This window comes from Parvularcula bermudensis HTCC2503 (assembly GCF_000152825.2).
GTDB classification, from domain to species: domain Bacteria; phylum Pseudomonadota; class Alphaproteobacteria; order Caulobacterales; family Parvularculaceae; genus Parvularcula; species Parvularcula bermudensis.
Window position 1 is genome coordinate 341676 of the sequence record NC_014414.1, and the last position, 115343, is coordinate 457018.

Here is a 115343-nt window from a genome sequence, read left to right on the forward strand (position 1 = left end):
CAGCCGCGCTTAGGGCGGCGACCGCCGCTTTGCGAAAGAGGGTGGGAAATGCGCCATGCTCGGCGATCGGTGTCCAGAAGAAAGGCGCCGGCGCCCCCTCCGTCGGGGCCCATTTGACATCGAGCTCGAGATGAAAATGGGTCAGCGTATGGCTGATCCGCCCCGCGCATTGCCAGTCCGCTTCAAAGGGCGCGCCCTCCTCATCGCCGCCCTCTTCGGTCCATGCCGACCCCGGCAGACCCCGCATGCCGCCGAAGAGCCCCTTTGCCGGACGCGTCTCGCTGAGGACACAGCCCCTTGGCCCAATCCCCACATAGATAATACCGCGCCGCGTTGGCCGCTTTTTCTTTGGGGGCTTCACCGGCAGCTGGGCTTCGAGCCCCAGGGCATGGGCGCGACAGGACGAGCGGACCGGACATAACAGACAGTCGGGGCGTCGCGGCCGACAAATCGTCGCCCCAAGATCCATCAAGGCTTGGGCATAATCGCCGCCGCGCCGATCGGGAACGACCTCGGCGGCCAGCGCATAAATCGCCGCCTTCGCCTCTTTGATCGGTCGCTCAATCGCGGCCTGTCGCACCATGATCCTTTCAACATTGCCATCCACCACCACCGCGCGCCGGTCGAAGGCAATCGCCGCAATGGCGGCAGCGGTGTACGGACCAATTCCGGGGAGGTCCTTGAGGGCGGATTCGCTGGCTGGCAATTGACCATCGTGCAGACGTGTCACGACCTTTGCGCAGGCATGGAGATTCCGGGCCCGGCTGTAATAGCCAAGGCCCGCCCATTCGCCCAGCACCTCTTCCAGTGGTGCCTCAGCCAATGCCGGAAAGCCGTCCCACCGCTGAACAAAGGCGGCGAAGCGCGGTGTGACGGTGGCGACGGTGGTTTGTTGCAGCATGATTTCCGACAGCCACACCCGATAGGGGTCCGGACGCACCCCCGCTCGCGAGGCCGCGGGGCTGATCCGCCAGGGCAGCTGCCGCGCGTGACGATCATACCACTCCAAAAGGGATGTTGAGAATGCCGTCTTGTCCGAGCGCGTCATTGTCGTCACGATTGAAAGACCAATCTGAAGAAGGAGTGTCGCGTGCCCTTCCCCCCGCCGCCGGTCAAGACGAAGGGCGTGCGCCCCAGCGCCCCGACGCTCCGCCGTCAAACCGGTGATTTGCTCGCGGATCTGGCCAAGAAGGCGGGGATCATCGACCCGGCGATCGTGACCTATTGGGCGGATATTGTCGGCCCCGACTTGGAGGCGCTGTGCCGACCGGTGCGCTTGAAAAAGAACCGCGGCGCCTTCGTGCTCCATGTGGACGTTCCCCATGGCGGCGCGGCGACACAGGTCCACTACGCCCAGGGCAATATTTTGGCGAAAGCGAGCCGGCATGTCGGACGCCCCATCACCCGTTTGGTGATCGAGCAGACCGGTCGCCGGGCTGAGCCGACGCGCTGGCGCTCGCGCCGCATGACCGACCCTCAGGTGGACAGGCCCCCCTTCTCCGTGGGCTCTGCCGCCACGACCGAGGAGGCCCTCGCCGCCCTCAGAAAAGCCCTCAGCGAAACCGACAGCCCTTGACCGCACCGGCCTCGCAAAGGGTTCACTTGTCAGCGGGCATAAGTTCGGCAAGTTTCCCCCAGCTAGGCGACATGAGGTGGCAGAATGTACAGGCTGGTTGGTGTTTGGGTGGTATTACTGGCGGGGGTGCTTTCCGGCTGCGGCGGTGGCGCACAGGAAAACGCGACGGCTGAGGGGGAGACATCGGCCTCTCAATCGCAGACCCTCGCCGCCCCCGAAGGCAGCCTGGCGGGGGCGACCATGGCCCTTGGGTCCGAAGAGGCACCCCTGACGATCATCGAATATGCCAGCGTCACCTGCCCCGCCTGCGCCGCTTTCCACGCTCAGTATTTTCCGGAAATCAAAGAGAAATATATCGACACGGGTAAAGTGCGCTTTATTTATCGTGAGTTTCCGACCGCGCCGCAAAACTTGGCCTATGCAGGCTTTTACACCGCCCGTTGCGCCGCAACGGATCGCGGTCCCGTCGCCTATTTTGCGATGCTCGACACGCTCTACGCGCGGCAGCGTGAATGGGCCTATGGCGACAATCCCGGCGATGTCCTCGAAAACATTGCCGCTCAAGCGGGGATCGACCGTCAGGAACTTGAGACCTGTTTCCGACGCGAGGATATTCGCAGCGCCGTGAAGGCCAATGTCCTCGAAGGCGTGGAGGCGCACGGGGTCAATTCGACACCGACTTTTATCGTCGATGATGAGGAACTTGACTGGAATCGCGGCAGTGAAACCATGAGCGAGGCCATCGAGCGGGCCCTGGCCGCCCGCCAGGGCTGATCGCCGGCCCTTTGGCGCCCCCTCGCGGGAGGGTGGCCCCCGATCGGAATCAGGCGATAGTCGCGACGTTAAGGATTCGTTTAGCCGTCTTACGAGAAGCTTATCTTCGCGAAGATCGCTCGGACCGAAAAAGGGCGGTGAATGGAATTTCAGCGACTGCGACTGACCGGCTTCAAATCCTTTGTCGAGCCGACCGATTTTGAAATTCGGCCGGGACTGACCGGGATCGTCGGCCCGAATGGATGTGGCAAATCCAATCTGCTCGAAGCCTTGCGATGGGTCATGGGAGCGACCTCGGCCAAGGCGCTACGCGCGGGCGGCATGGAGGATGTCATCTTCGCAGGCTCCGGGACGGCGGAACGCACCGGTCGTCCGCCGCGGCAATGGGCGGAGGTTGCCCTCCAAATCGGCAATGAGACTCGAACCGCCCCCGATGCCTATAACGACCAACCACTGATCGAAGTCTCCCGCCGGATCACGAAGAAGGCGGAGGGGACCCAATCAACCTATCGGATCAACGGCAAGGAAGTCCGGGCCAAGGACGTACAATTGCTGTTCGCTGACGGGGCCACCGGCGCGAACTCCCCCGCTCTGGTCCGGCAGGGGCAGGTCTCGGACCTGATCAATGCGAAGCCGGAGAACCGGCGCAAATTTCTTGAAGAGGCCGCGGGGGTCGCGGGGCTCTATACCCGGCGTCATGAAGCGGAATTGCGTCTCAAAGGCGCATCGCAAAATCTCGAACGACTGGACGATGTTTTGGGGGAGCTTGAGCAACAGCGTGGGCAATTGGCCCGGCAGGCGCGCCAGGCCGTCCGCTATCGCACCCTCTCAGAGAACCTCAAAAAGACAGAAGCCCTGCTGGCCTATTCGCGATGGGCTGACGCGCGCGACGCCCTTGAGGGCGCCAATGCCCAACTCGAAGGGACGCGCCGGCAGCTTGAAGAGGCCGCCCGGGCGGCCGCCAGTGCAACGGCGGAGAGAGAACGAGCCCATGAGGCCCTTCCTGCTTTGCGTAAAACCGACGCGGAAGCGGCGGCAGCCCTCCATCGCCTCACGGTGGAGCAGGAGACCTATGAGCGGGAGCTGATCCGCGCCGAAGAGGAAATCGAGCGATTGCGGGCCGAGAAAGACCGTCTCGATCAGGCGCTGGTGCGGGAGCGGGATCTTGGGGCCGACGCCGCGGAGGCGCTCGACCGCATTGCCGCGGATGTCGCCGCCCTTGAGGCGGGCGCGGCGGCGGAGACCGAGGCGCTGGCCGCCCTCGGCACCAAAGTCACCGAAGCGGAGACCGCCTTCTCGGCGGCGGAGAAGGCAGCAGCGGCGGCGCAGGCCCAGTACACCGACGCGAAAGCCGAACGCAGCGCGAATGTCAGCCGGGTGGAGGCCGCAACGCGGGCCCAACAGTCGGCAGAGGCAGAGCTGGCGCGCCTTCGCGACGACCTCGCGCAGTTTGAAAGCGACGCGGCGGGCGAGGACGACGCCCCCCTGAAGAGTGCCCTCGCGACCGCGGAAACCGCCTTGACGGCCGCCACCACCGAGCGGGAGCGGTTGCGCGCCGACCTTGCCGAGGCGGAAGCGGCCGCCGATGCCCTCAGTGATCCGCGCGACCAGGCCCGGGCCGCCACCAATGCCCTGCAAGCCGAAGTCGATACGCTGACCCGCATCTTGAAGCAGAGTGAGCCCGAAGGGGTGAGTCTCGCCGACCGGATCAGTGTCGCCCCTGGCGTCGAGACGGCCTTCGCTGCCGCCCTTCCCGAAGCGCTGGCCCTGGGGGATGATCCGGAGGCGGATCGCTATTGGTCGGCCCTCGGCGCAATGCCAGCGGATCTGCCTTCTCTTCCTGCCGGGGCGACCCCCCTTGCAGACGAGGTTAGCGCGCCTGATCTGTTGCATCGGCGTCTGGCGATGATTGGCGTGGTCTCCCCCGAAGCGGGCCCCGACCTCGCCCAGCATCTTGTGCCCGGCCAATGCCTGGTGAGCACTGTCGGCGACATCTGGCGGTGGGATGGCTATGTGGCCAAGGCCGGGGCGAAGACCGCCGAAGCCCTGTGGCTGGAACGCAAGAGGGAACTGGCCGAAAAGGAAACCGCCCTGGCCGCGGCCTTCACCGCGCGCGATGACGCCGAGAGTGCCTTTGCCGACGCGCGCCATATCGTGACCGACCTCAAGGCGTCCCTGGCGACGGCGAGGAGCCGGGCCGAAGCCGCTGATCGGGAACGGCTCACCGCGGAACGTGCCCTCGCCAAACAAGCGGCGGAGGCCGAGCGGCGGGCAGCGAAGGGAGAGGCGCTTCTCGCCCGACGGAATGAAGCGGCGGCCCGCCTTCAAAGCGCCACCCAAGCCCTGCAAACCGCTCAAACGGCTCTTGACAGCCTGCCAGATCTTGACGCGGCGGGGGCTCAACTCGGTCGGCTCAATAGCGAGCGCGATCAGGCGCGCCAGGCCCTCGGCCGTCTCCGGGGGCAACGCGCCGATCTCCAGCGGGATCGGGATTCCCGTCAGGCCCGGTTAACGCAACTCATCGCCGACAAAGAGGGCTGGGAGCGGCGAGCGGCCACCGCCGTCGATCGCACCGGATCGGTCAGTGATACTCTTAATGCCCTGGTCGACCAGTTAGCGGCAGCCGAGCGGCGGCCCGAAGATCTGGCAACGCGGCGCACCTCTCTCTTCGAAGCCGTCGACCGCGCCGAGGCGGACCGACGCCGGGCCGCCGATGCCCTGGCCGAAGCGCTCGCCCTACAAGAACAGGCCGATGCCGCCGCCCGCCTCACCGCCGAGGCGGTCAGTGTCGCGCGGGAGGTGAAGGCCCGCGAGGAAGCCCTCCGCGATGCGGCCCGTGACCGACTGAGCGAAATGGCCAGTCGCGCCCATGAGCTTCACGAAGGGGACCCCGACGGCTTATTGACGGTCGCGGGGCACGACCCCGATACCCCCCTCCCCGATCAGACGACCCTCGAAGAGAAAGTCGACAAGCTGAAGAGAGATCGGGATAGCATGGGCGGGGTCAATCTCTGCGCCGAGCAGGAAATGACCGAAATCGACGATCGGTTGTCCGACATCACGCGGGAGCGCGCCGATTGCGAGGAGGCGATCGCCAAATTGCGTGGCGCCATCGGGAGCCTCAACCGCGATGGCCGCCAGCGTCTCCTGGACGCCTTTAAAACGGTGAATACAAATTTTCAGGCGCTGTTTAGCGATCTGTTCGGCGGTGGATCAGCGGAATTGCGGCTCGTTGACTCCGACGACCCGCTCGAAGCCGGTCTCGACATCTTCGCCTCTCCGCCGGGCAAGAAGTTGACCTCAATGTCCTTGATGTCCGGTGGCGAGCAGGCGTTGACCGCGACGGCGCTGATCTTCGCGGTCTTCAAGGCGAACCCTGCGCCGGTCTGTGTCCTTGACGAGGTCGATGCCCCCCTCGACGATGCCAATACGGATCGTTTTTGCGCCATGTTGGCGAAAATGGCGGCGGAGACGGAAACCCGCTTCATCGCGATCACGCACCACCCCCTCACCATGTCGCGCATGGACCGCCTCTACGGGGTGACGATGATAGAACGGGGGGTCAGCCAGCTCGTCTCCGTGGATCTCGAACAGGCCGAAAAGCTCGCCGCCTAAGCGGGCCTGGCCCGGCGGAGCCCCCCCAATAAGGTGGCGCCTTGCCGGCCCGCCCGACATCCCTTTTCCACCGACGATGCGCGGCCTAGGAGGCAAGAATCAACCGTTGGGAGGCAGATATGAGAACCTGGACAATTTATCTTTCCGGGGAAATTCACACCGATTGGCGCGATGACATTGCCGCAGGGGCCAAGGCGCGCGCCCTGCCCGTCGTCTTTTCCGCTCCCGTGACCGACCACCCCGCCTCGGACGATTGCGGCGTTGCGATCCTCGGCTCGGAGGACAGCAAGGTCTGGCATGATCGTAAGGGGGCCCAGCTCAACGCAATCAGAACCCAGACCCTGATCAAAGCCGCCGATATTGTGATTGTGCGGTTCGGCGATAAATACCGCCAATGGAACGCCGCCTTCGATGCCGGCGTCGCCGCGGCTCTCGGAAAGCCCCTGATCGTCAATCATGGGCCCGATCTCATCCATCCCCTCAAGGAAGTCGATGCCGCCGCCCTCGCCGTCGCTGAAACGTCGGACCAAATCGTCGAGATTCTCGACTATGTCATCAATGGTCGCCTTGCCGGATATACGGACTGACCAGCCGGCTGTCTTTGCAGTGCAATATCCTCGCTCGGCGGCCAGTTGACGGTGAGAAACAGGATGGTTAGAGCCTCGCGACATTCGATGTTGCGTGGGGGTTCTCCTCACCGGATTCGCCATGGACGAGACCGACAAAACCGATCCTCTCTCCCCTTCGGAGTTGGATGAGCGGATTAGGGGTGCCCGAGAACGGGCCGGGCTCGACCGCAAACCGGTGGAGCCGTCCTCGACCCATACAGGGGCGGCGGGGCGGGGCCTTAACGCAGCGATCGAATTCGTGGTGGCTACACTGGTGGGGACGGGGCTTGGCTACGGGCTGGGGCTTCTTCTCGGCGGCAAGGTCATCGGCTTGATTATTGGCATGGCCGTCGGCTTCGCCGCCGGCATTCGCGGGATGATGCGAATGCTGACGCCGACCGATGGCGAGAACGAGGATAGGGGTCGCTGATGAGCGGAATGCTGGTCGAGCTATTGTCGCCGCTGATGGGACATCCGCTGATGGCCCCCTTGCGGGCCGCCGGGCCCCTCGAGCAATTCGAGATCATCCGCCTCATCCGGCTGCCGATCAGCGGCGAGCCCTTCGACATCTCGATCACCAACTCGACGGTGTGGATGTTCATCGCCGTGGGCATGGCCACGCTCCTGCTGACCTTGGCGACCCGCCGTCTGCAGCTTGTGCCGGGTGGGATGCAGTCCCTGGGCGAAATGACCTATGAATTCGTGGCCAAAATGCTGCGCGATGCGGTCGGGGATGAGGGTCGGGCCCTCTTTCCCTATATTTTTACGCTCTTCGTCTTCATTTTCCTCGCCAATATCCTTGGGCTGTTGCCCACAATTCCCGGCACCCCTGAGGGGCTGCACGTCTTCACGCCGACCAGCCACATCATCGTGACCTTCGCCCTCGCATCGCTATCGGTGGGAATTGTGGTCGTCATCGGCTTTATGAAAAATGGTCTTGGCTTCCTGAAGCTCTTCGCGCCGAGCGGCATTCCCCTTCTGCTGATGCCGTTGATCGTGCCGATTGAGGTGGTGTCGTTTCTATCCCGCCCGATCAGCCTTGGGGTCCGACTGTTTGCGAATATGCTGGCCGGACACATTGTGTTGAAAGTGTTCGCCGGTTTCGTCGTGACGCTGTTTGGGGCCGGCGGCGCCCTCGCGGTGATTTCCATCATTCCGTTTTTCGGGATTGTGATCGTCTTTTTCCTGGAGTTGCTGGTTGCCTTCCTCCAGGCCTTCGTCTTTGCAGTCTTGAGCTGCATTTACCTGTCGGACGCCCTGCATCCGAGCCACCACTGACCTCGTAGCCCGCGGCGTCCGAGGGATCGGCGTCGCACATTTAAATGGAGACTTCCCATGGACGCTGAAGCAGCAAAATTCATCGGTGCGGGCCTTGCGGTTCTGCCCCTTCTCGGTGTCGGCCTCGGCCTTGGCATTCTGTTCGGCAACTTCATGCAAGGCGCCTTCCGGAACCCTTCCGCGACGGCCGGCCTCAACACCCAGTTCTACATTGCCTTCGCGCTGACCGAAGCGACGGGCCTGTTCGCCCTCGTCATCGCCTTCCTGATCCTGTTCAGCTAATTCCCGCGAAATTGCGCCGGTCCGTGTCCATGGGTATCGGACCGGTGCGCCACGGTGTGTGAGAGCATTCTCGATATGCGAAACCTTCTGTCTCTTTCGGCGAGCATTGTCGCCGTCCTCCCCGTCTCCGCTCTGGCGGCCGCGCCCGCGGCTGGTCCCGAGGCGGCGGCCGAGACCGGGGGACTGCCGCAGCTTGAGACCAGCACCTATGTCAGTCAGGTTTTCTGGCTGCTCATCGCCTTTCTTATTCTCTATCTCCTCTGCGCCCGGATCTTTCTGCCTCGCCTTGGCGGGATCATTGAGGAACGGCGCAACCGTATCGCCAATGATTTCGACAAAGCCGCGGAATATAAACGCGAAGCCGAAGAGGCCCAACAAGCGTTCAACCAGGCGCTTGCCGACGCCCGCGCCCGCGCCGCGCAAATCGCGAGCGAAACCCGCGCCCGCATCGATGAGGAAATCGCCGAGATGACCGCCGATGCCGATCGCGAAATCGAGGCCGACATCGCCGCCGCCGAAGAGCGGATCCGCGCCACCGGTGAGGAAGCAGCCGCAGCGGTCAGACGCGCGGCACATGACACCACCAAGGCCGTGGTCAATGCGCTGATCGACGAAACCCCTTCGGACGACGCCGTCGAAAACGCGCTGTCCACCGTGGCCGCCTGACAAGGCGCTGGGAGAGACCATGATGATCGCCTTCGCCCAAGACGACCCGCAGCACAGCGAAACCGCCCTCGAGGCGGTCACCGAGGTCGAGAAGCATATCGACGACGGCCATTCCGGCCCGGTGACCGCCGACACCAATTTTTGGGTCCTGCTGGCCTTTTTGATCGTTGTCGGGATCTTCCTCTGGCAAGGGGTGCCGAAAATGATCGGCTCGTTCCTCTCCGCCCGCGCGGAGGGGGTCCAGCGCCAGCTCGATGAAGCGCGGACCCTGCGGGAAGAAGCCCAACGCACCCTCGCCGACTTCCAAAAGCGTCAGCGGGAAGCCGAAACCGAAGCCGAAGCGATCATCGAGCAGGCGAAAGCCGACGCCAAATCGGTCGCCACCGAGGCGCGGGCAAAGCTCGACGAGCAAATCGCCCGGCGACGCAAAGCCGCCGAAGACCGCATCGCCCGGGCCGAAGCGCAGGCCATTGCCGAGATCCGTGGGCGTACCGCTGATATGGCGATCGCCGCTGCGCGGGAAATTATCGCCAACCGGATGGACGATCGGTCGCAGGGGCAACTGATCGATCGGGCGATCAACGAGGTCGGCACGCGCTTGAACTGATCCCTCTTCCGGCTAGGGTCGGTTGGTTGGAGGGGGCGCCTTGTAGCGCCGCAAGGGCCGCCGGGGGGGTGTTCTCCCCACGCCATTCACCTTCCTACAGGCGTCTTATTTCCTCCCTTTTTCTCAGTGGCCGGGGGCGTGCCAAAGCGGTTCCACGCGGCAACCAACATCTGGGCCAGCAGCAGGAAAGAGAGCGGCACCGCGCCCGCCACGGCAAAGGCCCGCGTAACGGACTGGCCCGCCTCCGACAGCACTGCCCCCGCGGTCAGCACGGCGATCATCAGCCCCCAAAACAAGCGCTCTTTGAGGGGAGGGTTCGGATCCCGTTTGGCGAACATGGCCAGCACCAAGGACGCCGAATCCGCACTGGTCAGGATAAAGATAAAGACGAGCACGAAGGTCAGAACGGTCGTGATCGACGCCAGGGGCAGGTTCTCCAATACCCGATAGGTGGCGAAGGGGGCTGACCTGAAATCCGTCGTTCTCAGATCGATCCCAGCGTGATCGAGGGCTAAGGCGGTGCCGCCAAAGATCGAAAACCACAGCAACGTCACGATGGCGGGTACCAAAACAACGGCGAGGGCGAACGCCCGCAAGCTTCGACCATAGCTCACCCGCGCGATAAAGACGCCAACGAAAGGCGTCCAGGCGATCCACCATAGGAAATAGGTGATCGACCAATCGCGGGTCCATTGCCGGGCCTGGCCCTCCGGCCGGAGGTCGAGGCTAAGACGCGGAAGCGCTTCAAGATAGGCTGTGAGCCCGTCAATGAGGGTATTCAGAATGTCACGGCTGGGGCCGACAATCAGCACAAAGAGCGCCAATGCCACAGCGACAGCGAGATTGATGTTGGAGAGGAGCGCGATCCCGCCCCTCAATCCTCGCGCGACGGAAAGTAAATAGGCCGCGCTCACCGCCATGAGAACGGCGAGCCGTGTCATGGTCCCGTCCCCAACGACACCGCCGGACAGACGCTCAACCCCAGCCCCCATTTGTATCACCCCCTGTCCGACGGAGGCAACGAGACCAAACAGGACGGCAATCACCGCCAGCCAGTCGACGAAGATCCGAAGACCGGGGCGACGAAAGGGTGCGCTTGGGACGGGGGGCTCACCGGGACGCAGACTGACGGAGACGGCAATAGCCGCCGCCGCATAGACCCCCCAGGCATGAAGAGACCAGTGGAACTGGGTCAGGGCCAAGGCCTCGACGGTCGCCCGCTCAGTATTGGCGACGGCCCCGCCGGGGGGCGGCGCCTTGGTGAAGATCAATGGTTCCGCAGCGCCCCAAAAGACGAGCCCCGCCCCCATCCCCGCGGCAAACAGCATCGCAAACCACGTCACGAGGCGGAATTCCGGGACGGCGGCCGGGCCGCCAAGCCGACGATGGGCGAGTTTCGGATGGAGCGCCGCCAAGGCGCAAAACACCAATGCCGTCGCCGTAAGGGTGAGCGTGAACCAGTCAAAGTTTCGCAAGAACCCATCGGAGACTTGCCGCAGTACACGGCTCAACACGGCCGGCCACACCAACGCCGCCCCAGCAATCACAATGACAACGCCATAAGGAAGAGCGGAGAGGAAAGGGCGCCGCCTCACGCCCGAGGAGACCGGCGCAGCAGGAGACCGTAAATCACCCCCAAGCCGGCGGCGAGCCCGAACCAGGTCAACGCGTAGCCCAAGTGATTATTGGAGAAGGCTGGCCTTGTGCGGTGGGCCACCAAGGGAGAGACCAGCTGATCATCCAGCCGACTGAGATAAAAGGGATCGGGCGGCACCGCCCCCCCGAACAGATAGGCGATAAGCCCTTCGGGCTCCCGGCCGTAAAAGGTGCCGGTCTCGGCATTGTCCGGGGGCGCCAGCATTTGGGCAAGGCCCTGACGGGGCGCTGCTGTGCGATAGAGCCCCACCAAACGGCGCGGTGGGCTGAAATCATAGTCGCCCTGACGATCCGCGAACGCCACAAAGCCATGATTGACGGGCAGGCTGCCGCCATTGGGCAATTCGACGAGGGAAAAGACGAAAAATCCCGACTGTCCCTCATGGGTCCCTATGACATGAGCGATGGGCGGGAGAGCCCTTTCGACCTCAATCGTCACTGAGCGCCATTCCCGTTCCGCCACGGGGAGCGACAGAATATCGCTCAGCGGGAGCGGCTCAGCAGACTGATGGGTAGCGGTTGTGGCGATCAATTCCCTCTTCCAGTCGAGACGAAAGAGTTGCCACGTCCCAAGACCAAGTAGAACAAAAGTAGCGACTGCCACGACCGCGGTCAGCCCTGGCCGCGCCCATGGGGTCACTCGATCCGCCCCTCCCGCGCCTTGTTACGAAATTGGAGCGCCACAAGAACGCCCTTCATCGGCCGAAGAAGGGCGAGGGAAAGTCCCAGGATGATGAAGATGGCCAGCAGCAGCACAAGCCATTCAGGCGCACCGAAGCCAAACCGCAATACCATCGCAAAGCAGACCCCTATCGTCCCGGTGATGAACATAATGAACACCGCAGGGCCGTCACCGGCATCGGCCTTTGTATAGTCGAGCCCGCAGCGAGGGCATTCGCTCTTCAATGAGAGGAACCCATCGTAAAGGTCGCCCCGCCCACATCGGGGACATTTCGAAGACAAGCCCGTCTGAAAGGGCGACAGCGGAGGATAATAGGGTTCGGGATCGACCATTACAAAGATCAGCCGAGCAGCCCCTGGTTCCCAAGAATATAAATCATCGCGAACAGGAACAACCAAACCACATCCACAAAGTGCCAGTACCACGCTGCCGCTTCGAACCCGAAATGCCGCTCGGGGGTCAATTGGCCCGCCAGTCCCCGGGCAAGACAGATCGCAAGGAAGATCGTCCCGATCACCACATGGGCCCCATGGAACCCTGTCGCCATGAAGAAACTCGACCCGTAGATCGACCCTCCGTTAAAGCTGAACATATCCTGCGACAGAACTTCGTAATACTCGACCCCCTGAAAGAAGCTGAAAATTACCCCCAGGGCGACGGTCACGATCAAGCCCCATTTGAAGCCCTCCTTATCGCCGACCTGGATCGCATGGTGAGCCCAGGTCACCGTGGTGCCGGACAACAGCAAGATCACCGTATTGACGAAAGGCAGGCCCCACGGGCTCAACGGCTCGACCCCAGGCCCCGGCCATTGCCCATCAAGGAAGTGGTATTTCGCATCGTTCTGTAAAAAGGCCGGCAACCCTTCGACATTCAGCATTTGCGTGCCGTCCGCGAGGATGATGGCCTCTCCGGCACCGGGGAACAGGGCCCCGGCGAAAAAGGCCCAGAACCAGGCGATGAAGAACATCACCTCCGACAGGATGAAAAGGACCATGCCATAGCGGAAGCCGATACGAATGACCTCGGCTGTGTTCTCACCGCGAACCGATTCCCGCGCCACGTCGGTCCACCATCCGGCCATGGTGAAAAGGACGCCGACCAAACCGATAATGAAAATCCAAGGGCCGGAAAAGCCAAACAATTGTTGTTCCGAATAGGCCCAGACGATGGCCCCGAACATCAGCACCATTGCGGCCACTGACCCGACCAATGGCCAGGGGCTGGGCTCTACAAGGTGAAAGTCGTGTTTTACGTCCCCTGCCATATCCAAAATCCCGTCTGACCGCGCGACCGTCATGCCGCGTTTATCTGAGTGTCTAGGCGGGATAGCCCCGCTTTCTTGAGAGATCAATCACTCGCTCAATCAGACAAGGTAAGGCCGTCGGTCTTTAGTCCTCGACCATAGGAGGCGTCATGTCGGGATTGGTCTTCTCGATCGTGATCTGGATCACCCGCGGACATTTTTGCTTGAATTTGACCATGGCGTCATTGACCACCGGGGACTTACGGCGAATGGTTCGCACCAGGGCCTGCACCGCCGAGAAATAGGGGGCGAGCATCGCCAGACCGAGCGCGATCATAATGAGCCCGAGGGGAATAGGCATCGGCAAGACAACAAAGCCCGCCATCACCAGCAACCCGCCGGTGATCTTGTGGATCAATGCCAACAAACTTGCGGTGACCGTTTCCACATACCCTCCCGAACTGGCCTGAACTTAATCACAGGACCGTCGAAACGCAAACCTAACCATGAGAAATGGAATGGGTCTTAACAATATGAACAGAATTTGACGCCTCAACCGGATTGTCCCTTCAAGACCCGTTCCGCCGCGGCAAAAGAGGGTCTTTGAGCGCAGCGCGGCAAGGCCCATAGAAGGCCATGGCGTATCGATCCTTACGAGAATTTCTGACTCACCTTGAGGCTGAGGGCGAGCTGATCCGCATCGCCGAGCCGATCTCCACCGTTCTAGAAATGACGGAAATCCAGCGGCGCCTGCTCGGGGTCGGCGGCCCCGCCGTGCTGTTTGAAAATCCGGTGAAGGACGATGGGTCCCCCTCGGACATCCCTGTGCTGGTCAATCTCTTTGGCACAGTAAAGCGCGTGGCGATGGCTGTGTCCTTTGGGGGCAAGGCGCGACGCTCCGCCGCGGACCTCCGCGATGTCGGGGAGACCTTGGCCTTTCTGCGCCAACCAGAACCGCCCCAGGGCCTTAAGGACGCCTTCGATTTGTTGCCGATCGCAAAGCAGGTGCTGGCCATGCGCCCCGGCTCTGTGCGGAAAGCCCCCTGTCAGGAAATCGTCGAGGAAGGCGAAGCGGTCGACCTCACCCGGCTTCCCATTCAAAGCTGCTGGCCGGGGGAACCTGCGCCGCTGATCACCTGGCCCTTGATCGTCACGAAGGGCCCTTCGGCGGCGCGAGAAGACAATTTCAATCTCGGCATTTATCGTATGCAGCGATTGTCCCGAAACAAAACCATCATGCGCTGGCTCAAGCATCGCGGCGGGGCCCAGCATCACCGCCGCTGGGGGCAAGAGAAGAAAGCCCCCCTCCCCGCCGCAGCGGTCCTCGGGGCGGATCCAGGCACCATCCTGGCCGCCGTCACCCCGGTACCCGATACATTATCGGAATATCAGTTTGCCGGCCTCCTCCGGGGTAAGAAAGTCGATCTGGTCGACTGCAAGACCATTCCCTTAAAAGTGCCGGCCGAAGCGGAAATCGTCCTTGAAGGCTATGTCTCCCTGGACGAATATGCCGAAGAAGGTCCCTATGGCGACCATACAGGCTATTACAACAGTGTCGAAAAGTTTCCCGTTTTCACGGTAACGGCGATCACCCGACGAAAATCGCCCATTTATTTGTCGACCTTCACGGGGCACCCACCCGATGAACCCTCGGTTCTCGGTGAAGCGCTGAACGAGGTTTTTCTTCCCCTTCTTCAACAGCAATTCCCTGAGATCGTCGATTTCTGGCTCCCCCCCGAGGGATGTTCCTATCGGATTGCGGTCATCAGTATGAAGAAAGCCTATGCTGGCCACGCCAAGCGCGTCATGCTGGGGGCCTGGAGTTATTTGCGACAATTCATGTACACAAAATGGGTGATCGTCGTCGACGCTGACATCGACGCCCGCGATTGGAAAGATGTCTGGTGGGCGATCAGCACCAAGAGTGACCCAGCCCGTGATATGACGGTGCTCGAGAACACCCCTATCGACTATCTCGACTTTGCCTCACCGGTCTCGGGCCTCGGCTCCAAGGTCGGCATCGATGCCACCGATAAATGGGAGGGGGAAACCAATCGGGAATGGGGCACAACCCTCAGCATGGATCCCGAAGTCGTTGCCCGAATCGATGAGTTGATGGATCGCCTCGGCCTCGAGGGAGCGAAGTTGAAATAGCGCTCTCCGCGCGCTCGCGGGGCACAGATCGTTGGCTCGACTTGATGGCTCAACGAAACGCCGCGGCGGCGGCCGTCACCGCGTCGATCGCGAGGGTCATGTCTAGCGGGGTGGTATAGGCCGTGGGGGTCAGCCGAACGCAAGCCCCCCTTGCCACGCCGGTGCGATGGACGGAAAAAACACCGTATTCGTCGAGAAGAAACGCCGCGATCCGTTGATTGTCCTCCGTACTCGTCCGTCCCTCTATCCGAAAGGCCGTAATGCCGCCGTGCAGGCGCGGCTCGTTAGGGGTCAGGATGGTCACCCCCGGGATAGGGCGGCAGGCTTCGGCCCAGAGATCCCTTAAATATCGAAACCGTGCCTCCTTGGCGGCGGGCCCTACCTTGCGGTGAAAGGCGAAAGCATCGGGGACGGTCATAAAGGCGGCGTAATTTGCCGTGCCCGTATGGACCCGCCCCTCGATCCGATCGAACTCTTCTTCATGGGCCCCGATATCGGGGGCAATATCGTCAAGGCGATCCTTCGCGATGTAAAGCGCCCCCACCCCGATCGGCGCCCCAATCCATTTGTGAAGGTTGACGCCAATAAAATCCGCCTTGAGGTCGGGCAATTGAAAATCGACCTGCCCCCAGGAATGCGCCGCGTCGACGATGACATCGATGCCCCGCGCCTGTGCCCGCTCGGTGATCTCCGCCACCGGTAGCATCAATCCCGTCCGATGACTGATATGGGTAAGGAGCAAAAGCTTCGTCCGCGGATGCGCCTCGAACGCGGCCTCATAGGTCGCGATCAGCCCCTCATACGTCGCGGGTTCGGGCAGAGCGAGTTCGACCACCTCCGCCCCCTGACGCCGCGCAAGAGCACGCATGGCCGCCTGCATCGAGCCATAGTCAAGGTCGGCATACATAACCGAGTGTCCCTTGGTGAGGGGACGATAGCCGCCGATCAAGGCCAACAGGGCCTCGCTGGCGCCACGGGTCAGGGCCAGTTCCGTCGGCTCCACCCTCAATTGTGCGGCGGTCTGAGTGACAATGTCACGATAGATCGGGCCGAATTGGCGACGGGCGAAATAGGAATTTTCCCGGTTCACCCGTTCTGTGTGCGCCTTATAGGCGTCCAGCACTGGACGCGCCATCACACCCCAATTCCCGTTTTCGAGATTGGTGACCCTATCGGTCATATCGTACTGGGTGGCGATGGCGGACCAAAAGGTTTCGTCGTCGGGACCGGTCGGTGACCCCAAGGGGCCTGTATGCAGCAAGGAGGCCGATGTCGCGGCGAATGATGCGCCCGATGAGGCGGTCGCGGTGGCCGCCACTCCTGCGGATACCAGCCGCCGCCGTGTCATGCTGACCATCGCCCCGGGCCCTCCCTCGCCCCGATACCATAGGCGTAAGGGTGGGGAGCGGGATAGCCCGAAAGCGATGATTTGCCTTTAGCGCGCTTGGGCAACCCTCACCTGGCGGATCGCGGTCCGAAGCTCGGCCTCGACCCCGGCGATGATTTCACGTTTGCACGGCCCAACACGCACATCGTCCCGCTGCGCCGTCAGGGCACGACAATAGTGGGTGGCCTCATAGGCGAGACGCTGACGGACCGCCCGCTCCCCTGCCCGCGTGACTAATTCCTGGCGGTCATAGGAGAAATAGAAATCATAGCTGATCGACGATTGAGCCTGCGCAGACCCCATCGCGCCCATCGTTGAAAAGGCCAATAAAGAGACAGCGGCAAGCGCTGCTTTTCTCGTCATAGACTTGTTATAATATTTCACTATTTTTTGTCTCCCTTATTTTTCTGATGGCATGAGAGAGTTTTATTTCATCTCAAGTGCGTCTCATTGACACGAGCCGACTATCTCGCCCGTATGTCATGAAACCGTCATAAATATGACATGGTTCCGCAAAAAGCGCAAATCGTGCGCCTTTTGCCGTGTGGCCTAGGCCGCGCAGGCATATATCTAATTGAAAAACAATGATTATTTACGGATCCGCAAAACCGCTGATCCCTCAGCTTCGGGACGCGTCAATCGCGCCCGCTCGCCCGTCTTCGCCCGCTGGCGTCGCACAGGGATCAGGACCGCCGCAGCGCCAATGGGTCAGTGGATAGGGTGAAGGGCTTTGCTGCCTTGCGCCTTCATCACCCTCCAAAAGGGTCATGGGGGGCCAGCCAAGGGCGGTCGCCCCTATGCGCAGCGGCGCTCCCGCCAGAGTTTGGCGACGGGGAGGTCCACCCAGCCGAACGCAAAGGCCGTCGCGCCATGGGCAATCAGGTGATCGAGGCGTTCCTTCGCCTCCGCGACGGTGGGGATATGTCCGATCTCGACCCACCACAGCGCGACACTGGGGTCTTCCGGCATCTCGAAGAATTCATGCTTGCGCGCGTAAAAATTCTGGTGGACCGTTTTGAACACAAAGGTCGCCAGGGCTTCGTCGTTTTCCCATACCGACATATTCACATTCATCGTCGGATCGCCAGGCCAGCTCAGGGACATGGCGCTATCGCCGGTCTCGTCCTGAAGGCGCCAGACAAAGCCTGGCATCCGCTCAGCAAGCTGATTGATCCGCGCCAAATTTCTGTAGAAATCCTGCATCGCAGGCGCATCGGGACCGCCCAACACCCGCCCGATATTGACCTGCGCGAGGTGCCTTTTCGTCGTCATCGCTATCCCCGTAGGCTCTACTCTTCGTCTCCCGAGCCTAACAGAGATCACGCTGCTGGCATATCACTTGACCCCGCGGGCGACAGCGATCGCCGAGAGAGGGGCAAAAGGCTCAGACTCCCGAAAAACCGCAGCGGACCGCCCATTAAGGGCCAAATTCATCCCTTAAGAGAGGGTCTCGTCCCCCCGGGACAACCGCCGTGCATTGGCTTGCAGGGTTTCCCGGCCCGGCGCGACGAAGGCTTCGAAGCTGTCCTCAAGCGGGCTCGCGTCGAACGGCATCTTCCATGGCGTCATCAGGAGGGTCATCCAATAGTCATTGACGGCCTGGGCCCCGGCCAGGGCCGCCTCGGCCTTTTCGGTGACCATGCGCTGGGTCTCCTCCCGGGAGGCCGGCGTCGGATTTTGCATATCAGACGCAAGTATGGGCAGCCTTGCTGCAACAACGACCCCAGCGGTCCAGATATCGAGCCAAAGATTTTGCATTGCAGCAATGTGGGGCCTGCCGCCCCTTAAGTGCAAGAGAAACTTGGCTAGCTCTGGATAATCCTTCAGGCCCCCCCCAAAGGAAGGTGACAATGACCCTCACGATTTATCATGCGAAATTTGCGCGTTCGGTCCGCCTGATCTGGGCCTGTGAAGAGATGGATGTTCCCTACACCATTGAAACCGTTGAACTTCGTGGGGACAAGAAGATATCGCCAGACGTTCACCCATTGCAAAAAGTCCCTGCGATGATTGATGGGGATGTGCATATGTTCGAAAGTCTTGCAATTCTCGATTATATACTCGCCCGCTATAACGATGCGCTGCGACCGAAACCGGATCATCCGGACTATCCGGCCTATCTCCAGTGGTACCATTTTGGCGAATCGACCCTCGCCTTCCCTATTATGTTCGCCATGGCCCATCGCGTCCTCCTCCCCGAACGGGCGCGCGATGAGAAACTGGCCCTTTGGGCGCAAGGGGAAGCCGAGAAAGCCTTTGAAGCCATGGCTGCGCCGCTTGAGAAGAACGAGTATTTGCTCCCGTCCGGCTTTAGCGCGGCGGATATTTCCTGCGCCTATATGCTGCTCCTGAGCAAATTCAGCCGGATCATGGGCAATGCGCCCGAGGCCGTGAAGGCGTATTTCGCGCGGATCGCGGAACGACCGGCATGGAAGACCGCAACGGCCGCCTAAGCGATGGACCTCCATGGCGGGCTCAGTCGGCCATCATTTCGGCCAGCAGGTCGTCTTCCAGCGCCGCCAAGATGGCTTCGTTCCCGCTGCCCGCGACGGTCTCTCGCCCGACCTCCATCATGACGGGAACGGCCATCGGCGACACGCGCGGAAGGGCCCGATGCACCAATCGGCCCTTGATTCGCGCCAGGAGAGCCGCAAGCCGCTTGATATCGAGGAACCCAGAGGCCGCATCCGTCCACGCCGCTTTCAGGAGGATGTGATCGGGTTCATGTTCTCTTAGGACGTCGTAAATGAGGGAGGCGGAGAATGACACCTGCCTTCCATTTTTCTCTGCCCCAGGATGATGTCGTTCGATCATTCCCGCGATCACGGCGCAATGCCGGAAGGTGCGCTTCATCAATTGGGCATCAGCTAGCCAGATTTCGAGATCGTCACCCAGCATGTCCTCGTCGAACAGCGCCTCCATGGACAGGTCGCTCGGATCCTGCCGCATCCAAATGGAAAGGGCATATTCAGTTGGACAGAACCCAAGCGGCTCAAGCCCGGAGCGCTCCAGCCGACGGGTCAACAAGGTTCCGAGGGATTGGTGGGCCAATCGTCCATCGAAGGGATAGCAGACGAGAAAATGCTTTCCGCCCCGGGCAAAGGTTTCAATGAGCAATTCATCCGCTGCCGGAATGAAGGATTTTCTTTGCTGAAGAGTCAGCCATTGGCTGACCTCTGTCGGGAGACGATGCCAGGTGCTTTGATCGGAGACCATTTCCCGTACGCGCCCCGCCAGGAATGACGAGATGGGGAATTTCGCCCCCTGCCAACTGGGTATTTTGGCCTCATCATCCGGTGCACGACTGACATAGACGTCCATGTCATGAACCCCTTCGAGGCGGACGACCTCGCCGGCGAAGAGGAACGTATCGCCCGGCGCCAACTGGGTGACGAACCATTCCTCGACCGTTCCCATTGTCCGCCCGCCTCGAGGCTTTCCGGCGCGTCCATTCCGAACCGGCATTCGACCGAGACGAACTTGATAGGTCGGGTTATCGATAATTGTCCCGGCATTCATCCGATAGAGTTGGGCGGTGCGAGGATCCTTGATCCGCATACGTCCATCGGGCTGCCTGACGATCCGACGATAGCGATCATAGGCGCGCATTGCGTATCCCCCGGTGGCGACAAAGTCGAGGGCCTGGTCAAAGAGTGCCCGGGGCAACTGCGCATAGGGGGCGGCGGCCCTCACTTCCTCGAACAGGGTGTCGGGCAAGAACGGCTCTGCGCAGGCCATGCCCCAAATATGCTGACACAAAACATCAAGGGCCCCGTCCGTTGGTGGCGATTCATCAAGGCGCCCCTCATCCACCGCTTCCTTTGCCGCGACACATTCCAGAACCTCGAATCGGTTCGTCGGCACAAGGATTGCCTGACTAGGATCGTCCATCCGGTGATTGGCTCTTCCGATCCGCTGGACGAGCCGGGCGGATCCTTTTGGCGCCCCAAGGCAGATCACCAGATCCACGCCCCCCCAATCGATCCCCAGATCGAGGGTCGCGGTACAGACCACCGCCCGCAGCCCGCCCGCCGCCATCGCCGCTTCCACCCGCTCCCGCTGCCCCCGCTCAAGCGATCCATGGTGGAGCGCAATCTCAAGGCCGTCATCATTCATCCGCCACAATTCCGCAAAGCAGACCTCTGCCTGGCTTCGGGTATTGGTGAAGATCAAGGTCGTCGTCGCCGTCTTGATCGCCTCGTAAATTTGCGAAAAGGCATGGCGGCCTGAATGGCCAGACCACGGAATTTTGGGGCCCGGCGTCATTACTCTGACTGCTGGCGCCGCGCCCCCCTGCCCGAGGACCAGATCGGCCACGCCCTCCCCCACCCCCTGATCGACCAGATATCGTTGCAGGGGAACCGGGTCATGGACGGTAGCGGACAAGCCAACGCTCCGCACGCCGGGGGCCAAGCGGCGAAGTCTGGCAAGACCAAGGGCGAGCAGGTCCCCGCGCTTTTTTCCCGCCAAGGCATGTAATTCGTCGAGAATAATTGTCTGTAGACCACCAAAAAAGTCGTCCGCCGAGGGATGCGCCAGAAGGAGAGATAATTGCTCAGGCGTTGTCAGAAGAATGTCGGGAGGACGGGTTCGTTGACGGGACCGCGCATGGGAGGAGGTGTCGCCGGTTCGGGACTCAACGGTAATCGGCAGCCCCATCTCTTCGATCGGCGCCGAAAGATTACGGGCGATATCAACGGCCAATGCCTTCAGCGGTGATATATAGAGCGTATGCAATCGGCGCTGGTTTCGCGGCGCCTTCGCAAGATCGATCAGACTGGGGAGAAATCCAGCAAGGGTCTTTCCCCCACCCGTTGGGGCGATCAGCAGGCACGACCGCTCCGCCTCCGCTTTTTTGATCATCTGCGCCTGATGGTCACGCAAACGCCATCCACGGGCCGCAAACCAATCTCCGAATGGCCGCGGCAACACCGTCTCATCGGTGTGGCGACGTCCCCGCGACGGCTTGGATCGATCAATCGGCTGGCTCACCCACGGAATGTTGGTTGGTCGAAAGCCTCGGTCAAGCCGCCCTGCCACACCGTCGGGTAAAGTTAGGTGATCGCGAAAGAGCCGACCACGAAAAAGGGCGGCCCGTGGGCCGCCCTTCAGTCGAAGACAATCTACGAAGATTAGAATTCGTAGCGCAGGCCAACACGGACCGACCAGAGCGAAGGCTCCGGCAGGACAAAGCCGTCATTCGGGTCTTCACGGAAGTTCGTGTAGACATATTCGTTGGTGTTCCCATCGCTGTCCACATCGCCGCTGTCGAGCGCGACATCGACGATCCGGTTGCCCGGGAAGTTCTGGTCGCGAAGGACGCCCCAGTCGCTGTTGATGAAGTTCCCGACATTTTCCATGACCAAGAAGAACTCAGAATTGTGACCGGGCATGAAGCCAGGCAATTCTTGGGCGAACTTCACGTCGAACTGCGTCCACCAATCATTGGTGCACGAATTGCGATCGAGGATTTCCCCACGGTTATCGTCGAGGCAGTCATCCTGGGAGATGAAATCCAGGAAGGACTGCGGCGCCGACGCGACCAGCGGATCGTCCGCCCCATCGGGGACATAGATCAACTGACGGGTCAGGAAGGCATCGCCGAGGGGCGAGCCGTCAAAGGCGCTGTTCCCGTAGACATAGCTGTAGGGAAGGTTCCGCGAAACAGACCCGAAGACACCAAAGCTGGTATCGAGGTCGCTGAAGAAGTTCTTCGTGTAGTTCGCGTTGAAGGTGAACCGGTGCGAGATCTCGTAATCAGAGGTCGCCGTGCCCGGATCGTTCGCATCCGCTGTGGCGAAGTTCGTATAGTTCGAGAACGCCACCGACGACGTCATCGGGTTCACGTCTTCTGCATCGGTGAAGGCATAGCCCAAGGTCCAGTCGAGCCCGAAATCATGGGATTTGTTGATCCAGGTCGAGAAGGAGAAGGCTTCGGCTTTGTCATCGGCATTGGTGAGGACAAAGTCGTTCAGGCTACTCGCCCCGTAGACCGTCCGTCCGTCCGGCGCCGTACTGGTGGACCCAAAGAGCGCATCGAGGCTCTGCACGAGAGCGGCTTCGTGGGTTTTCGAGTACAGAAGGTCGACATTCAGCGTGTAATTCCCACCGGCCCAGGCATAGGGCGTATCGAAATCATAGGTGAAGCCGAGATTGGCCTTCCACTGGGCAGGGATTTCGAAATCCGGGTCCAGCGCGTTGACCGGTCCGCCGCCATCGGCATCCTCGACCGCCTGGATGAACTCATCCGGCACCGAATAGAAGACGCCGCGCGGATCGGTCGTATAGGTGAAGTCGTTGATGTTATTCAACGTACCGTCCCCAACGCAATCACCGCTGCGGCCGCGGTTACGGCAATCGAACAAGGTCACGCCATTGTTGGAGTAGTTGTTCGAGATCCAGACATTGGGGTTGCCACCGGAGAACAGGCCAATACCGCCGCGGAAGAGCAGGTCGGGATTGTACTCGTAGGTGAAGCCGACACGCGGTTGCAGGATCGACTTACCGTCCAGGGTTTCGTCATTCCGGAACCCATAGGCCGCTTCGAAGTCCGGATTGTATTCCGGCTCGTCATCAGACGAATAATAGTCGAAGCGGAGGCCGGCAACGATGTTCAACTTGTCGTTCACCTGCCACTCGTCCTGAGCGTAGATGGTGTTGATCGCATAACCGAACTCGGCGGCGGCGTCGGCCGCATTGTTCGTGCCCGCCGCATTTTCGTAGCGGAAGCTGTCGAAGAGGCCGGATTCGAAATCATCGATGCTTTCGAAGATCCACTCCCCTTTCACTTCCTGGACGAAGAGGTTGAAGACGTCGAAATCTTCGCGCTCGGCCCCGAAGGTCAGGATATGATCGCCGAGAACCCAGTCAGCCTTGGCCTTGTAGGTCCAGAGCTCATAGCTGAGTTGGTTGGCATGGCGTGAATCGTCAGCCCCAAGATAGACAGTGCTGTCGCCGACCTCGATCTGGACTTCACCCCATTGATCGAGCCCGCCGAGCGAGTTCTGACGGTTTTGGAGATCGACATAGGACACCCGGAACTCGGTGGAGAAGGTGTCGGTCCAGTCCGAATAGAGCGAACCGGCGTAGGAATTGAGTTCCGCACCGCGCTCGTAGAAGTGGTTGAACTCCGGCAATTCATTGCCGTCGCCATCGGACGGGTCGTTGTTGAAGCCGTCATTGTAGTTATAGGTGAAGGCCGCCCGGTGACGATCGGTGATGTTCCAATCGATCTTGGCCAGGAATTTCTCGTCCTCATTCGCGAGGGCGGTGGGCAGCCTGCTGACCTCATAGCCGTATAGGTCGCTGGCGATTTGCGTGATCCGCGCAAAATCCGCTTCGCTGACGCCTTTGGCCTCGGGGGTGTTACCGCCGAACAGGTTCGACGATTCCTGCTTCTCGTAAGCGAGGAAGAAGAACACTTTGTCCTTGAGGAGCGGGCCGGACAGGGTGCCGCCATAGCGTTTGTTGGTGAACCCGTCGGTCGGGAAGGCTTCGTCGTCCGCCCGGTTACCGATCAGCGTGTCGTCATTGTAGTCGATAAAGACGCTGCCGTGGAATTCGTTGTTCCCCGATTTCGTCACCGCGTTGACGTTACAGGCGGTGAAGGAGCCGTATTCGACGTCGAAGGGCGCCAGCTCGACCGCCACCTGATCGATCGCGTCATAGGTGAAGGGGATACGCTCGGTCGGATAGCCGTTGGAGTTGAGGCCAAAGGCGTCGTTCAGCCGAATGCCGTCAACGGTGAGGGAGTTGAAGCGCGGGTTCGCACCGGCACAGAGAATGCCGTCATTCCCCTGGGTGCCGCCGGCATTGGCGTCGAGATAAACGCGGGGGTCGATCCGAACGATGTCTTTGACGTCGCGGTTGATCGAGGGCGCGGTTTCCAAGGTTTCGAGGCTGAAGGCCGTGGACGGACCGGTGGCCAGATTGGCACCGAGGCCCGGCGCGGACCCGGAAACGACGATCACGTCCTGGCCGGTATCGTCGGCAAGGTCGAAGGTTCAGGGCGGTGGTGTCACCGATCGACAAAGCGAGATCTTCGATCCGTTCGCCGGCATAGCCAGAAGCGCTGACACCGATGTCATAGCTGCCGGAGACGCTGAGGCCGCGGAGGGTGAACTGGCCAGCGCCGTTCGTGGTCAGCGTACGGCTAAAACCCGTCAGTTCGTCGGTCACGACGACTGTTGCGCCAGCCAGCGGTGTTCCCGTTTCGGATGTCACGGTGCCACGGATGGCCCCCGTCGTTTCCTGCGCAACGGCAACGCCGCCCAGGATGGCCAGCGTCGCGGCGCCGGCACAAAGCGTGCTCTTAAAGCTCATGAAAAACCCCTGAATATCGTGCCTCAAAATGAGAGCCCTAGAGAGGCCCGCTAAGCGGGATTTTTAACGTCACGGTAACGATTACGTTTCAGTTATATGACAAACTGTTCAGAGGGCGTGGGCGTTGTGAATAAGCAACATCCCCACAAGGCCCGTCGTCACATCTTTTCGGGAACATCGATCCCCAACAGCGTCAGAGCCGCTTCCAATTGCCGGGCGGTCAACAGGGCGAGGGCAAGGCGTGAGGCCCGCACTGCGGGATCCGCCTCATCGCCAATACGGCAATGGGTGTAAAAGCGCGAAAACGCCTGGGCCAAACGATACGCATGGTCGCAAATCAAATGCGGCAGGCGCCGGCGATAGGCAGCCTCGACGGCATCACCATAAAGGCTCATTTCCAGAACCAATTGACGCTCCGCCTCATCGGTCAGCAAGATCGGCGCCGCCGGATCGGGACGCTCGCCCGCCTTGGCGATGACGGAACGCACTCTGACCACGCCATAAAGCAGATACGGCCCGGTCTTTCCCTCAAAGGTCACGAAGCGATCGACATCGAACACATAGTCCGACGTTCGCGGGTTTGAGAGATCGCCGAATTTAAGCGCGGCAATGCCCACCTTTCGGGCCGTGTCCTCCCGCACCGCCGAATCCTCATCGGCGCTGAACCCGCCCTCCGCCAACCGTCGGCGCGCAGCCTCAACGACCTGGTCGATCAAATCCCGGAGGCGGAGGACCCCCCCCTCACGGGTTTTGAAGGGCCGTCCGTCCGGCCCGTTCATCGTGCCAAAGCCCGCATGTTCAAGCCGATCGGCCTCGATCAACCCGGCGCGCTCGACCGCCCTAAAGACCTCTTCGAAATGCTGCGCCTGTCGCTGGTCAACGACATAGACGATACGCTCCGCCCCGAACTCCTCAACCCGCTCCTCGATCGTCGCCACATCGGTGGAGTGATATCCCACCGACCCATTCGATTTGATCATCATGACCGGGTTCAAGGTCTTCTTGTCCGCCTCCCGGGCGACGTCGATCACCAGGGCCCCCTCGCTCTCGGTAACAACGCCCTTAGCTTTGAGCCGCTCGGTCAGGGGCCCGATCCGATCCTGCACGGAAGCCTCCCCCCGCCACAGATCAAAAGTCACTCCCAACTCGGCGTAATCCGCCTCAAGGGCCGCTTTAGAGACGTCCACGAAATGGGCCCAGAGTGCCCGATAGCCGGGACGCCCTTGCTGGAGATCCATCGTCGCCGCCTGGGCCGCCGCCCGGCGATCGGGGTCCGCCTTCGAGGCCGCGCTGGCCCGTGGGTAGAGGGCGGCAAGATCGTCCACCGTCACCGGGCTCTGTGTCGGATAGGGGCCCGTGAAATCGGCATCGAAATAGGGCAGGTCCGGCTGCTCTTCGGCGAGCTGGGTGATCAGCTGCCCCATCTGGAGCCCCCAATCCCCCAGATGGATATCGCCGAGCACATCATCGCCCACGGCGCGGAACAGGCGTTTCAAACTTTCCCCGATAATCGCCGCGCGCAAATGGCCGACATGCAGCGGCTTGGCGACATTAGGTCCGCCATAATCGAGAATGATCGTCTGCCGTTCGTCCACCGGCCTCTGCCAGGCCCCGAGATGAGGATCGGTGCTCAGGCTCGCGGCCGCCTCTGCGAGGGCCCCATCGGCGGGGGTCAGATTGAGAAAGCCCGGCCCCGCCAGCTCCACCTTCTCAAAAATCGGATTATCGTCGAGGCGCCGTTTCACGGCCTCACCGATCGCCCTTGGGTTGGCCTTTGCCTGTTTCGCCGCCGCCAGCGCCCCATTGCACTGAAACGGCGCCAGATCCGGACGATCCGACCGCTGAACGGCGCCGAACTGGGGATCGACCCCCTCTGCGGCAAAGGCCTCCGCAACCAGGGCCCCAAGGCGCTGGCGCAATTGATGAGCGGCGACCATAATCAGAGTTCCGGGAAACGCAGGCTCTGGCCGGAGCGATTATAAAGAAGCTGCTCACGAGTCAGGACCAGGCCGACGGCGATTTCGAAATTGGTTCCCGATGTGTCGGCATCGGCCCGGGGGATCAGGATATTCGCCACTTCTTCGGACAGGCGGACGGTCGCAAGCTCTCCCCGGACCTGAACCGGCAGCGTGAAGACCTCTTTTGCGATCACATCGGTATTGCGGCGTGTGACTGCCACGAAATAGCGCAGATCATGCTGGGCGCCGGTGGCGGCAGGACCGCGGCCCACGGCAAAATCGATCGCCACCTCGGCGCGGATAGGTTTGTCGTCAACATAGCGGCACGACGTCCGGACGTCGGTGATCTCCGCCGACCACGCCACATTCTCAAGGGCGGCGGGGCCGATGAATTCCACCTTGCTGGCGGCATCGCCCAGCGCGAAAACGTTGGGGCAGGGCCCGGGATTGCGCTCGGACGATGCGCTGAGATCGTCGAGAGTGTCCCCCACTGATCCGCAAGCGGAGAGGAGAGCGGCCAGGCCCACAAGAACGGAAGCGCGTTTCAGCATCAAAGTTTCCTCAACGGCCAATGGGTCCCAATGGCCTTTTGACATCCACCATGGGCGAGTGTGTAAGCGTCAGCAAGCAAAGGACAAGCCCATGCCGGAGCGAATGCCGATTACCCTACGACTTGCAGCGCCGCGCGGCTTCTGCGCCGGGGTGGATCGCGCGATCCTGATGGTCGAACGGGCGATCGACCGCTATGGCGCGCCGGTCTATGTGCGCCATGAAATCGTCCATAACGAAACCGTCGTGCGGCGCCTACGCGCCCTTGGCGCCGTGTTTGTGGACGAGTTGAGCGAGGTACCGGATGACGCCCCTGTGCTGTTTTCGGCCCATGGCGTCCCCAAGACCGTCCCCGCGGAGGCCGAGCGGCGTCAGCTCCTCTATCTCGATGCGACCTGTCCCCTTGTGTCCAAAGTGCATATCGAAAGTGATCGGCATCACCGAAATGGCTGCCATGTCCTGCTGATCGGGCATGAGGGCCACCCCGAAGTCATCGGCACGATGGGGCAATTGCCGGACGGCGCCATGACGTTGATCGAAACGGAGGAAGACGCCCACCGGTTCGCGGCGGAGGGCCGCCCCGTCGCCTATGTCACGCAAACGACCCTCTCGGTCGATGATACCGCCCGGATCGTTGAGATCCTGAAGGCGCGGTTTCCCGACATCCAAACGCCGATCAAGGACGACATCTGTTACGCCACCACCAACCGCCAGGAGGCGGTGAAGATCCTCGCGGCGGACGCCGACGCCCTCTTCGTGGTGGGCTCCGAGACCTCCTCCAATTCCAAACGTCTGGTCGAGGTCGGCAAGGCGGCCGGCTGCCCCTATGGCGTCCTGATCGAGGACGAAACCCGGATCGACTGGCCGGCGGTCGAGGCCCTCTCCCCACGGATCATCGCGCTGACCGCCGGGGCCTCGGCGCCTGAGACGGTCGTGCAAAATGTCGTCGACGCCTTCCGAGAACGCATGAGCGTTGAGGTGGAAGAGATCGAGACCACCCGCGAAAACGTAACGTTCAAGCTTCCCAAAGCCCTCCTTTAGGCCGGACCCGATGGCGGTTTTCACCCATTTGACGGCGGAGGCCGTCCGCGATTTTCTCTACGCGTACGACCTTAGCCCTTTCGCGCGACATGAGGGCATCGCGGCGGGGGTTGAAAACACCAATTACCACGTCTTCACCGAGGATGACCGCTATATTCTCACCCTCTTTGAACGACGAACCCCGACCGCCGACCTTCCCTATTTTCTCGCCGTGATGGATCACCTCTCCGCCCACGGCATATCCGTTCCTCGGCCCCTCCATGCGCGTGACGGCCGCTCCCTGCGCGAAGTTGGCGGCCGCCCCGCCGCCCTGTTCACCTTTCTTGAAGGTCGTGACCTGAAGGCCCCTGATGCGGAGAACGCGCGGGCGGCGGGCACGGCCCTGGCGGCGCTGCATCGGGCGGCGGCGGGGTTCGAGCAGACCCGTCCGAACGGCATGGGACCGCGCGCTTGGCAAGCGCTATACGACAAAATTCGTCCTGGCCTGGATCGATACGGTGAAAGCGTCCCCAACGAGATTGGCGAGGCCACACGCCGTCTGAGCGAGGCCTGGTCTGCGCCCTCATCCCTGCCGACGGGCACGATCCATGCGGATTATTTCCCCGACAATGTCTTTTTCTCTCGCGGAAAAGTGTCTGGTATCATCGATTTTTATTTTGCGTGCACTGATTACCTTGCCTATGACCTGGCCATCGCCGCCCTCTCCTGGATGCCTGAAGACGACGATGCCCCAGCCCATGCAAGGGCGATGATCGATGGGTATTCAACCGTGCGGCCTCTCACCGAGGAAGAGCACGCCGCGTTGCCTTTATTTTTCGAGGCCGCGGCCTTGCGATTCTTCCTGACCCGGGCCCATGACGATATTTTTCGGACCGAAGGGTCGGTGGTGACCATTAAGGATCCGCATGTCTATTTGCGGCGCCTAAGAGCCGCCCGCAACGCAACGATTGGCTGGGAAGACGAAAGTCTATGATCGAGATTTATACGGATGGAGCGTGCTCAGGCAATCCAGGACCTGGCGGCTGGGGGGTCCTGATTGAGTGGGGAGAGGATACATCTCGCCTCAATGGGGGTGAGCCCAATACGACGAACAATCGGATGGAATTGACCGCAGCGATCAAGGCGCTCGAAAGCGTCGATCCCAAGACGCCTTTCACCCTCTATACGGACAGTCAGTACGTCAAGAACGGCGTCGAAACCTGGATCCATGGCTGGAAACGCAACGGGTGGCGGACGGCAAACAAAAAGCCGGTGAAAAATCAGGATCTCTGGCAAACATTGGATCGCCTCGCGCAGGAGCGCGCCGTCACCTGGAAATGGGTCAAGGGGCATGCGGGGCATCCTGGAAACGAAGAAGCCGACCGCCTCGCCCGGGAAGGGATGCCGCGTTAAGCTTCTCTATTGCGCATCCCTGCTCGACGCGTCAGCATCGGGCAGAGGAATTGTGTAGGGAAATGCGATGATGCGTATTGTGACCTTGGCCGCATGCCTGATGATCGCCGTCAGCGCCTGTGCGACCAGTCCGTCTGTTCCCTCCGGTCCCTACGGACAGGCGGCCCAATCACGGTTTGACGATTTCACCGAGACGGCCGGTGCCACGGACTTTACCCAGTATAACGCGGTCTTTCTGGCGCCGATCACCGTCAGTGACGAGATTGCTGAACGGTATGACATCCGACGCCCGGCCTTAAGCGGCAGCCCCCGCCCCCTGTCGCCGGCGCTAGTGGAGGCCAAGATCGCCGAATTGCGCGAAGACCTCGAAGCCGCCCTCGTGCAGGTCACCTCCCTCGCCGACGCGCCGGGGGCGGATATCCTCACCCTTGAGGTCGAATTGATCGCTCTTGACGCGAACCGACCGACCCAAGCCGATTTTGCCGTCTCCCCCGGTCTCAGCCTGCAGAGCCTGTATTCCGGTGAAGCCGGTGCGATTGTGACCTTCAGCACAGATGACACCGTCCTGGCCGTGGCCCGCGATATCGACCGACCGGGCCTTGACCTCACTGAGCCGGGGGCCGGCATATGGTCCACCGCTGACCGGTTCTTCCGGCGTCTCGCCGACAAAACGGCGGCACTGCTCTACAGCCCCGCCCCTGCTGGCGCCTAACGAGCGCGGCTGAGCGGGCATCGGCCGCTTTGGGGTCTTCTCGTCGACGGACCAACACGGCATGGCGCGACCTCCCCCTTTCATGACGCATAGCCACGGGCAGGAAAGTCTGGAAAGCTCTTCGACCGAGCGGAGGACGGAGAGCCATTTTCGATGGAGGATATGCAGACATGGAGCGCCGAGATCTGGCAGCGTCTCCTTGAGGGCCTGACCCAAGAGCACGTCTATATTCAAATCGGTCTTGTCCTCGCGGCCTGGCTTATCGGCTGGGTCATCGCCGCCCTGGTCATGCGTCGGGTCAAAGTACCGCAAACGGTCCAGGCCCCCCTCAACCTTGGAAATATCGCCGGTTCCCTCGAAAAGCTGCGGGAGCTGATCCCGCCCTTTCTGATCACTTTCAGCCTCGCCATTGCCGAGCGGATAAGTGAGGAATTGGGAACGGGGCTGGGGCTCCTTCATATCGCCCTTGGGATCAGCGTTGTCATCCTGATCCGGAGTTTCGTTCACCGGTTCATCGCCAATGCGTTCATCCTTGCCCTGGTAAACTATGTCGCGGTGCCGGCAGCCATCCTTCAGGTCTTAGGCGTCCTCGACGATGTCGTGGCGTTCTTGGAAAGCGTCGCCATCCAGTTGGGCAATATCAAACTGACGGCCTATGCCATCGTCCGTACAGTCATCTTCGGATCGATCCTATTCTATATCGGCAGGATCTCGAATTCGACCGGCAAGCGCGTCATTCGCTCGCGGCAGGAGCTTGACGCGCGGACACGGGAACTCGCCACGAAACTGTTCGAGATCCTGCTCTTCGTGGTCATCTCCCTTCTCCTTCTCCAAATTATCGGCATCAATCTCACGACACTGGCGGTATTCGGCGGGGCGATCGGCGTGGGACTGGGCTTTGGTCTGCAATCGATCGCCTCGAACTTCATTTCAGGGATCATCATCCTTCTCGACAAGTCCATAACGATCGGTGACTTCATCGAGCTGGAGGACGGGCGATCCGGCACGCTGAAAGATCTCAGTATGCGGTCGGCTATGCTGGAGACCTATGATGGGAAAGTCATCATGGTGCCGAATGAGACTTTCATCTCCTCAAGCTTTGTCAATTGGACCCATCACGACACCAAGCAGCGATACGATATCCGCTTCTCCGTCGCCTACGACACCGATATTGAGGCGATGATCGATATTGTTCGAGAAGTGGTGCAGAGCCATCCTCAGGTCATCTCCGGCGAAAACGCATCGAAGGCGGAGCAACCGGATGCGGAGATCGAGTCGTTCGGCGATAATGGGATCGATATCCTCGTGGAATTCTGGATGGAGGGCGTCGATGACGGCCCGAACCGTGTCGGCGCCGATTTGAACCTGATGATCTGGACAGCCCTTAAGCAAAACGGGATCGTCATTCCCTTCCCGCAGCGGGAGGTCAGGATGTTGGGCGACGCCCAGAAAAACTGACCCGCCGGATATCCGTCTACGGAATCCCGATCAACTTATGGGTCTGAAGCGACAGGCGCCAGAGGGGATTGGCGCGGCAATAATCGACCGTCGTGGCGATCGCGATCGACTGATAGGGCCCATCCATCGGCTGCAGGAAAAAATGGTCGAAGGCGAGACCGCTAAACTGGTCGGGAGGGGCATCGGATTGCGGAAAGACAAGTTTCAGCTCGTCCCCTTCCGTCTGAACCAGTTCCGCCGTGCTCTTGGGACTGACGCAAATCCAGTCGAGCCCGGCGGGAGCGGCGATCGTCCCATTGGTCTCGACCCCAATCTCAAAGCCCTCATCGTGCAGCGCGTCAATCAGGGGAGAATCAAGCTGCAAGAGAGGCTCGCCCCCGGTGGCCACGACATAAGGGCTGCCGCCACCGGGCCAGAAGGAAGCGACATGGGCCGCAAGCTCTTCGGCAACGAAACGGCCGCCCCCCGGCCCATCAGTGCCGACAAAATCGGTGTCGCAAAAACGGCAGATGGCCTCCTCGCGGTCAATTTCCCGCCCCGACCATAAATTGCAGCCGGCAAACCGGAGAAAAACCGCGGCGCGCCCCGCCTGCGCCCCCTCCCCCTGAAGGGTGTAATAGCACTCTTTGATCGCGTAGCTCATCGGCTCTCCTGCCATGTCGCCCATCCTCGCGCCCGCTCATGGCAGGCCGGACAATCCCCGCAGCCATAGCCCCAAGGGTGGCGATGCTCTCGATCGCCGCGATAACATGTGTGGGTGTCTTCCACGATCATTGAGACCAAATCGTCCCCCCCCAGCTCCTGGGCAAGGGCCCAGGTCTCGGCCTTTGACCGGAACATGAGAGGGGTCGCCACCGAAAGCGACGGATCGATCCCTAAGCTCAGCGCATCGGCCTGGGCCTTGATGGTCTCCCATCGACAATCTGGATATCCTGCCGCATCGGTTTGACACATCCCGCCGACGACAACACTGAGCCCGCGCCGAAGGGCCAAGGCCCCAGCGAAGACCAAAAACGCCAGATTTCGCCCAGGGACAAAGGTCGTGGGCAAACCATTCGCGGCCATCTCGATCTCGACCTCAGCCGTCATCGCCGTGTCGCCAATCTCCCCAAAGGCGGGCACGGGCAGACGATGATCGGCCCCAAGAGCCCCCCCCTCCGGCCGATCGGCCCACCAGGCGCGCACCCGCTCCCGCGCATCGAGTTCGACGCGGTGCCGTTGGCCGTAGTCAAACCCTAAGGTCTCGACAACGCGATAGCGTCCGAGGGCCCAGGCAAGGCATGTCGCACTATCCTGTCCCCCCGACAAAAGGACGAGGGCCCCAGCGTCGACGGGCTTAATGGCGGGGCGATCGGCGTTTTTTGTCTTCATAAGCGCGTAGGAATTTCTATCTATGATTGCATTGCCGAGCGTCGCTCTCCCGCCCAGGACCCTAGAGTTTCCAATGGTCCACTGCGTTCGGCAAGCGATGTGTCAGCGTCGCCGTGCCCCGCCACTGCCCCTGGCGGGGCACATGACGCGGCGGGAGGCAGACTATCCCTCAAATCCCATCTCTTTCGGTAGCGTCCCCCCTGCCCCGCCAATCTTCCGACAGAGAGGTCGACTCCTTAGGGCGCCATTGGGTGGTGATGGTCTTCGTCGACCCCTTCCCCCTGATGATCATGGTCTGGATCGGAGAGGTGGCTGTGATCGGGGTGAACAAAGATCGCCAGAACGACGGCAAGGCCGATCCCCAAGAGATAACTGAGCAACAGGCGCCACCTTACCCCCTCCACCAGATGCCCTGGAAGATGGGTGGCCCCGACATAGAGAAGCGCGCCCGCGGCAATGGCGAGCAATTGGGCAAAGGCATTGGGGCTGATGGCATTGAGCAGGGGTTGGGACAACAGGGCCCCCATTGGCGTCGTGAGCGCCGCCCCGATAAAGGTGGCGATGAACGCTGTACGCGTCGAGATGCCTGCGACCTTGAGCAGGGAGAATAAGATCACCGCTTCGGCAAATTCATGGGTGATCAAGCCAAGGGACGCGATCGTGCCGAGGATGACATCATGGTCGAACAGAACGCCGTACTCGAACCCATCGATAAAGGAATGAAAACTGACGGCGATCAGGGGCGCCGCCACCGCCCCCTGACTCTGGCGCAATAAGGCATTGAGGCTGAACAGGAACAAATAGCCGAGGAGCGCGAAATAAGGGGCGCTGGGCGTACGCTCGATGGCTTCGGGCAGTAGCAATAGCGCGCTGGTGACCAGGACGCCCGCGGCGAAACCGGCAAAATAATTGCGGTTGCGGTCGGCCCATCCCCCCGAAACGCTGACCACGGCGAGGCCCAGGGTCGCCACGAGCGCGGCGGCCAGACTGGCCCACACGGCAGGGGCGATCGTTGGCAGAACTATTCCCATGATCCCCATCGCGCCATCGACCCCGATCCCATGCGATCAGATCGGTGATCCCTATCTTTGTCGTCAAAATGCTTGGCGGCGCCATCCTTGGCGCCGAAGGCGTATTGGGTGCAGTGATATTGTTACAGCCCCCGCTTGTCCAGAAACAAGAACCGCGGCGTGCCCGGCGGCTGTCTCATCGCCCCACCTATGGTAGACCGATGGCGTTTCACCGAACGGAGAGGTCCATGACCGCCGCCTTGATCCTGCCCTTTGAGGGAAAGTCACCCCAAATCCATGAGACAGCCTTCATCGCCCCCGGCGCGGTTGTCATCGGGGATGTCACGATTGGGCCGGGGGCCTCGGTCTGGTATGGCTGCGTCCTGCGCGCCGACACCAATCGGATCGAGATCGGGGCGCGCGCCAATGTCCAGGATGGCTCAATCCTCCATGTCGATGCGCCCAGTCAGGGCGGGACCCCTGTTCTGATCGGGGAGGAGGCCTTGGTCGGTCATCGCTGCCTGTTACATGGCTGCACCATTGAAGAAGGCGGATTTGTCGGCATGGGATCGACCGTGCTGGACAAGGCCGTCATCGAAGAAGGGGCGTTTTTGGCGGCCGGCGCCTTCCTCGCCCCGGGCAAACGGGTCCCGACGGGCGAGATGTGGGGGGGCCTGCCTGCGCGCAAACTCCGCGACCTCAAAGGTCTGGAGGGCAAAGCCGCGCGCATGGGCGCCGCCCATTATGTGGAGGAGGCCAAGGCCCATAGAGCGGCCCTCTCCGATGCCCGCGAAGACGCTTGACCGGCGCCATCACCCTGCCTAGATCCCGCCCCTTCAGGGGCCGTAGCTCAGTTGGTAGAGCGCGTCGTTCGCAATGACGAGGCCAGCGGTTCGATTCCGCTCGGCTCCACCATTTGATACTTTTTGTTGCTCATATCTCCTAAGACCCTGAAGGGGACTGCGATTCCGGTGGGTCGATATCCGCTGTTCCGGTCCCACAGGACGGGACCGGTAAACAGTGACCTCCCTATCGAAACGCGATGCGCAAGATGTGCGGCGTACTACGTCGCCGCATCTTGGCAAGGAGAGCCCGCTGCGCGCTGCCCGTTGCATCCCCTCCGGCCCGGGGAAATGTGGACCGAAGTTTCCAGACGATGAAGTGGAGAACACTGTCTTCGTCAGGAGGTATCCAATAGCGGACGTTCGATCAATGAATTCATCATCGATCTTAAAGATCGAACTTCAGTTCATCTCAAAATTGCATCCGGCCTTCGGCATGCGCCCACCTGTACCCGAGACTCTGCATCAAAATGGCTTAAACTAATGGCCCAAGTCAGCTTCTGCGCCTTTGCGGTCCTTGGTCGCGCTTGGGGCTACTCCTATACGGAAGACGAGATCTGCTCCGCTAGACTTCGAACCACATCCAGCATCGTCAGGCACCGCTAAAGACAGAGGTTCTTACGTTGCCTTCTGGCTCTTCAACAAACGACCTGATTTCAGAACTCACAATCAGGTCCTGCACGACCCAGAAGACGCCATTCACCGTCGTCGTTCCAACAAGATCTCCAGGTTCTTCCGGACCACCCGCGTCGTTGGGTGGTCCTCCCCCAGAACTCGCCGGCAGATCTCCAGCCCCTGCCGATAGAGGGGCGCCGCCTCAACATATCGACCCTGATCATCCAGGTTTGAGGCGACGTTGTTGTAGCTGATTGCGGTGGACGGGTGGTCCTCCCCCAGAACCCGCCGGCGGATCTCCAGCGCCCGGCGCAAGAGCGGCTCTGCCTCCCCGTAACGCCCCTGAGCGTTCAGGTTATAGGCGACGTTGTTGTAGCTGGTTGCGGTGTCCGGGTGGTCCTCCCCCAGAACCCGCCGGCGGATCTCCAGCCCCTGCCGATAGAGCGGCGCCGCCTCACCATATCGACCCTGAGCGTTCAGGTTTGCGGCGATGTTGTTGTAGCTTGCCGCCGTGTCCGGGTGGTCCTCCCCCAGAACCCGCCGGCGGATCTCCAGCCCCTGCCGATAGAGGGGCTCCGCCTCACCATATCGACCCTGAGCGTCTAGGTTATAGGCGACGTTGTTGTAGCTGCTTGCGGTGTCCGGGTGGTCCTCCCCCAGAACCCGCCGGCGGATCTCCAGCCCCTGCCGATAGAGCGGCGCCGCCTCAACATATCGACCCTGAGCGTTCAGGTTTGAGGCGACGTTGTTGTAGCTGCTTGCGGTGGACGGGTGGTCCTCCCCCAGAACCCGCCGGCGGATCTCCAGCCCCTGCCGATAGAGCGGCGCCGCCTCACCATATCGACCCTGATCATCCAGGTTTGAGGCGACATTGTTATAGCTTGCCGCCGTGTCCGGGTGGTCCTCCCCCAGAACCCGCCGGCGGATCTCCAGCCCCTGCTGAAAGAGCGGCGCCGCCTCAACATATCGACCCTGAGCGTTCAGGTTATAGGCGACGTTGTTGTAGCTACTTGCGGTGTCCGGGTGGTCCTCCCCCAGAACCCGCTGGAAGATCTCCAGCCCCTGCCGATAGAGCGGCGCCGCCTCAACATATCGACCCTGAGCGTTCAGGTTATAGGCGACGTTGTTGTAGCTACTTGCGGTGTCCGGGTGGTCCTCCCCCAGAACCCGCTGGAAGATCTCCAGCCCCTGCCGTAAGAGCGGCGCCGCCTCACCATATCGACCCTGAGCGTTCAGGTTATAGGCGATGTTGTTGTAGCTGGTTGCGGTGTCCGGGTGGTCCTCCCCGAACTCGGCTAAAGTAATTTCTAATGCGCGGCGCCACAATCCTTCAAGCTCGGACGATTTCGCTGCCGCTTGGAGCACCTGCACAGCATTGGTAAGCCAGTCTACGTACCCCGATGCGCCATGTCGCTCGCGAATCTCAGCTGCGATTGCAATACTTGAGATGACATCGGCGTCGACCTCTTCAGGATGATCGACGTTCGCTCGCGCCAAAAAATGCTCTATGAGCCGCGTGCCACCTTCATTTCTCCGCACTTCATCCATTCGCAGGCGGAATACTTCAGCGATCTTTCGATGCAGAACGAACTTTTCGGGACCCGTCGCTTTGTCATCCGGCTTCACGATCGAAAGACTGGTAATAAGGTCTAGTCCCCCGCCGGGGAGTTGGAGCTGAAACTCGCTGCTGATAAAGTCCAACGTTTCGCCGTCAAATCGCCCGGCGAGCGCGAGGTAATCCACTGCATCCCGCAGATGCAGATTTTCTTCGAAACGCCGCGAGATCTTGTTGACGAGATCGTCCAGCTTCCCCTCAAGCCCGGTGGGAGCCAAGAAGAAATCTTGTGGAGTTGGTGTGATACCTTTTTCGCCGAAGGCATTGTAAAGGTCTAAGCAAAGATCAAGCACCAGCGGGTAGCAGCGGTGACCATCCTCTTCCTCCGACATGCTACTGTCGAGCATTGAGCGGCGGACGGCTTCGTCATCAATAGCAGCTTGTATGAGCCATTCTTCCCCATAGCGACGCTCCAACCCATCAAGCTCGAAATGATCCTCATCGCCAATATGCAGGAAACGGTTAGACTTCCAGGGCAGTTTGCTGCGGGCAAAGAATGTCGCTGCCAGTCGATCTGCGCTCTCACAGAAGCGTCGGAGCGCGCGGTCGACAGGGTGCTGGCCTCGCATGCCGACGGCGGGGAATGCCCACTCATATTCGTCGAGTAACAAGACAAGTTTCTTTCGATCATCATCTTGCAGAGCAACCGAGAGTTCCTTTGCCAGGACGGAGATCAGAGCATCGATCAATTCGGCGTCATTGCGCGCCTTGCCCCGATCGATGAAATCGGAAACATAAGGCTTCGCACGTACCAACCACGCGCGTTTGGTCGTATCGATCGACCATTTTGCGATTTGAGCGAGGAAGCTGCCCATGAAGGGAATCTTCTGAATTTCCGATCCAACAATGGCGGCACCAATCTCGATGGAGTCACTCGCTCCTTCCCCAAAAGCACAATGCGCTTTGCTAAGCCAAGCATTCTTAAGCGTTTTGGGCGGTTCCTCCGGGCGAACCCGCTCCCACACGTAGGCCAACGCCAAATCAAACCCCGGCACAGTGATACCTTGTTCGGCGTACGCGTTCCGGATTTTGATCAGTAGCAAGATTGGATCAAGGATAAGGTTTGAGCTGCGGTCAAAATTCACTCTTGCACAGTACAGTTGGGCGTCATGGAGAGTCCAATCGCCGCCGCGGGTCATGCTCTCGATTTTATCGCAGAGGGCCGTTTTCCCTTGTCCTCCCTCTCCGTGAAAAACGGAGATCGTCGCACCCTGATTTGGGATATTTCTAAGCCGCTCGCGAAACCACGCTTTCGCCTCTCCCCGATTAACAAAGATCTCCGACATCTTGCCCCCGACGTTGTGTCCGAGGATGCATACCAGTCGTGGGCTGGATCGTCATAGAGACGCACTGCTGTCCTGAAGAGCCCCTCTCCCGCCGGGGAATTCCTTGTAGAGGGTGGCGACGGACACGCCCGCTTGCTTGGCGATCTGCTTCACCGGGAGCTGGGTATCGCGCAAAAGGGTGAGCACCGTTTCGCGGGATTGATCATCCATGACCTTGGGGCGGCCGGTGAGCCGCCCTTGAGCCTTTGCAGCCGCCAAACCTGCTAGCGTCCGCTCACGGGTGAAGGCGTTGAGGTCGCAGCGTCGTTGCTTCGAGAAATCGGGGAGCAGACCATGACCCGGAAAACTCTACCGCCAGGTGGGGGCAATACGGGGAGCAGACCACCCAACTGCCGACTCTATTCCCAAGCGGATGAATGTCGGGGGTCACAGCAGGATCGCAAAAACGCTTCTCGATTTTTGGCGGCCTCTCTTCACGCGAACCGGCCCCCGCTTCGCTTGAGAAGGCTCTAGATACGCGCCTGACAAACGAAAACAGCGCGCCGCCTCCTTTTTGGGGGGAGGATCGGACGCGCCGTTCAGGAGTGAACAAGGAGAGTGTCAGGTCACCGTCGCCGCGGAGGCGGACGGCGGGACATTAAAAATCGTCCCACCCGTCATCACCGCCGCCGCTGGCGACCGCTGCGGCAGCGCCGCCGCCGCCCGCAGCGAAGCTCTTGGCCAATCGTTGCTGGGCGACAACGTCCGCCTTGGGCATGGAGGACACAGTCGTCGTCTGGCTCGCCGTCGCTCCTCTTGTCTTGAACCGAAGCATCATGCTCCGCAGGCGTTCGATCTGTGTTTGGAGAGAGTGGCAGGCGGCATTCGATTCTTCGACCATTGCCGCGTTTTGCTGCGTGACCTGATCCATGTCATTCACCGCCGCATTCACTTCGCTGAGACCGGTGGATTGCTCCTGTGCCGCCCCATTGATGCTGGCGACCATTTCGCTGACCTCCGCCACGCGGGTGACAATATCGCCGAGCGCCGAGCCCGCCTTACCGACGAGTTCCACCCCTGACGTGACGTGACGACCGGAAGTCGAGATCAAATCCTTGATCTCCTTGGCGGCGTCGGAGGACCGTTGGGCAAGGGCCCGCACCTCCGAGGCGACGACGGCAAAGCCACGTCCCGCATCGCCGGCCCGCGCGGCCTCGACCCCCGCATTGAGCGCAAGCAAGTTCGTTTGGAACGCGATTTCGTCGATCACCCCGATGATTTGAGAAATCTCTTTGGACGAATTCTCGATTTCGCCCATTTTTCCGATTGCCTCACGGACGATATTCCCGCTTTCCGTCGCCTCCGCCCGGGTTTCCGACACGATCTTATTGGCTTGTTTGGCGGTCTTCGCGGTATCGGCCACAGACTGGGTCGCCTGGTTGAGGGCGGCGGCCGTCTGTTCCAGAGAGGCGGCTTGATTTTCCGTCCGGCCCGAAAGATCGGTGCTGGCCTGGGACAGTTCAGAAACACCGCTGGTGATGCTCTGGGTATTCTCAAGGATATCGCAAAAGGCCTGATGGAGACGATCGACCGCTTGATTGTAGTCCGATTTCAGGCCTTCGTATTGGCCTGGGAAATCGGCCGTGATTTGCGCCGTCAGATCCCCACCGGACAACCGTGACAAGGCGCTGGTGAGTTCGCTCACGACGAGTTGCTGTTCGTTTGACGCCCGTTCGAGCTTCGCCGCCTGTTCCTTATTCCGCGTCAACGTCTCAGTGATGTCACGCGCATATTTTACGACGCGCTCGACCTTTCCGCTACTATTGAGGACCGGTGAATAGGACCCTTCAATCCAAACCGTTTCGCCCCGTTTATTCTTGCGCTCGAAGACACCGGTGAGCGTTTCGCCCATCGCCAACCGGGTCCAATGAGATTTGTGCTCTTCCGTCGAGCGGACGTGATCGGGAACGAAAATCGAGTGCATCTTCCCAACAATCTCCGCCTCGGCATAGCCCATTGTATTGAGGAAATTGGCATTGGCACTGATCACCGTACCGTCAGGACGGAACTGGATCACGGCGCTGTTGGCGTCGACCGCCTGAGAAATGGCCCCTGAGAAACGCTGCTGCGTCACGTTCTCCCATTCGAGGATGGCGCCAATATAATCGCCTGCCTCGTTATAGGCCGCGCTCACCGATAGATTAAAAATACAGTCCCCAATCGTGATTTCGCTACGGTAGGGAAGGTTTTCCGGCCGCGACAAAATCTGTCGTTGGTGACTAGGGTTCTTGTGGAAATCATCGATCGTCATACCGATGATGTTATCGGGCCTAAAGTTCGGGAAGTGCGTCTTGAACAGCTCGCGGTTGCTCTCGAAGAGATCCCTTGTCGACCGGTTTACCGCGGTGACGACAAGGTCCCGGTTGACGATCATGATGGCAGCGTCCGCCGTCTCATAGGCGCACATTTTCATCATCATGTCTTCCCGCTCTTCAGGGGAAGTCACGCGCAGTGCCAGAAGGCTAAGCTTGTCGGCGAACACGCCGATTTCGCCGGCGCGTCCCTTGAACGGCACATCTCCCTCGGCCTTACCCGCCACGATCCCATCAAGATGGGCACTGATCGCCTTGAGAGGTGACATTACGCTGGAGGTCAGTGCAAATACCCCGGCGCCAACGACCGCCGCCAAAGTGACGAAGAGGCCGATCTGTAGAGGGAGAGAAAGTCCGCCGGCAACAATCACAGCGGCACTTGCTGCGATAAATGTCAGTCCCCCGCTCATCATGGCTAGCTTTGCAGCGACAGGGAGAGTTGCCGACTTGGTCATGTCATCATATCCTTGTAGCCGCGCTCGACAGCAACGACCGGTCTTTGAGTTCTATATCTCGGGACAGAAGACTATTGCCGACAGGGCGCGATTCTCTGTCCTCGATTATTCGGATTAGTCTTATTCTGTAAATATAAGGTGTGTGACTACGCGTTTTCGCGTTATCCCGTGCCGATAGAATAGCGAGAAATCTAACGACCGCCGGGGGATATCCGCACGCCGACAGGCTCACCTAAAGCCATTACAAGCGAGGCAAGAACTCGTGCGCGCAACAAAATGCGACGATAGAACGGAAAAAGCCAGGCGCTTGATCTCCCCACCCGCCAGCAGCAGGGTTGGTCAGGCGCGAAATGCGCAACGCCTCGTGCATTTCGGGTGCGCTCAATGCACGCTAGTTGCTACTTGCTTCCAAATCATTTGAGCGGAAGAAATAGGTCGGTGATGGCTTCGTGCTCGGGCACGTCTGGAAAAAAGCTGACGCGCTGGGCGTAGAGCGGAAACTCTCTGAGTTCTTCACCGCTGGCTGGTAGCCATTGCCGATACAGAAACTCTGCAGCGTGCCGAAGATTGTCGCTCTGGCCGATAATTCGCAGCACTGCGCACCGGCCCGCCGGAATCAATCCGGATTCGATATCCTCGTCAGCACAGGTTGTAGCGCGGTCGGTCGCCGCCGCAAGATCAATCCTATAATCCTCGGACGCAACGCTATCGGGATCGGTGTGGAAGATCGTATACGTCGCGTGGGTGCCGGCGCGCACGCCGTTAGCTTTGCGCCAGGCGATGAACTTGCGGATTGTTTGGCCAAGCCGTTCTGGTTCGCCCCGATGACTCATGAAAGCCACGGAGGTTTCGCCTACCTGCCGAATTTCAATGTCGTTGATGGAAAAATTTTGCATCATGATCTGGTTCCTTGCTTCGGCCAGTGGCACCATCGCCGCCGCCCATGCCGACCAATTCGGTTCCTCGCGAAAGGCCTTTGGCGCCTGCCCCATGAGCTGGCGAAAAGCTCGGGCGAAACTGTCCGGAGCTTCATAACCGGCGTCCAGAGCAATCTCGGTGACCGAGACATCGGCCCGATAGGCAAGCCGCCACGAAGCACGTTTCATCCTTACCAGTTGCACGTAGCGATGCAGCGACACTCCGAAGATCGCCCTGAATTGCCGGTGAAAATGGCACGGTGAGAAAGCCGCAACGGAACTGAGCGCTTCGAGGCCGAGATCACCGTCGATATTGTCGTCGATATGCGCGAAAACACGCTGCATACGCGTATGATATCGGGCAAGATCGGCGGACTGCTTTGTCGACACGAGAAAGTCCTTGTTGGTGGTAAGCGCTTGAATAGGGGGGCTGAGCAGCGGTCGCTCGACTGATCTTGCGATTTTGAGGCTCGTCGCGACACCGATAGGGCGCCGGTCGGCAGCGCTCACTCCCATTATCGCACCGGAGCAGACCAAGTGCGGATTTTGCCTCAATTGATGCGATTGCCTAGAGACGCTTCACGACTAAGGGGGAACTGAAATGGCTCTAGGGGAATGCCGTTTAGGCGGAGGAGGAGGCCAGCTTTGACTGCGGGGAGGAAGCCGCCCATTTGAGAACCATACCGTCCACGGATTCTTTTCGTACTGGCTTGGTCAGGACATCGACCATACCAGCCTTAAGACACCGCTGACGATCCTCATCCATTGCATGGGCCGTTGCCCCGACGATTGGCGTGGTCGGGAGATTTTGGTCGGCCTCCATCCCTCGAATCCGCCGCGTCGCTTCGAGGCCGTCCATGACAGGCATGGAAACATCCATGAAAATAATGTCCGGTGAATAGGCCGAAAATTTCTCGATCGCGTCCTCACCATTCGAGGCCGTCAGGATTTCCGTTGCCCACCCTTTCAACATATTTGTGATGACAAGCTGATTGACGAGATTGTCGTCGACCACGAGGATCGTCTCGCAGATGGCATCGGGGTCGGAGGAGGCCGAGATGGAGCGATCCGCCTTGGCTTCGGCCAACGCCTCGACATCACCGAAACGGCCGGTCTTCATCTTCGCTTCGAAGACGTATTCTGCAAGCTGAAGGCTTCTGATCGGCTTGACGAGCCACGCCGAAAGCGGAAGCGATTTGCTGCCCTCTTCCTTGGGGGCGCAGACAGACGACAGCATGATGATCGGGATCGGCGGAAACCCGGTTCGGGCCCTGATCCCAAGGCCTAATTCAATCCCGTTCATCTCCGGCATTTGGTAGTCGGTAATGATAACGTCGGGCAAAGCTTCACCCTCACCGCGACTATCCAACCATTGAAAGATCTCCTTGCCAGAGGAGAAGGCAAAGATTTCCGTGTTCCAGGCCGCCAATTGCTCGCTCAAAATGCGAAGATTGGTGGCGTTATCGTCAACGATCGCGATACGGGCACCGGCCAGCTCGGCGGTATCAATGGTCGGACGAAGAGATGCGCGATCGTCGATCTTGTAATTGATATCGATGAAGAAGGTCGCCCCACGGCCCAATTCACTGGTGACGCCGATCTTTCCGCCCATCAATTCGATGATGGTTTTACAGATCGCGAGCCCAAGCCCCGTCCCCTCATACATGCGAGAGCTTGTATTGTCCGCCTGCTCGAATTTTTCGAAGATCGCCTCAAGCTTTTCTGGGGGAATGCCGATACCCGTGTCGGTCACACTGATCCGCAAATCCACCGTTTCCCCTGATTGGGCACCGGTGACATCGATCAGCACTTGGCCCTCATCTGTAAACTTGATGGCATTGCCGACAAGATTGGTAATGACCTGGCGAAGCCGGCCGCCGTCTGTGAATACCCCCTCCGGCAAGCTGGGGTCGTACCGAACGAAGAGTTCGAGATCCTTTTCCGCCGCCCGCCCCGCCATCAGGGTTGCCACATTCTCAATCCCTTCGCGCAGGTTAAAGGGCTCTTCGTTGAGGCTGAACTTACCGGCTTCGATCTTCGAGAAGTCCAGAATATCGTTGATGATGGTCACCAGCGAGGTCCCCGACGACATGATCGTCCCGATGAGCTCACGCTGGTAGGTATCGAGCTCCGTCGACATCAGAAGTTCGGCCATGCCGAGCACGCCGTTCATCGGGGTCCGGATTTCGTGACTCATATTGGCCAGGAAGGCTGACTTGGCGAGGCTGGCTGCCTCGGCTTTCGTCACCGCCTCTTCAAGGTCGGCCGTCCGCTCTTCCACCGTTTTCTCAAGATTTTCGTCCCGACGCTGAATCTCGTCCAGCATATCGTTAAAGGCCGCTGCCAATTGGCCGGACTCATCGTTCGACAGTCCCTCCACCCGAAGGCGATAGTTCCGATCTCTTTGTACCTGCTGCATGGTCATAATCAGCGAGTGGATCGGTTGGATCAGTCCCTGGGCCGTAAGTCTGGCGAGGATGAAGGCCCCCGCCATGCCGACGAGGGATACAGCACCGACAATCTGGAGATACCGCTTCACGGTGAACCCCAACCGGTCGAGGGACGATACAAGCTGGACATATCCAATGATCTCTTGATCAACAGAGATCGGCACTTGGACCGTGACCTGTTCCCAACTGACGATGGAGACAGGGGTTGTGCCCCGCGTGAGGGGTTTGATGGCCGTGTCTGTCTGTTCGATATAGCCGCCGAGGGGCTCACCCCGCACCGACCACACCTTTGCCGCCATCAAATCCGGCAATTGCGATAGCGCTGAGAGATTCTCATTGATCGTCGCTCGATCATCGAAGAGCACAGCCGCCGAGACGTTCGCCGCCGTCACGCGCGCCAAGTCCATCCGCTCCCTTAAAAGATCGCGACGGAATGAGGTGCCCTCATAGACCAAAAGACCCACAACAACGAGGCATAGAACGACCGCGACGATTGACATCGTCAATAGGGCAATACGCGCCCCGATACCCCGTTGGCCGGGTTTGTTTTGTCGAGACCCCATAATGGCGCCATCCTCCCAAAGCTGAGTGCTCCCAACTCAACGCGACGCGGACTATGCCTGAAGAGGCCTACTCTTCTCTTAATCGAATATGTGAATATTGATAATTTATTAGGTTAGACCCTATGCGGAACTTTGTTCCCTCAAGCGTCCATCCCAAAGGAATTAGAGCCCGACCAGCCGGTGGTCCGGCGCGGGTCCTCGGCCCGGCCCCCCCTGTCTAGTCGTCGATTTGCTTATCATGACCGCTACGATTTGAATGAAAGGTGAGCCCCATCAAGGCCACGGCCAGGCCAATCGTCGCCCCCACCCCAAGGATGACGGCGGCCACAGCGTGAAAGCCTTCTCCGAAGAAAGCAAATTTCACGAATAGCGCTAAAAGCAAGGTAGGTACGATAAGAGCGGCCGCCGCCCACAGGGCAAACCGCCGGTTTGGGCGGGACCCGGCCGGACCATCCGTTTCCCTTGGCGCTAAAGAGGGAGCATCATCGCGTTCTGTCATGACGGTTATATAGCCCCCTCGAGCCGAGGGAAAATGTCTATGGCGTGTAGGATAAGATAGGTGCCAGCCAGCGTTCGGCTGTTTCGAGGGACCATCCTTTTCGGCGAGCGTAATCCTCCACCTGGTCTCGTCCAATCTTGCCGGTGCCGAAATAGACCGCGCGGGGATGCGCGAAATAGAGGCCGGACACACTTGCCCCCGGCTGCATGGCAAAACTCTCCGTCAGCGTCATCCCACAGCGATCGGTCGCCCCAAGAAGCTGAAACAGCACCTCTTTTTCGGTATGGTCGGGTTGAGCCGGATAGCCCGCCGCAGGCCGGATGCCGCGATAGCGTTCGGCGATCAAGGCCTCGGTCTCAAGCGTTTCATCGGGCGCATACCCCCAGATTTCCCGCCGGACCTTTTCGTGTAAGTATTCCGCAAAGGCTTCAGCCAGCCGGTCGGCGAGGGCCGAGGCCATGATCGCGTTATAATTGTCGTTTCCGCGATTGAACCGCTCGACGATTTCGTCCTCTCCGTGGCCGGCGGTCACCGCAAAGCCGCCGATCCAGTCCGGCGTCCCCTCCGCCGCGATGAAATCCGCAAGGGCAAAATTCGGCTTGTCCGCTGACTTCGCAATTTGTTGGCGGAGCGTGAACAGTCGCGCCGCCTCTGTCGAACGGGACTCATCGGCCCAAATGACGATGTCATCCCCCTGACGATTGGCGGGCCACAGTCCGACGACGCCATGGGCGGTGAACCATTTCTCCTCGACGATCTGCGCGAGCATTCGTTCGGCATCGCTGTAAAGGCTTCGCGCCGCTTCTCCGACAACGCTGTCCGAAAGGATCGCCGGATAGCGGCCATGGAGATCCCAGGAGGCGAAGAAGGGTGACCAGTCGATATACGGCACGAGCGTCTCAAGGGAGAGATCCTTGATCTCCGTTATTCCGGGCTGACGCGGGGCCGCGGCGGGGGCGACATCCGAAAAAGCGTTGGCGCGGGCTTTTTCGAGACCGATCCGGTCATCTTTTTTCTGCCGTGCCAGGAAGGTTTCTCGCACATCGTCATATTCCGTCCGGATCTTTTCGAGATAAGCCTCGCGCCGCTCTTCCGAAATGAGGTCGGAGACAACGCCGACCGCCCGGCTGGCGTCGGTCACATAGATCACGCCATCATCATAGGCGGGGGCGATCTTCACGGCGGTATGGGCCTTGGAGGTAGTGGCCCCCCCTATCAGCAAGGGTTGGGTCATGCCGAGCCGCTTCATCTCGCTCGCGACATTCACCATTTCATCCAAACTGGGCGTGATCAGCCCGGAGAGGCCGATGACGTCCACCTGATGCTCTTGCGCTTTGGCGACGATATCTGCCGTCGGTACCATTACACCGAGGTCCACGACTTCAAAATTGTTACACTGAAGAACAACCCCCACAATATTCTTCCCGATATCGTGGACATCCCCCTTCACGGTCGCCATCAGAACTTTTCCGTTAGCCCGCGGCGCCCCTTCTCCGCCCGCAAGACGCTCTTCTTCCATAAAGGGCGTAAGATAAGCGACGGCCTGCTTCATCACCCGGGCGGATTTGACAACTTGGGGCAGGAACATTTTCCCTTCGCCGAACAAATCGCCGACGATGTTCATGCCATCCATCAATGGCCCTTCGATCACATGGAGGGGCCGCCCGAGCTTCTGTCGCGCCTCCTCGACATCGGCATCGATATAGGCGTTGATCCCCTTGACCAAGGCGTGGGACAGCCGCTCTTCCACCGGTGCCTCGCGCCAGGAAAGATCCTCCGTCCGCGCCTTGCCCGCCTTGCCTTTATAGTCTTCGGCCTTTTCCAGAAGGCGCTCTGTGGCATCGGATCGGCGATTGAGAATGACATCCTCAACCCGTTCTCGAAGATCCGTGGGGATATCGTCATAGATCGCCAGCTGACCGGCATTGACGATCCCCATATCCATTCCCGCGCGAATGGCGTGGTAGAGAAAGACCGAGTGCATCGCCTCTCGGACGATGTCATTGCCCCTGAACGAAAAGGAAATATTCGACACACCGCCCGATATCTTTGCGTGGGGCAGGGTTTCCTTTATCCGCCGTGTCGCCTCGATGAACTCGATGGCGTAATTATCGTGCTCTTCGATGCCGGTCGCGACCGCAAAAATATTCGGGTCAAAGATGATATCTTCGGGCGGAAAACCGATACCCGTGAGAAGGTTATAGCTGCGTGTGCAGATCTCTACCTTCCGCGCACAGGTATCCGCCTGCCCTTCCTCGTCAAAGGCCATGACCACGACGGCGGCGCCGTAGCGGCGGCAAAGACGGGCCTGGTGCAGGAAGGGGGCCTCCCCCTCCTTGAGGCTGAGGGAATTGACGATCGGCTTCCCCTGGACCTGTTTAAGGCCCGCCTCGATCACTTCCCATTTCGAACTGTCGATCATCACCGGGACCCGGGCGATATCGGGCTCGGACGCGATAAGGCGCAGGAAGGTGGTCATGGCCTCCACCCCATCCAACATGCCCTCGTCCATATTGACATCGATGATCTGGGCCCCGTTCTCGACCTGTTGAAGGGCGACATCGACGGCGGCGGCGTAATCGCCGTTCTTAATCAGCTTACGAAATTTTGCCGAGCCGGTAACATTAGTCCGCTCACCAATATTGACAAAGGTTTGAGATGCCGTGCCGGTCATGAGGTCCTCCCGTCAGCGTGAGTGGGACGGATCCCAAGGAGATGACAGACCGCATAGGCGATATCGGCCCGGTTGAGCGTATAGAAGTGCAAGTCTTCAACCCCGCGGCGGACCAAATCACGGCACTGATCGGCCACGGTCGTCACAGCGGCAAGTCGACGAGTCTCGGGGTCGTTGTCGAGATCCTCAAAGCAGTCCTTGATGGTGGGGGGGATCGTCGCGCCACATAGGCCGGCCATGCGGCTCAAGGCCTTATAGCTGCCGACAGGCATGATACCGGGGACGATGGGAATATCGATCCCGGCCCGACGAACATCGTCGACATATCGTTCGTAAACGTTGTTATCAAAAAAGAACTGGGTAATCGCCCGAGTCGCGCCCGCATCGACTTTTTGCTTCAGCCAGTCAATATCCGCTTCGCGATTGGCGCTTTCGGGGTGAGTCTCTGGATAGCACCCGACGGTGACTTCGAAATCGCCGACCCTCCTCGCGGCCTCCGTAAGGGCCGCTGCATTGGCGTAGCCATCCGGGTGCGGCTCATAGGCCGCGCCGAGCCCCCCCGGCGGATCCCCCCTCAACGCGACGATATGGCGGACTCCAGCCGCCCAATAGGCACGCAGAACAGCATCGATATCCTCGCGGCTGGCGGCGACCGTGGTCAGATGCGCGGCGACCGGCAATCCGGTTTCCTGAACCAGCCGTGAAACCGTGCGATGGGTCCGCTCGCGGGTCGACCCGCCGGCACCATAGGTGACCGACACGAAGGCGGGATCGAGCGGGGCCAGCTTCTCTACCGACGCCCACAGGGTTTGTTCCATGGCGTCGGTCTTGGGCGGGAAAAATTCAAAACTGACGTTAACGGACGACATTGTCTCTCTTCACTTCCGGTAAGGGGGCGGCGGCGCGCGCCGCGGAAGGCGCCTTTTCAAGGCGCCATAGCTTGGTGACGAGGCCTCCCGATAGAGGGGCAGCCAATTCCCGATCATCGGTCAGAACGAGACGGTGGCGCGCCCCCCATTCGGCGATCTCAGCGCTCGAAAACCCAAGCCGGCGATGGGCATGGGCTTCTCGGAGGTCTTCGTGATCATGGGGGGCGAAATCGGCAATCAAAATCTGTCCCCTTGCCCCAAGCGCCTTGGCCGCCACACCGATGGCCGCCTCGGGCGCCGCGAGAAAATGCAATACGTGGTGCAAACAGACCAGATCCACGCCCTGGGGCAACGGATCGACGAGGAAGTCGCCGCGACGAAGTTGGAGGTGACCAGCCCCCGACGCCAAGACACGGGAACGCGCGATCATCAGCATTTCCGGGCTCACATCGACCCCGATGCCGCTTTGGCAGCGATCGGCGAAGACGGAGAGCATCTGCCCCGTTCCGGTTCCCAGGTCGAGAAAGACATCGACCTCGTCGGGGGCCATGGACAACAGCGCCGTCTCGATCTCCGTCTCAGGAATGTGGCGGCGCCGCAGATCCTCCCATTCTTCCGCCTTTTCCGCAAAATAGGCGGCGGCGAGGGCCGCGCGGCGGGACTGAATGTCTTCGAAGGCGGCCTGGTCCTCATCGAGCAGTGCGACCCCGCCCGGCGCGAAGATCGGCGCGATGGCACTGTCCACGGCCCCCGGCGCCAGGCGATAGAAGACCCATGTCCCCTCCTGAAAGCGCTCGACCAGCCCCGCCTCCGCCAAGACTTTCAAATGCCGACTGACCCGCGGCTGGCTTTGCCCGAGCAGAGAGGTCAATTCGGTCACCGTCAGTTCCCCTTTGTGGAGAAGCAGCAAAAGGCGAAGCCGACTATGCTCCCCCGCCGCGCGCAACGCGCTCAAAGTATGTGCAAAGCTCGACACCGCATCACCCATCGCATCTCAATATAAAGATTTCTTTATATGGTCAACGAGCGGCATCGTGTCCTCTCTGCATCGGGCCTGAGCCCCTTGGGAAGAATTGCGCTCGGGGAGGAGAGCCGCCACATAGGCGTCATGAAGCGATTGATCCTGATCTTACCGCTGATCGCGTTTGCCGGGCTCGCCTTTTATCTCCTGCCGGGGCTGAAACTCGACCCCAGCGCGCCCCCCTCCGCCTTGGAGGGAAAGGAAATCCCCGAACTGGTCCTGACAAAGATGCCGGGGCGCGCCTCTTTCACCGAGAAAGATCTGACAGGCCAGGTCACTCTCGTGAATGTGTTCGGCTCCTGGTGCGCCCCCTGCAAAGTCGAGCACCCCCTTCTCGTCACTATCAGCCAGGAGGGGAAGGTGCCGATATACGGGATCAACTGGCTCGATACCCCCGAACGGGGGGCGGCCTGGCTCGATACGGAGGGTGACCCCTATACGAAGGTGGGCAATGACCAGGGGGGCCGGACGGTTATCGCCCTTGGGGTGACCGGCGCGCCCGAGACATTCGTCATCGACAAGCAAGGGCGCATTCGTCATCGCCATGCCGGCCCGATTACAACACACACCTGGGAGCAGACCTTCGAGCCGCTGATCGCGTCCCTGCAACTTGAGGAGTAGGGGGATTTACCGCCTTTTCACCGCGGCCGAGTTTGCCACGGCCGCAAGGTTCGGTAGAGGGGGCAGTTCGAAGGGTCATTCCGCAGGGTTGTTGATGAAACGTCTCGCCATCTTATGGGTCACGCTCATACTTACGGGGCTCACGGCCCCCCTTGCCAACGCGCAAGTTGGGGAGCGCGTGGCCGCCGTGGTGAATGATGATCCCATTTCCACCTTCGACGTGCGTCAACGGATCCAGCTCATCATCGTCACCGAGGGGATGCGCAATCTGCCTCAAGAAGCCTTGGCCCAATTGCAAGGTCGCGCCTTGCGGGAGCTGATCGAGGAGCGACTGAAACTCCAGGAGGCGGAGCGCTTTGAGCTGACGATCCCCGACGAAGCCATAGACGCGGAGCTTGAGCAATTGGCGGGTCAGGCGGGGACGACCGTCCAGCAATTGACCGAGGATCTCGCCACGGCGGGGGTGAATATCGGTACCCTGCGCGACCGGATTCAGGCGGAGCAAGCCTGGCAACAACTTGTCCGCGGCCGCTATGGCCCCAGGGTCTCGATCACCGATGATGCGGTGGAGACGATGCTCGACGACCTCGAATTGAGCGCTCGGTCGGATCAATATCTGATTTCCGAGATCTGCCTGCCCGTCACGCGGCAGGAAGATCAGCCCGAAATGTACCAAGCTGGGATGCAGATGATCGAACAGCTTCGACGCGGCGTCCCGTTCGGCGCCCTTGCACAGCAATATTCCGCCTGCTCCTCCGCCGCGCGCGGCGGCGATCTTGGGTGGCTTCGCGCCGATGAACTCGATCAAACGACGCTCGATATCGTCCAGCAATTGTCTGAAGGGAATGTCTCTCGTCCGATCCCCCTGCGCGGTGTCATCAAGATTGTCGCCCTAAGGCAAACCCGCGAGGCCGCGACCGCCGGAGAGCCGAGCTATCAAGTCGCCTATGCCGGCGCCCCGGCGTCTCTCGGCGAAGAAGTGGCAAAACAGCGTCTGGCGCGACTTCCTGAAACCAATGCCTGTAACGGCCAAAGCCTGAGCATCGATATGGGCGAAGATGTCGGCGCCACAGTTCTCCCCCGGCTGCCTGAGCGGGCCTTCGAACCCATTTTCCGGACCACCCTCGCCGCCCTCGACGTGGGCGAGACGTCGGACGTTATCGAGAGCGATGGCGCCTTCCACCGGCTGATGATGTGCGAAAAGGACGAAGGGTACGGATTGCCGACAAGGCGAGCCGTTGAAAGCCGTCTTGAGTCGGAGGAATTGGAGCTCCTGTCGCGCCGATATCTGCGGGACATTGAACGCGAGAGCGCGATTGAGATTCGCTATGGCGGCACAGGGACCATCGAAGGAAGCTGACCTGATGACGTCAGACGCCATCGCGCCCCTTGCCGTCTCCATGGGGGAACCGGCGGGGGTCGGGACCGAGCTCATCTTGAAAGCCTGGAAGAATCTCTCCGCCCTGCCGAAAGGAAAAGGCCCCGTTTTCTATCTGATCGACGACCCCGTCCGCGTCGACCGTCTCGCCAGGTCTTTGTACCCCGACACGGCCGTCGCGACCATCAGCACCCCTGAAGAAACCGGCGATGTTTTTTATCGCGCCCTGCCCGTCCTTTCTCTCCCCACAGAGGTGATAGCCGACCTCAAATCGGTGACCCTCGGCACGCCGACACCCAAGACGGCTGCCGCCGTCATCCGGTCAATCGACACCGCCATCGCGGCGATCCATCGGGGAGAGGCCGGGGGCCTCGTCACCCTGCCGATCCAAAAACAAACCCTCATGGCGGCCGGGTTTCAATTTCCAGGGCATACAGAGTATCTGGAACACGCCACGGCAGAGATGGCCATGCCCGTCGAGCTTGAGCGCGGCGCTGTGATGATCCTTACCGCAGGTCCCTTTCGCGTCGTCCCCGCCACGGTTCACATTCCCCTGGCCGAGGTCACGCGCGCCCTGAGCACAGATTTGCTCATTCGCCGTGGCCGGACGTTAATGCAATCGCTCCGGCGGGATTATGGGATCGTGCACCCTCGCCTCGCCGTTTCCGGCCTTAATCCTCACGCCGGCGAAGGCGGGGTTCTCGGCAGGGAAGAAGAAGAGATCATCGCACCGGCCATTACCGCCCTGGCAAAGGAAGGATACGTCGTGGAGGGCCCCTTCCCCGCCGATACGCTGTTCCATGACCAGGCGCGCGCCGCCTATGATGCGGTGCTTGCCATGTATCACGACCAAGCCCTTGTGCCGATCAAGACCGTTGCCTTTCACGCCGCGGTCAACACCACGCTTGGCTTGCCGATCGTCCGCACCTCGCCCGACCATGGGACCGCCCTTGCCCTGGCGGGAAAAGGAGTGGCAAGGGCAGACAGCTTGATCAACGCCATTTATTCCGCTCACCGTATTTCTACTGCCCGGCTTGCCTTTGATTCGGGCGCATATGCCGCCGATGTCTGACTTGCCGCCGGTCGGAACCGTCGTGCGGTCTCACGGCCTCCTCGCGAAAAAGACCCTGGGCCAGCACTTTCTCCTCGATATGAACATTACCCGGAAGATTGCAGCGCTGTGCGCGCTCTCCCCCGGTGAAGACGTGATAGAAATCGGGCCAGGCCCAGGCGGCCTCACCAGAGCTCTTCTCGAAGCGGGGGCAGCGCTGACGACGATTGAGCGCGATGATCGTATCGTCCCTATTCTGAGCGAGATTTCTGCGGCGTTTCCCGGCCAATTGACTCCACTTGAGGGCGATGCCTTATCGGTGGACTATCGGGCGCTGATGCCCGGCGGCGGCGTGATCGCCTCTAACCTGCCCTATAATATTTCTACCGAGCTGCTCGTCAGATGGCTGACCCTCAGCCCACGTCCATGGCGACGTATGGTCCTGATGTTTCAGCGGGAGGTGGGGGATAGGATTCTCGCTTCGCCGGGGTCCAAGGCTTATGGCCGCCTATCGGTCTTAAGTCAGATCGCCGCGCGGCCCACTCTCGGTTTCCATCTCCCCGCCCGCGCCTTTACGCCGCCACCAAAGGTTGCCTCCTCCGTCCTCGTCTTTCTTCCCCCGGCCACAGAGCCGCAGAATGTGGCAGCTCTTGAGCGCGTTACCGCTGCCGCCTTCGGTCAGCGTCGAAAGATGATCCGTAAGACGCTCGCTCCACTCTACGGAGAAAAATTGGGCCCTCTTCTCGATGGGCTAGGCCTGTTACCTACTCAGCGCGCAGAGGAGCTGTCGGTTGAGACGTTCCGTGCACTGGCCGAGGCGCTTTGATGCTCTCCTATCAGCACGCCTACCACGCCGGAAATCGTGCGGATCTCCATAAGCACGCCGTTTGGTGCGCCCTCCTTGCCCATCTGACCCAGAAATCGCGAGGTCTGACGATCCTCGACACCCATGCGGGGCGCGGGCTTTACGATCTTGCGGGGGCGGAGGCCCAAAAGACCGGCGAAGCGAGTGACGGGGCAGCGGCCGTTTCGTTGGATGGGAGCCATGCGCTAGGTTCCGCCGTTGCCGCCTGCCGAGCGCAATATGGCGAGATGGCCTATCCGGGGTCTCCCCTGCTCTCGTTACATTTCGCGCGACCACAGGACCAGGTCATCTTGATGGAGAAGCACCCGCAAGAGGGAGCAGCCCTGAAGACGGTCATGAGGGGGAAGAAGGCCGCGGTTCATCTCCGCGACGGCTATGAAGGCGCCCTGGCCCTTGCGCCGCCCACGCCGCGCAAAGGTCTTGTGATGATCGATCCGTCCTATGAGGTAAAGACCGAATATCAAAATGTTGCCCTTTTCCTCCCGACCCTGATCGACAAATGGCCTGAGGCGAGCGTCCTTTTGTGGTACCCAATCCTGGCGGCCAAGCGTCATGAGGCCATGCTAGACACCTTGTCGCCAATGCAGCCCTGGCGACATGAAGTTCTGTTTACGGAGGACAGCCTGTTACGCATGAAGGGGTCTGGACTGGTCCTGATCTCGCCGCCTTATGGGGGCGAGGGCGCCATCGACGCCGCCCTCGCCCCCTTCGATCACTTATGGACCTCGTGCCGCCAGTCGCCTTCTTGACCGGCGCTATTCCACGCCGAGCTTTTCCTTGAGGATCGCATTGACCGCCTGCGGATTGGCTTTGCCGCCGGTCTCTTTCATCACCTGGCCAACGAACCACCCCAGGGTCTTCGGCTTTTCTTTGACTTTTTCGACCTGCGCCGGATTCTCCGCAATCACCTTGTCGACCGCCGCCTCGATCGCGCCGGTATCCGTGACCTGTTTCAGACCGCGTTCGTCGACGATGGCCCGGGGGGCACCGCCCTCATCCAACATGATCTCAAAAACCTGTTTAGCGATTTTGCCCGAAATTGTCCCGTCCTGGATCAAATCGATCAATTCCCCCAAATGCGCGGCGGGGACCGGGCTCTCGGCAATAGTGAGATCCCGTTTATTGAGAACGGCAAACAGTTCCGTTGTCACCCAATTGGCCGCCAGCTTGCCGTCTCGCCCGTCAGCCACCGTCTCGAAATAATCCGCCTTCTCCCGATCCGCGGCAAGAACCGAAGCGTCATAGACGGACAGGCCATAGGCGTCGACAAAACGACGTTTTTTCTGATCCGGGAGTTCCGGTAACTCAGCACGGATCCGCTCGATCATCGCCTCTTCAAGTTCGAGGGGCAGAAGATCCGGGTCAGGAAAATAGCGATAATCATGGGCATCCTCCTTGGTGCGCATGGTCCGCGTTTCACCCGTCTTGACGTCGAACAACCGGGTTTCCTGATCGATCGTGCCGCCCGCTTCGAGAACCTCGATCTGACGCCGGGCCTCATAATCGATCACTTGACGGACAAACCGAATGGAGTTGACGTTCTTGGTCTCCGTCCGGGTGCCGAGCGCGTCGCCCGGCCGGCGCACCGAAACGTTGACATCGGCGCGCATCGACCCTTGCTCCATATTCCCGTCACAGGTCCCCAGATATCTGAGGATCGTCCGCAGTTTCGAAAAATAGGCCGCGCCCTCTTCCGCTGACCGCATATCGGGCTTGGAGACGATTTCCATCAACGCGACCCCTGAGCGGTTGAGGTCGACATAGCTTTCCTTCGGCGAAAGGTCGTGGATCGACTTGCCGGCATCCTGTTCGAGGTGAAGGCGTTCAATCCCGATTTCTACCGTTTCGCCATCGTCGAGTTCAACCTCGATCATCCCCTCACCAACAATAGGATCCTTATACTGACTGATTTGGTAACCTTGCGGCAGGTCGGGATAGAAGTAATTCTTCCGATCGAAACGCGACCATAGATTGATCTTGGCATTGAGGCCAAGACCGGTTCTGACCGCCTGCTCCACGCAATAGCGGTTGATCACGGGCAACATCCCAGGAAACGCCGCGTCGACGAGGCTGACATTCTCATTCGGCCCAGCCCCATATTGCGCGGAGGCCCCGGAAAATAGCTTGGCATTCGAGGCGACCTGCGCGTGCACCTCAAGGCCGATCACGACCTCCCACTCGCCTGTCTCGCCTTGCAAATATTTCAATGGCCGTTCGCTCATTTCGCCCACCATTCCTCCGGCCGCGCCGTAAAGTCCGCCGCTTGCTCAAGCACTGCCGCCCCCCGAAACACGGTCTCCTCATCGAACGGGCGACCAATCAATTGAAGCCCAAGGGGCAAACCTTGGCCATCGAGCCCCGCCGGGACCGAAATACCCGGCAGTCCCGCCAGATTGGCCGTTACGGTGAAAATATCGTTTAAATACATCGCCAACGGATCATCGCTCTTTTCCCCCAAGCCAAAGGCCGCCGACGGCGTTGAGGGGGTCAGCAGCAAATCGACATCTTCGAGCACACCGCTCATTTCATCGAAGATCCGCTTGCGAACCTTTTGCGCCTGTAGGTAATAAGCGTCGTAATAGCCCGCCGACAGGACATAGGTGCCAATCAGGATGCGGCGCTTGACCTCCGCCCCAAAGCCCTCGGCCCGCGTCCTGGCATACATTTCCTGGATATCGTCATCCTCAACCCGCAGACCGTATCTGACCCCGTCATAGCGGGCGAGATTCGAAGACGCCTCCGCCGGCGCCACGATATAATAGACCGGCAAGGCATATTTCGTCAGGGGCAGGCTCACCTCTTTGATTTCCGCCCCGGCGGACCGCAGCCACTCCATTCCCTGTTGCCACAGCGAATCGATGTCCGAAGGCATGCCGTCCAACCGATATTCCTTTGGCACGCCGATCTTGAGGCCTTTGATCCCCTTCTCTAGGGACGCCATGTAGTCAGGGACCGGACGATCGACAGAGGTTGAATCCTTGGGGTCGTATCCCGCCATGGATTGGAGCAATAGGCTCGCATCCTTCACGTCGCGGGCGATTGGCCCGGCCTGGTCGAGCGAAGAGGCGAACGCCACGATCCCCCATCGAGAACAGCGACCATAGGTCGGCTTGATCCCTACTGTGCCGGTAAACGAGGCGGGCTGACGGATCGAGCCGCCCGTGTCGGTACCGGTCGCCCCCGCGACCAGTTGGGCGGCCACCGCCGCCGACGAGCCCCCGGACGATCCGCCGGGGGTCAATTTCGTCTCGAGCCCGGCCCGTTTCCAGGGATTGACCACAGGGCCACTGGCAGCGGTTTCGTTGGAGGAGCCCATGGCGAACTCGTCCATATTCAGCTTACCAAGCATCACGGCGCCATCAGCGAACAGATTGGCGGTGACAGTGCTCTCATAGGTCGGGCTAAAGCCCCCCAGGATCTTCGAGGCGGCGGTCGTCTCGACGCCCTTGGTGCAGAACAAATCCTTGACCCCGAGGGGAACCCCCTCAAGGGGCCGTGCCTCGCCGGCGGCCAGGCGACGATCGCTTTCCTCAGCAGACTGAAGGGCAAGTTCTGGCGTAACGGAAACGAACGCGTTGAGCGCCCCCGCCGCTTCGATCCGGCCGAGATAGGCGGTTGTCGCCTCCACCGCAGAGCATTTCCTGGTCAACAGGGCCGCCCGTAATTCGGCGAGGGTAAGGGAAGTCAAATCAGTCATATATGTACCGTGATGTCGATCGCGGTCCTGAGATGATAGCCGCGTCCATTAAGGTGATCACTGAGCGAAGGACGCTCCTCTCCAGCCGCTTTCGTAGACGAGCCGGCCGAGGCGAAGGCCCCCTCCGCCCCCGCGACCCGTTCTGCCCCGCCCTCGGTGGGGAAAGCCGTCGCAACCAGCCATGGTCTGCGGTCACAAAAGGTCATTCGACAACCTTGGGGACCACGAAAAAATGATCGTCTGTCTTCGGTGCGTTGGCCACGATCTCATCGGGGCGGCCCCCGCCGGTTTGATCCGTTGCCAGCACATCCTCTCGCATCGGCAGGCTCTTGGCCACAGTCGAGGCCATGGCATCCACCCCTTCGACATCGACCTCCCCCAATTGCTCGATCCAATCGAGAATGGCGGACAATTCCTGGGTCATCGGCCCGACATCGCGGTCATCCAGCTTGATGCGAGCCAGCTTCGCGACTTTCACGACGGTTTGTTCGTCAATGCTCATCGGCGCCTCCGTGGGGAAGACAGCGGGATAGCTAAAGCCCTGAGGAAGGTCCAGCGCGGAAGGACCGGACGACGGTATCGGGGTCGGCGCCGCGCCAATCGGCCGTCAGGAATTCGTTGAGCGTCGCCACGTCCCCGGCGGGCAGCCACGCGCCGAGCGTGGTGCCAAGCGCCACGGGATCGGGCCAGGTCGCGGCAAGCTCGGCATAGAGCGCCCGGGGCGAGCGTCCCGACCGCCCGGCGAGCCAATCGACGACCACATAGCCGCAGCCATAGGCGGCATCCGCCGTTTCCCCCTCGAATTGGGGCCGCAACGGCCCGTTCTCCAGGGCGCGGGAGCACCGTTCGGCAAGGGCGCTGTCCGCCCGACGGCGATCAATCTCGGACCAAAGGCCTGTATCGACCAACAAGGAGAGGGCGATCGCTTCGGCGCCCCCCTCATGGATCCACCGTGGCTCCGCCGGGGCAGGAAGCAGACGCCGTTGCCATAGATGCGCCAATTCATGGGCCAGATTGGCCACGATCTGCCGGTCGGTCTGGGGCGTCCGACGATGCCACCCCGCGCCGGACAACCGCACAGCGATCGTCTCGTCGGCGGTGACATGAGCGGTCAAAACCAGATGTGAGGGGGCGGGGGTGGGATCAAAGCGGAGGTCGATCCGTGGCGTCGGCAGGCCAAGCACGGCGGCGAGATCGGGCACCAGGCTGTCATATCGGGCCTCCACCCAATCGGGGGGAGCGGAAGCCGTTGCTGACGGCGCAGGCGCAGAGGGACCGGCGGCCGACGCCGCCGCGGCGAGGCAGAGCCAGCCCATCACAAAGTGGCTTGCGATCAGGGCGCCCCCCGCCCACAGACATCTGATGCCCCAGACATCTTTCATGGATCGTGCGTTCCTGACTGCCATAGCCGCCATGCCTAAGGGGCCTCTCCTTGGCCTTGACCCGGGCAGTAAGACCATCGGCGTGGCCGTCTCGACGCCCGAACGACGGCTCGCCACCCCAGTTACCGTGATCCGCCGGACGAAATTTGGCAAGGATGCCGAAGCTCTCTTCGCCCTTGCCGAGGCGCGCGGCGTTGTGGGCCTCATCATCGGCGTTCCCCTCAATATGGATGGGAGTGAAGGCCCCAGAGCGCAATCCGCCCGGACCTTCGGCCGGAACCTTTCCCAAAGGGGGCCTCTGCCGGTCGCCTATTGGGACGAACGCCTCTCAAGTGTTGCCGCGGAGCGAGCGCTACTGGCCACCGACACCTCCCGCGCCCGGCGCGCCGAGGTGATCGATGCCCATGCCGCCACGCATATCCTGCAAGGAGCCCTAGACCGCCTGGCAACAAACGGGCATAGCGCCCGCGCATGACGGCGTTACGACATCTGACCGATGTGGCGTCCCTCCCCGAGGAGACGTTCCGTCGCCTTCTTTCCCGATCCCTGACCATTCGTGAAATGATGGATCGCGGCTCTTTTCCAGCGCCGGTGCTGGACCGACGGGCCCTCGTCAATCTCTTCTTCGAGGACTCAACCCGGACGCTGATGTCCTTTGAAATGGCTGCCAAGCGCCTCGGCGCCCACACCTTGACCCTGCCGATTGCCAACTCCTCGGTGAAAAAAGGGGAGAGCCTTGAGGATACGGTCCTCACCATGTGCGCGCAGGGAGCGGATTATCTGGTGATCCGCGCCCGCGACCAGGGAACGATTGCCCGGGCTATCGACGTGATCGAGCAGGAGGGGTTTCTGGCCTCCGTGCTCAATGCCGGCGAAGGCTCCTTCGGTCACCCGACCCAGGGGCTGCTCGATGCGGCCACCATGCTGCGCGCCATCGATCGGACGCCGGATCAGGGGCTCACCGGCTACAAATTGGCGATCTGTGGGGATGTCAGCCATTCCCGGGTTGCCGCCTCGACGATCGAGGCCTCAGCCTGCCTTGGCGCGGAGATCGTCCTTGGGGGACCGGTCGCCCTGCTTCCCGACGCACCGCCGCCAGGGGTTCAGGCGATGACATCGTCGGTCGCCGAAGCGGTGAGCGGGGCCGATTTCGTGATGACGCTTCGCCTACAGAAAGAGCGCATGACGAAAGCCCTCGACCTCAGCCTTGAAGAATATCATCGCCAGTACGGCCTTCGCCATGAGGTCATCGCCGCGGCCAACCCTGGGGCCTTCATCCTCCATCCCGGTCCCGCCAATCGAAATGTCGAAATCACCGATGCCCTTGCCGACGACCCGGCCCGGTCCCTAATCCGCAGCCAAGTCCGGCAGGGGGTCGCCCTACGCATGGCGCTCTTGGAAGAAATCGAAAGGGGAAAATCCCGATGACCCTGGTCATTCTCATCTTTTCCTATCTGCTTGGGGCCGTCCCCTTTGGCCTTGTCCTCGTGCGAGCCGCCGGCTTGGGGGATATCCGAACGATGGGGTCGGGCAATATCGGCGCCACCAATGTCCTGCGGACCGGGCGGAAGGATTTGGCCTTCGCCACCCTTCTGCTCGATTCAGGAAAAGGCGCCATCGCCGTCCTACTCGCCGGGATGCTGTCTTCCTTTGACGCGCGCGTGATGGCGGTGGCCGGCGCCGCCGCTTTCGTTGGGCACTGCTTCCCCGTCTATTTAGGGTTCAAGGGCGGGAAGGGAGTCGCCACTTTTCTGGGGACTCTCCTGGCCCTCAATATCAAGGTCGCCCTGGTGGCCGGGGGGGTCTGGCTCGCCGTTGCGGCGGTAACCCGCTACTCTTCCCTTTCGGCCCTGCTGGCCGCGGCACTGACGCCATTCCTGTTCTTAGTCTTTGGCCAATGGGCCTTTTTCGCCGCGTCGGTAGTGATGACGGCCCTCATCTTCCTCCGACATCGCGAGAACATCCTCCGTTTGATGGACGGCACGGAAACGAAAATTGGCAAAGGCCCCCGCGACGATGCAGTTGCGTAATCGGCGACCGATCCTGTCCAGTGACGCCCTATTCAAGGCAGAACCTTGCGTTCATGGGTAATTAAGAGATAGTTGTGGGCTGGTGATGCAGTGGGCGCTTGCCGGATGGGGAAAGTCTTTCCAGTCTTCCTCCACCGTGGTCGGCCTGGGTTCGCTGCGGCGCAGTGTGGCAATGAGGAGATTAGCCGATGGCCGTCAAAGACGTGCTCAAAAAAATCAAGGATGAAGACATCCAGTATGTCGACCTCCGGTTCACCGACCCCAAGGGCAAATGGCAGCACGTCACCTTCGACAAGTCGATGGTGGACGAGGAACTGTTCGAAGATGGCACGATGTTCGACGGGTCATCGATCGCCGGATGGAAAGCCATCAACGAAAGCGACATGATTCTGATGCCCGATGCGGAGACGGCGATCGTCGATCCGTTTTTCGCGCAGCCGACCCTGTCGATCATTTGCGATATTCTCGAGCCCTCGACCGGCCAACCCTATAGCCGCGATCCCCGGACGACCGCCAAAGCGGCCGAGGCCTATCTCAAATCCTCCGGTATCGGTGACACGGCCTATTTCGGTCCCGAAGCCGAGTTCTTCATTTTCGAAGACGTGCGGATCTCCACCGAACAAAACAATATGGGCTTCTCCCTCGACTCAACCGAAGGGCCCTACAACATGGCCCGCGAATATGAGGGCGGGAACCTTGGTCACCGTCCGCGGGCCAAGGGCGGTTATTTCCCGGTTCCCCCGGTCGACAGCGAGCAAGATCTGCGGAGCGAGATGCTCAGCTATATGTCGCAAATGGGCCTTGAGCCGGAGAAGCATCACCACGAGGTGGCGCCTTCCCAGCATGAGCTCGGCATGAAGTTCAGCACTCTGCTGAAGATGGCCGACAACATGCAGATTTATAAATATGTCGTGCACCAGGTGGCCCACGCCTTCGGCAAAACGGCGACCTTTATGCCCAAGCCGGTCTTCGGCGATAATGGCTCAGGCATGCACGTTCACCAGTCGATCTGGAACGCAGGGAAACCGGTTTTCGCCGGCGACCGCTATGCCGATCTATCCGAGACCTGCCTTCACTACATTGGCGGCATCATCAAACATGCCCGCGCGATCAACGCCTTCTCGAATGCCTCGACCAACAGCTACAAGCGTCTGGTGCCGGGCTTCGAAGCGCCGATCATGTTGGCCTATTCGGCGCGGAACCGCTCGGCCTCGGTTCGGATCCCCTGGGTCTCCTCGCCGAAGGGGAAACGTATCGAAACCCGGTTCCCGGATGCGGCGGGCAACCCCTATCTGACCTTTGCGGCGCTCTTGATGGCGGGCCTCGATGGGATCGAAAACCGGATCGATCCGGGCGATGCCATGGACAAGGACCTCTATGATCTGAGCCCCGAAGAACAGCAGGGCATCCCCACGGTCTGCGCCTCCCTCGAAGAGGCCATGGCAGCGCTTGATGCCGATCGGGATTTCCTCCGCAAGGGCAATGTGTTCTCCGACGATCAGATCGACGCCTATATCGAGCTGAAGATGGAAGAGATCGTGCGCTACAACACGACACCGCACCCCGTCGAATTCGACATGTACTATTCGGTGTAAGTTTCGGACGGCGCCCCCCTTTGGCGGGGCGTCTTTCGAAGCCGGGGGTCCCTCCCCCCTCGACTGGGCCGCCCTTCACTGAGGGGCGGTCTTTTTGATGGCCCCCCCGCGCTTTAACGCCTTTTGCCTGTCGGCAGAGCGGACGGGGAAGCGCCCTTAGGCGGCCTCAAGAATGACCCGATTACGGCCGCCTTCTTTGGCCCGATAGAGGGCTTCATCCGCGCGTTTCAACAGTGATGCCGGGGTTTCCTCTCGGCTGGTGCCATCAAAAAAGGCCATGCCGATGCTGACGGTCACGCTGAACGATTGCCCGTTTCCGGCATCGATTTGCAGGCCCGCAATTTCCTTTCGAAGCCGTTCGGCAATCACTTCCGACCCCTCCCTTGGGGTTTCGGGCAACACCACCACGAACTCTTCGCCGCCATAACGACAGGCAAGGTCCATCCCCCGGAGCGAGAAATGCAGCATGTGGCCGATTTCGCGCAAAACGGCATCCCCCACGTCATGCCCATAGGTATCGTTGACGGCTTTGAAGAAATCCACATCGAGGATCATGACACTGAGAGGCAGTTCTCGTTTGACCGCCTTGGTCAGCAGGCGCGGCAATTGCGACTGCAGGAACCGCCGATTGTAGATGCCGGTCAGCCCGTCAAGAACGGCCAATTCAAGACTTTGACTTAGCGAGTCGCGCAGGTGCTCGACATACCATTTGCGGCGAAGCTGCGTGCGGACCCTGGCCGCCATTTCCTGCACATCGATGGGGCGCATGAGATAGTCATTGACCCCGATATCCAGCGCCTTGACCAACCGCCGCGTATCCTCCTGATCGGCGATCGCCAGCAATGGCAGGAGACGGGAGCCTTCGGCCGAGCGGATCGCCGAACACAGTCGAAGGGGATCGTAACTCTCAAGTCCCAAATCGACCATGATCATATCCGGCAGGTCGGTTCGGATACGATCCAAAAGCTCACGGCTGTCATTCTGATAACTGAAATTGATCCCGGACAGCAGACTTTCGCTGTCATTTTCGAGGCCTTCGATTACGGGACGATCGCTGATGATGATGACTTCGCCGATCTCACGCTCGACATCCTCGATCTTCGGGGTTTCGATCGCGCCCAATTGCGCCCCTTGGGCGTGACGATGCCGCAACTCGTCAGTCATCTGCTTCAACCGTGAGAGGTTTCGGACCCGCGCGAACAGGGCCAGATCCTGGACCGGCTTGGTCAGAAAATCATCGGCCCCGGCTTCGAGCCCCGCAATCCGGTCGCTGCGCTGGTCGAGGGCGGTGACCATCACCACGGGGATGTGGCGGGTCAGGGGGTCTTCTTTCAGGAGCTTACAGGTCTCAAAGCCATCGATCCCCGGCATCATCACATCGAGCAGGATGATATCGGGGGACTGCGTCCGCGCCAGCTCGATGGCTTCGCGGCCCCCAAGGGCCGTGATCACCTCGAAATATTCTGCTCTGAGTTTGGCCTCCAGAAGCTTTACGTTCGGGGCGAGATCGTCGACTACCAAGACGCGTGCGGTCATACGCTTTCTCAATCATGAGAGGGGGAACCCCCGGGACAGCGCGTATTCTAGCTGAGATACCTTTTCACTTTATCAAGAAATACCGGAACTGAGATCGGCTTGGCGATATAGTCTTCACATCCGCCTTCACGGATGCGGGCCTCGTCGCTCTTCATCGCGAAGGCCGTCACGGCAATCACAGGGATTGCCCGCAACTCGTCATCGGCCTTGATCTCACGGGTCACGTCGAGACCGGATTTCTCGGGAAGTTGAATATCCATCAAAATCAGGTCGGGGCGATGAGCCCGCGCCAGATCAAGCGCTTCGGCGCCATTCACCGCCTGGAGCACCCGATATCCCTGGACTTCGAGAAGGTCGTGGAAGAGCTTCATGTTAAGCTCATTATCCTCGACGATCAGAACCGTCCGGTCCGCGTTTGGAGTGCCCGCAGGCTCACTCATTTGATTCACACCTACTGGCAAATGCATCAATCCCAGATACTTTACGGTGAGTCCGCACCGGTAAACCCCGATCGTCTCACACCCCTCTAAACAATTGACACTGTTGTTCGACCATCGAAGTTAATTGCAGGTTGACCTTGGACCATGGAATCGACAGCGACAAATTCTAAGGGCGTGTGCCTTGATTGCGGCGGGGTCAGCGAGCCCGTATCGCCTCTCTGTCCAATCTGTGGCTCGGCAAGGCAAGTATCCCATCCCGAACTGGATCGCCTCTCCATCGCTCATGTCGATTGCGACGCCTTCTTTGCTGCCATCGAAAAGCGCGACGACCCAAGCCTTGTCGACAAGCCCGTGCTGGTGGGCGGCGGCCATCGCGGCGTGGTCTCGACATGCTGCTATATCGCCCGGTCCTACGGCATCCACTCCGCCATGCCGATGTTCAAGGCAAAGGCCCTCTGCCCCCAGGCTGTCATCGTGCCCCCCCGCGGCGCGGCCTATCGGGAGGCGGCGGCCCAAATCCGCGACTTGATGGCGCCCCTGACCCCGCTGATCCAGCCGGTCTCCATCGATGAGGCTTATCTCGATCTGGGCGGGACTGAGCGCCTTCATGGCGCCATTCCAGCGCAATTGCTGGCAAAGCTCGCCAAAGACGTCGAAACCCAGATAGGCATCACCCTTTCCATCGGTCTGAGCGTCAATAAATTGCTCGCCAAGATCGCGTCGGATTTCGACAAACCGCGGGGGTTCACCCTCATTGGCGGCACCGAAGCGGCGAACTTCCTCGCCCCCTATCCGCCGGGCCTGTTGCCGGGAATCGGCACCCGCTTTTCAGAGAAGCTGATGCGCGACGGATTCCGTACATTGGGAGACCTACAGCACTGTTCCACTCGAGAGCTTGTGGATCGTTATGGGGAGCACGGCTTGACCCTCAGGGCCCGCGCCTGCGGCGAAGATCCCCGTCCGGTGACCGTGGATCGTGAGACCAAGAGCGTTTCCGGAGAGACGACGTTTCGCGCCGATATCGGCGATGCCGCCGCCTTAGAGGACCATCTCTATGCAATGGCGCGAAAGGTCTCCTCCCGCGCCAAAGAAAAGGGCCTTGCGGGCCGTGTCGTCACGCTGAAGCTCAAGACCGCCCGATTTCGCACCTTCACCCGGCGCCAGACCCTGCCCCATGCCTCGAACCTGACGCGGGTTATTTTCGATTGCGCACGGGCAATGTTGACTGCCGAGCTTCAAAAAGGGAGGACTCCGGTCACCTATCGCTTGATCGGGGCCGGGATCTCCGATCTGGTACCGGCAGAGGTCATGCATGACGGCTATCTTTTCGCCGAGGACCTCGAAAAAACCGGACGCCGCGAGGATGCGATCGATAAGCTCAACGCGCGCTTCGGCGAAGACAGTATCGGCACCATGCGCGACCGGCGCATCGCGAGAAAGTGAGACCACGATGACGAGCCCCTTTGACGACCGCCTTGATAAAATGGGTATCGTTTTGCCCGAGCCAGCCGCCCCCGTAGCCTCCTATGTCCCGGCGATGGCCGTTGGCGAGCTGCTTTTCGTTTCAGGTCAGATCCCCGTAGCCTCTGAAACCCTGGTCAAGGGGATTGTCGGCGGCGCCCCGTGGTCTGACGTCCCCGCCCTTACCCTTGAGGAAGGCAAGGAAGCCGCCAAAATATGTGCGATCAATCTGCTCGCCCAGGTCAAAGCGTATCTTGGGGGCAGTCTGTCCGATCTGGTTGGCTGCGTGAAACTGGGGGGCTTTGTCGCCTGCGGCCCCGATTTTCGTGACCAGCCGGCGGTGATCAACGGTGCCTCTGACTTTATGATCGATGTGATGGGGGATGCGGGACGACACACGCGTTTTGCCGTCGGTGCGCCCTCACTGCCCCTTGGCGTTGCGGTGGAGATCGACGGTATCTTCCGGATCAAGCAATCCTAACACCGCCTCGGCGGCACGGCCTGCGGTATTGCCCTCCCCGATCAAGGCGGGCAGCAATTGCCGATACGCCGTCAATTGCGTCCGTCGCGCATCATCGTCAGTAAATAGACGAATAATGTCCGCGGACAGTTGATCGGGCGTGCAATCATCCTGAAGACGTTCGGGAATGACTTCGCGCCCGGCAAATATGTTCACTATCGAGATATATTCAGTAATTAGAACACGCTTTGCCCAAAAGGCCGTCAGCGGATCGACCCGATAGCCCACGACCATGGGCGTTCCGGCCATGGCAATTTCCGTCGTCACCGTGCCTGACGCGGCGAGGGCAACATCGGCCGCCTCAAAGAGATCGTATCGCTCTTCGGGGGGAATGCAGAGGGGGGGCACAGGCCATTCCCTGGTCGCCGTCACCACCTGTTCGGCAACAGAAGGGGCAAGCGGTATCACCGGCACAAGGCCCCGTACCGACTGCGCAGCCAGGGTGGTGGCGTCGCCGAAGATCGACAGGAGGCGACTGACCTCGCCTTTACGGCTGCCCGGCAGAACCGCGAGAAGATCCCGCCCCTCAAGCCCGTGGCGGGTCCGAAACGCCTTACCGGACCGCGGCGTCGCCGCCATCGCTTCGAAATTTGGGTTTCCGACGAACAGCGCCCTCGTCCCCGCTTCCTCGAAGATTGGAGGTTCGAAAGGCAGCAGGGCGAGGACCAGGTCAAAATGATCGCGGACAAATGCGGTCCGCTGGGGGCGCGAGGCCCAGACCTGTGGCGCGCCATATTTGACGATCGGTAGGTTAGGGGCACGCTGACGAATCCGTTTCGCGGACAATCGAGAGAACGTCCATCCGTCGACAAAGACGGCGCAGACCACATCCCCTTGGGCGGCCCGCCGGGCCAATTGCCGCGCGCGAGACCAGGCCGCAGGGATCACCTTCGCGACGTCGGTGAACCCCATGACGGAGAAAATATCGATATCGAAAAGGCTCTCAAACCCTTCGGCCTGCATTTGCGGCCCCCCGCACCCGGTAAAGGTCAGATGGGGTGCCCGCTGTCTCATCTCTCTGATAAGCGCAGCGCCAAGGGCATCGGCCGACGGTTCCACCGCGGCGATCATCACGACCGGCGGCGTCACGCGCCCTCTCGCAGATCATGGCTAGTATAGCCGTAGACAAACAATCCACGGGCATCGGCACAGCGCGCTACGGCCCCACTGTCTAGGACAAGGCCCCCCGATGCCTCGACCGCAATGCCTGCCAAACCGGCCTCCGCCGCCAGCTCCACCGTCCTGACACCGATCGTTGGCAAATCGACACGACGCTCTTGTTCAGGCTTGGGACATTTCAACAAGACGCCGCGACGTTCGGACCGGTTCCCTTCCTCCCCCTGGAGCCGCGCGATCAAGGGCGCACAGCGACCAAGCATCAGATCCGTTCCCTCCGCCGCCTCAATCGCAATGACAAAGCCTTGCCGCACGACGGCCCCCTGCCCCACATCGAAGGGGCCCAAGGCGGCAACCACCGCCGCCGCCTTTCGCATATCCGACAAGTCGCACGTATCGGGGCCAAGCATGCCAAGGGCACCGGCCGGAACGGTCAAGGCCGTGGCGACATCATCCGCCCCCACCACATAGAACCCCTCTGACGCGAAGGTTGCGACAAGAACATCCAGCATCGCCCCGTCCCCCTGGGTCGCCGCCGATAAGATCTTTGGAAGGAGCTTCGCCCCACGCCAATCCGGCCTGAGCGTGGCAAAGTTCGGCCGTGTCACATTCCCCGCTAACACGACGGCGTCGCAGCCATGATCCTTCAGAACTCTGATCGCCTTCCCCACCTCACCGATACCGCACCAGCTCGGCTTGAAAGACTTGAGAATATCATCCGCATACCCAGACAAGGCAAGAATGTGGAAAGGCGCGTCTTGCTGTTGGCAACTCTCCGCGATCTTGAGAGGGAGACTTCCGCCGCCCGCAATGATCCCGAGCTTCTTCCACGGCTCTGCCACGGCTCAAGCCCCCGGTTGGCAGAGAGGACGCTTCGCCTCTTCCTTCAAAAAGGCCAAAATGGTCTGAACCTCGTCAATATCGCCGAATGCCTCTTCGGTGGCGGCGACACGCTCCTTCAACGTTCCCGATGCGGCAAAGAGCGAACGAAAAGCGCTCCGTAGGCGATGGATGGTCTCTCTTGACAACCCCCGGCGCTTCATCCCGATAATATTGAGACCCTCGAGAGTGGCCGTGTTCCCCTTGGCCGAGCCGTAGGGAATAAGATCCCCTCGCAGGATCCCACCGCCCCCCAGAATGGCATAGGGCCCCACCCGACAGAATTGATGCATCGCCGATAGTCCGCCCAGAAAGGTATGATCGCCGATCCGGCAATGACCGGCCAGGGTGGCATTATTGGCAAAGGTCACATGATTACCGACAACACAATCATGGGCGATATGGGCCCCCACCATCAGGAGGCAATCATCGCCAATCGACGTGACCCCCTGATCCAGCATCGTGCCCGTATGCATCGTCACATGCTCTCGCACCCGATTACGCTTACCGATGATGAGGCGTGTCGGCTCACCTCGATGGGCGTTGTGCTGGGGCGGTGTGCCGATCACACAAAAAGGACCGATCTCAGTCCCCTCACCGATTTCCGTCCGCCCGGTGACGACCGCATGGCTAGAGATATGGACGTTCGGCCCTAGACGGACCTCTGGCCCGATATGGGCAAAAGGTCCAACCTTCACGCCTTCGCCAATCTCAGCACCGTCTTCGATGATCGCGGTGGGGTGCAGGGTCATTTCGGCTCGGTCAACATGGCCCCGAAAGACGCTTCGGTCGCCAATTTCCCATTCACATAGGCTTTGGCCTCATACCGCCAGACAGGGGGACGCTTTGAGGCGATTTTGGTCTCGATACGCAATTGCTCGCCTGGAAACACAGGATGACGGAATTTAGCTTTCTCGATCCCCATGAAGAGAACGACTTTTCCTTCCGTGTCGATCTCTTCGACATATGCGGTATAGGCCGCGGCGGTTTGCGCCATCGCCTCGATGATCAGGACACCAGGCATGACGGGCATTTGCGGGAAATGCCCCTCGAAAAAGGGCTCATTCGCCGTCACCGATTTTACCCCGGTCGCCCCGTCGAGGGTGATGTCGACGATTTTGTCGATCATCAACATGGGGTAGCGATGCGGCAGGATCGCCTTGATGCCATTGACATCGAGATCCGGGAACGTACGCGGCGTATCTTGAGACTCGGTCACTTCTCTCTCCCTTTGGCCAGCCGCGACAGCGACGCGACTTCTTTCATCCATTGTCTTGCCGGCTTGGCCGGAATCCCCCCCCAGCGTTCCCCCGGCGGCACGTCTTTCATCAAACCACTCTTAGCACTGATCATCGCCCCCGCGCCAATGGTCAAGTGATCGGCCATGCCCGCCTGTCCGCCGATCATCGCACCGTCGCCGATCGTACATGACCCGGAAACCCCTGTTTGGGAGGCGACCACCACGCCTTTCCCGAAGCGGCAATTGTGGGCAATCTGGCAAAGATTGTCGATCTTTGTCATGCTGCCAATGCGTGTGTCGTCCAGGGCGCCGCGATCGATGGTGGTGTTGGCGCCGACATCTACTTCGTCGCCGATCATCACCCGTCCCAATTGGGGAACGGCGACCGGGCGGCCATCGACCGCGATATAGCCAAAGCCGGGCTCCCCTACCCTGGTGCCGGAGAGGAAACGACACCTTTTCCCAATGATCGCATGGGTGATCACAGAATGGGGCCCCACCTGGGTGTCCTCACCGATCTCGCAGCCAGGACCGATGAGCGCATAAGGACCGATGACCGCCCCCGCGCCAATTCGGGCACCATCCCCGAGGATCGCCGTATCGTGAACCACCGCGTGGGGATCGATATCGGCTTCCGCCATCCCCCACCCGCCCTGTTCGGCGAGGGAGCGATGCAAATGGTGAGCAAGCCGGGCAAAAGACGCCTTCGGCCCCGGCACCGCAAGAATGAGAGCACCGGGAAAAGCGGTACGGACGGCTTCGGCATCGGACGGCCTGACCAGAACGAGGGCTATCTCCGACGCGACGGGGGCTTCTTGGTGGTCTCCCCGCCAGCTCTCCAGAAAGATCGCCGCGCCGGTCCCCGCCTGTCCTGCGGGCGCGACATGCGTGACGGCGCGTCCCCCCCCTTCTTCGGCAATGTCTCCGGCCAACAAGTCGAGGACAGCCCCCTTATCAAGGGGCGGTGACGTCGAGAAAAAGCGGGGGTCGGGACGGATCTCCCGATCGGAAAACACGGTCATATCGAGCTCTTAAGAGAGATCCCCCTCAGGGGACAATGACAGACACCGATTGCAGGGCGCCGACAAAAAAATCGCCTGACCGACAAATCGGTCAGGCGGCAGTATTTTCGCCCAACAGGACCGGGGCCCGCCTTGACAGCGGGCCACCCGCTTACTGAGCTTGAGCCTCGGCCCGGGCCGCCACCTCGGCGACCAGGCTGTCAATATCGAGACTGCTCAGCTTTTGGTTGACGGCGGCCAGAACTTCGTCGGTCGCGTCGTACTTCTTGGAATAAAAGCTCAGCGGCACCTGACGTTCCACCACGTCGACCCGACGACGGGAAGCAATTTCGTCAAGACTATCATTGATGACGACGTTGATCTTGTTCTCAGCCAGCTCCCGCACGACGGACATTTGCTGGTTCACCTGATTACGGCTGGCCTGCAGCCCCGCCAGCTTCCCCTGATATTCCTGCACCCGCTCACCGTAGCGGGCTTGGATCTGCTCGGGCTTCAGACCATCCGTCGCTTTTTGAAGCTCCTGCCCCTCTTTTTGCACCTCCGCCACGATGGGCTGGAGCTTCGCGACGATCTCATCGCGCTTGGCAGCCAATTCCTTGTCAATGGACTGCCAGGCGTTGGAGTCACGAACGACCTTGCCATGGTCGTAATACGCCACTTTTTGCGCAAAGGCCGCCCCCGGCAACATGCCCAGAACGACAATCAGAGCGATAAACTTTTTCATACCCATACCTCTTAACCGGAGCGATGGAAGCCAAGCTCTCCCTTTCCAGGCCCCGTCCTAATGCCACCGAGGCCATTTCGGCCATTACGGTTATGTGAAATCTGACGGCAACCGCCCCCCAAGAGCACTTTCAGGCGAAGCCGGAACCGGCGCGCGCGAAAAAATGCGACAACATAACGACCTAGAGACGTCCCACCCCTCCAGCTGAATTGCAACGGCTTTAGAAGGCGCCCCCGGCACTGAACCGGAAGACCTGGGTTTCGTCGTACTCTTCCTTCTGGATCGCTTCGGCCAAGTCAATCTGCACGGGCCCGAAGGGCGAGCGCCAATTGATCGAGAGCCCGGCAGTGGCCCGCATCGAGAAATCGTCCTGGACCGGCGGATCGGGAATTCCGTCATCGTCGAAGTCGACAAAATTGACTGGGTCATTGTTGAGGAGCTTATCGTCCTCGTCGACGACGCCCACCGCCCCGAAATCACTGAATAGCGCGGCACGAATGCCATATTGCGGCGGTAAAGGCAGCGGCAGCACGGCTTCCACCGTGCCGATCGCATAGGCTTTCGCGCCAATCGCCCGATCGAATCCGGCCTGAGTCACCCCGTTGACCGTCGCGCCGGGTTCAAAATAGCGCGGACCGACCCCCGCCACATCAAACCCGCGGAACCCGCGATTGCCGCCCTTGAAGAAGCGGTCGCTGACCCGCACGCCGTCATCTCCGAAACCGTCAATATACCCGACATCGAATTTCAGCGCGCCGACGAAATCCAGCGGCAGGGGCCGGTAGAGCGACCCCCGGGCCGTCGATTGGAGGTAATTCACATCCCCCCCGACGCCGGCAAGCGCCTGGGAGAGATCCACACGCCAACCGCGGGACGGCGTAATCGGATCGTCGCGGCGATCGAAGCGGAGAGAATATCCCACCTGGGAGGTGAGGAACTTGCCGCGGCTCTCACAGGTCGGATCGAGGGAGCGGGTCAGGAGATCGCAAATCTCCACCTGATAGGTGAGATCGCCATTCGGCGCGGTCTCAACAATCTCAGGGGTGCTCGCGCCATTGACCAGGAAATCCTCGATCACCTCGCCTTCACTCGCCTCGACCACCTGGGTCGTCGAGCGTTCAAGGGTCACATCATCCTGACGAAGAAGATAGCTGAGGCTCATACTCCCAAATTCCGACACCGGGAAGCCGATATTGAGCCCCCCCCCGATCGAGTCGGAAATAAAGCCCGCCTCCTCGAAATCCGTGCGGTTGGCGGTGAAGGAAAAGCCCGCCCGCAATCGCCGACCGAGGAAATAGGGCTCGGTAAAGCTGACCCGCGCCCGACGGGTCCGCGACGAGGTTTGCAGGTCGAGCAGAAGATACTGCCCGCGTCCCAGCAAATTCCGTTGTTCAAGCTGGAAATTGATAATGAAGCTATCGGCCGAGCTCAGCCCCGCACCGATCTGGAAGGAGCCCGTTGATTGCTCCGTCACCGCCACATCGAGGACCGTCCGGTCCGGGGCACTGCCCGGCTGCTCTTCGATCGCGACCTCGGAGAAGAAGCCGAGCCCCTTGATCCGACGCTCAGAGCGCTCGACCAGCACCCGGTTGAAGGCATCCCCTTCGGTCAGGCGCATTTCGCGGCGAATAACCCGATCGAGGGTCTGGGTGTTCCCCCGGATATTGATGCGATCGACATAGACCCGTGGCCCTTCATTGACCTCGAACACCACATCGACGGTTTTGGTGTCTGCATTGCGGGTCAGGCGAGGCGCCACATCGACAAAGGCATAGCCATTGATCCCCGTCGCATAGGCAATGGCCTCTTCGGCCTTCTCGATCAGCTCGGAATTGAACTGCGTTCCCTCCCGAATTGGCAGCACGGCCTTAAGGGCATCGCCTTCAATTTTGTAGAGGGTGGTGCGGACATCGACTTTGCCGAAGGTATATTGCGGCCCCTCTTCCACCGTGAAGGTGATGAAGAAATCTTCCCGGTCGGGGGTGAGTTCCGCAACGGCGGACGCGACCGAAAAATCCGCATAGCCCTGCTTAGTATAGAACTCGCGCAGCAATTGGCGGTCATATTCCAACCGGTCAGGATCGTAATTGTCGTTGGATTCAAGGAAATTCCACCAGGCGCTTTCCGAGGTCAGGATCGCCTTGCGCAGCTGCGCGTCCGTAAAGGCCTCATTGCCGACGAAATTGATCGCTGCGACCCCGGTTTTCGGGCCTTCTTCGATTTCGAAAATGACGTCGACGCGGTTTTGCGGCAACTCGACGATCTTCGGCGTGACAGAGGCCCCAAAACGCCCCGTTGCGCGATAAACACCGAGGATCCGTTGGGTATCCGCCTGAACTTTCGCACGGGTGTAGATGGCCCGAGGGGCGAGTTGGATCTCCTCGGTGAATTTGTCCTCGTTCGTCCGATTGCCCTCGAAAATGACGCGATTGACGATCGGGTTTTCCTGCACCGCAACGGTCAGAACGCCATTATCGAAACTGATGCCCGCATCGGCAAACAGCCCGGTGCCGAACAACGTCTTGAGGGAGGCATCGATCGCCACCTGGGAAACCCGTTGCTCCGGCCCAATCGGCAGATAAGACCGCACTGTGCTGGCTTCGATCCGCTGATTACCGACAACTTCAATCCGACGGATTAGGCCCCCGGTCTCGTCCGGTACGGTGGCAGCGCCAACGGGCTCGGACGGCACAACCGGGCTCGACTGTGCACTGACTGTCGGAACCAGGACAATCGATGCAGCCCCACCCATGAGACCTGCCGCAATATGTCTTACGCCCATGTTACCTTCCGTCGTGAAGCGCCCGCCTGTCCGGACTCATCGATTAGTCATTGGGCGTTACGCGCCCACTTTCATCACCAAGCCAACAACGTCGTTGACGATCACAAAAATCATGAAGGTGCCGACGATCGCAAGGCCGACGCGGAACCCTATCCCTTGTACTCTGTCACTCAACGGCCGACCGGCAATCGCCTCGTACCCGTAATACACCAGGTGCCCACCGTCCAGAACCGGGATGGGAAGCAGGTTCATGAACCCGATCGAGACAGAGATGAGCCCCGCAAGGCTTATAAATTGTGAAAGACTGATCTTCAGTCGGTCGCTCAGCGGAATATCGTAAGTCGGCTCGAACCCAGATTTCGCGGCCTGGCCCGCATATTGGGCGATCTTCACCGGTCCGCCCATCTGACGGGGATCCTCGCGGCCGAGGATCAGTCGTCCCAGATAGCGCAAGGTGGTCTCGATCACGGTGCCGACCTGTCGGGTGCCGTCGACCAGCGCCATTAAGGGGCTATAGGTCCGAAGCGGCGGCAGCGGCGCCCCGATGCCGAGGGTGGCATAGCTCTCCGCCGTCGCGCCCTCGCCGACAACTCTCGTCCCGAGGGTCACGCGGACCTCCCGTATCTGGCCGTCCTGAGTGCGGAACTGCACGGGGACCGTCTGCCCCGCGCGGCCTTCAATGGCGTCATAGATATCGGAGAAGGTGAACACCTCCTGCCCGGCCACGGAAACGATCTCGTCCCCAACGGCAAGGCCCGCTGCCGCGGCGGGACCCTCCTCCGCCAAAGCCCCGACCAAAGGCGGGGTGAAGGCGACGATGCCTAACTGCCCCATCCGCACCTTGTTGCCATAGGCATCCGTTTGTTCGGTCCGGCGCGGCGTAGCAGTAATCGTCTCCGTCTCCCCATCACGCTCAACGACAAAGGTCAGCGTTTCATCAGCGGCGAGGCGGACCCTGGTCACCAGGTCGTTGAAACTGCGCAATGTCCGGCCATTCACCGACAGAATGCGGTCTCCGGGCTCAAAGCCCGCGGCATCGGCGACGGTGTTCGGCGCCACCCGCCCCACCACAGGATCAACCGTCCGCGTTCCCAACAGGAAAAGGATCGCCGAGAAGATAAGAGCGCCGAGAATGAAATTGGCCACCGGCCCCGCCGCGACGATCAACGCCCGCTGCCAGACCGGCTTGAAATGAAAGCAAACGCGCTTCTCCTCCTCCGTGAGAAGAGCGGCCAGCCGATCCTTCTCGGAGCCGAATTGAGTGGTGGCGGGCCGCGCGCCTTTCGCCTCCGTCCCCGCAGAGGCGGCATTCGCGTCGCCGAAGAATTTCACATAGCCGCCGAGGGGAATGGCGGCGATTTTCCAGACCGTGCCTTTTCGGTCGGTCCATTGAAGCATCGCCTTGCCAAATCCGATCGAGAACGTCTCGACCTTTACGCCGCACAGGCGCGCCGTTTTGAAATGGCCATATTCGTGGATGAAGACGATAAACGCCAACAGCACCGCGAAGGCCACAAGCGAGACCAGAACCGTAAGGGCAAGATCGACCATAGCTCGGTCCTAACGGTGCCCGCGGCTGAACGGAATATACTGATTAGAGATTTACGCCTCAGAGGCTGAGGGCGCGCGCCTTCACAGCGGCCCGCGCCGCGCGGTCGGCCTCCAAGACCCCTTCGAGGGTGAAGGGGTCCCCTTCGGGCTGGACGGTTTGCAGGCAATGATCGGTCAGGGCGGCGATATCGGTAAAGCGGACCTGTCCCTTCAGGAAGGCCGCCACGGCCACCTCGTTCGCCGCATTCAGCACCGCCGTCATCAGCCCGCCCGCCTCAAGGCTCTCCCGCGCTTGCCGCAGGGCCGGAAAGCGCTGTTCGTCAGGGGGCTCGAAGGTCATCCTCCCCACAGCGGCGAGGTCAAGGGGGGTGGCGCCGGTCGGGATCCGCTCCGGCCAGGCCAAGGCCGAAGCGATCGGAATCGTCATGTCCGGCGTCCCGAGCTGGGCCAGCATTGAGCCGTCGATATAATCCACCATCGAGTGAATGACCGATTGGGGATGGACAAGGATCTCGATCCGCTCCTTCGGAACCGGAAACAGATAGGCCGCCTCGATGCGCTCAAGGCCCTTATTCATCATGGTGGCCGAATCGACCGAGATTTTCGCCCCCATCGACCAATTGGGGTGAGACACCGCCTCGGCCGCCGTCACCTGATCGAAGGTGTCCCGAGGCCGCTCTCTGAACGGTCCGCCCGACGCGGTGAGCACGATCCGCCGCACTGTCTCCGGCCGGGCGAAGTCGAAGACCTGGAAGATCGCATTATGCTCGCTGTCGACGGGGAGGAGCCGCCCGCCCCCTTCGGCAACCGCCGCCAGAACAGCCTCCCCCGCACAGACAAGACATTCCTTGTTGGCAAACGCGATATCGGCGCCGCGATGGGCCGCCGCTAGAAGAGGCTTGATGCCCGCCGCCCCGACAATGGCCGCCATCACCCAATCGGCGTCACGCTCGGCAGCTTCGATCACCGCCTCGGGACCGGCCCCATGGGCAATGCCGGTGCCCTTGAGCGCGGCTGCCAGACGGCCGCCGGCACCGGGATCCGCCACCGCCGCAAAGGAGGCCTGATGTTCGATGGCAAGGGCCGCCAGGGCCTCGGCATTGGTGTGCGCCGTGAGGGCTTCGACCTCGATCTCCGCCGCCGCGGTCCGGCGGGTATCGGCGACCAGCTTGAGCGTACAGGTCCCAACAGAGCCCGTGGCGCCGAGGACCGTAACCCGCCGTTTGAGTGTCATTCAGTGCCTTTCATCCGCCGCCTCATTCTTGCCCGATCAGCAACAGGAAAGCCAGTATGACGGCCGCGAAGATAAATCCATCGAGGCGATCGAGCACGCCGCCATGGCCAGGAAAGGCGCCGCCGGTATCCTTGATGTCATAGGCGCGCTTGAGCGCACTCTCCAGCAGATCGCCGATCAATGTGGCCAGGGACAGACCTGCGGCGACCAGCCAAAGGGGCGCAATCAACGGCGGTAAGCTCAGCACCTGGCCAAGGAGGAGAGCGGTCCCAGACCCCGCCATCAATCCGCCAAGGACCCCCGCCCAGGTTTTGTTCGGCGACAGCGCCGGCCAGAATTTGGGCCCGCCGAGAAAGGTCCCCACGAGATAGGCACCGCTGTCGGTGGCCCACACCACCACGAAAAGCAGCACCGCCGCCGCCAGCCCCCCATCGTGGCGGATGAACAGAACCGCCACGGCGGGCAGCAGAAGATAAATCGCCCCGATCAAGGGCCAGGACACCGCCGCCTTGCGCCGCCGCTCGAGCAGCGTGGCGATCCCCCCCCCGAAGATCGCGATGAGTGACGCAAGACCATAAGCCCCGCCCGCGGCGAAAAAGACGGTCGCGAAGGCCGTAAGGGACAGGGTGTAGAATCCGCGGGAAAATTCCGCCCGATCGACGATGCGGGCCCATTCGAAGATCAAGATGATCAACATAAAGGCGATGAGTGCCGAAAAGGCAGGCCCCCCCCACCAGACGATCCCGAGGGCCAAGGGCACAAGCAGGCCGGCCGTCACAATCCTGGTGATCAACCCCCTGAGACGGGGGGCGGCGCCAGGGGGGCGCAGAGGCGAAGGGGAAGCGGTGATCGGGGTCCTCGTCGGCAGCTCCCGCCCTTGGCGGGTCTGCCGCGGTCCTAATCGCTTTTCCATCGAAGAGGGAACCACCGGTGAAGACACCGGCCCCGCCCCATCACCCTACCATTGATTGAAATCAGGCAGCACCCGGACGCACCAGGCCGATGAGACGATGATTGCCCCCCCATACCAAACCCCAATGTACCAGAGGCTCGTATAAGGACAGATGAGCGAAAAGAGAGTCGCGCCGAACGCGCCGCCCGTCAGCCCGATCAGGAGGGCCGTCCGACCCGGCTGCACCGAAGCGGCTCGGGTCATTAAGAGCCCCATGGCAAAGCAGACGGGAAGCGACAGCAGCGTAATCGCCGACAAACATCCAAGCCCCTGACGTGGCAAAAGGGTGGCCTCGAGACCCGGCCCCATCGCGTAATCGAAGCTCATCAGCCCCATCAGCCCCACCGCCGAGCCCCCCGCCAAAATCACCGGATCGAGCCGGCGGGCGGTCGCCTCAAAGCTGTGCAGCGCCGCGGCCAGAGAGGTCACAAACAACGAGCTGAACAGCACGATCTTCATGATCATCTGCCGCGGCGCGGCGTCGACATAAGCGGCGAATCGCTCAGGATCGAAAAAGTACGAAAAGCCAATCACCTCGACCAGCACCACAAGGGCAATGATCACCAAATCCTGCGCGCCGCGGCGGCGGGCAACCGGCTGAGCTGTCGCCGCAAGGCCCTCAATGAACGACATATTACTCATGGGACTTCTCCAGGAGTTTCACTAGTTTTTTCCGTGCACGGTGGATATTGACCTTGACCAAAGACGCGCTTTGACCTGTCGCCACCGAAATTTCTTCGATTGAGCGCCCTTCCACCTTCGCCAACCGCAATACCTCTGCCTGAGCGGGGGGGAGGTGTGTCATCACCTTTTGCAACAGGATCCGGGAGAGAACGCTCTCTTCGTGACTGTCGATTCCGTGATCGTCGGTGAGCTCAGCCTCTTCTGCGCGATAAGCCGCGCGCAGACCGTCGAGCCATTTGAACCGGGCAATCGCGACGAACCAGGGGGGAAAGGGCCGCGACGGATCGTAGGTATGCCGCTTGCGATGGACCGCCAAGAGCGTTTCCTGAATCGCATCGTCGATCCGCTCATGGGCGAGACGGCGCGGGAGATAGAGGCGAAGCCACTGATCGCAAAGGCTCAACGCCTCGGTATAGGCGGCCTTATCGCCCTTTTGCGCTTTCGCCATCAGCGCCCCGCACGGGCTGAGATCCACCTGGTGGATGGGTGTCCGGGACGCCTTTGTAAAATCGACGATGGTCATCACCATCTCCCCCCATCAGATCAAAGGGATATTCGGCTCTGATCTCGTCCAGGTTACGTCGCGCGACAGCGTTTTAGCGCCCACCGAACCGGCGGTTGCGACCTCGATAGATGTCGACCGCCTCGCGGAAGGCGGCCTCATCGAAATCGGGCCATAAACAGTCCATGAAAATGAACTCCGAATAGGCGGCCTGCCATAGGAGAAAGTTCGACAGCCGCTGTTCGCCGCTGGTCCGAATGACAAGGTCGGGGTCCGGGGCATTCGCGGTGTCGAGCGTGTCGCCGATGACGCGCTCGTCAATGGCCTCGACATCCAAGGTCCCAGACGCGACTTGCTCGGCTAAGCTTGATACCGCCCGAACCAGCTCATCACGCCCCCCATAATTAAAGGCGATCTGAAGCGTATATCCCTTGTTATCGGCGGTTTGACGTTCTGCCTGCTCGACCATTTCCCGAATATCGTTGGGGAGCGTTCGGCGATCGCCGATAATGCGGACCCTGATCCCCTCTTCCACCAAATCGGCCAAGTCCTTTTCGAAGAATTGCCGCAACAGCCCCATGAGGTGCCGGACCTCCCATTCGGGGCGATTCCAGTTCTCCGTTGAAAAACTGTAGAGAGTGAGATGGCTGAGGCCGAGATCCTTGGCCGCCTCCACAGCCCGGCGTGCGGCCTCCATACCTTCCTGGTGGCCACGCAGACGAGAGACGCCGTGCTTTTTCGCCCACCGACCATTGCCGTCCATGATGATGGCCACGTGACGAAGAGATTTTTCCTCCTCATCACCGGCTCCGGGCATGCTCGCGGCCATGCGTTGAGCGAGCCGACGCGGCGCGTTGACGTCCATAACCCCTTCTCTCCTTTAGGAGTGGGCAGTTGTGAGAGGCTCCCTAAGGGGGGCCAGCAGCGGCAGGTTAAACCTGCATGATTTCTTTTTCCTTTTGCGCGTGCATCTGATCGATCTCCTTGACCTTGGCATCGGTCAATTTCTGGACCTCCTCGGACATCCGCTTCTGGTCATCCTCCGAGACGCCCTCTGCTTTTTTGGCCTCTTCCATCCCATCGCGCCGGACATTCCTAATCGCCACTTTCGCCGCTTCGGCATATTTGCCTGTGAGCTTTGCGAGGTCGCGCCGGCGTTCTTCGGTCATTGGCGGCATGGGCACGCGAACGGTTTGTCCATCTGTCACGGGATTGAGGTCAAGACCGGACTCCCGGATCCCCTTCTCCACCGCCGAGACGAGGCCCTTATCCCACACCTGTACCGAAAGGGTGCGCGCATCGGGCACGCCAACCGTGCCGACCTGGTTCAAGGGCATCTCCGAGCCATAGGCGTTCACGGTGACCGGATCGAGCAGGCTGATCGTGGCACGCCCCGAGCGCAGACCGGCATACTCCGATTTCAGCGAGGCGATGGCACCATCCATCCGCTTTTCGAGTTCCTTCATGTCCGGGCCATCGGCCATAGTGCACTCCTTTTTCGTGGGGGGACCCTATCCGCTAAAGAAGGGCTTATGCCGCAACAAGGGAAAGAGCCCAAGACGCTCCACCGGCTTTTTCCGACACGGCCGGTGTCAGCCTCAGGCAGGGTCCGAATCGGCGATGGTTGTAAAGCGTCCTTGACCGGATACCGGGCCGCCAATGCCATCTTTGAGGGAAAAGACAAGGATCGGAATGGCATTCTCCCTGGTGATCGAGATCGCCGCTTGATCCATCACCCGCAAATCGTTGCGCAGCACGTCCATGTAGGACAGCCGCTCATAGCGCTGCGCGGAGGGGTCACTTTTGGGATCCGCCGAATAAACCCCATCGACTTGCGTGCCCTTCAACAGCGCATCACACCCCATTTCAGCTGCGCGGAGGGCGGCGGCGGTATCGGTGGTGAAGAACGGATTGCCCGACCCGGCCGCGAAGATGACGACAATGCCCTTTGTCAAATGACGTAAGGCCCGGCGCCGAATATAGGGCTCACAAACCTCGGTCATCGTGATCGCCGACATGACCCGAGTTTCGACATCGATCGCCTCAAGGGCGTTCTGGACCGCAAGGGCGTTCATCACAGTGGCCAACATGCCCATGTAATCGGCGCTGGCCCGTTCCATCCCCCTGGCCGCCATTTGCAGACCACGGAAAATATTCCCGCCCCCGACGACAAGACAGATTTCCGCCCCCATCTCCCGCGCCGCTTTCACTTCTCTGGCGATGCGCTCGACGGTTTCGAGATCGATGCCGAACTCTTTCTCTCCCATCAGCGCCTCGCCCGAGAGTTTAAGGCAGATACGACGATAGCGCGGCGTCTGGGCGGCCTGATCGGTCATCTCGCAAGATCCCTTGGAAACTTGGAGGCCATTATCAGAACGAGGGCGACCAAGCTAGGCCGGTTCGCCCCTCAGATCCCATCTATCGGCAAAGGGGGCCTATTCCCGCGAGGCGTTCGGCTGACTGGTCGGCGCGGTGTTCATGGGGGAGTGTTGTGTGTGGGGGAGGCGCGCAACGAAGGTGAGAAACGCCGTACGCACATTGTCTTCCCGAACTGAAATCAACAGGTCGGCGCCGATCTCCGCTGCCCGGCGATGGGTTTCCTCGGCTCCACGATCGAGCGCCGCCTCATCCGTCGCGCGATCGGTGACCGAAAGCCTGATCGTCGCCTCCTGATTCCGTCGTTCCGCATCGATACTGACCAACATATTCGGCGCCGCCGTGCTGCCCAGGAGGTCGCTGAGGAGCGTTTTGAGAGCCGCCAGGAGTTTGTCTTCCACCGCCCAGATCTCGGCGGGAACAGCCCTGCCGACATGAAAGATGAGGTGCACGCCCGCCTCGAGCGCGGCGCCGACCAGCACTGCTTCGAGACGGGCGACCATGGCCGCCATCGACACCCGCTTGAGCGGGGGGGGACGATTGGGCCGAGCCGCCGCCGGGGGCGCGGCTTGAAACCCTAATGAACTGGTGGCGCCCTCTGCGGATTCAGCGATCATCCGCACATAACGCCGTTGGTCCTCGTCAAGGGGGGTCGAGAGCAAGAGCTCACTCAGACTCGCAATCCCCCCCAGGGGTGAGCGCATCGCATGGGCGGTCACCGAGGCCTCCATGGCCGCCGACTTCAGATCGGCAACCCCACGGCCCGGATCAACCGCCACCTTCTTTTCACGAGCATGCCGTTCCTGACGGGCGCGGCGTGATAATCGACGGAAGACCACCAATTGCGCCACAAGCGAGGGCAACGCGATGCCGCTCATCACCAGCGCGAAGGCATAGTCGGCCGCGCCGGGATAGACGCCGGGCGCGGAAAGCCCCCCGCGCTTGAGAGCGATATAGGGAATGATCATCGCGGCCGTGAACAGGAGGGAAAACACGATCCGACGATTACGGGTGCGATGGCTCAGCGCGAGGAGACAAGCCGGCGTCAACGCGACGACCATGAGCGACATCGCCCCGACAAGGGCCGCGACATTGAGGACCGTCCAGCGCGCCCCATCGCCCATCAAGAGAACCGGGCCGGTCAAAAACGCGAGAACGAGGGGCCCCACCCCAGCGGACAGTTTCGTCGAGACCCCACAATCGGGACGGTTCGCCAAATAGCCAAAGCCCCCGATCCCGAAAACCGCGAGGCCCAGTTGGAGCCCATAGGCCATAAGGGTGAGGCTGGTATCATCCCCGAAGCTATACCCCGCTGCATAAGCAGCGATGGGGGCACTCAAAAACAGGGACAAGCCAAGCCCCAAGCCCGCCAGCACGATCCATTTCATCTTGCTGAGACCGCGTCGACCCGTGCCGCGAAAGAACAATATCGAAACTGTCAGCGCCATCAAATAGAAGAGGCCCACGGCCATCAAAGCCGCCTCGAATTGCCCTTCATTTGTCTGGAACGCCACAGCTAAGCCATTTTCCGAGTAATTGATCGACTGATCGTAGCGTAAATGGCTTAGGCGAAGGTAAAGTCCTTAATACGATTGTATGTAATAAATTTATACTATCTATAAACGCTACCTTACTTTGAATTGAATTTTCATTTGTTATTAACTGACCAATAAACATTCGCATTCAGCCACAAAAAAGGGCCCCGCCATAGCGGGGCCCTATGAGGCTCTCGTCTCGTAAAGCCGAGCCGATTATTTTTGGGTCATCGCCGCGACTTCGGCCGCAAAGTCTTCTTCTTCCTTTGCGATCCCCTCACCCAATTCGAAGCGCACAAATCCCGTGAGCGTCACCTCGGCGCCCACTTCGGCCTTCGCGTCCGCGACGACCGTTTTCACAGGGCGCTCATTGTCGATGACGAAAATCTGCTCGAGGAGGACGCTCTCCTGATAGAATTTCTGCAGGCGACCCTCGACCATTTTCTCAATGATGTTTTCAGGTTTTCCGGACGCGCGGGCCTGGTCGGCCAAGACCGACTTCTCCCGCTCCACCACCTCTTGATCGAGTTCGGCAACGTTCAGCGCCAAGGGGCGCGCGGCCGCAATGTGCATGGCCAATTGGCGGCCAAGGCTTTGCAACGCCTCGCCTTTCCCGCTCGATTTGAGCGCGACGAGCACGACGATTTTCCCCGCCTGATCGGCGATCTGCGTATGAACGTAGGGAACCACGGTGCCCTCGTCGACGGATAGGCCCGCCGCCCGCCGCAAGGTCAAGTTCTCGCCGATCTGTCCGACCATTTCCGCGATGTGATCCGAAACGGATTTCCCAGCGCCGGGATAATCGGCCGATGTGAGAGCGCCGAAATCGCCGTCCACCGACAGCGCCACCTGCGCGATGTCCCCCACCATTTTCTGGAAGGTTTCGTTCCGTGCCACAAAATCGGTTTCCGAGTTCACCTCGACCACCGCCCCCTTGGCGCCGTCCACCGCATAGGCGACCAGACCGTCGGCCGCTGTCCGACCCGCCTTCTTCGCCGCCTTGGCGAGGCCCTTTTTGCGGAGCCAATCGACGGCCTGCTCCATATCGCCGTCGGTCTCGTTCAGAGCCGCTTTGCAATCCATCATCCCCGCGCCGGTCTTGTCGCGCAGGTCTTTCACCATTTTCGCCGTGATGTCGGCCATGGAACCCTCCTGGTGGTGGAAATCAGGCAGCGTCGCGCAGCTGCCTCTGTCTGGCGGGGCTTTGGTCTCACCCCGTATGGCTGGTCAAGGGACGAACCGCCCCCTGCCCTGACTTTTCTTCTCATCTCGGAGCCGCCCCAGCACCCGTCTCGGTTAGAGCCTGACGGGAGATCTAACGGCCTATCGTCTGGCGCTTGCCTCTGACGTTTGGTCTCCGGCGCTGCGCCCCCTTGAGGGCACAGCATGGCGGCCGCCCAAAAGGGCTGGGATCTGGGGCGAGCGCCCCACCGCGTCAGTCTTATGACGAGGGGGCGGGCTCTTGATCTTTCTCGGCTTCACGCGCTTGGGCGTCGAGTTCCTGTGCCAGAACCTCTTCGCCCTCGGCATTTGTCACCGCGCCTTGATCCTCAGCCCCAAGAGCAACACCCTCGCTGGCCTCTGTCGCGGCCGGATCCATGACCTCAGCCTCCGCAAGGGCGGTCTCATCGGGCAGCTCCTCAAGCTCGCCGAGATCTTCGCCGAATTCCAGGGCAGAGGCGGACAGCCCGTCGATCACAGCATCGGCGACGAGATTGCAATAAAGGCTGATCGCCCTTGAGGCATCGTCATTCCCCGGAATGATGTAATCGACCCCTTCGGGAGAGCAATTCGTGTCAACGACCGCCACGACGGGGATGCCGAGTTTTTTGGCTTCCTTGATGGCGATGTCTTCTTTGTTCACATCGATCACGAACATCAGATCCGGCAGGCCGCCCATTTCGCGAATACCGCCGAGAGACAATTCAAGCTTGTCCCGCTCGCGGGTCATGTTGAGCTGCTCTTTCTTGGTAAACCCACGCGCCTCGGCTTCAAGGGATTCCTCGATCACCCGCATCCGCTGAATGGAGTTCGAAACGGTTTCCCAATTGGTGAGCGTCCCACCGAGCCAACGATTGTTCATGTAATATTGCGCACATCGACCCGCGGCCTCGGCCACCGGCTGTTGCGCTTGCCGCTTGGTGCCAACGAACAGGACACGGCCACCGCCGGCCACAATGTCCCGCACCTTGACAAGGGCCTGGTGCAAAAGCGGAACGGTCTGAGACAGATCGATAATATGAATGCCGGACCGGTCACCGAAAATATACTCCCGCATACGGGGATTCCAGCGGTGGGTCTGGTGGCCAAAGTGTACGCCCGCTTCCAGCAGCTGGCGCATAGTAAATTCAGGCAGTGCCATGACTGCGATCCTTCCTTCGGTTGAGCCGCCGCGGGGAGGGGACAGCCCAAGGCCGCCACCGAAGTATGGTCCCCGCGTGAGGATTGAACGGCAGTATTACGCGATCAGATCAACGGAGACAAGAGCCAAAAAACGCCCCCTCCCCCCCCGTTGGTCAAAGGAACTGGCTCCAAATCCGATCTCGATAAAAGACCCCTCCCTCTCTGAATCCGCCCCGCTTCACGGCCTTCGGCGTCGCGCCACCGGCGTGCCTGCCCCCCTTTTTCAGGGATGACCTGTCCACAGAAAAAGCTCGTCCTGACGCCAAACACAAAAAAGCGGAGCCGAAGCTCCGCTTTCTATACGGGGTAAAACCGAGACCCAAAGAAGATCGTTAAGCAGCGGCAGAGGCCGTCGTCATCGGAGCAAGATCGGTCCACTGCTGAACCTCTTTCTCCGTCTTATCGAGGAGCTGACGGTTGTCATGGTCCCAAGGGTGGAAACCAGGCCGGAAATAATCGAACCACGCCGGGATCATGCGACGGAACAACCCAACGCGCCCCACCATGTGATCAAGAACGCTGCTCCACGTCTTACCAGAGAAGAGAAGCCCACGATCATGCATCATCACGATGATATGCTTCCAGATATAGTAAGCAAAGATGATCGTGGTCGGGATCATGATGAACGCCCGGATTGGATAGGCGAATACTCCGCAAACTTTTTGCATGACGTCGTAAGCCACGCCTTTATGCTCGGTCTCTTCGAGGGCGTGCCACGTCCAAGCGCGACGATACCGCTCATCGGCCCCGCCCAAAATTTCTTCGTGCTTGAGCGCTTCGTCGGCGAGAATGCCGGTGAAGTGCTCGAGACCACAGGTCACCGCGAGTTGAGTCCGTTTTGTCGTAACTTTGCGGAGAAATCTGAGGAAGTTGCCGAGTTGCTTGTGCAGCTTCGTTGCCGAATATCCCTGCGCGTCCAGCTGCTTGTTGTACTGGACATGCTCACGCGTGTGCATGGCTTCTTGGGTCAAAAACACTTTGACCTGCTGTTGCAGCGTCGGATCGTCGACTTTGTCCCGAAAATTTTTCACGCTATCCATGAAAAACTTTTCGCCTTCCGGAAATAGCACCGACAGCGCATTGAAGACGATTGAGCGACCGGCGTCACCATTGAACCAGTCCACGCGCTCGGCAGCTTCAAAATGGAAGTGCTCGTTACGGGGTGTGAGATTCATCGAACGCGAAATGTCGTTCATCTTATTACCTCCCTGTTATCCACAGTGGCCGTTGGCGCGGCCCACCGTAAGAGCGTAGTTTCATCTACGCAGTTAAATTCATTTCAACAGCAATATGTCATTTTCTTCCCCCGGCGACAAGCCACCATCACAGTCTTCGTGAATGACGTCTCGTCGCAGGGGACGGGTTTTTCAACGCTCCCCCCGTCTTTAACAAATTGAGCGCCATTGCTCATTCCTTACTTTTCCCGGCGAAGAAGACGAAAAAGGGTTAATGTTTGCCGCTTAAGACAGAAGCCATCGGGCCGACACGACTCATCCTTGAGCACGCCCCCCGCAGCTTTTTGTGATTTATGTCAGCAATAAACTGTGTTGCACAAACGTGTCGGCAAGACACAATATTGCAGTGCACAATTGCAGCGCACCAAAAAAAGGGGCCCAGAAGGGCCCCATAGTCGGGAGGAAAACGCGGATGTGCTTAGGCGGCGGAGCCAGCCAGCGCAGGCTCTTTGGCATGCCAAGACGCGACAGTGCGCTCGACCTTGGCCATTTCCTGACGGTTATCGTGATCCCACGGATGGAAGCCCGGCTTGAAATAGTCGAGCCACGGGAAGAAGATTTGCCGGTAAAGCCCAGGTTTGCCGAGCAGGTACTTTGCAAGATTCCCCCAAGCTTTGGGCGAGCGGGAAATCCCAACGTCCTTCATCATCCGCCCGGTATGCTTGAGGATGAAATAATTGAAGATGATGCTCGTGCCGACCATTGCCGCGCACCGCATCAAGTAACGACGCTGACGATTGGGGACAGCCGCCAAGAAGGTATCATACGCCACCCCCTTATGTTCGGCTTCCTCCAGGGCGTGCCAGGTCCAGACACGGCGATATTGCTCATCAGCAGCACCAAAAATCGTCTCGTCGCGGAGCACCCGATCGGCCATCATCGCGGTAAAGTGCTCAAGCGCACAGGTCACGGCGAGCATACGATTCTTGCCGATGCGCTTCTTCAACGCCCCAAGGAACGCCTTCAGTTCAAGGTGAAGATCAGTCGCGGAAAACCCCTGAGCGTCGAGCTGCTTGTTGTACATCACATGCTCGCGGGTGTGCATCGCCTCTTGGGTCAAGAAGCCGTCGATCTGCTTTTGCAGGACAGGATCCTCAACCAATTTCCGCTTATTCTTCACGCTCTCCATGAAGAATTTTTCCCCCTCGGGGAACATGATGGACAACGCATTCCAGAACACCGTCTTTACAGGATCGCCATCGAACCAGTACTTGCGTTCGTTCGTTTCGAAATGGAAATGTTCGTTGCGAGGCTCAAGATCAATCGAGCGTGAGATAGCATTCATGTCACTTCTCCTCCCGGGAAAGCTATGTAACGATCACTAATATAGTGGCCGCTATAGCCTTTGCAAGAGGAGTGCTAGAGGCGCGACTTATTATCTTATTTTTCATCCGGCGCGCCCGCCGGCAGGCGCCCTCAGGTCCCGTCATTTCCTTTCATTTGCATCCCAATGAGCCGGTAATAAGTCTCCGGGAACAGGCGTGCGACCAGGGCCGCGGCCTTCGCGTCATTGCCGATCAGGACTCGGCCGCGATGCTTTTCCACCCCTTCGACAATGGCCTTCGCCGCCTTTTCGGGAGACAGGCGCAAAAGTTTGTTCATCGACTGCTTGCGCTTCTCGATTTCCTCCGGCGGCGCATCGATCTTAATTCGGGCATCCGTCGCGATATTGGTCGCAATGCCCCCGGGATGAACCACGGTCAGGCCGACATTGGAGCCGTCGAGTTCATGCCGCAGCGCCTCGGAAAACCCACGGACCGCAAATTTCGATGCCGAATAGGCCGCCTGTCCCGGAGGGGCGATAATCCCGAACAAAGAACTGGTGTTGACGATCCGGGCCCGCGCCGCCTCACGCAGATGCGGCAGGAAGGCCCGGGTGAGGTCGACCACCGACCGGAAATTGATGTTCATCAACCAGTCGAAATCGTCCTCCGCCACCTGATCGAATTGTCCACCCAAGGCGACCCCCGCATTATTGACCAGGACGGAGACCTGATCGTGATCGGCAGCCACATCGGACGGCAAGCGGCGCATCGCGTCACGATCGGCCACATCCCGCGCATAAATCGTGACCTTGCGCTGGTTTGAGGCCAAGGCCTGGCGAAGCTCCTCCAGCCGGTCCTCACGGATATCGACAAGGGCGAGGTCCATGCCCTTCTCGGCCAATGCAAAGGCCAAAGCGCGGCCAATGCCGCTGCCCGCTCCTGTAATTACCGCTGTTCCGCGATATCCCCACGTCGCCATCATGCCACCCCTACTGAGATCATTGTCGATTGTTGGGGCATGACGTAGGCGCCGCACGCCTTGGGCGTCAAGAAAGAAGCCGGGTGCGGGAAGGGTAGGCACATGCCGTCACGGCCTCTAGAACCTCGTCATGATGACCCTCACAGGATCTCTGACCCGCGACTTGGTCTCGGTCGCCGGAGATGACCGTTTCACCTTTCTCGGCAATGTCCTGACCATCCGCTGCGACGCCGATGGACCGCCGCTGCGCTACGGGGCGCTGCTGACGCCCCAGGGGAAAATTCTCGACACCTATTTTATGTGGGCGCGCGGTGATCACTATCTCTTCGATCTGCCCAAAGGCCGCGGGGAGGCGTTTGCCGGTCGCCTCAAACGCTATGCGCTACGGGCAGCCGTCACCATCGCGCCGGTCGACGATATCAATGTGGGGATCCGTCCCGATCATCCGACCGATCAGGGGCCCAATGGCAGGGATGACGCAGCGCTGACCCTCCTCCCGGACCCGCGCCTGCCAACACTCGGCGCCCGTGGCTTGTGGGCGGGGTCCGCCGCAGCGGGCGCGCCTGTGGAGGCGGAATATCGCGATCACCTCATCCGCCTCGGCATCCCCGATCTTGGCACAGGCTTTGACGAGGCGGACGCCTTTCCCCTCGACGTCAATCTCGACCGCCTCGGCGGCATCGATCACAAAAAGGGGTGTTTCGTTGGCCAGGAAGTCGCAAGCCGCATGTTTCGCAAGGGCGAGATCCGTAAGCGGACATATTGCCTGTCGGGGGCACAAATCCCTGCCTTGGGTCAAAGCGTGATGGTTGGCGAGATCAAGCTTGGAACGGTGACAGCCCGTAGCGGCGATGGCCGGGCAGCGCTCGCCCTGGTTCGCCTCGATCGCCTCGGCGGCCGAGAGGACAGCGCCGTCACGACGGCAGACGGCGCTGATCTACAGCTGACAGCCCCATTTTGGCTGTCATGACGGGGCGCTGCACTTGGGTCCCGGAAACAGATCCGGTCTATGTTGCCTATCACGACGAAGAATGGGGCGTCCCTGAATGGGATAGCCGGGCCCTCTATGAGAAGCTCATCCTCGATGGGTTCCAGGCGGGCCTCAGTTGGCGCACGATCCTCTACAAACGGCCCGCCTTTCGCGAAGCGTTCGAAGGTTTCGACCCCGAGCGCATTGCCGCCTGGGAGAGCCGCCAGGTCGATACGCTCTTGGGCAATCCCGGCATCGTGCGCCACCGCGGAAAAATCGAAGCGGCCATCGTCAATGCGCGGGCATGGCTCGCCCTTGAGGAAGAGGGGGCGGGCGCCGTGGCGCATCTTTGGTCTTTTTTCGGGGGCAAGCCGGTGCAGAACCAATGGGCGGAGGGAGAGGACGTCCCCGCCACCTCGCCTGCCGGGACGGCGCTGTCCAAGGACCTCAAAGCCCGGGGCTTCAAATTTTGCGGCCCGACAATCGTCTATGCCTTCGCGCAAGCGGTGGGCATGGTGAACGATCACCTCACCACCTGTCCCCGCCATGCCCCCGTCGCCGCGCTGGCGGCAAGGTCGCCATCTCCTTCACGCTGAGGGCGATTCAGGCGGCGTCGGCGGCTCTTTAACCAGGCGGAAGGCGCGCAATTGGCCGCGCTCGGTCCAGGTGACCATGGCCACCGCCCCAGCGCTTAAGATGGCGACCCCATAGGCGTAGGGTTCAGGCGTCCCATTGTAGAGATGGGCAACCCACCCCCCAAACAGCCCCGCAATCCCGGTGGAAATGAAGCCCTGCACACTGGTCGCCAGTCCCGCGACCTTGCCAAGGGGATCAAGCGCGAGGGCGGTAAAGTTCGGCCCCAGAAAGCCAAGCATCACGAAGGGCAGCGCGGTCATTACCGTGAACAGCCAAAAGGGCTGATAGCCGACAAAGGCCAGGACAGCATGGAGGCAATTGACCCCCAGGAACAAGATCAAGGCCGTATGGCTCAACGCCCGCATGCCATAGGCTTCGACCAAGCGAGAATTGAAGAAGTTCGAGACCGCCAACCCGGAGGCGACGCCCGCAAAGGCGAGGGGAAACTTGTTCCCGATCTCGTAAACCTCGAGGAGGATTTGGTTCGAAGCGGTGATGAAACTGAACAGCACCCCAAAGACGAAACCGCTCGCCAGCATATAGCCCCAAGCGCTCCGATGGCTGATAATCAAGCGATAGCCGTCAATAAGGGTTGAGAGACTGATGCGTCGCCGCCGGGCCGGCGGCAGACTTTCGGGCAATCTGAGCGCGACCCAGAGAAAGACGAAGCCCGACAACACCGCGCTCGCTTCGAAGATCAGCGGCCAGGGCCCAAGGCCGATCAAAATTTGGCCGAGCAATGGCGCCATTAGCGGCACCGCCATGAACACCATCATGACGAGCGACATCGTCTTCGCCATTTGCCGCCCCTGATACCGGTCCCGGACAATGGCGAGGGCGGAGACCCGCAACGCCGCCGCCGTCAGGCCCTGGGCACAGCGCGCCGCAAGGAGATGGGAAAAGTCCGAGGCGGAGGCGGCAAGACCGTTCGCCACGGCAAACAGCCCCAGCGCGATGAGCAAGAGCGGCCGGCGCCCGAAACGATCGGACACCGGGCCAAGAACCAATTGTCCGCAACCGAAGCTGAAGATGTAGATCGTGATAATCAGTTGGATCGCATTGCCATCGGATTGATCGAGCGACTCGCCAATCAGCCCCAGGGCCGGCAGCACAATATCGATCGACAGCGCGTTCATCGCCATCAAAATGGCGACCAGCGAGACGAACTCTCCCTGAGGAGGCCAATTGATCAGGGAGGGCGCTGACGACGACCTCGGCGCATTACTATCCATGCGATGCCGCTAGCCCCACAGATCCCCGCCGACAAGCGACTTCTACGTGCTCGATGAGCACCGGCCCCGCGCGCCGGACCGAGGCGAATTGAACGCCCAAGCCCCCTTACGCGTTACGCCCCCAATAAGGAGAAATCGTGATGAGCAAAACCTATAATAAGGGCACAACCGTTGAGTGGGAGTGGGGAAACGGGACAGCGAAGGGCGAGGTCCAGGAGAGCTTTACCGAAGAAGTCGAACGTCAGATCGATGGCAATAGCGTCAAGCGCAATGCCGATCAGGACAACCCGGCCTACATGATCGAGCAGTCCGATGGCAGTCGCGTGCTGAAAAGCCATTCCGAACTCCGGAAAGCCTGAGCCCTTCATCAAAACACGATATGGGTCTGACAACCTCGACCAATATCGACGCAGTCCAAGGACCGATCGGAGTTGCCAAAGCGATAGGCGCGAGCGCATGTTGGGGGCTCGGTAGAATAGAGCTTTAATAAATGTCCGCAGCCGCCCCCGTCGCCCGTATCCTCTCCACCGGCCTTTTCACGCCGCCCCACCGGGTATCCAACGAAGAATTGGTCGAAGCCTATAATGCGTGGGCGGAGAGGTGGAATGCAAACCATCCCGACAATCAAAAACCACTCTCTTCCGCCGAGTTCATCGAGAAAGCATCCGGTATCAAATCCCGTTTCGTCTTGGACAAGGTAGGGATGCTCGATATTGATCGCATGCGTCCTTCCCTCCCCACACGGAGCAATGAAGAGCTTTCGATCATGGCCGAGATCGCCGTCGCCGCCGCCAAGGAGGCGATGGAGGCGGCGGATCTAGGTCCCCAGGATATCGATGCTGTCCTTTGCGCGGCATCGAACATGCAGCGCCCCTATCCCGCCATGGCCGTTGAGATCCAAAATGCTCTCGGGATCGAGGGATATGGGTTCGACATGAACGTCGCCTGCGCCAGTGCCGCCTTCGGTATTCAAACGGCGATCGGCCTTCTCTCCACCGGCGCCCGCCGGGTCCTGATGGTCAATCCTGAGATCTGTACGGGCCATATCAATTTCCGCGACCGCGACGGACACTTCATCTTCGGTGACGTGGCAACCGCCGTCATTCTTGGCCACCCCGAGGAGGACGGCGCCTGGAACGCCTTCGATGTGCTCGACACACGACTGAAGACCGTCTTTTCCAATAATATTCGCAACAATATGGGATTTTTAGATCCCTCCACAGACAAAATTATCGAATGGGACGATCCTGAGACGGACCGGCTTTTCAAGCAAAATGGCCGATCGGTGTTTAAGGAGGTCATTCCGATGGTCGCCGAGATGATTTGTCAGCACCTTGACGACAATGACATCGCCACGGCGGCGATCAAGCGCCTGTGGTTGCACCAGGCGAACCTGAATATGAATGTCCTGATCGCCAAAAAAGTTCTGGGGCGCGAAGCCACGCCGGAGGAAAACCCCACCGTGCTGGACGAGTACGCCAATACCTCTTCTGCGGGGTCGATTATCGCCTTTCACAAGCATCGCGATGGCCTCGCCGCCGGGGATATCGGGGTCGTCTCGGGATTTGGCGCGGGCTATTCCGCCGGCTCCATCATCGTCAGGAAGAGCTAAGCGCGTCTTCGACCGGCCCTTTAAAGCTCTTATCGGGGAGAAACTCGACTGTCTGTCGCGGAAAGGCGAAGGTGATATCGCGCTCACCGAAGACGTCGACGATCCGACGATTGACCATGCTGATATGGTCAAGATAGGTGAACCACCCTCTTTCCGTATCGCGCTGAACGGCCGGCGCCGCAAGATCGTCCGCCCGCCCCTCATCCATGAAATAATAATGATAGATCCGCAGACTGAGCCATGATTCTTCAAAGCCATAAAAGCTGATATGCGGGTCGGCGTCGCGCCCCTGAGCCCTGGCATCGGCCATGACTTCGTCTGAGGTCAGGATATCATTTAGCGCTTCGACGGCCCGGTCGAGTTCCGCTGTGTCGGGACGATAAGGAAGCGCAAGGCTCATCTCCCGCCGAATGAAGCCGCGTGCCGAGAGATTTTCAACCTCCCTGTCGATGAAGAGCATATTGGGAATAGTGACGATATTCCCGTGAAGATCCCTCAACTTGGTCGCCTGTAATTTGATGTCCTCCACCACCCCCCAATGTTTATCCATCCGTCCCCCGAACTGGATCCAATCCCCGATAAAGAATGGCCGGTTGAGAAAGATCGTCACCGCCCCGAATAAATTCTTCACCGAATCCTGCGCAGCGAGACCCAGGGCGAGTCCCACCACCCCAAATCCGAGGATCAGCGCACCAACATTGACGCCCAGCACATTCTCCAAAACGAAGATGAGAAATATTGTAATCACCACAGTACGGAGGATACGACGAACGATCGTCACGACCATGCGATCATAATGGCCAGATCCCGTCTTTTGGATATTACGATGGGCAAAGGCGGTGATCGTATCGATGCCTGAGATCACCAGCATGGCAAAGGCGGTCAACAGGAGGAAGCGCGGCAACTCGTATTTCAACGGCAGAAACACAGGCCCAAGGGTCAAGAATCCCATGGCGATGGCAAAGGCCACCGTGAAGACGAATATCCCTAAGGTAATGCCGAGCCCGTTGAGGGTCATCGCCACCATGCCATGATCCTGTCGGCGGCTCCTTAGGCTCAACCAACGGACACCGCGATGGATCCCGATCCCGGCAAGTACGCCGAGGCCCGTCGTCGCCAAGAACAAAAACCATCCCCGCACGCCCGTCTCTTCGACCAGCGGACTGAAAGCCCGGATGAAATAGGCACCGCCATCATCCTCCCCATAGCGGGGCGGGAGCGGTTCCATCGCCTCCGACAGCGCCTCAAGCCCGCTGAGGGTGGCTTCAGAGAACAGCCACGTCCCCTCCCCATATCGCTGCACGGCAATTTCGCTGTTCGCTGGAGGCGCGGTGTCGAGAGCGCGCCACACCCAAATATGATCGGAGCCGCGAGGAAAATATTCAAAGCGCGTATCTCCCGACTGCTGCACCCCCTCACCGCCCGGGAGGGTGACGGGAGAGACAGGCCCCAAGCGCAAGAACACACCATAGAGCCGGACAGCGTCGGTGCGCGGCGTGCCGGGCGGAAAACACGCCATGGCCCGCTCAAAGCCGAGATCGACATAACCGCGCCCCACCAAATCCATGGCATTGAGAAATGTCATGACCGTCGCCCGCGGGCTGTCCTGGCCGTTGAACCGCGGATCGTCGATCGGGTCGCGCTTTTCGGTGGTTTGGATCTTGCCGATCAGCAATTTGCTGCCGGAGCCGAGGGCATCGAGCATATCCCGCGCGACCCCGCCCGAATGCCCTTCGGGATAGGCGCCTGTCCCCTCGTCCTGCCCCCCCATTCCAGGTTGGGCCGCCGCAATGCCGCCCCAGAGGACGGCGATCATGAAGAGCCGCCATAATGACATGCGCCCACCTCTCTCGCCTTGTCGTCGAAGGACGATAGGGCGCCCTGTGAAAATGTCGCGCCGCGATCGGGGAAAAGCCCCCCGATGACCTTGCCGCATCAATGCGGTAAGCCCCGACCATGCCCCAATTGACGAACCCGCCGCGGGCCTGGCAGCGGATGTTGTCCGGTCGACGCCTCGACATTCTCGACCCCTCCCCCCTCGATATCGAGATCGAAGATATCGCCCATGGGCTGGCACGGGTGGCCAGATGGAACGGACAGACCACCGGGGCCCTGCCCTTTAATGTCGCGCAACACAGCGTCATCGTGGCTGATTTTTGCACTGAGCTTTCACCGCAATGGCCGCGGGAATGGCGGCTGGCGGCCCTGCTCCATGATGCGCCGGAATATGTAATCGGCGATATGATTTCGCCGTTCAAATCCGCTCTCGGTGAGCATTATCGGCGCGTCGAACGCGGGCTACAGCAGGCCATTCACCTCAGATTCGGTCTGCCCGCCATTCTACCGGAGCGAGTCGAAAAGCTCATCAAAAAGGCCGACCGTGCCTGTGCCTTCTTCGAAGCGACCCAGATTGCCGGTTTCGAAGAAGAAGAGGCGCGCCGCCTCTTCCCGGTGCCCCAAGCGGTCTCGCCCCTCAACATCACCGCCATGACGGCGAGCGAGTCGCAGCAGCTTTTCCTTGAGCGGTTCACCGCCCTTATCGAAGAAGAAGCGGCTTAGGGGGGCTCCCCCCCACGGCGAAGTGGTCGACAGATTTGGTGAAATCCCGGCCTTTCGCCGAAGGAGCCTTGGAATAGGAGGAGAGAAAATGATCCGCCATCCGAGCGTCTGGATCAGTATATATCGCCTTACCCCCACAGCCCGCTGAGAAGAAGATTGTCGCTGACCCTAGCCCCCCCTACACTCGATAGTGTATCGGTCACCGCTCGCTAGGAGCGAATTACACGGAGCGGTTTCACCAGTGCCAGAACCTCGGCTGGTCATCGGCCTCAACGCGGTGTTGTCCGCGCTGGACGGCACCGCGCCAAAAGTCTTGTGCGTGGAGCGGGCGCTTGGCCCCTCCCTTCCCTTCGGTCGGTTCGACCCGGATCGACACCGCACCTTCGAAATCGGTCTGCGCGAATTCATCGAGCGACAAGCCGATGTGCCCGTCGGCTATGTCGAGCAGCTCTATACCTTCGGCGATATGGGGCGGGAGGCGCCCCGCGCGCGCATGAAAGACGGCACCCCGTCGGACCGGGTGGTGTCGGTGGGGTATCTCGGTCTGGCCCCTGAAATTACGGAACCGGCGATCGAACGCGCGAGCTGGTGTCATTGGTACACTTATTTTCCGTGGGAAGACCTTAGAAACGGTCCCTCAAAACTCCTGACAGAGGATCTGATCCCGGCCCTGCTCGACTGGGCGGGCCAACGGCCCGGCGACCGGATGCGGGTGGATGCGGCCTTCGGCCTCGGCGATGCGCCATGGGAGGAGGAGCGGGTGCTCGATCGCTATGAGCTCATGTATGAGGCCCGTCTCGTCGAAGAAGCCGCCCGCGATGTGTTCGGCGAGGGGGACGGCGAACGGGAGCCCTCCCCCGGCCGCTATGGTCAACCGATGATGTCAGACCATCGGCGCATCCTGGCAACGGCGATCGATCGGTTGCGCGGCAAACTCAGATACCGCCCCATTGTCTTTCAGATGGTTCCCCCGGTGTTCACCCTCACAGATCTCCAAAGGGCGGTAGAGGCCATTCTCGGTTTTCCCCTCCACAAGCAGAATTTCCGCCGCTCGGTCGAAGCGGTTGGTCTGGCCGAAAAAACCGGCGAGGTGACCGGCTCCACCGGTGGCCGGCCGGCCGCCCTCTATCGGGCCAGTCGCCTCGCCCTGCAGAAGCACGGCCCGGGGCTCCCCCTCCCCCGTTTTCGGCCCAAATGCTAATCTAACGCCGCAAGGGCCGGCGGCGCCTTTGCCGCAGTAAGGGAATGGAAACTTCCAGCGGTCAAAGGCGTTTGCCTTTTGCTCTTGAAGGGCATAAGTTCACTGCACATATACTCGTAATGAGTAAAAGGGGCTGATGCTAAGTCTCTGACTCGAAGGGAGAGATAATAATGGCCGCCCATGGATTTGATGGCGAAATTCCCCTGACCTTTACAGACGAGGTGCGCCGAAAGACGGACCCTCTTTATCCCCAAGTGGCGAAATTCATGCCGCGTATGGAGTGGGAACTGCACGCGCCGATCATCGCGAGGATCAATGACCTCAAAGCGCAAAAGAACGCCGTGATTCTCGCCCATAATTACATGACGCCGGACATCTTTTTCGCCGTCGGCGATTTCCGAGGCGACAGCCTGCAATTAGCCAGGGAGGCCGCGGCCACCGACGCCGACATAATTGTGCAGGCCGGGGTCCACTTCATGGCGGAAACCTCTAAAATTCTCGCCCCGGAAAAGACGGTGCTCATCCCCTCGCTGGAGGCGGGGTGCTCGCTTGCCTCCTCGATCACCGGCGCGGATGTGCGGCTCTTGAAAGAGCGCTATCCGGGAACGCCGGTCGTCACCTATGTGAACACCACGGCGGACGTGAAGGCGGAGACGGATATTTGCTGCACCTCGTCGAACGCCGTCCAGGTCGTCGAACATATCTGCGCCGAATTCGGCACCGACCAGGTCATCCTCATCCCCGATCAGTATCTTGCCAAGAATGTTGCGGCGATGACCGACAAAAAGGTGATCACCTGGGCCGGGGCGTGTGAGGTCCATGAGCGCTTTACCGCCGAGGACATTCGCGAAATACGCGCCGGCAAGCCGGGCGTGATCGTCCTGGCGCACCCCGAATGCCCCCCCGACGTCTTGGCCGAGGCGGATTTCGCCGGGTCGACCGCCGCCATGTCGGGCTATGTGTCGAAGAACAAGCCCAAAGACGTCGTGCTGATCACCGAATGTTCGATGTCGGACAATGTGGCAGCGGAAAATCCCGATGTCGCCTTTGTTCGTCCGTGCAATCTTTGCCCTCACATGAAGCGGATCAGCTTGGAGGGAATTTTGCGCTCACTGGAATCCGGCGAGCATGAGGTGACCGTCGACCCTGTCATTGCGCAGCGGGCCCGCGCCGCGGTGGAACGAATGATCGATCTTCCCCTCACAGGCTCCGTCTCAAACTATTCGGTGACGACCAGCGGCGCCGATGTGATCGCCGTCGAACAGCGTTGAGACCGTCGTGAGTTCCGCTGCCCCGCCGGGCCGGATTATCATCGTTGGGGCCGGCATCGCCGGGTTGGCGGCCGCCGTCAGCTTGGCCCCCTCTCCGGTCACCCTGGTCACCGCCGGGGAAATCGGCCATGGCGGCTCCTCCGCATGGGCCCAGGGGGGATTGGCGGCGGCTCTGTCCCCTGACGATTCGCCTGAGGAGCATCTCCAGGACACCCTGTCGGCGGGTGCAGGATTGGTCGACCCCGACGCGGCGCGCCTCTTGTGTGAGGAGGCCCCGGGAGCCGTCCACTGGCTCGCCGAGCTGGGCGTCCCCTTCGATCGTGAAAAGGACGGACGCTTTCGACTTGGACGAGAGGCGGCCCATCATCGCCACCGTATCGCCCATGTCGGCGGTGACGAAGCCGGCGCCGCGGTGATCGATGCTTTGACCCATGCCGCGCAAAACACCCCCTCGATCACAATCCACGAACGATGCGTCGTCCATAAATTACTGGTCGATGAAGACGGCGTGACGGGGGTTATGGCGCGCGATATTACCGCCGGAGAGAACCGCCTACTGCCCGCCGATCACGTCATCTTCGCCCTTGGCGGGGTTGGCGGATTATTCGCGGTCACCACCAATCCGCTGATGGCCCAAGGCCATGGTCTGGCCATGGCCCATGAGGCCGGGGCCACCCTCAGGGATCTTGAATTCATCCAATTTCATCCGACGGGGATCGATGTCGGGCGAGACCCCGCCCCGCTGGCCACCGAGGCCTTGCGGGGGGCCGGGGCGACGCTGCACGATGGCCACGGCCGCCGCTTTATGGTTGAGCGCCACCCTGAGGCGGAGCTGGCCCCAAGGGATATTGTCGCCCGCGGCGTTGCCGATGCCATTGCCAAGACGGGAGAGGCCTTTCTCGACACCCGACAGGCGATCGGCGCTGACATGAAAGCGCAGTTTCCAACCGTCTATGCCGCCTGTCGCGAGGCGGGGCTCGACCCGGTGACCAAACCTATATCGATCGCGCCGGCCGCGCATTATCACATGGGGGGGATCCTGACCGATCTCGACGGGCGATCTGACGTACCCGGCCTTTACGCCATTGGCGAGTGCGCCAGCACGGGGGTTCATGGCGCCAATCGACTGGCCTCAAATTCCCTGACCGAAGCGGTCGTCTTTGCCCGACGCGCAGCGGCGGATATTCACCGCCACCCTCGTCAGGCCGGGCCGTGTATTGCTGAAGAGATCCCCCTCCCCCTGTCCCCGCCGCCGAACGACCGCGACCGACGGCGGCGGATGGCGGCCGACTGTGGGCTGCGTCGGGATCACGATGGACTGTCCCGCCTCAGTGCCTCCCTTGCGGCGACCTCGCCGACAACGGAAGGGGACCGCCTCTCCCTCCTGGCGGCCAAAATGATTGTCAGAGCGGCGCTCGACCGGGAGGAGAGCCGCGGGGCGCACCAGCGGACGGATTTTCCGCAGACCGCCATCCCCCACCACACCCTTACCCCCGGCGCCTAACCGCGTATCTCCTGCGCCAAAGGCGCCCAACTGAGCTGAGCCCGCCCATGCCCCCCCCTCCTCCTCTTCCCCTGTCCGTGATCACCCCCCTTATTCAGAAGGCGTTCAGCGAAGATTTCGGAGAGGTCGGTGATCTGACGACCGGCGCCACGATCGCCCCCTCGCAGATCGGCACAGCCAGGCTGTCGGCGCGAGAAAAAGGCATCGCGTGCGGGACGGAGATCGCGGCCCATGTCTTCCAGCTTCTCGACCCCGAAGTCACGATCCTCCGTCAGGTGAGCGATGGTACCCCGGTCAGTGCGGGAGACACGGTCCTGGAGCTATGCGGAAAGGCGACGAGCCTTCTCTCCGCTGAGCGCACGGCCCTCAATTTTCTAGGCCATATGATGGGGATCGCCAGCCTGACCGCCGCCTATGTCGAAGCGGTCGCCCACACACCGGCTCGCATTGCGAGTACACGGAAGACCCTGCCCGGTCTGCGCGCCATCCAGAAATATGCCGTTCAATGCGGCGGCGGCTTGGCCCATCGCTACGGTCTCCATGATGCGGTGATGATCAAGGATAATCACATCATTGCCGCAGGGGGCATCGGCCATGCCCTTAAGGCCATCAGGGCCAGGGTATCTCACACGGTGAAAATCGAAATCGAAGTCGATACGCTGGCGCAGCTCGAAGAAGTCCTGGCCGCGGGCGACGCCGACATCGTCCTTCTCGACAATATGTCTCAAGCAAGCCTCAGGGAGGCTGTGGCCTTGGTGAAAGGTCAACTCCTCCTGGAAGCCTCAGGAAATGTCAGCCTAGAGACCGTCGGGGCCATCGCCGAGACCGGCGTCGATGTCATCTCGTCGGGCCGATTGACCCATTCCGCCCCGAACCTCGATATCGGGATGGAATTGTCGACCGGCTAGCGCGGTGGCCCGCCGCGATCGCTAATTCAGTCCCGCATAACGGATGGTCCGTGTCGGCGTGTAGAAGATGTGATTGTCCACGACCGCTGTCTGATGCAGCTTTGGCGCCCAATATGGCGAAACATAATTGGCGTGATAGTTGAGGGCGCCCTTCGACAAGGGCAGGCGGAAGCCCCCCATAATGCTGGTCGCCAACGCCCTCGCCTGGCGCATGGCTTTTGGTTCCACCGGACGATTGAGAGAGCCATCGCAGGTGAACGAGAATTGGCACCCGGTCCGGCGGGAACTGCCCTGGTAAACAACGTCGCAAATGGTGTTGGGATAGCGTTTATGCGCCACGCGATTGAGCACCACATCGGCCACCGCCATGCGGCCTGCCGCCGTCTCGCCTCGGGCCTCGTAGTAAATGGCCTCCGTCAGGCAGCGACGTTCCTTGGCATCGAGGGCCGTTACGTCGATCGCGCCTAAATCCATCGTTTCGACCGCCGCGGTCGCGATGCCCAGCCGCAGGGCCGCCTTCTTGATCGATCCCGCGTCAATCCCAAGGCTTTCAAGCTGACCGAACGCATCGGGCTGCTTCTCTTGCTCAGCCACATAATCAGGCTCAAAGGCGCGGACGACCTCCGGGGACGCAGTCCGGTTGGCTTTCCTTGCGAAAAATTCACCGAACGAAAAGCGCGTGTTCTCGTTCAATGAAGGCGAGGATGTAGAAGCGTACGCAAACCCTGCTGTTGCGGCCGCCACGAAGGTCATGGCGGCAATCGCGACCATGGCCGCCAGTGATGAGTTGCCGGCCTGTCCCCCAAGCTCTTTCTTGTTCATTCTGCCCCTATTCCTTTGGCACCGAGCCGCAGCTCGCCCCCTGCATGCGGAGCACATAGGCAACTCCCCCTCGAAATTCGACACATGATTGATGACATTGTCGAAAATTATGCCCCAGAGGGGGAACAAATTTGCCCCCCTCTAAAGCAGATGGGAGAGGCGCTCAATCGTCAGTCATCATCGCCCGACAGGCTCGCCTGGGCCGCCGCCAAACGGGCAATCGGCACGCGATAAGGCGAGCAGGAGACATAATCGAGGCCGATTCTTTCGCAGATGGAGATCGAGGCGGGATCGCCCCCATGCTCGCCGCAAATACCGAGCTTGATATCGGCCCGGGTCTGCCGGCCCCGTTCCGCGCCGATTTCCACCAACGCGCCAACGCCCTTGGGATCGAGGGACACAAAGGGATCGGTCTCGACCAACCCCTCCCTGATATAGAAAGGCATAAAGGCCCCCGAATCGTCCCGTGACAGACCATAGGTCGTCTGGGTCAGGTCGTTCGTCCCAAAGGAGAAGAAGGCCGCCTCCTCGGCGATCTCATCGGCGATCAACGCCGCCCGCGGCAATTCCACCATTGTGCCGACCAGATAATCGAGGATCCGTCCCTTATCGGCGAACACTTCGGTGGCCACCGCGTCGATCCGGCTCTTCAAGAAGGCCAGTTCTTTCTTCATGGAAACGAGCGGCACCATGATTTCGGGCACGACGGCATCGCCGGTCTCGGCCGCGACCTCACAGGCCGCTTCGAGAATGGCCCGCACCTGCATTTCGTAGATCTCAGGGAAGGTGACACCGAGGCGGCAGCCTCGATGGCCGAGCATCGGGTTCTGCTCCGCCAGATCCTTGGCCCGCGCCTTGAGCTGGTCAACAGCGATACCGGAGCCCTGGGCGACTTCCTCAATTTCCTTGTCCGTATGCGGCAGGAATTCATGCAGCGGCGGGTCGAGTAGCCGAACCGTCACCGGCAGCCCCCGCATCACCGTGAACAATTCACGGAAATCGTCGCGCTGGAAGGGCAATAGCTTATCGAGCGCGGCCTTCCGCTCCGTCGCGTCGCGGGCGAGGATCATCTGACGCACGACGGTAATCCGCTCGGCATCGAAGAACATATGCTCCGTCCGGCAAAGGCCGATCCCTTCGGCGCCAAACCCCCGGGCCGTCTTGGCATCGAGGGGGGTTTCGGCGTTGGCCCGCACCTTCATGCGCCGGGCCTTGTCCGCCCACACCATCAATTTGGCGAAATCGCCGGACAATTCAGGTTCGATTGTCTTCACGGCCCCGAAGAAGACCTCACCGGTGGCGCCGTCGAGAGTGATCTGATCCCCCGCCGACACGGTTCGACCACTGACCGTAAAGGCGGTTCCCGCTTTATCGATTCGCACCTCGGCCGCACCGCAGACGCAAGGACGTCCCATGCCGCGCGCGACCACCGCCGCGTGAGAGGTCATCCCCCCCCGCGCCGTGACGATCCCCACGGCGGCGTGCATCCCGTGAATATCCTCGGGGCTGGTTTCCGTCCGCACTAGGATAACCTTCTGGCCGTCATTCGCCAGGCGCTCTGCTTCATCGGCGGTGAACACCACCTTCCCGGAGGCCGCACCGGGACTGGCCGGAAGCCCTTTGGTGAGCAGGTCTCGGGTCGCCTTGGGGTCCAAAGAAGGGTGAAGCAATTGGTCGAGGGCCGCCGGATTCACCCGCAACACGGCCTCCTCCTCGGAAATCTTGCCCTCCTCGGCGAGATCCACGGCGATTTTCAGCGCCGCCTTGGCGGTACGTTTGCCGTTCCGCGTTTGCAGCATCCAGAGTTTGCCCTCCTGGATGGTGAACTCAATGTCCTGCATGTCGCGGTAATGGTTCTCAAGGGTCTGGAAGATCGCCGTCAGTTCCTTGAACGTCTCCGGCATCACCTCCTCAAGGGAGGGGTCTTCATTGCCCTGGCGCTGACGCCCGGCAATCGTCAAGTTCTGCGGTGTGCGGATTCCGGCCACCACGTCCTCACCCTGGGCGTTGACGAGGAATTCACCGTAATAATGATTCTCCCCCGTGGACGGATCACGGGTGAAGGCGACGCCCGTCGCGGACGTGTCCCCCATATTGCCGAATACCATGGCCTGGACGTTCACCGCGGTTCCCCAATCTTCGGGAATCGCATTGAGGCGGCGATATGTCTTGGACCGATCATTCATCCAGGAGCCAAAAACGGCGTCGATCGCGCCCCAGAGTTGCTCATGGACATCCTGGGGAAACGGCTTGCCGAGCTCGGCCTGAACCGCCGCTTCGTATTTGACGATCACCGCCTGCCAATCCGCAGCCGTCAGATCGGTGTCGAGCACATAGTCCCTGTCGTCCTTATAGGTGTCGAGGATTTCTTCAAAGCTATGGTGATCCATCTGAAGGACCACATTCGAATACATCTGAATGAATCGCCGATAGCTGTCATAGGCAAAGCGTTCATCCCCCGCGAGGGCGGCGAGCCCCTTCACGGTCTCTTTGTTGAGGCCCAAATTAAGAACGGTATCCATCATCCCCGGCATGGAGGCGCGGGCGCCTGAACGGACGGAGACGAGCAGCGGCTTTTCGGCATCGCCGAATTTCCGCTCGACGATGCTCTCGACCCGTTCGAGGGCCTTATCCACCGCATCCTTGAGCCCCTCGGGATATTGCCGATTATTGTCGTAAAACGCCGTGCAGACCTCAGTCGTGATCGTAAATCCTGGTGGGACGGGAAGACCAAGCGAGGCCATTTCGGCCAGGTTCGCCCCCTTGCCACCGAGAAGGTTACGCATATCCGTGCGACCGTCTGCCGAACCACCACCGAAATTATAGATATACTGCGTCACGCGATCTGATCCCCCAATGAGGTTGGTAAAGTAGGCTTAGCTGCAAAAGCCGGGCAAATTCATCCTTCAAGCTTAGCGAAGTCTGCAACGTCGCCAAACGCAAGGGCAAGTCGATGAAGGAGGGAAAGACGGTTTTTCCGTAATTCCGGCGCCTCCACATTGACCGTCACCTCGGTAAAAAAGCGGTCGAGGGGCTCCCGTAACGATGAGAGGGCGGCCAGAGCGGCGGTGATATCGTCCTTCGGCAGGGCGGCCGCCAAGGCGGCCTCGACCCCTTCGAGGGCCGTGTAGAGTGCCTGTTCTTCGGCGGCCTCAAGCTGGGCGGTGTCGATCTCGCCCCCAAAGGGCCCGCCCTCCTTCTTCTCTTCCGCCTTCAGGATATTGGCGGCCCGCTTGTAGGCGGCGACGAGATCGCCGCCCTCGGGGGTCGCTAAAAAACGGTCAATCGCGTGAAGACGGGTGACGATGAGCCCTAAATCGTCGCTGTCCGGGGTCAGGACCGCCTCGATATGGTCGTAGCGGTGCCCCTTCTCCTTCAGATAGACCCGCAGGCGATCGTGGAAAAAGCCAAGAAGATCAGCCTGTGCTTTTGTGTCGAGGAGCGGCGCCACACTGTCGCGTAAGGACAAGCGCGCGCCATTCTCAAGCACGAGCTGGATGACCCCGAGGGCCATTCGCCGCAAGGCGAACGGGTCCTTCGACCCCGTCGGCTTTTCACCAATCGACCAGAACATCGCCAGGGTGGTCAATTTATCCGCCAGGGCGACGGTCACGCTCAGCGGCGCGGTGGGAACAAGATCGCCCTGCCCCGCGGGCTTATAATGATCCCTGAGCGCCTCAGCGATGGCCGGGTCCGCCGCCGTCCCGGTTTCGGCGAGGTAGTAATAGCGCGCCATGATCCCCTGCAATTCGGGGAATTCGCCCACCATTTCGGTCGGCAAATCAGCCTTACACAGAAGCGCCGCCCCCCGCGCCGCCGCGGGCGCCGCGCCAAGGGCCAACGCCAGGCGCTCGGCGAGGTCCGCCGTCCGCCCCACTTTCTCCCAGGTCGTGCCAAGTCCGTCGAAATAGGTCACATCCTTGAGACGCTCGGCATGCTGGGCGAGGGGCGTTTTGAGGTCCTGGTGATAAAGGAACCAGGCGTCCGACAGACGGGCGGCCAGCACGCGCTCATACCCTTCCATCATCGCCTGTCCGCCATCGGCGGGGTCGATATTGGCAACGCAGATAAAATGCGGCGCCAAGCGACCGGTCTTCGGATCGCGCACCGAGAAATATTTTTGATGGCCGCGCATGGCGGCGATCAACGCCTCATCGGGGACGGCCAGAAATTTCTCGTCAAACCGGCCCATGCGGGCGACGGGCCATTCGGCAAGCCCAGATACTTCGGCGAGGAGGCCCGGATCCGCGATGACCTCAAGGCCCGCGGCTGACGCCAAAGCCGTCGCTTCGGCCCAGATCTTCTCCTCGCGACGCGCCCCGTCGAGAATGACCTTTCGCGCCAAAAGGGTCTCGCAATAGTCTTCGAACGTCGTCGCCTCGAAGGTCTCAGGCGCTTCAAAGCGGTGGCCGGCGGTGCACGCCCCCGACGTGATCGGCCGTTCGCCATTCTCCAGGGTGAAGGGCACGACCTCCCCCCCAAACGTGCAGAGGATCGAGTGTAGGGGCCGCACCCAGCGCAGCTCGTTCTCGCTCTCGCCCCACCGCATGGATTTCGGCCAGGGGAACGTCTTGAGCAGCTGGGGCAGGCGTTCGGCGAGCAGGTCAGCGGTACGCCGCCCCCGCTGGTCGATCACGGCAACATAAAAGGCGCCTTTGCCGTCCTCTTTCACGATGGCCTCGTCGATTGAGGCGAGGCCCGCAGCCTTCATGAAGCCTTCGATCGCCTTGTCCGGCGCCCCCACCCGCGGCCCTTTGCGTTCCTCACGGCGGTCCGCTTGAGCGTCGGGGAGCCCCGTGACCCTGAGGGTCAGGCGGCGCGCGGTCGCAAAGGCCACCGCCTCGTCAAACGCCAAGGCCTCGGCGGAAAGAAGATCGGTAACGAGCCGCTGCAGATCCGCAGCCCCGCGCTGTTGAAGGCGGGCAGGGATCTCTTCGGAAAACAGCTCTAACAATAGATCCGACATGAGAGGCACCGGTCGAAAGCGCTGGCGTGGATGGCAAGGAGCGATCCCATGGCGCAAGCCCGCCCCGCACTCAAGCCCTGACCCGTCGACGCAAGAATCGCCAACCGCCGGGGTCCATGCTAGGCGCCCGCTCCCGGCGAGGGGTCTCGCTGTCTGAATATCGCAAAGCCTATGACCGATCACGCGGCGGCGCGTCCGCCCCTGTCCTGCTATATCCGTACGAAAAACGAAGCGCGTTTGATCGGCGAGGTGGTTGAGGCCGCCCTGACCGTCGCGCGGGAAGTTGTGATCGTCGATTCAGGCTCGACCGACGACACCGTGGCCCGCGCCCAGGCGGCGGGCGCCCAGGTCTACGATGTCGCCTGGCGGGGAACCGGGCGCCAAAAGCGGGCCGCCGAGGATCTTTGTCACTATCCCTGGCGCCTCGACCTCGATGGCGACGAGGTGTTGAGCCCCGACCTCGCCAAGGAAATTGCCGCCCTGTTCGAGGGCGAAGGACCAAGCGCTGCGGTCTATGCCCTGCCGATGGTCATCGCCCCCCCGATTGGCCCCATCTGGTGGCGGGTCGACCCCGATCAACGCAACAAGCTCTATGATGCGCGGGTTATTCGGATGCCCGACAGCGCAGCGTGGGATCAGCTCGATATTCCCAAGACCATGAAGGTGCCGAAACTCCGGCATCCAATCATTCACCACGCCTTCACCGATATTGGCTTTTTGCTGCGCAAGCAGGAACGGAACATGACCCAGCGGGCGAAATCCGCCCCGCTCAAACCCCTATGGCAACTCCGTATACGTATCGTCCTGGGGCTGCCGGTCTATTTTCTTAAACGGTATGTTCTCAAGGGCCTCTTCCTCAAGGGGATCTATGGGTTCGCCTTTTCGCTCACCATTGCCTATGGACGGTGGCTAAAGGATATCAAAATGTACGAGCGCCATCGCCTCGGGGAGGGTCGCTGATGGCGGATCGTATGACGGCTGAGGAATTTGCGACCCCTTCTGGGCGAAGAAGCGCCCAGCGCGCCCTGTGGCTTGACGATCATGGGTGGCTGCGGACCCTCTACGACAACACCCATGAATTGCCCGGCGGCATGCGGCGAACCTATCAGCCTTCCCCGGGCCGCATCGCGCGTTATGCCCAAGAGGGGGTGAAAACCCTGATCAATTTGCGCGGCATTAAAACAGATGGCCGCCAGTCGGGCGTTTACTGGCTGGAAAAGGAAGCGTGTGAGGCGGCGGGAATCGCCCTCGTCGATCTGCGGGCCTATTCACGCGAAGCGCCGAAGCCGGAATTCCTGGTCGATCTCGACGCCTGCTTTCGGTCTATTGCCTACCCCGCCGTGATGCATTGCAAATCCGGGGCAGATCGCGCGGGGTTGGCGGCGGTTCTTTATCTCTTCTTGAAAGAAGGCTGGCCCCTGGAGGAAGCCCTCGCCCAGCTCACCTATCGCTATGGCCACGTCAAATCGGGCAAGACAGGGGTCCTCGACCATTTCTTCGCCGTCTATCGCGAGGCCGCAAGGCGGGACGGGGTCGTGCCGAACCGTGACCATTTCCTCAATTGGGTGGAAACGGCGTATGTTCGAGATGAGGTGACGGCGGGCTTTACCCCCGGGGCGCTTGGCTCTCTCCTCACGGAAGTCATTTTGCGGCGGGAATAGATCGAAAGGCCAAGGCGCCCTGGTCACAGGCCCCTCGGTGAGGTCTTTTTAGCTCTCTACACCCCCTATCAATCGGCAACGCCTCGTCTCTCCATCCGCGTGCGAATGATCCACCAGATCACCAGGGCGCCGACCATCTTGCCCGCGATGCTCATCATCACATTCGGCCAAGTGAAGATGTCCTCGACGATCCGGCTCGCCCCCAAGAGAAAAGCCGTCGTATCGATGGGAGCCGCGAGGGCGGAGGAGAGGAGCACCCGCGTCGACAGGCGAAACCGCGTGAAGGTGAACATCGCCCAGTCGACCAGCTCGGAAATCAAGAACGCGACTCCGCTGGCCAATGCCAAGGCCGGTCCCGTCGTCACATAGGTCAAGAACAACGCCATCCCCATGGCGATCAACACCTCATGGCCGATCTCGCGCTGGGCGAAGTCGCGCACCACCAGAACGAGCCCCGTGACGATCGTCACCGGATTGAACACCCAATTGGCAAGCCCCGGCACGCTCACCATGGGCGCCCAGGTAAAACTCCAATTGATGAGGGGAATGAGGAAGATATAGGCCAGCGTATATTTCACCTGGCGGAGGCTGGTCGTGGGGTGCTGGGGGTGGACGGTGAGGGTCATGCGCCCTTTTATGCCCATGATGACCGCAACGCGATGGGCAAATGGATGGGGTCTTGCCCGCCGGTCACCGCCCCATTGAGCCGCCCTTGCCCCTCCCGCGCGATGAGACGGCCCGCGACCGCCCTTTTTCGTTTGCTGGTGCGTTCCTGGGAGAATGGGCCTATGCTGGGGAAATGTCGCATTTTATCGACCGCCGCCTCAACCCAAAGGGTAAGTCCCTCGCCAATCGGCAACGCTTTCTGCGAAGGGCCAAGACGCAGATCAAGGACGCCGTCGCCAAGAGCCTGAAGGATCGCTCCGTCAAGGAGCTGGAGAAATCCGGGAAAATCTCCATCCCGTCAAAATCGACGGCGGAGCCGCGCTTTCGGCTCGACCCCGCCTCCGGTCGGCGGGAGCATGTTCACCCTGGGAATAAGGAATTTGCGCAGGGCGATCGTCTTCGCAAACCCCCGTCAAGTCGCGGGCGTGGCGGCAAGGAGGCGAGCGATTCAGGGGATGGCGAGGACAATTTTTCCTTCACCCTCACCCAGGATGAATTCCTCGATATCTTCTTTGAGGATCTCGAACTGCCCAATCTGGTCAAGACCTCCCTTAAGGACATGACCACCTGGAAGCACCGCCGTTCGGGCATCACGGTCGCGGGCGCGCCCACCAATCTCAACCTCGTGCGCACAATGCGTAACGCCCAAGGCCGTCGCCTGGCCCTTGGACGCCCGTCGTCCCAGGAGATCAGCGAGTTGAAAGAGCGGCTGTTCGCGCTTGAGGTCATTGCCCAGCCAACCGAGGAACAGCGTGCGGAGCAGCAGGCCGTCCTCACCAAGCTGGAGGAATTGGAGGCGCGTCGGCGGTGGGCCCCCTATATCGACCCCCTCGATGTTCGGTATAACGCCTTTACCCCCGAGCCGGTCCCGATGACCGCGGCCGTTATGTTCTGTCTGATGGATGTTTCAGGGTCGATGGGCGAGCGGGAAAAGGACCTCGCCAAGCGGTTTTACATGTTGCTCTACCTTTTCCTAAAGCGGCGCTACGAAAAGGTTGAAGTGATTTTCATTCGGCACACGCACCATGCCGAGGAAGTTGACGAAGAGACTTTCTTCTACTCCCGTCAATCCGGCGGCACGATCGTCTCTACCGCGATCGAAGTGATGCAGGACATTCAACGGGAAAGGTTCCCTACTGGTCAGTGGAATATCTATGTCGCCCAGGCGTCGGACGGCTACACCCAACCCGGTGACGCCAAACGGTGTGTTGAGTTATTGAATACGGAAGTTCTTCCTATTATTCAGTACTATGCCTATATCGAAATTCTCGACGAACGGGAGATGGACGTTTTTTCCGATCCCGATGCCGGGGCGGAGCTGTGGCGCGCTTATCGGTCAATTTCCGATAATCGGTTTGCCCAAACGCGGATCGCTCATCCCAGAGATATCTTCCCTGTCTTCAGAGAGCTTTTCTCCAAGGACAGGGAAGGAAAGGCAGCCTGACCCGTCCGCCCCCCTCTTTTAAGGGGCGCAATACGGGTCAGGGCTGCAAGTAGGGACTGGCTCAGCCCGAGACGTCCATCATCTCGTCGTCGTCCATCGCCATGCCGGCATTTTCGGGATCTTCCCAAATGCGGAACGTATTGATGTTGAATTCGGCAACCAGACCGTCGGCGTCGAACGCATAGAGAAGCGGCTCACCCGTCTCTGCGACGGCGTCGGCATTCGCCGTAATGAGGGTCACGCCGGCATTGATGCCAACTTCCCATTCCTCGCCATCGGTCAACGACGCCAGGCTTTCTTCGTCACGGAAGACATAGACCATGGCTTTTTCATCGATACCAGCTTGGAGCCCAATCGACGCTTTGCCGATATCGTAATAGCCAACCGGTTGTCCGTCGACCATCAGGACGCCGTTACCGCCGGCCCCACCGACGATCAAATCCGCCTTCAGAACTTCAGGGAATACCAGAATGCCCGCGGCATCCTTTGTGCTTTCCATGCAGCTCTCGGAAATCGCCTGACAGCGTTCAAGCATATCCTTGGCTTGCATTTGCAAATCGGTGCCGGTTTCGCCCGCCTGGGCGCCGGAAAAGGCCACGGAAGCGAGGGCCGTGACGCCTGACAATAGGCTTAGCTGTGAGATACGCATAAGTGTCTCCTCATATGTCTTCAGTTTGGGGCCAGCGGCCCGTCGGACAGTCGCGGTCTGCAACACCCGTCCCCCCATCAACGGAAGAAACCCCAACAAGTTCAATTGACTGTCTGTAAGGTTGCCGCCTCGCCGCCCGTCGCGACGCCCTCTCGCAGGACGTGACCTAAGAGTGCTAAGCCTTGCCACAAAAATATCTGGAGACGCTCATATGGCCGATGCCCCTCGCCCGCCGCGCATTCCCCGTAACCGGGACGATGATTACACCGCCGAGATGGCAGCGGATCGCGCCCGCTTTGCCGCCGCCCAGACCGGGGCCCCCCTCGATCACGTCACCAAGGGCACGATCGACCCCGCGCTGCTCAAGGGGAATTGCGAGAATTTCTTCGGGGTCGCCCAGGTCCCCATCGGGCTTGCCGGGCCGCTGGAGATCGATGGCGAACACGCCAAGGGACCATTCTACATTCCCCTGGCGACGACCGAGGGAACGCTTGTGGCAAGCTATAACCGAGGAATGCGTCTGTTGTCCGAGGTCGGCGGGGTCAAAACCACCGTCATCGAACGCTATATGCAGCGGGCCCCGGTGTTCCATTTTGCCAATGCGCGGGACGCCCGCGCCTTCGGTGAATGGGTGGCGGATCACGAGGCGGATATTCGCACCGCGGCGGAGGCGACCACCACTGTCGGTCAGCTGCACCACATCCAGCGCTTTCAGGTCGCGCAGATGTGCTTTCTACGGTTCAATTACCTGACAGGCGATGCCGCCGGGCAAAATATGTCCGGCAAGGCGACCTATGCCGCCTGCGAATGGATAGCCGAGCACGCCCCCGGTCAACCGTGGTATACGCTGTCAGGGGCGATCGACACGGACAAAAAACACTCGCACATGAACATGCTTCACTCCCGCGGAGCGCGGGTGGTTGCCGAGGTGACGATCCCCGATGCGGTCATGCAGGCCATGATGGGGCCAAGCAACGCAAAATTGTTCCGTGGACGCTTGGTTTCCAATGCGGGCGGCATGCTCGCCGGCACGGTCAATAACGGGATGCATGCGGCCAATGGCCTAACGGCCCTGTTCATCGCCACCGGGCAGGACGTGGCCAATATCTCCGAAAGCCACGCCGCGATCACCTTTGTCGAATTGCTGCCGAACGGAGACTATTACTGGTCCATCACCATCCCCTCCCTGATCGTTGCGACCTATGGCGGCGGCACCGGTCTTCCCACCCAGCGGGAATGCCTCGAAATGCTTGGGTGTTACGGCAAGGGGAAGGTCGAGAAATTCGCCGAGATCTGCGCCGCCACAGTGCTCGCAGGGGAGATCTCCCTTGCGGCGGCCGTCCAACATGGCGACTGGGTCAGCTCCCATGACCGCTACGGGCGCAACCGGCCTTGATCGGCCTCTCGCAGTGTCGACCAAGGTGACCAGACAGTGCATTGCGGATTGCCGCGGCTGACGGCACACTTGAGCCATGAGTGCGACCCCGAAATCCGACGGCCTCCTTTTTTCCGACTCTGCATGGACCTTTTCGGACCTGCAACGAACCTTTGAAGCGATTGAGGATATCGGCCTGAATGATCTGGGCCTCGATTGTTACGCCAATCAGATCGAGGTCATCACCTCTGAGCAGATGCTGGATGCCTATTCCTCCCACGGGATGCCATTGATGTATCGTCACTGGTCCTATGGGAAGCATTTCGCGCGCGACCAGATGAACTATCAAAAGGGGTATTCGGGGCTCGCCTACGAGATCGTGATCAACTCCGATCCGTGCATCGCCTATCTCATGGAGGAAAACTCCATGACGATGCAGGCCCTGGTGATGGCCCATGCCTGTATGGGACACAATCACTTCTTCAAGAATAATTATCTTTTCCGTCAGTGGACGGATGCCAGCGCCATCCTCACCTATCTCGATTTCGCCAAACGCTATATCGCGCGGTGCGAGGATGAATATGGCCATGAAGAAGTCGAGCTGATTCTGGATGCCGCCCATGCGCTGATGGACCAAGGCGTCTTTCGGTATAACCGCCCCCCGAAACTATCGGGATCAGAGCGCCTTGAGAAAATTCGAGCCCGCGCCGAACACGAGCGGGAAACCTTCAACGATATCTGGCGCACCCTGCCGAATACGGACGAAACCGATGAGCAGGTTGAGGAGCGTCAAACAGAAGTTCGCAATATCAAACTGCCCGAAGAGAACCTGCTCTATTTCATCGAGAAAGCGTCCCCCACACTGCTGCCTTGGCAACGAGAAATCGTCCGAATCGTGCGGAACGTGTCGCAGTATTTCTATCCTCAAAAACAGACCAAGGTGATGAACGAGGGATGCGCGACCTTCGTCCACCACTACATCATGAATGAGTTACATCGTCGGGGTCAGATCTCCGAAGGGGCCGTGATGGAGTTTTTGCACTCCCACTCCTCCGTCGTCTTTCAGCCAAGCTTCGACGACCCCCGCTATTCGGGGATCAATCCTTACGCCCTTGGCTTTGCGATGATGCAGGACATCGTCCGAATCGTTGAAACACCGACCGCTGAGGACCACGAATGGTTCCCCGCCTTGGCCGGGACAAAGGATTGGCGCGCCGCCCTGAAAGAGGCGTGGGCGAATTATCGCGATGAAAGTTTCATCCTGCAATATCTCTCGCCGAAGGTCATGCGGGACTTCCGGCTCTTCGCCCTCGCCGATGATGGGAAAAAGACCTATTACCAAGTGGCGTCGATCCATGACGAGGCAGGGTATCGCCGCACCCGCAGCGCCCTCTCGTCGATGTATGACCTCGGCCTGCACGAACCCAATCTTCAGGTCATGGCCGCCGACCTCGAAGGCGACCGGAAATTGACGATCGCCCATCTCCGCTTCAACGGGCGCGGCCTTGAGCCAAGCACCAAGGCGACGGTTCTGGGGCATTTGAAACAGCTCTGGGGCTTTGAGGTTGAACTGACAGAGCAGGATATGACGACGTAAGGGCGCGGTCATCCCATACGTCTTCTCTTCTGAAGGGGAATGGCAGGGGTATCTGCCGGCGGAGACACTCCCTAAAGTGATGTCTTCGTCATCATTGGGACATCATGACCACGGAAATTCTCGCCCCCGCCGCCGCCCTCGTCCTCTGGTCTCTCTTTATGCTGGTCTGGCTCCTTGTTGTTCGGTTCCCGGCCTTCAGGAAGGCCGGGATCAATATCGCGAAGGTCGCCCCGGGCAGTCGCGGATCCAGTCTTGATGGGATCCTCCCCGACAATGTCATGTGGAAATCCCACAATTATCAACATCTGATGGAGCAACCGACCATCTTCTATCCGGTGGTCATCATCCTCGCCCTTGTCGGTGCCACCGGCCTCGATATCGGCCTTGCCTGGGCTTATGTTGGTCTAAGGATTATCCACTCGATTTGGCAGGCCGTGGCCAATATCGTCTTGATCCGCGCCGGCATCTTTGCTCTTTCGACACTGGTCTTGATGGCTCTAGCCTTGCGCGCCTTTTTCGCCGTGATGTAGAGCGGCGCGCCGCAAAAGGGGATCACCGGCCCCCTTTTGCGAGGACGCAATCGGCCAGACCATCGCGGGCGACGACGCGCATCCGCGCTTCTAGGGTTCGTGCCCGCCGGGCGACATAGGGACCTGGGGGGTCGACCCGCCAGGCATTCGGGTTGGGGAGGACGGCGGCGAGCAACGCGGCCTC

The 115343-nt window shown here is 60.6% G+C and carries 105 protein-coding genes, 1 tRNA gene and 1 pseudogene (2 of these 107 cut by a window edge); 44 read left to right on the top strand and 63 right to left on the bottom strand.

All coding sequences use genetic code 11. The annotated features are described in order from the left end of the window. On the bottom strand, positions 1–1048 hold the 5' portion of the coding sequence (locus tag PB2503_RS01640) for an A/G-specific adenine glycosylase (protein WP_013299473.1). 11 nt of this gene lie to the left of the window's left edge; the window shows 1048 of its 1059 coding nt (coding positions 1–1048); it begins with the start codon at positions 1046–1048; its stop codon lies beyond the left edge, outside the window. Between the two features lie 42 nt (positions 1049–1090). On the opposite strand from PB2503_RS01640, the gene PB2503_RS01645 reads away from it, so the two are divergent. From PB2503_RS01645 to PB2503_RS01685, 9 genes are all read left to right on the top strand, one after another. After that, positions 1091–1576: a DciA family protein gene (locus tag PB2503_RS01645; RefSeq protein WP_013299474.1), complete on the top strand. Its 486-nt coding sequence runs from the start codon at positions 1091–1093 to the stop codon at positions 1574–1576. 84 nt (positions 1577–1660) lie between these two features. Continuing rightward, entirely contained in the window at positions 1661–2350 is a 690-nt protein-coding gene (locus PB2503_RS01650) for a DsbA family protein (RefSeq protein ID WP_013299475.1), read from the top strand. A 141-nt stretch (positions 2351–2491) separates the two neighbouring features. Next, positions 2492–5965, top strand: a complete 3474-nt coding sequence (smc, locus tag PB2503_RS01655) for a chromosome segregation protein SMC (RefSeq protein ID WP_013299476.1) — start codon at positions 2492–2494, stop codon at positions 5963–5965. A gap of 119 nt (positions 5966–6084) precedes the next feature. Continuing rightward, positions 6085–6552, top strand: a complete 468-nt coding sequence (locus PB2503_RS01660) for a YtoQ family protein (RefSeq protein WP_013299477.1) — start codon at positions 6085–6087, stop codon at positions 6550–6552. A 121-nt stretch (positions 6553–6673) separates the two neighbouring features. Continuing rightward, entirely contained in the window at positions 6674–7003 is a 330-nt protein-coding gene (locus tag PB2503_RS01665; protein ID WP_148235153.1) for an AtpZ/AtpI family protein, read from the top strand. 50 nt (positions 7004–7053) lie between these two features. Further along, positions 7054–7851, top strand: a complete 798-nt coding sequence (locus PB2503_RS01670; RefSeq protein WP_041535119.1) for a F0F1 ATP synthase subunit A — start codon at positions 7054–7056, stop codon at positions 7849–7851. Positions 7852–7908: 57 nt separating this feature from the next. Next, the gene (locus PB2503_RS01675) at positions 7909–8133 is read left to right on the top strand and encodes a F0F1 ATP synthase subunit C (protein ID WP_013299480.1); all 225 of its coding nucleotides are present in this window, start codon (positions 7909–7911) and stop codon (positions 8131–8133) included. Positions 8134–8208: 75 nt separating this feature from the next. Further along, positions 8209–8799, top strand: coding sequence for a F0F1 ATP synthase subunit B family protein (locus tag PB2503_RS01680; RefSeq protein WP_013299481.1), 591 nt, complete (start codon positions 8209–8211; stop codon positions 8797–8799). A gap of 19 nt (positions 8800–8818) precedes the next feature. After that, positions 8819–9406 carry a F0F1 ATP synthase subunit B family protein gene (locus PB2503_RS01685; RefSeq protein WP_148235154.1) on the top strand — a complete coding sequence of 196 codons (588 nt, stop codon included), beginning with the start codon at positions 8819–8821 and terminating at the stop codon, positions 9404–9406. 86 nt (positions 9407–9492) lie between these two features. Here PB2503_RS01685 and PB2503_RS01690 read toward each other — a convergent pair whose 3' ends face one another. The 5 genes from PB2503_RS01690 to PB2503_RS01710 form a co-directional block, all read right to left on the bottom strand. Then, the gene (locus tag PB2503_RS01690; RefSeq protein ID WP_013299483.1) at positions 9493–11001 is read right to left on the bottom strand and encodes a BCCT family transporter; all 1509 of its coding nucleotides are present in this window, start codon (positions 10999–11001) and stop codon (positions 9493–9495) included. Next, positions 10998–11702, bottom strand: coding sequence for an SURF1 family protein (locus PB2503_RS01695; protein WP_013299484.1), 705 nt, complete (start codon positions 11700–11702; stop codon positions 10998–11000). Before PB2503_RS01695 ends, PB2503_RS01690 begins: the two co-directional genes overlap by 4 nt. Then, the gene (locus PB2503_RS01700) at positions 11699–12076 is read right to left on the bottom strand and encodes a DUF983 domain-containing protein (protein WP_013299485.1); all 378 of its coding nucleotides are present in this window, start codon (positions 12074–12076) and stop codon (positions 11699–11701) included. The genes PB2503_RS01695 and PB2503_RS01700 overlap by 4 nt, the downstream gene beginning before the upstream one ends. 8 nt (positions 12077–12084) lie before the next feature. Then, positions 12085–13011: a cytochrome c oxidase subunit 3 gene (locus PB2503_RS01705; RefSeq protein ID WP_041535123.1), complete on the bottom strand. Its 927-nt coding sequence runs from the start codon at positions 13009–13011 to the stop codon at positions 12085–12087. A gap of 124 nt (positions 13012–13135) precedes the next feature. After that, positions 13136–13438, bottom strand: coding sequence for a PGPGW domain-containing protein (locus PB2503_RS01710; RefSeq protein WP_013299487.1), 303 nt, complete (start codon positions 13436–13438; stop codon positions 13136–13138). Between the two features lie 188 nt (positions 13439–13626). Between PB2503_RS01710 and PB2503_RS01715 the strand changes: the two genes are divergently transcribed. Further along, the gene (locus PB2503_RS01715) at positions 13627–15144 is read left to right on the top strand and encodes a UbiD family decarboxylase (RefSeq protein WP_013299488.1); all 1518 of its coding nucleotides are present in this window, start codon (positions 13627–13629) and stop codon (positions 15142–15144) included. A gap of 49 nt (positions 15145–15193) precedes the next feature. On the opposite strand, the gene PB2503_RS01720 is transcribed toward PB2503_RS01715, so the two are convergent. From PB2503_RS01720 to PB2503_RS14475, 4 genes are all read right to left on the bottom strand, one after another. Then, the gene (locus tag PB2503_RS01720; protein WP_013299489.1) at positions 15194–16501 is read right to left on the bottom strand and encodes an aminotransferase class V-fold PLP-dependent enzyme; all 1308 of its coding nucleotides are present in this window, start codon (positions 16499–16501) and stop codon (positions 15194–15196) included. Positions 16502–16579: 78 nt separating this feature from the next. Continuing rightward, positions 16580–16894, bottom strand: a complete 315-nt coding sequence (locus tag PB2503_RS01725; RefSeq protein ID WP_013299490.1) for a UrcA family protein — start codon at positions 16892–16894, stop codon at positions 16580–16582. 432 nt (positions 16895–17326) lie between these two features. Continuing rightward, positions 17327–17803, bottom strand: coding sequence for a DUF3291 domain-containing protein (locus tag PB2503_RS01730; protein WP_013299491.1), 477 nt, complete (start codon positions 17801–17803; stop codon positions 17327–17329). A gap of 165 nt (positions 17804–17968) precedes the next feature. Further along, complete coding sequence (locus PB2503_RS14475; RefSeq protein WP_148235155.1) at positions 17969–18172, bottom strand: hypothetical protein; 204 nt, start codon at positions 18170–18172, stop codon at positions 17969–17971. Positions 18173–18381: 209 nt separating this feature from the next. Between PB2503_RS14475 and PB2503_RS01740 the strand changes: the two genes are divergently transcribed. Beyond that, positions 18382–18984: a glutathione S-transferase family protein gene (locus tag PB2503_RS01740; RefSeq protein ID WP_013299493.1), complete on the top strand. Its 603-nt coding sequence runs from the start codon at positions 18382–18384 to the stop codon at positions 18982–18984. A 22-nt stretch (positions 18985–19006) separates the two neighbouring features. On the opposite strand, the gene PB2503_RS01745 is transcribed toward PB2503_RS01740, so the two are convergent. From PB2503_RS01745 to PB2503_RS01760, 5 genes and pseudogenes are all read right to left on the bottom strand, one after another. After that, complete coding sequence (locus tag PB2503_RS01745; protein ID WP_049781957.1) at positions 19007–21463, bottom strand: ligase-associated DNA damage response DEXH box helicase; 2457 nt, start codon at positions 21461–21463, stop codon at positions 19007–19009. 200 nt (positions 21464–21663) lie between these two features. Next, positions 21664–24501: a TonB-dependent receptor plug domain-containing protein gene (locus PB2503_RS01750; protein ID WP_013299495.1), complete on the bottom strand. Its 2838-nt coding sequence runs from the start codon at positions 24499–24501 to the stop codon at positions 21664–21666. An 88-nt stretch (positions 24502–24589) separates the two neighbouring features. Then, positions 24590–24853: pseudogene (locus tag PB2503_RS15115) on the bottom strand (carboxypeptidase-like regulatory domain-containing protein); the annotation flags it as partial. Positions 24854–25011: 158 nt separating this feature from the next. Continuing rightward, positions 25012–26790: an arginine--tRNA ligase gene (argS, locus tag PB2503_RS01755; protein WP_013299496.1), complete on the bottom strand. Its 1779-nt coding sequence runs from the start codon at positions 26788–26790 to the stop codon at positions 25012–25014. A 2-nt stretch (positions 26791–26792) separates the two neighbouring features. Further along, positions 26793–27362, bottom strand: coding sequence for a hypothetical protein (locus PB2503_RS01760; RefSeq protein WP_013299497.1), 570 nt, complete (start codon positions 27360–27362; stop codon positions 26793–26795). A 91-nt stretch (positions 27363–27453) separates the two neighbouring features. Between PB2503_RS01760 and ispH the strand changes: the two genes are divergently transcribed. The 5 genes from ispH (at position 27454) to PB2503_RS01785 (ending at position 31963) form a co-directional block, all read left to right on the top strand. Further along, positions 27454–28401 (top strand): 4-hydroxy-3-methylbut-2-enyl diphosphate reductase, encoded by a 948-nt coding sequence (gene ispH / locus PB2503_RS01765; RefSeq protein WP_013299498.1) that lies wholly within the window; start codon positions 27454–27456, stop codon positions 28399–28401. A gap of 10 nt (positions 28402–28411) precedes the next feature. Further along, the gene (locus PB2503_RS01770) at positions 28412–29374 is read left to right on the top strand and encodes a homoserine kinase (RefSeq protein ID WP_013299499.1); all 963 of its coding nucleotides are present in this window, start codon (positions 28412–28414) and stop codon (positions 29372–29374) included. Then, positions 29371–29793, top strand: a complete 423-nt coding sequence (gene rnhA, locus PB2503_RS01775; RefSeq protein ID WP_013299500.1) for a ribonuclease HI — start codon at positions 29371–29373, stop codon at positions 29791–29793. Before PB2503_RS01770 ends, rnhA begins: the two co-directional genes overlap by 4 nt. 67 nt (positions 29794–29860) lie before the next feature. Continuing rightward, complete coding sequence (locus PB2503_RS01780; protein ID WP_013299501.1) at positions 29861–30505, top strand: DUF3313 family protein; 645 nt, start codon at positions 29861–29863, stop codon at positions 30503–30505. A gap of 162 nt (positions 30506–30667) precedes the next feature. Next, positions 30668–31963 (top strand): mechanosensitive ion channel family protein, encoded by a 1296-nt coding sequence (locus PB2503_RS01785; protein ID WP_202944393.1) that lies wholly within the window; start codon positions 30668–30670, stop codon positions 31961–31963. A gap of 16 nt (positions 31964–31979) precedes the next feature. On the opposite strand, the gene queE is transcribed toward PB2503_RS01785, so the two are convergent. The 3 genes from queE to PB2503_RS01800 form a co-directional block, all read right to left on the bottom strand. Next, positions 31980–32606 (bottom strand): 7-carboxy-7-deazaguanine synthase, encoded by a 627-nt coding sequence (gene queE / locus PB2503_RS01790; RefSeq protein ID WP_041535124.1) that lies wholly within the window; start codon positions 32604–32606, stop codon positions 31980–31982. Further along, entirely contained in the window at positions 32603–33334 is a 732-nt protein-coding gene (gene queC / locus PB2503_RS01795) for a 7-cyano-7-deazaguanine synthase QueC (protein WP_013299504.1), read from the bottom strand. The genes queE and queC overlap by 4 nt, the downstream gene beginning before the upstream one ends. A gap of 236 nt (positions 33335–33570) precedes the next feature. Beyond that, on the bottom strand, positions 33571–34365 hold the full coding sequence (locus PB2503_RS01800; protein ID WP_049781958.1) for a ZIP family metal transporter: 795 nt from the start codon (positions 34363–34365) through the stop codon (positions 33571–33573). A gap of 227 nt (positions 34366–34592) precedes the next feature. Between PB2503_RS01800 and PB2503_RS01805 the strand changes: the two genes are divergently transcribed. After that, the gene (locus tag PB2503_RS01805; protein ID WP_013299506.1) at positions 34593–35147 is read left to right on the top strand and encodes a gamma carbonic anhydrase family protein; all 555 of its coding nucleotides are present in this window, start codon (positions 34593–34595) and stop codon (positions 35145–35147) included. Between the two features lie 36 nt (positions 35148–35183). Then, positions 35184–35259 (top strand) — tRNA-Ala (locus tag PB2503_RS01810). A gap of 626 nt (positions 35260–35885) precedes the next feature. Here PB2503_RS01810 and PB2503_RS13670 read toward each other — a convergent pair. The 9 genes from PB2503_RS13670 to PB2503_RS01855 form a co-directional block, all read right to left on the bottom strand. Further along, positions 35886–38555, bottom strand: a complete 2670-nt coding sequence (locus tag PB2503_RS13670) for a tetratricopeptide repeat protein (protein WP_158305812.1) — start codon at positions 38553–38555, stop codon at positions 35886–35888. A 198-nt stretch (positions 38556–38753) separates the two neighbouring features. Continuing rightward, a complete protein-coding gene (locus PB2503_RS14225) occupies positions 38754–38960 on the bottom strand; it encodes a helix-turn-helix domain-containing protein (RefSeq protein ID WP_274377715.1) in 207 nt (68 codons plus the stop codon). Between the two features lie 379 nt (positions 38961–39339). Next, positions 39340–41508: a methyl-accepting chemotaxis protein gene (locus tag PB2503_RS01825; protein WP_013299509.1), complete on the bottom strand. Its 2169-nt coding sequence runs from the start codon at positions 41506–41508 to the stop codon at positions 39340–39342. 413 nt (positions 41509–41921) lie between these two features. After that, positions 41922–42770 carry an AraC family transcriptional regulator gene (locus PB2503_RS01830; protein WP_041535130.1) on the bottom strand — a complete coding sequence of 283 codons (849 nt, stop codon included), beginning with the start codon at positions 42768–42770 and terminating at the stop codon, positions 41922–41924. 277 nt (positions 42771–43047) lie between these two features. After that, positions 43048–45438 (bottom strand): response regulator, encoded by a 2391-nt coding sequence (locus PB2503_RS01835; RefSeq protein ID WP_013299511.1) that lies wholly within the window; start codon positions 45436–45438, stop codon positions 43048–43050. Positions 45439–45655: 217 nt separating this feature from the next. Then, positions 45656–45937: a hypothetical protein gene (locus tag PB2503_RS01840; RefSeq protein WP_013299512.1), complete on the bottom strand. Its 282-nt coding sequence runs from the start codon at positions 45935–45937 to the stop codon at positions 45656–45658. 37 nt (positions 45938–45974) lie between these two features. Next, the gene (metH, locus tag PB2503_RS01845; RefSeq protein WP_013299513.1) at positions 45975–48611 is read right to left on the bottom strand and encodes a methionine synthase; all 2637 of its coding nucleotides are present in this window, start codon (positions 48609–48611) and stop codon (positions 45975–45977) included. Then, a complete protein-coding gene (gene metF, locus PB2503_RS01850) occupies positions 48608–49480 on the bottom strand; it encodes a methylenetetrahydrofolate reductase [NAD(P)H] (protein ID WP_013299514.1) in 873 nt (290 codons plus the stop codon). Before metF ends, metH begins: the two co-directional genes overlap by 4 nt. Continuing rightward, complete coding sequence (locus PB2503_RS01855; RefSeq protein ID WP_013299515.1) at positions 49467–50468, bottom strand: ArsR/SmtB family transcription factor; 1002 nt, start codon at positions 50466–50468, stop codon at positions 49467–49469. Before PB2503_RS01855 ends, metF begins: the two co-directional genes overlap by 14 nt. A 27-nt stretch (positions 50469–50495) precedes the next feature. On the opposite strand from PB2503_RS01855, the gene PB2503_RS01860 reads away from it, so the two are divergent. From PB2503_RS01860 to rlmJ, 5 genes are all read left to right on the top strand, one after another. Then, complete coding sequence (locus PB2503_RS01860) at positions 50496–51122, top strand: DsbE family thiol:disulfide interchange protein (protein WP_013299516.1); 627 nt, start codon at positions 50496–50498, stop codon at positions 51120–51122. Between the two features lie 91 nt (positions 51123–51213). Further along, a complete protein-coding gene (locus PB2503_RS01865) occupies positions 51214–52482 on the top strand; it encodes a peptidylprolyl isomerase (protein WP_274377720.1) in 1269 nt (422 codons plus the stop codon). Between the two features lie 4 nt (positions 52483–52486). After that, positions 52487–53572, top strand: coding sequence for a 4-hydroxythreonine-4-phosphate dehydrogenase PdxA (gene pdxA / locus PB2503_RS01870; RefSeq protein WP_013299518.1), 1086 nt, complete (start codon positions 52487–52489; stop codon positions 53570–53572). After that, on the top strand, positions 53556–54377 hold the full coding sequence (rsmA, locus tag PB2503_RS01875; RefSeq protein WP_013299519.1) for a 16S rRNA (adenine(1518)-N(6)/adenine(1519)-N(6))-dimethyltransferase RsmA: 822 nt from the start codon (positions 53556–53558) through the stop codon (positions 54375–54377). Before pdxA ends, rsmA begins: the two co-directional genes overlap by 17 nt. Further along, complete coding sequence (gene rlmJ / locus PB2503_RS01880; protein ID WP_013299520.1) at positions 54377–55165, top strand: 23S rRNA (adenine(2030)-N(6))-methyltransferase RlmJ; 789 nt, start codon at positions 54377–54379, stop codon at positions 55163–55165. The genes rsmA and rlmJ overlap by 1 nt, the downstream gene beginning before the upstream one ends. A gap of 6 nt (positions 55166–55171) precedes the next feature. Here the strand turns inward: rlmJ and gatB are convergent, their stop codons facing one another. The 5 genes from gatB to PB2503_RS01905 are packed head-to-tail and all read right to left on the bottom strand — an operon-like array spanning position 55172 to position 59495. Continuing rightward, positions 55172–56638: an Asp-tRNA(Asn)/Glu-tRNA(Gln) amidotransferase subunit GatB gene (gene gatB, locus PB2503_RS01885; RefSeq protein WP_013299521.1), complete on the bottom strand. Its 1467-nt coding sequence runs from the start codon at positions 56636–56638 to the stop codon at positions 55172–55174. Then, positions 56635–58113, bottom strand: coding sequence for an Asp-tRNA(Asn)/Glu-tRNA(Gln) amidotransferase subunit GatA (gatA, locus tag PB2503_RS01890; RefSeq protein WP_013299522.1), 1479 nt, complete (start codon positions 58111–58113; stop codon positions 56635–56637). The genes gatB and gatA overlap by 4 nt, the downstream gene beginning before the upstream one ends. Then, positions 58110–58319 carry a hypothetical protein gene (locus PB2503_RS01895; RefSeq protein ID WP_013299523.1) on the bottom strand — a complete coding sequence of 70 codons (210 nt, stop codon included), beginning with the start codon at positions 58317–58319 and terminating at the stop codon, positions 58110–58112. Before PB2503_RS01895 ends, gatA begins: the two co-directional genes overlap by 4 nt. After that, positions 58316–58615, bottom strand: coding sequence for an Asp-tRNA(Asn)/Glu-tRNA(Gln) amidotransferase subunit GatC (gatC, locus tag PB2503_RS01900; RefSeq protein WP_013299524.1), 300 nt, complete (start codon positions 58613–58615; stop codon positions 58316–58318). Before gatC ends, PB2503_RS01895 begins: the two co-directional genes overlap by 4 nt. Positions 58616–58646: 31 nt before the next feature. Continuing rightward, the gene (locus tag PB2503_RS01905; protein ID WP_013299525.1) at positions 58647–59495 is read right to left on the bottom strand and encodes a hypothetical protein; all 849 of its coding nucleotides are present in this window, start codon (positions 59493–59495) and stop codon (positions 58647–58649) included. Between PB2503_RS01905 and ruvX the strand changes: the two genes are divergently transcribed. The 4 genes from ruvX to glnA all read left to right on the top strand — a co-directional run bounded on the left by ruvX (position 59494) and on the right by glnA (position 63120). Beyond that, positions 59494–59970, top strand: coding sequence for a Holliday junction resolvase RuvX (gene ruvX / locus PB2503_RS01910; protein ID WP_013299526.1), 477 nt, complete (start codon positions 59494–59496; stop codon positions 59968–59970). The two genes, PB2503_RS01905 and ruvX, sit on opposite strands and share 2 nt — an antisense overlap. Then, entirely contained in the window at positions 59967–60923 is a 957-nt protein-coding gene (locus tag PB2503_RS01915) for an aspartate carbamoyltransferase catalytic subunit (RefSeq protein WP_013299527.1), read from the top strand. Before ruvX ends, PB2503_RS01915 begins: the two co-directional genes overlap by 4 nt. After that, a complete protein-coding gene (gene plsY / locus PB2503_RS01920; protein ID WP_013299528.1) occupies positions 60920–61525 on the top strand; it encodes a glycerol-3-phosphate 1-O-acyltransferase PlsY in 606 nt (201 codons plus the stop codon). The genes PB2503_RS01915 and plsY overlap by 4 nt, the downstream gene beginning before the upstream one ends. A gap of 188 nt (positions 61526–61713) precedes the next feature. Then, positions 61714–63120 carry a type I glutamate--ammonia ligase gene (gene glnA, locus PB2503_RS01925; protein WP_013299529.1) on the top strand — a complete coding sequence of 469 codons (1407 nt, stop codon included), beginning with the start codon at positions 61714–61716 and terminating at the stop codon, positions 63118–63120. A 156-nt stretch (positions 63121–63276) separates the two neighbouring features. On the opposite strand, the gene PB2503_RS01930 is transcribed toward glnA, so the two are convergent. Together PB2503_RS01930 and PB2503_RS01935 are read right to left on the bottom strand one after the other, a co-directional pair. Beyond that, on the bottom strand, positions 63277–64656 hold the full coding sequence (locus tag PB2503_RS01930) for a PleD family two-component system response regulator (RefSeq protein ID WP_013299530.1): 1380 nt from the start codon (positions 64654–64656) through the stop codon (positions 63277–63279). A 47-nt stretch (positions 64657–64703) separates the two neighbouring features. After that, on the bottom strand, positions 64704–65096 hold the full coding sequence (locus PB2503_RS01935; protein WP_013299531.1) for a response regulator: 393 nt from the start codon (positions 65094–65096) through the stop codon (positions 64704–64706). Between the two features lie 144 nt (positions 65097–65240). Between PB2503_RS01935 and PB2503_RS01940 the strand changes: the two genes are divergently transcribed. Both PB2503_RS01940 and PB2503_RS01945 read left to right on the top strand, forming a co-directional pair. After that, positions 65241–66539, top strand: coding sequence for a DNA polymerase IV (locus PB2503_RS01940; protein ID WP_041534856.1), 1299 nt, complete (start codon positions 65241–65243; stop codon positions 66537–66539). Between the two features lie 7 nt (positions 66540–66546). After that, complete coding sequence (locus tag PB2503_RS01945) at positions 66547–67038, top strand: RidA family protein (RefSeq protein WP_041534857.1); 492 nt, start codon at positions 66547–66549, stop codon at positions 67036–67038. On the opposite strand, the gene lpxB is transcribed toward PB2503_RS01945, so the two are convergent. The 21 genes from lpxB to PB2503_RS02050 form a co-directional block, all read right to left on the bottom strand. Continuing rightward, positions 66979–68166 (bottom strand): lipid-A-disaccharide synthase, encoded by a 1188-nt coding sequence (gene lpxB / locus PB2503_RS01950; RefSeq protein WP_013299535.1) that lies wholly within the window; start codon positions 68164–68166, stop codon positions 66979–66981. The genes PB2503_RS01945 and lpxB overlap by 60 nt on opposite strands. Continuing rightward, positions 68163–69035 carry an LpxI family protein gene (locus tag PB2503_RS01955; protein ID WP_013299536.1) on the bottom strand — a complete coding sequence of 291 codons (873 nt, stop codon included), beginning with the start codon at positions 69033–69035 and terminating at the stop codon, positions 68163–68165. The genes lpxB and PB2503_RS01955 overlap by 4 nt, the downstream gene beginning before the upstream one ends. Positions 69036–69038: 3 nt before the next feature. Continuing rightward, the gene (gene lpxA / locus PB2503_RS01960; RefSeq protein WP_013299537.1) at positions 69039–69824 is read right to left on the bottom strand and encodes an acyl-ACP--UDP-N-acetylglucosamine O-acyltransferase; all 786 of its coding nucleotides are present in this window, start codon (positions 69822–69824) and stop codon (positions 69039–69041) included. Continuing rightward, positions 69821–70291 (bottom strand): 3-hydroxyacyl-ACP dehydratase FabZ, encoded by a 471-nt coding sequence (gene fabZ / locus PB2503_RS01965; protein ID WP_013299538.1) that lies wholly within the window; start codon positions 70289–70291, stop codon positions 69821–69823. Before fabZ ends, lpxA begins: the two co-directional genes overlap by 4 nt. Continuing rightward, positions 70288–71334 carry a UDP-3-O-(3-hydroxymyristoyl)glucosamine N-acyltransferase gene (gene lpxD, locus PB2503_RS01970; protein ID WP_041534858.1) on the bottom strand — a complete coding sequence of 349 codons (1047 nt, stop codon included), beginning with the start codon at positions 71332–71334 and terminating at the stop codon, positions 70288–70290. Before lpxD ends, fabZ begins: the two co-directional genes overlap by 4 nt. A gap of 151 nt (positions 71335–71485) precedes the next feature. Beyond that, entirely contained in the window at positions 71486–72058 is a 573-nt protein-coding gene (locus tag PB2503_RS01975; protein ID WP_013299539.1) for an OmpH/Skp family outer membrane protein, read from the bottom strand. 220 nt (positions 72059–72278) lie between these two features. After that, positions 72279–74840, bottom strand: coding sequence for an outer membrane protein assembly factor BamA (bamA, locus tag PB2503_RS01980; protein WP_148235158.1), 2562 nt, complete (start codon positions 74838–74840; stop codon positions 72279–72281). Positions 74841–74897: 57 nt separating this feature from the next. Beyond that, positions 74898–76391, bottom strand: coding sequence for an RIP metalloprotease RseP (gene rseP, locus PB2503_RS01985; protein WP_013299541.1), 1494 nt, complete (start codon positions 76389–76391; stop codon positions 74898–74900). Between the two features lie 58 nt (positions 76392–76449). After that, positions 76450–77625 carry a 1-deoxy-D-xylulose-5-phosphate reductoisomerase gene (gene dxr, locus PB2503_RS01990; RefSeq protein WP_013299542.1) on the bottom strand — a complete coding sequence of 392 codons (1176 nt, stop codon included), beginning with the start codon at positions 77623–77625 and terminating at the stop codon, positions 76450–76452. A gap of 22 nt (positions 77626–77647) precedes the next feature. After that, complete coding sequence (locus tag PB2503_RS01995) at positions 77648–78418, bottom strand: phosphatidate cytidylyltransferase (RefSeq protein ID WP_158305813.1); 771 nt, start codon at positions 78416–78418, stop codon at positions 77648–77650. 165 nt (positions 78419–78583) lie between these two features. Next, on the bottom strand, positions 78584–79219 hold the full coding sequence (locus PB2503_RS13675; RefSeq protein WP_083810936.1) for an NrsF family protein: 636 nt from the start codon (positions 79217–79219) through the stop codon (positions 78584–78586). After that, positions 79212–79784, bottom strand: coding sequence for a sigma-70 family RNA polymerase sigma factor (locus PB2503_RS02005; protein ID WP_202944396.1), 573 nt, complete (start codon positions 79782–79784; stop codon positions 79212–79214). The genes PB2503_RS13675 and PB2503_RS02005 overlap by 8 nt, the downstream gene beginning before the upstream one ends. A gap of 73 nt (positions 79785–79857) precedes the next feature. Continuing rightward, positions 79858–80580: an isoprenyl transferase gene (locus PB2503_RS02010; protein WP_049782023.1), complete on the bottom strand. Its 723-nt coding sequence runs from the start codon at positions 80578–80580 to the stop codon at positions 79858–79860. A 115-nt stretch (positions 80581–80695) separates the two neighbouring features. Next, positions 80696–81247: a ribosome recycling factor gene (frr, locus tag PB2503_RS02015; protein ID WP_013299547.1), complete on the bottom strand. Its 552-nt coding sequence runs from the start codon at positions 81245–81247 to the stop codon at positions 80696–80698. 114 nt (positions 81248–81361) lie between these two features. Continuing rightward, positions 81362–82099, bottom strand: coding sequence for a UMP kinase (gene pyrH / locus PB2503_RS02020; protein ID WP_013299548.1), 738 nt, complete (start codon positions 82097–82099; stop codon positions 81362–81364). Between the two features lie 99 nt (positions 82100–82198). Then, positions 82199–83653, bottom strand: coding sequence for a histidine kinase dimerization/phospho-acceptor domain-containing protein (locus PB2503_RS02025; protein ID WP_013299549.1), 1455 nt, complete (start codon positions 83651–83653; stop codon positions 82199–82201). A gap of 237 nt (positions 83654–83890) precedes the next feature. Beyond that, a complete protein-coding gene (gene tsf / locus PB2503_RS02030; protein WP_013299550.1) occupies positions 83891–84817 on the bottom strand; it encodes a translation elongation factor Ts in 927 nt (308 codons plus the stop codon). 298 nt (positions 84818–85115) lie between these two features. Next, positions 85116–86036, bottom strand: a complete 921-nt coding sequence (gene rpsB, locus PB2503_RS02035) for a 30S ribosomal protein S2 (protein WP_013299551.1) — start codon at positions 86034–86036, stop codon at positions 85116–85118. A gap of 373 nt (positions 86037–86409) precedes the next feature. Then, positions 86410–87273, bottom strand: coding sequence for a metal-dependent hydrolase (locus PB2503_RS02040; RefSeq protein ID WP_013299552.1), 864 nt, complete (start codon positions 87271–87273; stop codon positions 86410–86412). A gap of 457 nt (positions 87274–87730) precedes the next feature. Then, positions 87731–88597, bottom strand: coding sequence for a metal-dependent hydrolase (locus tag PB2503_RS02045; RefSeq protein ID WP_013299553.1), 867 nt, complete (start codon positions 88595–88597; stop codon positions 87731–87733). A gap of 131 nt (positions 88598–88728) precedes the next feature. Beyond that, positions 88729–89556: an SDR family NAD(P)-dependent oxidoreductase gene (locus tag PB2503_RS02050; RefSeq protein WP_013299554.1), complete on the bottom strand. Its 828-nt coding sequence runs from the start codon at positions 89554–89556 to the stop codon at positions 88729–88731. A gap of 130 nt (positions 89557–89686) precedes the next feature. On the opposite strand from PB2503_RS02050, the gene ygfZ reads away from it, so the two are divergent. Together ygfZ and PB2503_RS02060 are read left to right on the top strand one after the other, a co-directional pair. Next, positions 89687–90526: a CAF17-like 4Fe-4S cluster assembly/insertion protein YgfZ gene (gene ygfZ / locus PB2503_RS02055; protein WP_013299555.1), complete on the top strand. Its 840-nt coding sequence runs from the start codon at positions 89687–89689 to the stop codon at positions 90524–90526. Next, entirely contained in the window at positions 90523–91122 is a 600-nt protein-coding gene (locus PB2503_RS02060; protein WP_013299556.1) for a DNA-3-methyladenine glycosylase I, read from the top strand. The genes ygfZ and PB2503_RS02060 overlap by 4 nt, the downstream gene beginning before the upstream one ends. On the opposite strand, the gene PB2503_RS02065 is transcribed toward PB2503_RS02060, so the two are convergent. Continuing rightward, complete coding sequence (locus tag PB2503_RS02065; protein WP_013299557.1) at positions 91114–92394, bottom strand: multidrug effflux MFS transporter; 1281 nt, start codon at positions 92392–92394, stop codon at positions 91114–91116. The two genes, PB2503_RS02060 and PB2503_RS02065, sit on opposite strands and share 9 nt — an antisense overlap. A gap of 140 nt (positions 92395–92534) precedes the next feature. Between PB2503_RS02065 and PB2503_RS02070 the strand changes: the two genes are divergently transcribed. Further along, a complete protein-coding gene (locus PB2503_RS02070) occupies positions 92535–92753 on the top strand; it encodes a hypervirulence associated TUDOR domain-containing protein (protein ID WP_013299558.1) in 219 nt (72 codons plus the stop codon). 131 nt (positions 92754–92884) lie between these two features. Further along, entirely contained in the window at positions 92885–94006 is a 1122-nt protein-coding gene (locus PB2503_RS02075) for a beta-ketoacyl-ACP synthase III (protein WP_013299559.1), read from the top strand. Here PB2503_RS02075 and PB2503_RS02080 read toward each other — a convergent pair. Next, positions 93993–95843 carry a mechanosensitive ion channel family protein gene (locus PB2503_RS02080; RefSeq protein ID WP_013299560.1) on the bottom strand — a complete coding sequence of 617 codons (1851 nt, stop codon included), beginning with the start codon at positions 95841–95843 and terminating at the stop codon, positions 93993–93995. The two genes, PB2503_RS02075 and PB2503_RS02080, sit on opposite strands and share 14 nt — an antisense overlap. Positions 95844–95962: 119 nt before the next feature. Here PB2503_RS02080 and PB2503_RS02085 point away from each other — a divergent pair, with 119 nt between their 5' ends. The 5 genes from PB2503_RS02085 (at position 95963) to nadC (ending at position 101449) form a co-directional block, all read left to right on the top strand. Next, positions 95963–96565 (top strand): YfbR-like 5'-deoxynucleotidase, encoded by a 603-nt coding sequence (locus PB2503_RS02085; RefSeq protein WP_013299561.1) that lies wholly within the window; start codon positions 95963–95965, stop codon positions 96563–96565. Positions 96566–96806: 241 nt separating this feature from the next. Next, complete coding sequence (locus PB2503_RS02090) at positions 96807–97766, top strand: NUDIX hydrolase (protein WP_013299562.1); 960 nt, start codon at positions 96807–96809, stop codon at positions 97764–97766. A gap of 170 nt (positions 97767–97936) precedes the next feature. Next, entirely contained in the window at positions 97937–99037 is a 1101-nt protein-coding gene (nadA, locus tag PB2503_RS02095; protein WP_013299563.1) for a quinolinate synthase NadA, read from the top strand. Between the two features lie 7 nt (positions 99038–99044). Further along, positions 99045–100541 (top strand): L-aspartate oxidase, encoded by a 1497-nt coding sequence (locus PB2503_RS02100; protein ID WP_013299564.1) that lies wholly within the window; start codon positions 99045–99047, stop codon positions 100539–100541. Between the two features lie 47 nt (positions 100542–100588). Next, positions 100589–101449 (top strand): carboxylating nicotinate-nucleotide diphosphorylase, encoded by an 861-nt coding sequence (nadC, locus tag PB2503_RS02105; protein WP_013299565.1) that lies wholly within the window; start codon positions 100589–100591, stop codon positions 101447–101449. Positions 101450–101470: 21 nt separating this feature from the next. Here the strand turns inward: nadC and PB2503_RS13680 are convergent, their stop codons facing one another. The 3 genes from PB2503_RS13680 to glyS form a co-directional block, all read right to left on the bottom strand. Then, positions 101471–102271, bottom strand: a complete 801-nt coding sequence (locus PB2503_RS13680; RefSeq protein ID WP_013299566.1) for a cell wall hydrolase — start codon at positions 102269–102271, stop codon at positions 101471–101473. A 170-nt stretch (positions 102272–102441) separates the two neighbouring features. After that, entirely contained in the window at positions 102442–105111 is a 2670-nt protein-coding gene (gene ppdK, locus PB2503_RS02115; protein WP_013299567.1) for a pyruvate, phosphate dikinase, read from the bottom strand. Positions 105112–105170: 59 nt separating this feature from the next. Next, a complete protein-coding gene (glyS, locus tag PB2503_RS02120; RefSeq protein ID WP_013299568.1) occupies positions 105171–107237 on the bottom strand; it encodes a glycine--tRNA ligase subunit beta in 2067 nt (688 codons plus the stop codon). Between the two features lie 171 nt (positions 107238–107408). On the opposite strand from glyS, the gene PB2503_RS02125 reads away from it, so the two are divergent. Together PB2503_RS02125 and PB2503_RS02130 are read left to right on the top strand one after the other, a co-directional pair. Next, positions 107409–108197, top strand: a complete 789-nt coding sequence (locus PB2503_RS02125; RefSeq protein ID WP_013299569.1) for a glycosyltransferase family 2 protein — start codon at positions 107409–107411, stop codon at positions 108195–108197. Then, a complete protein-coding gene (locus PB2503_RS02130; protein ID WP_013299570.1) occupies positions 108197–108898 on the top strand; it encodes a protein-tyrosine phosphatase family protein in 702 nt (233 codons plus the stop codon). The genes PB2503_RS02125 and PB2503_RS02130 overlap by 1 nt, the downstream gene beginning before the upstream one ends. A gap of 68 nt (positions 108899–108966) precedes the next feature. On the opposite strand, the gene PB2503_RS02135 is transcribed toward PB2503_RS02130, so the two are convergent. Continuing rightward, a complete protein-coding gene (locus tag PB2503_RS02135) occupies positions 108967–109524 on the bottom strand; it encodes a VUT family protein (RefSeq protein WP_013299571.1) in 558 nt (185 codons plus the stop codon). 173 nt (positions 109525–109697) lie between these two features. On the opposite strand from PB2503_RS02135, the gene PB2503_RS02140 reads away from it, so the two are divergent. Beyond that, positions 109698–111008 (top strand): YeaH/YhbH family protein, encoded by a 1311-nt coding sequence (locus tag PB2503_RS02140; protein ID WP_041535149.1) that lies wholly within the window; start codon positions 109698–109700, stop codon positions 111006–111008. A gap of 61 nt (positions 111009–111069) precedes the next feature. Here PB2503_RS02140 and PB2503_RS13685 read toward each other — a convergent pair whose 3' ends face one another. Beyond that, complete coding sequence (locus PB2503_RS13685) at positions 111070–111657, bottom strand: lipid-binding SYLF domain-containing protein (RefSeq protein WP_013299573.1); 588 nt, start codon at positions 111655–111657, stop codon at positions 111070–111072. A gap of 211 nt (positions 111658–111868) precedes the next feature. On the opposite strand from PB2503_RS13685, the gene PB2503_RS02150 reads away from it, so the two are divergent. The 3 genes from PB2503_RS02150 to PB2503_RS02160 all read left to right on the top strand — a co-directional run bounded on the left by PB2503_RS02150 (position 111869) and on the right by PB2503_RS02160 (position 115159). Then, positions 111869–113053: a hydroxymethylglutaryl-CoA reductase gene (locus tag PB2503_RS02150; RefSeq protein WP_013299574.1), complete on the top strand. Its 1185-nt coding sequence runs from the start codon at positions 111869–111871 to the stop codon at positions 113051–113053. A gap of 76 nt (positions 113054–113129) precedes the next feature. Then, a complete protein-coding gene (locus PB2503_RS02155) occupies positions 113130–114629 on the top strand; it encodes a SpoVR family protein (RefSeq protein ID WP_013299575.1) in 1500 nt (499 codons plus the stop codon). A 104-nt stretch (positions 114630–114733) separates the two neighbouring features. Next, on the top strand, positions 114734–115159 hold the full coding sequence (locus tag PB2503_RS02160) for an MAPEG family protein (protein ID WP_013299576.1): 426 nt from the start codon (positions 114734–114736) through the stop codon (positions 115157–115159). A 22-nt stretch (positions 115160–115181) separates the two neighbouring features. Here PB2503_RS02160 and mtgA read toward each other — a convergent pair whose 3' ends face one another. After that, positions 115182–115343: the end of a monofunctional biosynthetic peptidoglycan transglycosylase gene (mtgA, locus tag PB2503_RS02165; RefSeq protein ID WP_013299577.1), read on the bottom strand. 552 nt of this gene lie beyond the right edge of the window; 162 of the gene's 714 nt are visible here — the last part of the coding sequence; its start codon lies off the right edge, out of view; it ends in the stop codon at positions 115182–115184.

Coding starts and splice junctions, on each gene's coding strand:
- PB2503_RS01650 (WP_013299475.1), top strand. CDS start 1,661: ATGTACAGGCTGGTTGGTGTTTGGGTGGTATTACTGGCGGGGGTGCTT.
- smc (WP_013299476.1), top strand. CDS start 2,492: ATGGAATTTCAGCGACTGCGACTGACCGGCTTCAAATCCTTTGTCGAG.
- PB2503_RS01660 (WP_013299477.1), top strand. CDS start 6,085: ATGAGAACCTGGACAATTTATCTTTCCGGGGAAATTCACACCGATTGG.
- PB2503_RS01665 (WP_148235153.1), top strand. CDS start 6,674: ATGGACGAGACCGACAAAACCGATCCTCTCTCCCCTTCGGAGTTGGAT.
- PB2503_RS01670 (WP_041535119.1), top strand. CDS start 7,054: ATGGCCCCCTTGCGGGCCGCCGGGCCCCTCGAGCAATTCGAGATCATC.
- PB2503_RS01675 (WP_013299480.1), top strand. CDS start 7,909: ATGGACGCTGAAGCAGCAAAATTCATCGGTGCGGGCCTTGCGGTTCTG.
- PB2503_RS01680 (WP_013299481.1), top strand. CDS start 8,209: ATGCGAAACCTTCTGTCTCTTTCGGCGAGCATTGTCGCCGTCCTCCCC.
- PB2503_RS01685 (WP_148235154.1), top strand. CDS start 8,819: ATGATGATCGCCTTCGCCCAAGACGACCCGCAGCACAGCGAAACCGCC.
- PB2503_RS01700 (WP_013299485.1), bottom strand. CDS start 12,076: ATGGTCGATCCCGAACCCTATTATCCTCCGCTGTCGCCCTTTCAGACG.
- PB2503_RS01705 (WP_041535123.1), bottom strand. CDS start 13,011: ATGGCAGGGGACGTAAAACACGACTTTCACCTTGTAGAGCCCAGCCCC.
- PB2503_RS01715 (WP_013299488.1), top strand. CDS start 13,627: ATGGCGTATCGATCCTTACGAGAATTTCTGACTCACCTTGAGGCTGAG.
- PB2503_RS01720 (WP_013299489.1), bottom strand. CDS start 16,501: ATGGTCAGCATGACACGGCGGCGGCTGGTATCCGCAGGAGTGGCGGCC.
- PB2503_RS01725 (WP_013299490.1), bottom strand. CDS start 16,894: ATGACGAGAAAAGCAGCGCTTGCCGCTGTCTCTTTATTGGCCTTTTCA.
- PB2503_RS01730 (WP_013299491.1), bottom strand. CDS start 17,803: ATGACGACGAAAAGGCACCTCGCGCAGGTCAATATCGGGCGGGTGTTG.
- PB2503_RS14475 (WP_148235155.1), bottom strand. CDS start 18,172: ATGGTCACCGAAAAGGCCGAGGCGGCCCTGGCCGGGGCCCAGGCCGTC.
- PB2503_RS01740 (WP_013299493.1), top strand. CDS start 18,382: ATGACCCTCACGATTTATCATGCGAAATTTGCGCGTTCGGTCCGCCTG.
- argS (WP_013299496.1), bottom strand. CDS start 26,790: ATGGTCGCCGCTCATCAATTGCGCCAGCGCCTTGGGGCCCTGGTTGCG.
- PB2503_RS01760 (WP_013299497.1), bottom strand. CDS start 27,362: ATGCTGAAACGCGCTTCCGTTCTTGTGGGCCTGGCCGCTCTCCTCTCC.
- ispH (WP_013299498.1), top strand. CDS start 27,454: ATGCCGGAGCGAATGCCGATTACCCTACGACTTGCAGCGCCGCGCGGC.
- PB2503_RS01770 (WP_013299499.1), top strand. CDS start 28,412: ATGGCGGTTTTCACCCATTTGACGGCGGAGGCCGTCCGCGATTTTCTC.
- rnhA (WP_013299500.1), top strand. CDS start 29,371: ATGATCGAGATTTATACGGATGGAGCGTGCTCAGGCAATCCAGGACCT.
- PB2503_RS01780 (WP_013299501.1), top strand. CDS start 29,861: ATGATGCGTATTGTGACCTTGGCCGCATGCCTGATGATCGCCGTCAGC.
- PB2503_RS01785 (WP_202944393.1), top strand. CDS start 30,668: ATGCAGACATGGAGCGCCGAGATCTGGCAGCGTCTCCTTGAGGGCCTG.
- queE (WP_041535124.1), bottom strand. CDS start 32,606: ATGAGCTACGCGATCAAAGAGTGCTATTACACCCTTCAGGGGGAGGGG.
- queC (WP_013299504.1), bottom strand. CDS start 33,334: ATGAAGACAAAAAACGCCGATCGCCCCGCCATTAAGCCCGTCGACGCT.
- PB2503_RS01800 (WP_049781958.1), bottom strand. CDS start 34,365: ATGGGAATAGTTCTGCCAACGATCGCCCCTGCCGTGTGGGCCAGTCTG.
- PB2503_RS01805 (WP_013299506.1), top strand. CDS start 34,593: ATGACCGCCGCCTTGATCCTGCCCTTTGAGGGAAAGTCACCCCAAATC.
- PB2503_RS13670 (WP_158305812.1), bottom strand. CDS start 38,555: ATGACCCGCGGCGGCGATTGGACTCTCCATGACGCCCAACTGTACTGT.
- PB2503_RS01825 (WP_013299509.1), bottom strand. CDS start 41,508: ATGACCAAGTCGGCAACTCTCCCTGTCGCTGCAAAGCTAGCCATGATG.
- PB2503_RS01830 (WP_041535130.1), bottom strand. CDS start 42,770: ATGCAGCGTGTTTTCGCGCATATCGACGACAATATCGACGGTGATCTC.
- PB2503_RS01835 (WP_013299511.1), bottom strand. CDS start 45,438: ATGGGGTCTCGACAAAACAAACCCGGCCAACGGGGTATCGGGGCGCGT.
- PB2503_RS01840 (WP_013299512.1), bottom strand. CDS start 45,937: ATGACAGAACGCGATGATGCTCCCTCTTTAGCGCCAAGGGAAACGGAT.
- metH (WP_013299513.1), bottom strand. CDS start 48,611: ATGACCGGCACGGCATCTCAAACCTTTGTCAATATTGGTGAGCGGACT.
- metF (WP_013299514.1), bottom strand. CDS start 49,480: ATGTCGTCCGTTAACGTCAGTTTTGAATTTTTCCCGCCCAAGACCGAC.
- PB2503_RS01855 (WP_013299515.1), bottom strand. CDS start 50,468: ATGGGTGATGCGGTGTCGAGCTTTGCACATACTTTGAGCGCGTTGCGC.
- PB2503_RS01860 (WP_013299516.1), top strand. CDS start 50,496: ATGGTCAACGAGCGGCATCGTGTCCTCTCTGCATCGGGCCTGAGCCCC.
- pdxA (WP_013299518.1), top strand. CDS start 52,487: ATGACGTCAGACGCCATCGCGCCCCTTGCCGTCTCCATGGGGGAACCG.
- rsmA (WP_013299519.1), top strand. CDS start 53,556: ATGCCGCCGATGTCTGACTTGCCGCCGGTCGGAACCGTCGTGCGGTCT.
- rlmJ (WP_013299520.1), top strand. CDS start 54,377: ATGCTCTCCTATCAGCACGCCTACCACGCCGGAAATCGTGCGGATCTC.
- gatB (WP_013299521.1), bottom strand. CDS start 56,638: ATGAGCGAACGGCCATTGAAATATTTGCAAGGCGAGACAGGCGAGTGG.
- gatA (WP_013299522.1), bottom strand. CDS start 58,113: ATGACTGATTTGACTTCCCTTACCCTCGCCGAATTACGGGCGGCCCTG.
- PB2503_RS01895 (WP_013299523.1), bottom strand. CDS start 58,319: ATGACCTTTTGTGACCGCAGACCATGGCTGGTTGCGACGGCTTTCCCC.
- gatC (WP_013299524.1), bottom strand. CDS start 58,615: ATGAGCATTGACGAACAAACCGTCGTGAAAGTCGCGAAGCTGGCTCGC.
- ruvX (WP_013299526.1), top strand. CDS start 59,494: ATGGATCGTGCGTTCCTGACTGCCATAGCCGCCATGCCTAAGGGGCCT.
- PB2503_RS01905 (WP_013299525.1), bottom strand. CDS start 59,495: ATGAAAGATGTCTGGGGCATCAGATGTCTGTGGGCGGGGGGCGCCCTG.
- PB2503_RS01915 (WP_013299527.1), top strand. CDS start 59,967: ATGACGGCGTTACGACATCTGACCGATGTGGCGTCCCTCCCCGAGGAG.
- plsY (WP_013299528.1), top strand. CDS start 60,920: ATGACCCTGGTCATTCTCATCTTTTCCTATCTGCTTGGGGCCGTCCCC.
- glnA (WP_013299529.1), top strand. CDS start 61,714: ATGGCCGTCAAAGACGTGCTCAAAAAAATCAAGGATGAAGACATCCAG.
- PB2503_RS01930 (WP_013299530.1), bottom strand. CDS start 64,656: ATGACCGCACGCGTCTTGGTAGTCGACGATCTCGCCCCGAACGTAAAG.
- PB2503_RS01935 (WP_013299531.1), bottom strand. CDS start 65,096: ATGAGTGAGCCTGCGGGCACTCCAAACGCGGACCGGACGGTTCTGATC.
- PB2503_RS01940 (WP_041534856.1), top strand. CDS start 65,241: ATGGAATCGACAGCGACAAATTCTAAGGGCGTGTGCCTTGATTGCGGC.
- PB2503_RS01945 (WP_041534857.1), top strand. CDS start 66,547: ATGACGAGCCCCTTTGACGACCGCCTTGATAAAATGGGTATCGTTTTG.
- lpxA (WP_013299537.1), bottom strand. CDS start 69,824: ATGACCCTGCACCCCACCGCGATCATCGAAGACGGTGCTGAGATTGGC.
- lpxD (WP_041534858.1), bottom strand. CDS start 71,334: ATGACCGTGTTTTCCGATCGGGAGATCCGTCCCGACCCCCGCTTTTTC.
- PB2503_RS01975 (WP_013299539.1), bottom strand. CDS start 72,058: ATGAAAAAGTTTATCGCTCTGATTGTCGTTCTGGGCATGTTGCCGGGG.
- bamA (WP_148235158.1), bottom strand. CDS start 74,840: ATGGGCGTAAGACATATTGCGGCAGGTCTCATGGGTGGGGCTGCATCG.
- rseP (WP_013299541.1), bottom strand. CDS start 76,391: ATGGTCGATCTTGCCCTTACGGTTCTGGTCTCGCTTGTGGCCTTCGCG.
- dxr (WP_013299542.1), bottom strand. CDS start 77,625: ATGACACTCAAACGGCGGGTTACGGTCCTCGGCGCCACGGGCTCTGTT.
- PB2503_RS13675 (WP_083810936.1), bottom strand. CDS start 79,219: ATGAGTAATATGTCGTTCATTGAGGGCCTTGCGGCGACAGCTCAGCCG.
- PB2503_RS02005 (WP_202944396.1), bottom strand. CDS start 79,784: ATGACCATCGTCGATTTTACAAAGGCGTCCCGGACACCCATCCACCAG.
- PB2503_RS02010 (WP_049782023.1), bottom strand. CDS start 80,580: ATGCCCGGAGCCGGTGATGAGGAGGAAAAATCTCTTCGTCACGTGGCC.
- frr (WP_013299547.1), bottom strand. CDS start 81,247: ATGGCCGATGGCCCGGACATGAAGGAACTCGAAAAGCGGATGGATGGT.
- pyrH (WP_013299548.1), bottom strand. CDS start 82,099: ATGACCGATCAGGCCGCCCAGACGCCGCGCTATCGTCGTATCTGCCTT.
- tsf (WP_013299550.1), bottom strand. CDS start 84,817: ATGGCCGACATCACGGCGAAAATGGTGAAAGACCTGCGCGACAAGACC.
- rpsB (WP_013299551.1), bottom strand. CDS start 86,036: ATGGCACTGCCTGAATTTACTATGCGCCAGCTGCTGGAAGCGGGCGTA.
- PB2503_RS02040 (WP_013299552.1), bottom strand. CDS start 87,273: ATGAACGACATTTCGCGTTCGATGAATCTCACACCCCGTAACGAGCAC.
- PB2503_RS02045 (WP_013299553.1), bottom strand. CDS start 88,597: ATGAATGCTATCTCACGCTCGATTGATCTTGAGCCTCGCAACGAACAT.
- PB2503_RS02050 (WP_013299554.1), bottom strand. CDS start 89,556: ATGGCGACGTGGGGATATCGCGGAACAGCGGTAATTACAGGAGCGGGC.
- ygfZ (WP_013299555.1), top strand. CDS start 89,687: ATGATGACCCTCACAGGATCTCTGACCCGCGACTTGGTCTCGGTCGCC.
- PB2503_RS02060 (WP_013299556.1), top strand. CDS start 90,523: ATGACGGGGCGCTGCACTTGGGTCCCGGAAACAGATCCGGTCTATGTT.
- PB2503_RS02065 (WP_013299557.1), bottom strand. CDS start 92,394: ATGGATAGTAATGCGCCGAGGTCGTCGTCAGCGCCCTCCCTGATCAAT.
- PB2503_RS02070 (WP_013299558.1), top strand. CDS start 92,535: ATGAGCAAAACCTATAATAAGGGCACAACCGTTGAGTGGGAGTGGGGA.
- PB2503_RS02075 (WP_013299559.1), top strand. CDS start 92,885: ATGTCCGCAGCCGCCCCCGTCGCCCGTATCCTCTCCACCGGCCTTTTC.
- PB2503_RS02080 (WP_013299560.1), bottom strand. CDS start 95,843: ATGTCATTATGGCGGCTCTTCATGATCGCCGTCCTCTGGGGCGGCATT.
- PB2503_RS02085 (WP_013299561.1), top strand. CDS start 95,963: ATGCCCCAATTGACGAACCCGCCGCGGGCCTGGCAGCGGATGTTGTCC.
- nadA (WP_013299563.1), top strand. CDS start 97,937: ATGGCCGCCCATGGATTTGATGGCGAAATTCCCCTGACCTTTACAGAC.
- nadC (WP_013299565.1), top strand. CDS start 100,589: ATGCCCCCCCCTCCTCCTCTTCCCCTGTCCGTGATCACCCCCCTTATT.
- PB2503_RS13680 (WP_013299566.1), bottom strand. CDS start 102,271: ATGAACAAGAAAGAGCTTGGGGGACAGGCCGGCAACTCATCACTGGCG.
- glyS (WP_013299568.1), bottom strand. CDS start 107,237: ATGTCGGATCTATTGTTAGAGCTGTTTTCCGAAGAGATCCCTGCCCGC.
- PB2503_RS02125 (WP_013299569.1), top strand. CDS start 107,409: ATGACCGATCACGCGGCGGCGCGTCCGCCCCTGTCCTGCTATATCCGT.
- PB2503_RS02130 (WP_013299570.1), top strand. CDS start 108,197: ATGGCGGATCGTATGACGGCTGAGGAATTTGCGACCCCTTCTGGGCGA.
- PB2503_RS02135 (WP_013299571.1), bottom strand. CDS start 109,524: ATGACCCTCACCGTCCACCCCCAGCACCCCACGACCAGCCTCCGCCAG.
- PB2503_RS02140 (WP_041535149.1), top strand. CDS start 109,698: ATGTCGCATTTTATCGACCGCCGCCTCAACCCAAAGGGTAAGTCCCTC.
- PB2503_RS13685 (WP_013299573.1), bottom strand. CDS start 111,657: ATGCGTATCTCACAGCTAAGCCTATTGTCAGGCGTCACGGCCCTCGCT.
- PB2503_RS02150 (WP_013299574.1), top strand. CDS start 111,869: ATGGCCGATGCCCCTCGCCCGCCGCGCATTCCCCGTAACCGGGACGAT.
- PB2503_RS02155 (WP_013299575.1), top strand. CDS start 113,130: ATGAGTGCGACCCCGAAATCCGACGGCCTCCTTTTTTCCGACTCTGCA.
- PB2503_RS02160 (WP_013299576.1), top strand. CDS start 114,734: ATGACCACGGAAATTCTCGCCCCCGCCGCCGCCCTCGTCCTCTGGTCT.